This window comes from Prosthecodimorpha staleyi, from assembly GCF_018729455.1.
In the GTDB taxonomy this organism is placed as follows: domain Bacteria; phylum Pseudomonadota; class Alphaproteobacteria; order Rhizobiales; family Ancalomicrobiaceae; genus Prosthecodimorpha; species Prosthecodimorpha staleyi.
The window spans coordinates 306,364-421,706 of record NZ_JAHHZF010000006.1; the positions used below are offsets into that span (position 1 = coordinate 306,364).

Annotated in this window: 93 protein-coding genes and 1 tRNA gene (2 of these 94 only partly in view); 51 read left to right on the forward strand and 43 right to left on the reverse strand. The window is 68.1% G+C overall.

The window, feature by feature from the left end; genetic code table 11:
• The 4 genes from KL771_RS14145 to flaF all read left to right on the forward strand — a co-directional run.
• Positions 1-2,129, forward strand: partial view of a flagellin N-terminal helical domain-containing protein gene (locus tag KL771_RS14145; protein WP_261969192.1) — the 3' portion only. Its footprint begins 67 nt before the window's first position; only the last 2,129 of its 2,196 coding nucleotides appear in the window; its start codon lies off the left edge, out of view; the stop codon is at positions 2,127-2,129.
• Positions 2,130-2,303: 174 nt separating this feature from the next.
• The gene (locus tag KL771_RS14150) at positions 2,304-4,502 is read left to right on the forward strand and encodes a flagellin N-terminal helical domain-containing protein (protein WP_261969193.1); all 2,199 of its coding nucleotides are present in this window, start codon (positions 2,304-2,306) and stop codon (positions 4,500-4,502) included.
• A 189-nt stretch (positions 4,503-4,691) separates the two neighbouring features.
• The gene (flbT, locus tag KL771_RS14155) at positions 4,692-5,126 is read left to right on the forward strand and encodes a flagellar biosynthesis repressor FlbT (protein ID WP_261969194.1); all 435 of its coding nucleotides are present in this window, start codon (positions 4,692-4,694) and stop codon (positions 5,124-5,126) included.
• Positions 5,068-5,466, forward strand: a complete 399-nt coding sequence (flaF, locus tag KL771_RS14160; RefSeq protein ID WP_261969195.1) for a flagellar biosynthesis regulator FlaF — start codon at positions 5,068-5,070, stop codon at positions 5,464-5,466. Before flbT ends, flaF begins: the two co-directional genes overlap by 59 nt.
• 469 nt (positions 5,467-5,935) lie before the next feature.
• On the opposite strand, the gene KL771_RS14165 is transcribed toward flaF, so the two are convergent.
• Genes KL771_RS14165 through KL771_RS14175 form a run of 3 tightly spaced genes read right to left on the reverse strand, consistent with a single transcriptional unit; the run spans position 5,936 to position 11,069 of the window.
• Positions 5,936-7,444 (reverse strand): hypothetical protein, encoded by a 1,509-nt coding sequence (locus tag KL771_RS14165; protein WP_261969196.1) that lies wholly within the window; start codon positions 7,442-7,444, stop codon positions 5,936-5,938.
• Between the two features lie 8 nt (positions 7,445-7,452).
• Positions 7,453-9,321 (reverse strand): flagellar hook-associated protein FlgK, encoded by a 1,869-nt coding sequence (gene flgK / locus KL771_RS14170; RefSeq protein ID WP_261969197.1) that lies wholly within the window; start codon positions 9,319-9,321, stop codon positions 7,453-7,455.
• A gap of 29 nt (positions 9,322-9,350) precedes the next feature.
• Complete coding sequence (locus KL771_RS14175) at positions 9,351-11,069, reverse strand: flagellar hook protein FlgE (RefSeq protein ID WP_261969198.1); 1,719 nt, start codon at positions 11,067-11,069, stop codon at positions 9,351-9,353.
• 294 nt (positions 11,070-11,363) lie between these two features.
• Here KL771_RS14175 and KL771_RS14180 point away from each other — a divergent pair, with 294 nt between their 5' ends.
• Both KL771_RS14180 and KL771_RS14185 read left to right on the forward strand, forming a co-directional pair.
• Positions 11,364-12,209 carry an AAA family ATPase gene (locus KL771_RS14180; RefSeq protein WP_261969199.1) on the forward strand — a complete coding sequence of 282 codons (846 nt, stop codon included), beginning with the start codon at positions 11,364-11,366 and terminating at the stop codon, positions 12,207-12,209.
• 529 nt (positions 12,210-12,738) lie between these two features.
• Entirely contained in the window at positions 12,739-13,023 is a 285-nt protein-coding gene (locus KL771_RS14185; RefSeq protein ID WP_261969200.1) for a GIY-YIG nuclease family protein, read from the forward strand.
• A gap of 772 nt (positions 13,024-13,795) precedes the next feature.
• Here KL771_RS14185 and KL771_RS14190 read toward each other — a convergent pair.
• The gene (locus KL771_RS14190; protein ID WP_261969201.1) at positions 13,796-14,389 is read right to left on the reverse strand and encodes a hypothetical protein; all 594 of its coding nucleotides are present in this window, start codon (positions 14,387-14,389) and stop codon (positions 13,796-13,798) included.
• A 72-nt stretch (positions 14,390-14,461) separates the two neighbouring features.
• Here KL771_RS14190 and KL771_RS14195 point away from each other — a divergent pair, with 72 nt between their 5' ends.
• Complete coding sequence (locus KL771_RS14195) at positions 14,462-15,037, forward strand: DUF2975 domain-containing protein (RefSeq protein ID WP_261969202.1); 576 nt, start codon at positions 14,462-14,464, stop codon at positions 15,035-15,037.
• 8 nt (positions 15,038-15,045) lie between these two features.
• The gene (locus tag KL771_RS14200; RefSeq protein WP_261969203.1) at positions 15,046-15,282 is read left to right on the forward strand and encodes a helix-turn-helix domain-containing protein; all 237 of its coding nucleotides are present in this window, start codon (positions 15,046-15,048) and stop codon (positions 15,280-15,282) included.
• 16 nt (positions 15,283-15,298) lie between these two features.
• Here KL771_RS14200 and KL771_RS14205 read toward each other — a convergent pair whose 3' ends face one another.
• Positions 15,299-15,757: a DUF2147 domain-containing protein gene (locus KL771_RS14205; RefSeq protein WP_261969204.1), complete on the reverse strand. Its 459-nt coding sequence runs from the start codon at positions 15,755-15,757 to the stop codon at positions 15,299-15,301.
• A 327-nt stretch (positions 15,758-16,084) separates the two neighbouring features.
• On the opposite strand from KL771_RS14205, the gene KL771_RS14210 reads away from it, so the two are divergent.
• The 5 genes from KL771_RS14210 to KL771_RS14230 all read left to right on the forward strand — a co-directional run bounded on the left by KL771_RS14210 (position 16,085) and on the right by KL771_RS14230 (position 20,714).
• On the forward strand, positions 16,085-16,633 hold the full coding sequence (locus tag KL771_RS14210) for a SixA phosphatase family protein (protein ID WP_261969205.1): 549 nt from the start codon (positions 16,085-16,087) through the stop codon (positions 16,631-16,633).
• Positions 16,634-16,766: 133 nt separating this feature from the next.
• A complete protein-coding gene (locus KL771_RS14215; protein WP_261969206.1) occupies positions 16,767-18,260 on the forward strand; it encodes a YcjX family GTP-binding protein in 1,494 nt (497 codons plus the stop codon).
• Complete coding sequence (locus tag KL771_RS14220) at positions 18,257-19,315, forward strand: YcjF family protein (protein ID WP_261969207.1); 1,059 nt, start codon at positions 18,257-18,259, stop codon at positions 19,313-19,315. The genes KL771_RS14215 and KL771_RS14220 overlap by 4 nt, the downstream gene beginning before the upstream one ends.
• A gap of 75 nt (positions 19,316-19,390) precedes the next feature.
• Positions 19,391-20,029 (forward strand): hypothetical protein, encoded by a 639-nt coding sequence (locus KL771_RS14225; protein WP_261969208.1) that lies wholly within the window; start codon positions 19,391-19,393, stop codon positions 20,027-20,029.
• A gap of 259 nt (positions 20,030-20,288) precedes the next feature.
• Positions 20,289-20,714: a universal stress protein gene (locus KL771_RS14230; protein WP_261969209.1), complete on the forward strand. Its 426-nt coding sequence runs from the start codon at positions 20,289-20,291 to the stop codon at positions 20,712-20,714.
• Positions 20,715-20,886: 172 nt separating this feature from the next.
• On the opposite strand, the gene KL771_RS14235 is transcribed toward KL771_RS14230, so the two are convergent.
• A complete protein-coding gene (locus KL771_RS14235; protein ID WP_261969210.1) occupies positions 20,887-22,062 on the reverse strand; it encodes a vWA domain-containing protein in 1,176 nt (391 codons plus the stop codon).
• Positions 22,063-22,387: 325 nt separating this feature from the next.
• Positions 22,388-22,843, reverse strand: a complete 456-nt coding sequence (locus KL771_RS14240; RefSeq protein ID WP_261969211.1) for a GatB/YqeY domain-containing protein — start codon at positions 22,841-22,843, stop codon at positions 22,388-22,390.
• 156 nt (positions 22,844-22,999) lie between these two features.
• Here KL771_RS14240 and carA point away from each other — a divergent pair, with 156 nt between their 5' ends.
• From carA to KL771_RS14255, 3 genes are all read left to right on the forward strand, one after another.
• On the forward strand, positions 23,000-24,235 hold the full coding sequence (carA, locus tag KL771_RS14245) for a glutamine-hydrolyzing carbamoyl-phosphate synthase small subunit (protein WP_261969212.1): 1,236 nt from the start codon (positions 23,000-23,002) through the stop codon (positions 24,233-24,235).
• A gap of 184 nt (positions 24,236-24,419) precedes the next feature.
• Positions 24,420-24,680 carry a hypothetical protein gene (locus tag KL771_RS14250; protein WP_261969213.1) on the forward strand — a complete coding sequence of 87 codons (261 nt, stop codon included), beginning with the start codon at positions 24,420-24,422 and terminating at the stop codon, positions 24,678-24,680.
• 87 nt (positions 24,681-24,767) lie between these two features.
• Entirely contained in the window at positions 24,768-24,983 is a 216-nt protein-coding gene (locus tag KL771_RS14255) for a hypothetical protein (protein ID WP_261969214.1), read from the forward strand.
• A 99-nt stretch (positions 24,984-25,082) separates the two neighbouring features.
• Here KL771_RS14255 and ypfJ read toward each other — a convergent pair whose 3' ends face one another.
• Positions 25,083-26,039, reverse strand: coding sequence for a KPN_02809 family neutral zinc metallopeptidase (gene ypfJ, locus KL771_RS14260; protein WP_261969215.1), 957 nt, complete (start codon positions 26,037-26,039; stop codon positions 25,083-25,085).
• Positions 26,040-26,570: 531 nt separating this feature from the next.
• Here ypfJ and KL771_RS14265 point away from each other — a divergent pair.
• A complete protein-coding gene (locus KL771_RS14265) occupies positions 26,571-27,266 on the forward strand; it encodes a class I SAM-dependent methyltransferase (protein WP_261969216.1) in 696 nt (231 codons plus the stop codon).
• A gap of 414 nt (positions 27,267-27,680) precedes the next feature.
• Positions 27,681-28,928 (forward strand): Tad domain-containing protein, encoded by a 1,248-nt coding sequence (locus tag KL771_RS14270; RefSeq protein WP_261969217.1) that lies wholly within the window; start codon positions 27,681-27,683, stop codon positions 28,926-28,928.
• 18 nt (positions 28,929-28,946) lie between these two features.
• Here the strand turns inward: KL771_RS14270 and KL771_RS14275 are convergent, their stop codons facing one another.
• Positions 28,947-30,308, reverse strand: a complete 1,362-nt coding sequence (locus KL771_RS14275; RefSeq protein ID WP_261969218.1) for an EAL domain-containing protein — start codon at positions 30,306-30,308, stop codon at positions 28,947-28,949.
• Between the two features lie 240 nt (positions 30,309-30,548).
• Between KL771_RS14275 and KL771_RS14280 the strand changes: the two genes are divergently transcribed.
• Positions 30,549-31,037: a BLUF domain-containing protein gene (locus KL771_RS14280; protein WP_261969219.1), complete on the forward strand. Its 489-nt coding sequence runs from the start codon at positions 30,549-30,551 to the stop codon at positions 31,035-31,037.
• A gap of 162 nt (positions 31,038-31,199) precedes the next feature.
• Here KL771_RS14280 and KL771_RS14285 read toward each other — a convergent pair whose 3' ends face one another.
• Complete coding sequence (locus KL771_RS14285; protein WP_261969220.1) at positions 31,200-31,583, reverse strand: GtrA family protein; 384 nt, start codon at positions 31,581-31,583, stop codon at positions 31,200-31,202.
• Positions 31,584-31,645: 62 nt separating this feature from the next.
• On the opposite strand from KL771_RS14285, the gene KL771_RS14290 reads away from it, so the two are divergent.
• The 3 genes from KL771_RS14290 to greA all read left to right on the forward strand — a co-directional run bounded on the left by KL771_RS14290 (position 31,646) and on the right by greA (position 37,136).
• A complete protein-coding gene (locus tag KL771_RS14290) occupies positions 31,646-32,416 on the forward strand; it encodes a hypothetical protein (protein ID WP_261969221.1) in 771 nt (256 codons plus the stop codon).
• 116 nt (positions 32,417-32,532) lie between these two features.
• Complete coding sequence (gene carB, locus KL771_RS14295; protein ID WP_261969222.1) at positions 32,533-36,027, forward strand: carbamoyl-phosphate synthase large subunit; 3,495 nt, start codon at positions 32,533-32,535, stop codon at positions 36,025-36,027.
• Positions 36,028-36,662: 635 nt separating this feature from the next.
• Positions 36,663-37,136, forward strand: a complete 474-nt coding sequence (greA, locus tag KL771_RS14300; protein WP_261969223.1) for a transcription elongation factor GreA — start codon at positions 36,663-36,665, stop codon at positions 37,134-37,136.
• A gap of 106 nt (positions 37,137-37,242) precedes the next feature.
• On the opposite strand, the gene KL771_RS14305 is transcribed toward greA, so the two are convergent.
• Positions 37,243-37,710, reverse strand: coding sequence for an Lrp/AsnC family transcriptional regulator (locus KL771_RS14305; RefSeq protein ID WP_261969224.1), 468 nt, complete (start codon positions 37,708-37,710; stop codon positions 37,243-37,245).
• 116 nt (positions 37,711-37,826) lie between these two features.
• On the opposite strand from KL771_RS14305, the gene KL771_RS14310 reads away from it, so the two are divergent.
• The 4 genes from KL771_RS14310 (at position 37,827) to pncA (ending at position 42,051) form a co-directional block, all read left to right on the forward strand.
• Positions 37,827-38,819, forward strand: a complete 993-nt coding sequence (locus tag KL771_RS14310; RefSeq protein WP_261969225.1) for a mitochondrial fission ELM1 family protein — start codon at positions 37,827-37,829, stop codon at positions 38,817-38,819.
• 83 nt (positions 38,820-38,902) lie between these two features.
• Positions 38,903-39,859: a thioredoxin-disulfide reductase gene (gene trxB / locus KL771_RS14315; protein WP_261969226.1), complete on the forward strand. Its 957-nt coding sequence runs from the start codon at positions 38,903-38,905 to the stop codon at positions 39,857-39,859.
• 75 nt (positions 39,860-39,934) lie between these two features.
• A complete protein-coding gene (locus KL771_RS14320) occupies positions 39,935-40,825 on the forward strand; it encodes a LysR family transcriptional regulator (RefSeq protein WP_054357936.1) in 891 nt (296 codons plus the stop codon).
• A 512-nt stretch (positions 40,826-41,337) separates the two neighbouring features.
• Positions 41,338-42,051 carry a bifunctional nicotinamidase/pyrazinamidase gene (gene pncA, locus KL771_RS14325; RefSeq protein WP_261969227.1) on the forward strand — a complete coding sequence of 238 codons (714 nt, stop codon included), beginning with the start codon at positions 41,338-41,340 and terminating at the stop codon, positions 42,049-42,051.
• Positions 42,052-42,207: 156 nt separating this feature from the next.
• Here the strand turns inward: pncA and KL771_RS14330 are convergent, their stop codons facing one another.
• Entirely contained in the window at positions 42,208-43,011 is an 804-nt protein-coding gene (locus KL771_RS14330) for a quinoprotein dehydrogenase-associated SoxYZ-like carrier (RefSeq protein WP_261969228.1), read from the reverse strand.
• 238 nt (positions 43,012-43,249) lie between these two features.
• Between KL771_RS14330 and folP the strand changes: the two genes are divergently transcribed.
• The 4 genes from folP (at position 43,250) to KL771_RS14350 (ending at position 47,310) form a co-directional block, all read left to right on the forward strand.
• Positions 43,250-44,119: a dihydropteroate synthase gene (folP, locus tag KL771_RS14335; protein ID WP_390866798.1), complete on the forward strand. Its 870-nt coding sequence runs from the start codon at positions 43,250-43,252 to the stop codon at positions 44,117-44,119.
• Positions 44,116-44,484, forward strand: coding sequence for a dihydroneopterin aldolase (folB, locus tag KL771_RS14340; RefSeq protein WP_054357940.1), 369 nt, complete (start codon positions 44,116-44,118; stop codon positions 44,482-44,484). The genes folP and folB overlap by 4 nt, the downstream gene beginning before the upstream one ends.
• Complete coding sequence (gene folK, locus KL771_RS14345; protein ID WP_261969229.1) at positions 44,477-44,950, forward strand: 2-amino-4-hydroxy-6-hydroxymethyldihydropteridine diphosphokinase; 474 nt, start codon at positions 44,477-44,479, stop codon at positions 44,948-44,950. Before folB ends, folK begins: the two co-directional genes overlap by 8 nt.
• 188 nt (positions 44,951-45,138) lie before the next feature.
• A complete protein-coding gene (locus KL771_RS14350) occupies positions 45,139-47,310 on the forward strand; it encodes a caspase family protein (protein ID WP_261969230.1) in 2,172 nt (723 codons plus the stop codon).
• Between the two features lie 91 nt (positions 47,311-47,401).
• Here KL771_RS14350 and KL771_RS14355 read toward each other — a convergent pair whose 3' ends face one another.
• The 9 genes from KL771_RS14355 to KL771_RS14395 all read right to left on the reverse strand — a co-directional run bounded on the left by KL771_RS14355 (position 47,402) and on the right by KL771_RS14395 (position 56,043).
• On the reverse strand, positions 47,402-47,950 hold the full coding sequence (locus tag KL771_RS14355) for a hypothetical protein (protein ID WP_261969231.1): 549 nt from the start codon (positions 47,948-47,950) through the stop codon (positions 47,402-47,404).
• A gap of 77 nt (positions 47,951-48,027) precedes the next feature.
• On the reverse strand, positions 48,028-48,666 hold the full coding sequence (locus KL771_RS14360; protein ID WP_261969295.1) for a PQQ-dependent catabolism-associated CXXCW motif protein: 639 nt from the start codon (positions 48,664-48,666) through the stop codon (positions 48,028-48,030).
• 158 nt (positions 48,667-48,824) lie between these two features.
• A complete protein-coding gene (locus tag KL771_RS14365; protein ID WP_261969232.1) occupies positions 48,825-49,652 on the reverse strand; it encodes a substrate-binding domain-containing protein in 828 nt (275 codons plus the stop codon).
• Positions 49,653-49,655: 3 nt separating this feature from the next.
• A complete protein-coding gene (locus KL771_RS14370; RefSeq protein WP_261969233.1) occupies positions 49,656-50,135 on the reverse strand; it encodes a c-type cytochrome, methanol metabolism-related in 480 nt (159 codons plus the stop codon).
• Between the two features lie 161 nt (positions 50,136-50,296).
• Positions 50,297-52,102 carry a lanthanide-dependent methanol dehydrogenase XoxF5 gene (gene xoxF5 / locus KL771_RS14375; protein WP_261969234.1) on the reverse strand — a complete coding sequence of 602 codons (1,806 nt, stop codon included), beginning with the start codon at positions 52,100-52,102 and terminating at the stop codon, positions 50,297-50,299.
• A 412-nt stretch (positions 52,103-52,514) separates the two neighbouring features.
• A complete protein-coding gene (locus KL771_RS14380) occupies positions 52,515-53,465 on the reverse strand; it encodes a quinoprotein relay system zinc metallohydrolase 2 (protein WP_261969235.1) in 951 nt (316 codons plus the stop codon).
• A gap of 77 nt (positions 53,466-53,542) precedes the next feature.
• Positions 53,543-54,289, reverse strand: coding sequence for an ABC transporter ATP-binding protein (locus KL771_RS14385; protein WP_261969236.1), 747 nt, complete (start codon positions 54,287-54,289; stop codon positions 53,543-53,545).
• A complete protein-coding gene (locus tag KL771_RS14390) occupies positions 54,258-55,043 on the reverse strand; it encodes an ABC transporter permease (RefSeq protein ID WP_261969237.1) in 786 nt (261 codons plus the stop codon). The genes KL771_RS14385 and KL771_RS14390 overlap by 32 nt, the downstream gene beginning before the upstream one ends.
• A complete protein-coding gene (locus tag KL771_RS14395) occupies positions 55,033-56,043 on the reverse strand; it encodes an ABC transporter substrate-binding protein (protein WP_261969238.1) in 1,011 nt (336 codons plus the stop codon). Before KL771_RS14395 ends, KL771_RS14390 begins: the two co-directional genes overlap by 11 nt.
• Positions 56,044-56,379: 336 nt before the next feature.
• Between KL771_RS14395 and KL771_RS14400 the strand changes: the two genes are divergently transcribed.
• From KL771_RS14400 to KL771_RS14410, 3 genes are all read left to right on the forward strand, one after another.
• A complete protein-coding gene (locus tag KL771_RS14400; protein ID WP_261969239.1) occupies positions 56,380-57,060 on the forward strand; it encodes a hypothetical protein in 681 nt (226 codons plus the stop codon).
• Between the two features lie 110 nt (positions 57,061-57,170).
• Positions 57,171-58,193 carry an aldose epimerase family protein gene (locus KL771_RS14405; RefSeq protein WP_261969240.1) on the forward strand — a complete coding sequence of 341 codons (1,023 nt, stop codon included), beginning with the start codon at positions 57,171-57,173 and terminating at the stop codon, positions 58,191-58,193.
• Positions 58,194-58,198: 5 nt separating this feature from the next.
• Positions 58,199-59,101: a PfkB family carbohydrate kinase gene (locus KL771_RS14410; RefSeq protein WP_261969241.1), complete on the forward strand. Its 903-nt coding sequence runs from the start codon at positions 58,199-58,201 to the stop codon at positions 59,099-59,101.
• 31 nt (positions 59,102-59,132) lie between these two features.
• Here the strand turns inward: KL771_RS14410 and KL771_RS14415 are convergent, their stop codons facing one another.
• From KL771_RS14415 to KL771_RS14425, 3 genes are all read right to left on the reverse strand, one after another.
• Positions 59,133-59,714, reverse strand: a complete 582-nt coding sequence (locus KL771_RS14415; RefSeq protein ID WP_261969242.1) for a hypothetical protein — start codon at positions 59,712-59,714, stop codon at positions 59,133-59,135.
• 112 nt (positions 59,715-59,826) lie between these two features.
• Positions 59,827-60,315, reverse strand: coding sequence for a hypothetical protein (locus KL771_RS14420; RefSeq protein ID WP_261969243.1), 489 nt, complete (start codon positions 60,313-60,315; stop codon positions 59,827-59,829).
• Positions 60,316-60,394: 79 nt separating this feature from the next.
• A complete protein-coding gene (locus KL771_RS14425) occupies positions 60,395-60,901 on the reverse strand; it encodes a hypothetical protein (protein WP_261969244.1) in 507 nt (168 codons plus the stop codon).
• Between the two features lie 285 nt (positions 60,902-61,186).
• On the opposite strand from KL771_RS14425, the gene KL771_RS14430 reads away from it, so the two are divergent.
• The gene (locus KL771_RS14430) at positions 61,187-62,638 is read left to right on the forward strand and encodes an NAD-dependent succinate-semialdehyde dehydrogenase (protein ID WP_261969245.1); all 1,452 of its coding nucleotides are present in this window, start codon (positions 61,187-61,189) and stop codon (positions 62,636-62,638) included.
• Positions 62,639-62,761: 123 nt separating this feature from the next.
• On the opposite strand, the gene KL771_RS14435 is transcribed toward KL771_RS14430, so the two are convergent.
• Positions 62,762-65,899 carry an efflux RND transporter permease subunit gene (locus KL771_RS14435; RefSeq protein WP_261969246.1) on the reverse strand — a complete coding sequence of 1,046 codons (3,138 nt, stop codon included), beginning with the start codon at positions 65,897-65,899 and terminating at the stop codon, positions 62,762-62,764.
• 13 nt (positions 65,900-65,912) lie between these two features.
• Positions 65,913-67,172 carry an efflux RND transporter periplasmic adaptor subunit gene (locus tag KL771_RS14440; protein ID WP_261969247.1) on the reverse strand — a complete coding sequence of 420 codons (1,260 nt, stop codon included), beginning with the start codon at positions 67,170-67,172 and terminating at the stop codon, positions 65,913-65,915.
• Positions 67,173-67,609: 437 nt separating this feature from the next.
• Between KL771_RS14440 and KL771_RS14445 the strand changes: the two genes are divergently transcribed.
• From KL771_RS14445 to KL771_RS14455, 3 genes are all read left to right on the forward strand, one after another.
• Positions 67,610-68,956, forward strand: coding sequence for a D-serine ammonia-lyase (locus KL771_RS14445; protein WP_261969248.1), 1,347 nt, complete (start codon positions 67,610-67,612; stop codon positions 68,954-68,956).
• 246 nt (positions 68,957-69,202) lie between these two features.
• Positions 69,203-69,469, forward strand: a complete 267-nt coding sequence (locus tag KL771_RS14450; RefSeq protein WP_261969249.1) for a hypothetical protein — start codon at positions 69,203-69,205, stop codon at positions 69,467-69,469.
• Complete coding sequence (locus KL771_RS14455; RefSeq protein ID WP_261969250.1) at positions 69,454-69,867, forward strand: immunity 70 family protein; 414 nt, start codon at positions 69,454-69,456, stop codon at positions 69,865-69,867. The genes KL771_RS14450 and KL771_RS14455 overlap by 16 nt, the downstream gene beginning before the upstream one ends.
• Before the next feature lie 454 nt (positions 69,868-70,321).
• Here KL771_RS14455 and KL771_RS14460 read toward each other — a convergent pair whose 3' ends face one another.
• From KL771_RS14460 to KL771_RS14500, 9 genes are all read right to left on the reverse strand, one after another.
• Entirely contained in the window at positions 70,322-71,767 is a 1,446-nt protein-coding gene (locus KL771_RS14460; protein WP_261969251.1) for a type I restriction-modification system subunit M, read from the reverse strand.
• Complete coding sequence (locus tag KL771_RS14465) at positions 71,764-73,464, reverse strand: DUF262 domain-containing protein (protein WP_261969252.1); 1,701 nt, start codon at positions 73,462-73,464, stop codon at positions 71,764-71,766. The genes KL771_RS14460 and KL771_RS14465 overlap by 4 nt, the downstream gene beginning before the upstream one ends.
• Before the next feature lie 11 nt (positions 73,465-73,475).
• Complete coding sequence (locus KL771_RS14470; protein WP_261969253.1) at positions 73,476-74,987, reverse strand: restriction endonuclease subunit S; 1,512 nt, start codon at positions 74,985-74,987, stop codon at positions 73,476-73,478.
• A complete protein-coding gene (locus KL771_RS14475) occupies positions 74,984-75,394 on the reverse strand; it encodes a type II toxin-antitoxin system VapC family toxin (protein ID WP_261969254.1) in 411 nt (136 codons plus the stop codon). The genes KL771_RS14470 and KL771_RS14475 overlap by 4 nt, the downstream gene beginning before the upstream one ends.
• Positions 75,391-75,633 carry an antitoxin gene (locus KL771_RS14480; protein ID WP_261969255.1) on the reverse strand — a complete coding sequence of 81 codons (243 nt, stop codon included), beginning with the start codon at positions 75,631-75,633 and terminating at the stop codon, positions 75,391-75,393. Before KL771_RS14480 ends, KL771_RS14475 begins: the two co-directional genes overlap by 4 nt.
• Before the next feature lie 37 nt (positions 75,634-75,670).
• Positions 75,671-78,367, reverse strand: a complete 2,697-nt coding sequence (locus KL771_RS14485) for a type I restriction endonuclease subunit R (RefSeq protein WP_261969256.1) — start codon at positions 78,365-78,367, stop codon at positions 75,671-75,673.
• A 143-nt stretch (positions 78,368-78,510) separates the two neighbouring features.
• Complete coding sequence (locus KL771_RS14490) at positions 78,511-78,684, reverse strand: hypothetical protein (RefSeq protein ID WP_261969257.1); 174 nt, start codon at positions 78,682-78,684, stop codon at positions 78,511-78,513.
• Between the two features lie 404 nt (positions 78,685-79,088).
• Positions 79,089-79,165: transfer RNA gene (locus KL771_RS14495), tRNA-His, on the reverse strand.
• Positions 79,166-79,673: 508 nt separating this feature from the next.
• On the reverse strand, positions 79,674-80,063 hold the full coding sequence (locus KL771_RS14500) for a phasin family protein (protein ID WP_261969258.1): 390 nt from the start codon (positions 80,061-80,063) through the stop codon (positions 79,674-79,676).
• A gap of 271 nt (positions 80,064-80,334) precedes the next feature.
• On the opposite strand from KL771_RS14500, the gene KL771_RS14505 reads away from it, so the two are divergent.
• Positions 80,335-84,441 carry a PAS domain-containing sensor histidine kinase gene (locus KL771_RS14505; RefSeq protein WP_261969259.1) on the forward strand — a complete coding sequence of 1,369 codons (4,107 nt, stop codon included), beginning with the start codon at positions 80,335-80,337 and terminating at the stop codon, positions 84,439-84,441.
• 77 nt (positions 84,442-84,518) lie between these two features.
• Here KL771_RS14505 and KL771_RS14510 read toward each other — a convergent pair whose 3' ends face one another.
• Entirely contained in the window at positions 84,519-85,229 is a 711-nt protein-coding gene (locus KL771_RS14510) for a lysozyme inhibitor LprI family protein (RefSeq protein WP_261969260.1), read from the reverse strand.
• 227 nt (positions 85,230-85,456) lie between these two features.
• On the opposite strand from KL771_RS14510, the gene KL771_RS14515 reads away from it, so the two are divergent.
• The 3 genes from KL771_RS14515 (at position 85,457) to KL771_RS14525 (ending at position 89,506) form a co-directional block, all read left to right on the forward strand.
• Positions 85,457-86,428 carry a threonine dehydratase gene (locus KL771_RS14515; protein ID WP_261969261.1) on the forward strand — a complete coding sequence of 324 codons (972 nt, stop codon included), beginning with the start codon at positions 85,457-85,459 and terminating at the stop codon, positions 86,426-86,428.
• Between the two features lie 171 nt (positions 86,429-86,599).
• Positions 86,600-87,643, forward strand: coding sequence for an extracellular solute-binding protein (locus tag KL771_RS14520; RefSeq protein WP_390866814.1), 1,044 nt, complete (start codon positions 86,600-86,602; stop codon positions 87,641-87,643).
• A 111-nt stretch (positions 87,644-87,754) separates the two neighbouring features.
• On the forward strand, positions 87,755-89,506 hold the full coding sequence (locus KL771_RS14525) for an ABC transporter permease (RefSeq protein ID WP_261969263.1): 1,752 nt from the start codon (positions 87,755-87,757) through the stop codon (positions 89,504-89,506).
• A 40-nt stretch (positions 89,507-89,546) separates the two neighbouring features.
• On the opposite strand, the gene tkt is transcribed toward KL771_RS14525, so the two are convergent.
• The 3 genes from tkt to KL771_RS14540 all read right to left on the reverse strand — a co-directional run bounded on the left by tkt (position 89,547) and on the right by KL771_RS14540 (position 96,301).
• On the reverse strand, positions 89,547-91,544 hold the full coding sequence (gene tkt, locus KL771_RS14530; RefSeq protein WP_449301121.1) for a transketolase: 1,998 nt from the start codon (positions 91,542-91,544) through the stop codon (positions 89,547-89,549).
• A 166-nt stretch (positions 91,545-91,710) separates the two neighbouring features.
• Positions 91,711-95,739: a caspase family protein gene (locus KL771_RS14535; protein WP_261969265.1), complete on the reverse strand. Its 4,029-nt coding sequence runs from the start codon at positions 95,737-95,739 to the stop codon at positions 91,711-91,713.
• A 97-nt stretch (positions 95,740-95,836) separates the two neighbouring features.
• Positions 95,837-96,301 carry an Lrp/AsnC family transcriptional regulator gene (locus KL771_RS14540; protein WP_261969266.1) on the reverse strand — a complete coding sequence of 155 codons (465 nt, stop codon included), beginning with the start codon at positions 96,299-96,301 and terminating at the stop codon, positions 95,837-95,839.
• A gap of 153 nt (positions 96,302-96,454) precedes the next feature.
• Between KL771_RS14540 and KL771_RS14545 the strand changes: the two genes are divergently transcribed.
• The gene (locus KL771_RS14545; protein WP_261969267.1) at positions 96,455-97,474 is read left to right on the forward strand and encodes a 1-aminocyclopropane-1-carboxylate deaminase; all 1,020 of its coding nucleotides are present in this window, start codon (positions 96,455-96,457) and stop codon (positions 97,472-97,474) included.
• A 69-nt stretch (positions 97,475-97,543) separates the two neighbouring features.
• Here the strand turns inward: KL771_RS14545 and KL771_RS14550 are convergent, their stop codons facing one another.
• The gene (locus KL771_RS14550; protein ID WP_261969268.1) at positions 97,544-98,083 is read right to left on the reverse strand and encodes an invasion associated locus B family protein; all 540 of its coding nucleotides are present in this window, start codon (positions 98,081-98,083) and stop codon (positions 97,544-97,546) included.
• Between the two features lie 99 nt (positions 98,084-98,182).
• Positions 98,183-101,011, reverse strand: a complete 2,829-nt coding sequence (locus KL771_RS14555) for an autotransporter outer membrane beta-barrel domain-containing protein (protein WP_261969269.1) — start codon at positions 101,009-101,011, stop codon at positions 98,183-98,185.
• Positions 101,012-101,389: 378 nt separating this feature from the next.
• Between KL771_RS14555 and KL771_RS14560 the strand changes: the two genes are divergently transcribed.
• From KL771_RS14560 to KL771_RS14595, 8 genes are all read left to right on the forward strand, one after another.
• Positions 101,390-102,844, forward strand: coding sequence for an aldehyde dehydrogenase family protein (locus tag KL771_RS14560; RefSeq protein ID WP_261969270.1), 1,455 nt, complete (start codon positions 101,390-101,392; stop codon positions 102,842-102,844).
• A 146-nt stretch (positions 102,845-102,990) separates the two neighbouring features.
• Positions 102,991-103,782 carry a 3-oxoadipate enol-lactonase gene (gene pcaD / locus KL771_RS14565; RefSeq protein WP_261969271.1) on the forward strand — a complete coding sequence of 264 codons (792 nt, stop codon included), beginning with the start codon at positions 102,991-102,993 and terminating at the stop codon, positions 103,780-103,782.
• A 295-nt stretch (positions 103,783-104,077) separates the two neighbouring features.
• The gene (locus KL771_RS14570) at positions 104,078-105,322 is read left to right on the forward strand and encodes a COG3904 family protein (RefSeq protein WP_261969272.1); all 1,245 of its coding nucleotides are present in this window, start codon (positions 104,078-104,080) and stop codon (positions 105,320-105,322) included.
• A 107-nt stretch (positions 105,323-105,429) separates the two neighbouring features.
• On the forward strand, positions 105,430-106,335 hold the full coding sequence (locus KL771_RS14575; protein ID WP_261969273.1) for a sulfotransferase: 906 nt from the start codon (positions 105,430-105,432) through the stop codon (positions 106,333-106,335).
• Between the two features lie 284 nt (positions 106,336-106,619).
• The gene (locus tag KL771_RS14580) at positions 106,620-107,795 is read left to right on the forward strand and encodes a hypothetical protein (protein WP_261969274.1); all 1,176 of its coding nucleotides are present in this window, start codon (positions 106,620-106,622) and stop codon (positions 107,793-107,795) included.
• 27 nt (positions 107,796-107,822) lie between these two features.
• Complete coding sequence (locus tag KL771_RS14585) at positions 107,823-108,746, forward strand: hypothetical protein (RefSeq protein ID WP_261969275.1); 924 nt, start codon at positions 107,823-107,825, stop codon at positions 108,744-108,746.
• 210 nt (positions 108,747-108,956) lie between these two features.
• Entirely contained in the window at positions 108,957-109,697 is a 741-nt protein-coding gene (locus KL771_RS14590; RefSeq protein WP_261969276.1) for a metallophosphoesterase family protein, read from the forward strand.
• A gap of 50 nt (positions 109,698-109,747) precedes the next feature.
• Complete coding sequence (locus KL771_RS14595; RefSeq protein WP_261969277.1) at positions 109,748-111,217, forward strand: bifunctional serine/threonine-protein kinase/universal stress protein; 1,470 nt, start codon at positions 109,748-109,750, stop codon at positions 111,215-111,217.
• A gap of 52 nt (positions 111,218-111,269) precedes the next feature.
• Here KL771_RS14595 and KL771_RS14600 read toward each other — a convergent pair whose 3' ends face one another.
• Both KL771_RS14600 and KL771_RS14605 read right to left on the reverse strand, forming a co-directional pair.
• On the reverse strand, positions 111,270-112,493 hold the full coding sequence (locus KL771_RS14600) for a polysaccharide deacetylase family protein (protein ID WP_261969278.1): 1,224 nt from the start codon (positions 112,491-112,493) through the stop codon (positions 111,270-111,272).
• Positions 112,494-112,704: 211 nt separating this feature from the next.
• Entirely contained in the window at positions 112,705-114,411 is a 1,707-nt protein-coding gene (locus KL771_RS14605; protein ID WP_261969279.1) for an MFS transporter, read from the reverse strand.
• 477 nt (positions 114,412-114,888) lie between these two features.
• On the opposite strand from KL771_RS14605, the gene KL771_RS14610 reads away from it, so the two are divergent.
• Positions 114,889-115,343, forward strand: the start of a protein-coding gene (locus tag KL771_RS14610; RefSeq protein WP_261969280.1) for an amidase. 862 nt of this gene lie beyond the right edge of the window; only the first 455 of its 1,317 coding nucleotides appear in the window; its start codon is at positions 114,889-114,891; its stop codon lies off the right edge, out of view.

A 115,343-nucleotide genomic window follows, 5' to 3' on the forward strand; every position in this document is an offset into this window, starting at 1 on the left:
ACGTCGCGCTGACCCAGGGTCGCCTCGCCACCGGCAAGAAGGTGAACTCGGCCCTCGACAATCCGGCCAACTTCTTCACCTCCTCCTCGCTCTCCAGCCGCGCCAGCGACCTGTCGAACCTGCTCGACGGCCTCTCCAACGGCATTAAGGTGCTGGAAGCCGCGGACAACGGCCTCAAGGCGATCACCAAGACCGTCGAATCGCTGCAGTCGACCGTCCGCCAGGCGCGCCAGGACAAGTCCAACAAGACCGAATCCTACACGCTCGACACCGCCTCGATCGGCACGGCCACGGCGAAGAACATCTCGTTCTCCGGCGGCGCCGTCGGTTCGACCGCGGTCAATATCGCGCTGAACACCACGTCGACCGCGGCCGTCGCGAACTCGATCGCCGGTTCGGCCGCCTACACGGCCCCGACCGCCGCGGTGCAGAGCACCGTCGCCGGCTCGGCTGCCTACACGGCCCCGACCGCCGGCTCCGCGGCGACCTCGGGCGGCGTCACTGCGTCGGGCACCTTCGCGTCCATCTCGCTCGGTGCTTCGGACTCGCTCGAGTTCAACGTCTCCGTCGACGGCAGCGCCCAGGCCCTGACCTTCACCCAGGCCGAAGTCATCACCGCGCTGGGCGGCGGCGGCGGCACCATCGCCTCGGTCGATGAACTCGCCACGGTGATCAACTCCAAGCTGACCGGCGCCACCGCGTCGAACAGCTCCGGTTCGCTGGCCCTGACCTCGTCGTCCACCGGTACGTCGTCGAATGTCAGCGTCACCTCGGTCGCGATCAACGACGGCTCGACCAGCACGGCCACCAACGACACCGGCTTCGACGGCACCGCCGGCCAGACCGGCACCGCCGGTTCCGCCGCCGTCGCAGCCGTCGACCGCGTGATCACCATCTCGGACGGCACCAACACCGCCAACATCACGCTGACCTCGGCCAATGCCGGTGATGCCGCCACGGCCGCGTCCTACATCAACTCCCAGCTGACCTCCGCCGGCATCACCGGCACGGCGACCAACAGCTCCGGCACCCTGTCGCTCGCCGGTGCCGCCAACGGCTCCAACAGCCTGACGGTCGGCGGCGCCGACGCCAACGCCGTGTTCGGCGCGGGTGCCACGACCACGGCCGGCGCGGCTGCGGTCGACCGGGTGATCTCGATCTCGGACGGCACCAATACCGCCAACATCACCCTGACCTCGGCCAATGCCGGCGATGCCGCCACGGCCGCGACCTACATCACCTCGCAGCTGACCTCCGCCGGCATCACCGGCACGGTCAGCAACTCGTCCGGCACGCTGACGCTGACCGGCGCCTCGAACGGCTCCAATACCCTGACCGTTTCGGGCGCGGGCTCGACGTCGGTGTTCGGCGCCAGCCCGACCACCACGGCGGCGACTGCAGCCGTGACCGGCGCGACCAAGTCCGTCGATGAAATCGCCGACGCGATCAACGCCGACTCCACCCTGTCGGGCAAGGTCAAGGCCTCCAACGACAACGGCAAGCTGCGCATCGAGAACCTGTCGACCGCGGACCTGACCGTCGGCGGCGTGAGCTCGACCGGTTCGGTGACCGGCTCCGGCTCGGCCTCCAACACGATCGGCCCGAACGACATCCGCAAGAACCTGGTGACGCAGTTCAACGACCTGCGCAACCAGCTCGACAAGCTGTCGGACGACGCGTCCTTCAACGGCATCAACCTCCTGAAGGGCGACAAGCTCAAGCTGAACTTCAACGAGAACTCGACCTCCACCCTCGAGATCCAGGCGAAGGACACGGCCGGCAACGTTCGCGAGATCACGAACTCGAAGCTCGGCATCGATGCGGCGAGCAACGCCGAATTCGAGGACGACGCGCAGCTCGACGAACGTCTGAACACCCTCAAGGAATCGCTCGACACGATCCGCTCTCAGTCGTCGTCGTTCGGTTCGAACCTGTCGATCGTGCAGAACCGGCAGGACTTCACCAAGAACATGATCAACACGCTGCAGACCGGTTCCGACAACCTCGTCCTGGCCGATGCCAACGAGGAAGCCGCCAACCTCCTGTCGCTGCAGACGCGCCAGCAGCTGTCCCAGACCGCCCTCTCGCTGGCCAATCAGGCCGACCAGGGCGTGCTGCGACTGTTCTGATCGCTGCGAAGACTGTTCGGACGCCATCGGCGGCGGGGTTCTCCCCGCCGCCCTTTTCGCGTTCATCCGGATGAATCTCGGCACAGCGTGTAAACACTTCATTAACCCTAATGAGTGCTTAATGCCCCGAACAGTAATCGACTCCGCGTCGAGGCCCTGCGAGGGAAGCCAAAGATGTCCGATATCGTCCTTTCCAAAGGCATCCGCAACAATCTGCTCCAGTTGCAGAACACGGCGGATAAGGTCGCCCTGACGCAGGGGCGGTTGTCGACCGGCAAGAAGGTCAATTCGGCACTCGACAATCCGACGAATTTCTTCACCGCCGCGTCGCTGACCAGCCGGGCGAAGGACCTGACCAACCTGCTGGATGGTCTGTCGAGCGGCATCAAGGTGCTGGAAGCCGCCGACAACGGCCTCAAGGCGATCACGCGGACGATCGAATCACTTCAATCCACGGTCCGTCAGGCGCGCCAGGACAAGACCTTCAAGTCGCAGACCTATTCGCTCGACACCACGACGATCGGCACCTCGGCGCTGAAGAACATCTCGTTCTCCGGTGGCGCCGTCGGTTCGACCGCGGTCAACGTGGCCCTGAACACCACCGCCGCAGCGGCCGTCCAGAACACGATCGTCGGTTCGGCCGCCTACACGGCGCCGACCGCGGCGGTGCAGAGCACCGTCGCGGGCTCCGCCGCCTATCAGGCCCCGACCGCAGCTGTCGCCGCGACCTCGGGCGGCGTCACCGCGTCGGGCACCTTCGCGTCCTTCTCGCTCGGTGCGTCGGACACGCTCGAGTTCAACGTCTCCGTCGACGGTTCCGCGCAGGCCCTGACCTTCACCCAGGCCGAGGTCATCACCGCGCTCGGCGGCGGCGGCGGCACCATCGCTACCGTCGATGAATTGGCCACCGTCATCAACTCCAAGCTGACCGGCGCCACCGCCTCGAACAGCTCCGGCGACCTCGCTCTGACCTCGTCGTCCACCGGGACGTCGTCCAACGTCAGCGTGACCTCCGTCGCGATCAACGACGGCAGCACCTCGACGGCGACCAACTCGACCGGCTTCGACGGCACCGCCGGCCAGACCGGCACCGCCGGCTCCGCCGCCGTCGCCGCGGTCGACCGCGTGATCACGATCTCGGACGGCACCAACACCGCCAACATCACGCTGACCTCGGCCAATGCCGGCGATGCCGCCACGGCCGCATCCTACATCAACTCCCAGATGACCTCCGCCGGCATCACCGGCACGGTCACCAACAGCTCGGGCACCCTGTCGCTCGCCGGCGCGGCCAACGGCTCCAACAGCCTGACGGTCGGCGGTGCAGACGCCAACGCCGTGTTCGGCGCGGGTGCCACGACCACGGCCGGCGCGGCTGCGGTCGACCGGGTCATCTCGATCTCGGACGGCACCAACACCGCCAACATCACCCTGACCTCGGCCAATGCCGGCGATGCCGCCACGGCCGCGACCTACATCACCTCCCAGCTGACCTCCGCCGGCATCACCGGCACGGTGACCAACAACGCCGGCACACTGACGCTCGCCGGCGCGGTGGCGGGCACCAACAATCTGACCCTCTCCGGCGCCGGGGCCTCCGCGGTGTTCGGATCCAGCCCGACCACGACGGCCGGAACGGCCGCGACCGGCGGCTCGGTCAAGACCGTCGACGAACTGGTCGCAGCCATCAACAGCAACACCAGCCTGACCGACAAGGTTCGGGCCTCCGCCGACAACGGCAAGCTGCGGATCGAAAACCTGTCGACCGACTCGCTCGACATCAGCGGTATCGCCAGCGGCGCCGTCACCGGCACCGGCACGACGACCACCGACGCGATCGGCCCGAACGACGTGCGCAAGAACCTGGTCACGCAGTTCAACGACCTGCGCAACCAGCTCGACAAGTTCTCCGACGACGCCTCCTTCAACGGCATCAACCTCTTGAAGGGCGACAAGCTCAAGCTGTTCCTGAACGAGAATTCGACCTCGACCATCGAGGTCCAGGCGAAGGACACGGCCGGCAACGTCCGCGAGATCTCGAATACGAAGCTCGGCATCGATGCCGCCACCAATGCGGAATTTGAGGACGACACCGCGCTCGACAGCCGCCTCGACGGACTGAAGACCGCGCTGGATACGATCCGCTCGCAGTCCTCGTCCTTCGGCTCGAACCTGTCGATCGTGCAGAATCGTCAGGACTTCACCAAGAGCACGATCAATACCCTGCAGACCGGCGCCGACAACCTGACGCTGGCCGACATGAACGAGGAAGCCGCCAACCTCCTGTCGCTGCAGACGCGCCAGCAGTTGTCCCAGACCGCCCTCTCGCTGGCCAATCAGGCCGACCAGGGCGTGCTGCGACTGTTCGGCTAAGGTCGTTTCGGGTAAAAGCCGACGCAGCCGTATCGGGCGTGCGTCGGCTTTCGCATTCGCAGAAAGACTCCGGGCCGGGATGGGCGGCGGGGATGACCCGCCGCATTTTCTTGTCCGGTCGGATTGCGAAACGATTGTTTACGAATTCTTGGCCCGCCGCACCTAGGCTCTTCCAGAAGGAAAATCGCCATGGCGTTGAAGGTCGAACTGAAGCCGGGCGAGCGGATCATCATCGGCGATTGCGTCATCACGAACGACAATCAGCGGACCCGCTTGTTCATCGAAGGCGACGCGCCGATCCTCCGCGAGAAAGACGTGCTTCCGCCAAAGACGGCAACGACGGGTGCCAAGCGCATCTATCTTGCCATTCAACTCATGTACCTGGCGCGCAATCACGAGAAATACTGGGTTGAATACCAAATCCTGAAGTCGGAATTCCTGGATGCCGCCCCCTCCGCTCTTCCGCTGATTCAGGAGATCGAGAAGGAGATGTTAACCGGGAATCTCTATAAATCTATCAAGGCTGCAAAAGCACTGATCGAATTCGAAGAAGGACTGCTCGATCATGCACAACGCAAGTTCGGTCTACGCGAAGACAGCTCAGAAGACGGCCAGCCCGCGTGAGCTCGAAGCGCAGCTTCTGCTCAAGGCCGCGGCAAAGTTGCAGATGATCGTCGACGGAACGACCACCGATCCCGAACAGATCCAGGAATCGCTTCGCTACAATCGTCGCCTGTGGACCATCCTGCTCGCCTCCCTGACCGAGCCGACCAATCCGCTGCCGCAGGAGATCCGCCAGAACATGGCCAACCTGGCCCTGTTCCAGGTCAGTCACACCCGCGCCGTCGAACTCGAACCCGACGCCAACGCCGTGCCGATCCTTGTGACCATCAACCGCCGCATCGCCGAAGGCCTGCGCTCGGTGCCGGCCGCCATGCCGGAACGGACCGACATTCCGGCCTGAAGACCCGTGACACCCCCTGCCCGACCGGCACTCGCCGGTCGGCGGCAGGAACGGGCGCCGGCACCGGGCCTCTGCCCGGCACCGGGCCTATGGCCGGCACCGGACTTCTTGCCGAGCATGCATGCCGGCACCGGCCGGGATCGGCATCGATCGCGATGGATCGGCAGAGCCAACCGCCCCTGCCAACCGCCCCTGCCAGCCGTCGCTGTTTGTCGCGACCCGGAACGCCGGCGCATCGAACCTTAGACGCATGGCGACGTCCGCCGCTGACGCTTCGGCAAGCGGCTTTCCCGCGATCCGCCCCGGTCGCCCCTCTCGGATCCGTCTCGACGCCCGCCGGCACGGCCGGTCCCCTGAACCCGCCGCTCCCATGACGGATCGGGCCGCTGCGCCCCCCGAAGGCGGTCGCGCGACCCGCCGCCGTGATCCATCCGCGCCGGGGAGCCGCCGACCGAGCCCCTTCGGGTCCTCACATGTAGTTGGTCAGGCTGAGCTTGTAGAGGATCGAGGTCGCCTCATAGCTTGCCTGCATGCTGGTCTGCAGGGCCAGCATCTTCACGCCGACCTCGTTCTTGTCGGACTGCTCGATCCCGTCCAGGAAGGTCTGCACCGTGCCGGCCGTCTGGGTGTGGCGCTCGCCGGCCTGCTTGTTGCCCTGCTGGGCGAGCGCGATCTCCATGGCGACCGAGGTCAGCGTCTGGGTCCCCGGCGGTGAGGCCAGATTGGCCTTCAGCTTGCTGGCGAGCGACGACTGCAGCGCCTTTTCGGTGGTACCGCCGGCGCTCATATCGACGGCCGCCATCACGGCGAACTGGCGCATGTTCCAGGTGAAGGCCTCCTCGTTGCCGCGCATGCCGTAGGAGATCGACACATTGGTATCGACCTGGGCCTGGACCTGATTGCGCGGCGAGGCTCCCGGTGCGAGCGCGCCATTCTCGCCCTTGTACCATTGCATCGTATTGGCGGCCGTGCCGTCGACCAGCGCTGTCGCGGTATCGAAGGGCGGACCGTCGACGCGCTGCGGCGCCTGACCGCCGAAAGTGTCGAAGAAATTGCCCGAAGCCGCCACCGCGGAGGCGGCGGTGAGGTCGGTGCCGGCCGCGAAGGCGAGCCGATTGGCCAAGACGCTCTGGAGATTGGCGGCCGTATCGTCCGGCGTCGCACCGAGCGCGAACAGGCCCTTGTCGGGTTCGGTCGTATCGCCGACCTTCAGGGTGACGCTGGTCGCCGTGCCGTCGGGCATGTCGAGCGTGAAGGTGATGCTCTCGCCGACCGCCGGCTGGCCCGTGAAGGTGATGCTGGACGTCTGCGGGCTGCCGCTCGGTGCCGCCACGGTCGCGTTGGCGAGCGAGGAGGTGACCGCATTCAGCTTGAAGCCGAACGGGTGGCTGCCGTCCTCGGCGAGCGTCACCACGCCGGCGGCCGCGGTCAGGCTGAGCCGGCCGTTGCCGTTGCCGAGATCGGCCTGGCGGCGCTCGGTTATGACCTGCTTGAAGCCGGCCTGCGTGCCGAACCCGTCCATGATCCGGTCGATCGTCTCGGCCGGCGGCTTGTCGGTCTGCCGGCCGCCGAACATGTAGCGTCCGGCCGTCTCGGAATTCATCAGGCCGAGAAACTCGTTGAGCGCGTTGTAGGCGTTCTTCTGCTGGCCGGTCACGCCGTCGGACAAGAGGTTGAACTGGTTCGGGTCGAAGGCCTTGCGGGTCTCGTCGATGACGTTCTGCATATGCGTCAGCGTGGTCGATGTGGTCTTCAGGCGGATGTCCATCAGCCCGATCGTCTGCTGGAACGCGCCGGTATTCTCCAGCTTGCTGCGCAGCGAGACCGCGACCGATCGCTCGGTGCCGAGGCCGCCATAGGTGGTGGCCTTCATGCCGGTGCCGAGTTGCCGGCTCAGGTCCTCCATCTGCGAGCGCATGGTCATCAGCTGCGCGACGACCGAGGCGGAATAGCCGGGAGGGCTGGTGAGATTGACCATGATTCGGCTCAGCTCCTCATCAGCGCATCGAGCATTTCGCGCGCCACCTGCAACACCCGCGCATTGGCCGCGTAGGCGGACTGCAATTGAATCAGTCGGGCCATCTCCTGGTCGATATTAACCGAGGAGGACTCCGTCATCCGGGTCTCCAGGTTGTTCTGGATCAGGTCCTGACTGTCCTTGGCGGCCTGGGTGTCCGAGACCGTCATGCCCCAATGCGACACGACCGCGTTGGCGAAGCCGTCGATGGTCGCCGTGAAGGCCGTCTGCCCGGACACGACGCCGGTGTCGGGACCGAAGGCGAAGCTGGTATCGGCGAGCCGGCTGATGAGTTCGTTCGGCCGCGCCGGATCGCCGGCCAGCGTCGCCGGGCTCGTCTGCCACTCAACCAGGTGCGAGGGATCCTGCAGGATGGCGTCGTTGACGGCGATGCGGGCCGAGAAGCCGCGCCGCTGCAGGCCGCCGTCGACGCTGTCGGTGAACAGCGTGCCGCCGGTGCCGTCGGTGAACAGCGGAAAGCCGAGATCGCCGTCGATCGCCGCCGTCGTCGTCACGCGCGCCGTCAGCGACTTGATGTCGATCGTGCCGGCCGCGCCGTCGTCCAGGATCCGGAGCGTCGAGCCGGACGGATTGGAGACCGTGTAGGCGCCACCGAGCGCGGCCTGGATCTGGCTGGCCACGGAGGCCATGCCGCCGGAGAAGTCGAGGCCATAGACGGTGTCGCCGGCCTTCGCGGTGGCATCGTCGGAGAGCGGCAGGCTCGCGGCGCTGTCGACGCGCAGGAATGTGACGGTCTTGGTCTTACCGGTCGCGGTGTCGAGGGTTTCGAGCGTGATCGGATTGCCCGATTGCAGCGCCGAGAGATCGAGGTCGAAGCCGGCCTGCGCGCCGGACGTCACCGCCGTCCCGGCCACGTCCTTGCCTTGCATGGCGTCGGCCAGCGAGGCGGCGAGCGCGTCCATCTGGTTCTGGGCGGTGACCAGCATCCGGTCGCGCACATCCACATAGGCGGCGAGTTTGCCGGAGCGGATCAGTCCGCCGGCGATCAGGTCGACACTCGGCGCGCCGTTGGTCTCGACCGTGATGGTGCCGACCCCGCGCAAATCGGCATCGGCGTTCCACAGCGTATCGGGCGACAGCGTACCCTGCTTGTCGAAGCCCAGGGTGATGGCCGAACTGTCGACCAGGGTCAGTCCGGAACGGGTGAAGACGGTCATCTGACCGGCGCCGTTCTCGCGCGTCTGCACGTCGACCCAGGTGGCGAGTTCCTTGACCGAGAGGTCGCGGGCATCCTCCAGCGAGGCGCAATCCTGCCTGGCCGCCTTCTGGGCGACGATCTTCTCGTTCAGCGTCTCGATATTCTGCAGAAGCGTGTTGACGCGGCCGACGCCCTCGGCGATCGCCTGCTCGGCCTCGGTGCGCATGTCCTGGATGTCGGCCGAATACTGGTTGAGATTGAGCGCCACGCGCTTGGCCGCGTTGACCGCGTCGATGCGCGCCGTCAGGCTGTCGGGGCTTGCCGAGAGTGCCTGCAGCTTCTCGTTCATGGCGGCGAAGACGCTCGACAGGGAATTCGACGTGCCGGGCGTGCCCATCAGTTGGTCGAGACGTCCGGCGAACCGGTTCTGGACGTCGGCGAAGGTGGTCTGCGGGGTCGCCAGGTTGAGCTGGCGCTGCAGTTCGGTGTCGATCTGCCGCTGGACGGTGCCCCGGAGCCCGATCGTGCCGTTGGTGCCGACATAGTCGGCAACGGTCATCTCGCGCCGGACATAGCCCGGCTGCTGGGCGTGGGCGATGTTGAGCGCGACGGTGTCGGTCTCGCGCTGTGTGGACGCGAGACCGCTGACCGCGATCGACAGGGCCGAACTGATCGCCATGACGCACCTCCTGCTTCACGTTTCCGCGGTCAGCGGACGATGTTGAGCACGTCCTGCATCATGTCGTTGGCCGTAGTGATGATCCGGCTGTTGGCCGAATAGGCCTGCTGGGTGATGATCATCTTGGAGAACTCCTCCGCGATGTCGGTGTTCGACCCCTCCAGCGCCTGGCCGGTGATCGAGACCTCGTTCATCTTGACCGGCGATCCGGATTCGCGCGTCACCGAGAAGGCGCCGCCATCCTCGCGCTTCAGCGCGGAATCGCCGTTGAACTGGTAGAGCGGCACCTCGGCCACGTCGATCTGCTGGCCGTTGGTGTAGTTGGCGGTGATGCGCCCGTTGTCGCCGACCCCGACCGAGATCAGCGAGCCCGACGCATAGCCGTCCTGGTCGGTCAGGGTCACGTCGACATCGCCCTGCGAGGAGGCGTATTGGGTCAGCCCGTTGGTCCCGAAGTCGAAGGTGATCGACCCCATATTGTTGCCGTTGATCGACATGTTGGGGATGGTCACTTCGCCGGTGGTCGGCGAGGTCAGCTTGCCGGTCGAATTGAAGACGAAGTCGGTCCCGACATTGGTCCACATGGTCTCCGTACCGGTGGCCTCGGAATTCGACTGGTAGAACAGGTTCCAGGTCGCCGGGGAGTCGTCCATCTTGGCCCAGCGGAACTGCACGTCGGCCGGCGTGCCGGCGGCGTCGTAGACGGTGGTCGAACCGCCCTCGCGCGACTGCGACTGGAAGGTCGCGAAATCGGAGGCGATCACGACGCCAGTGCCGGCCGGAACCGCATCCGTGCCGCTCGCCGTCGCCGAGGTGCCGAAGCCCAGATCGGCCGCGACCGTATTGGTGCCGGTCGCAACGATGTTGTCGACCGTGATGCTGGCCGACGATCCGGTCGACGTCGAGGAGAAGACCAGCTTGCCGGCATCGGCGCCGGTGCCCGCCGCAACCGAGATGCCGGCCGGGAGCTGCGCGGAAATCGCCGTCACGGCCTCGCTGAGGCTGATCACGCCGGCGGTGCCGTCGCTCGGCCCCAGCGTCACAGTGGTGCCGTTGACGTCGAAGGTGAAGCTGTCGGTGGCGCTGGCCGAAAGGTCGATGTCGGTATAGGCGAGGCTTCCCGTTAGGCTCGGCGCGGTCGCCGCACTGGCGGCGTTCAGCCCCGGATTCTGGGTATAGTCGGTGATGTCGAGCAGCCCCGTGCGGGGTTCCTTCGGCAGGTTGGCGGCATATTCGATCTTGGTCGAGGCGCGGGCTTCGATCAGTCCGGTGGACAGCTTCATGAGTTGGGCCACATCGCCGACCGGGTTGCCGGTACCCGGGTCGATCGGGATGCCCATCAGGTAACCGCCGGCGCCGTTGACCAGGTAGCCTTCCTTGTCCATGACGAAGTCGCCGCGCCGGGTATAGAGATTGGCGCCCGAGAACTGCGCCTCACCGTCGCTTTCGCCGACCTTGCGCTGGATCTGGAAGTAGCCGTCGCCCGTGATCGCCATATGGGTGTCGATCGAGGAGGCGGAGACGGGTCCCTGCAGTGTGTTGGTCGCGCGCGCCGAGGCCAGCACCGAGCCGGAGCTCTGCCGGCTGGACGACTGCCCCATGCTCATGACGATGTCGGCAAAGGAGGTGTCCACCCGCTTGAAGGCGGTGGTCTGCGAGTTCGAGATGTTGCCGGAGATGTTCTCCAGCGCAAAGGATTGTGCCTGCAGACCGGCAACAGCGGTCGTCATGGCGCCGAAAATACCCATGGGGTGCCCCCTCCAACGCGAGGATCCGGGCATCGACCCGGCTCGAGGTTTCGGAGCACGCCGCGTGCCAGCGCGAAAATCGCGGATTCCTCATTCCAGGCAATGATTTTACTTTCGTTTACCAATCTTTTCGGGCGGCAGTTTCCGCCGGGGCCTGCAGCTTTTGCCGGGCGCCGGAGCCGATGGCGGGCCGGACCTGCCGGGCGTGCCCGCGCCGGGCCGCCATTCCAAAGGGTCGGTTTGCCGCAACGCGGCGATGCTTTATCGTCCGCGCCGGATTTCGAGAGGACGGACATGCGCTTCGAAGGCACCAGCGACTATGTGGCGACCGAGGATCTGCGGATCGCCGTCAATGCGGCGATCACCCTGGAGCGCCCGCTCCTCGTCAAGGGCGAGCCGGGCACCGGCAAGACGGTGCTTGCCCGGGAGGTCGCCCGCAGCCTCGGCCTGCCGTTGATCGAATGGCACGTCAAGTCGACCACCAAGGCCCAGCAGGGCCTCTACGAGTATGACGCCGTCTCGCGTCTGCGCGACAGCCAGCTCGGCGACGAGCGGGTGCGCGACATCCGCAATTACATCCGTCGCGGCAAGCTGTGGGATTCGTTCGAGGCCGAGGTGCGTCCGGTCCTGCTGATCGACGAGATCGACAAGGCCGACATCGAGTTCCCGAACGACCTGCTGCTCGAACTCGACCGGATGGAATTCTACGTCTACGAGACCGGCGAGACGATCAGGGCGCGGCGGCGGCCGGTGGTCATCATCACCTCCAACAACGAGAAGGAGCTGCCGGACGCCTTCCTGCGCCGCTGCTTCTTCCACTATATCCGCTTCCCCGATGCCGACACCATGCAGGCCATCGTCGACGTGCATTTCCCCGGCCTGAAGAAGCGCCTGCTCGACGAAGCGTTGCGCATCTTCTTCGAAATCCGCGACGTGCCCGGCCTGAAGAAGAAGCCGTCGACGTCCGAACTGCTCGACTGGATCAAGCTGCTCCTCAACGAGGATATCGACGAGACCACCCTGCGCGAGCGCGATCCGAAGAAGATCATCCCGCCCCTGCACGGCGCCCTGCTCAAGAACGAGCAGGACGTCCACCTGTTCGAACGCCTCGCCTTCATCGCCCGCCGCGACGGCCGCTGACGGCCCCGGAATCGCTTCGGCCGCGCGCCCCGCCCGATCCCACAACCGCATCCCCGGATAAGGCCCGAAGGGCCGCCGGATCCGGGGCCCACTCGCCTCCCAACGGCCGCTGAATTCCGTTATAGATCATAATCTTGTGGAAAGCCGGAAGCAGAGTAGGCCCCGGCTCTCCGCTGACGCTCCGGCCGGGGATGCGATGCGGGATGGGCAATCGTCTCCCGATGCCTCACGACCCGCGCGCCGTCCACAATCCCACAACCGGATCCCCGGACAAGGCGCGCACGCGCCGCCGATCCGGGGCCTACTCGCCTCCCAACGGCCGCTGAATTCCGTTATAGATCAGAATGTTGTGGAAAGCCGGAAGCAGAGTGGGCCCCGGCTCTCCGCTAACGCTCCGGCCGGGGATGCGCGGAAAGATCGTCGGATCCGCCGAATTTGGTTGCATCAACTGCAACTGCAATCAAGATAGTCGCCGTTTCACTTGAACCTGGCCAAACTCCCTTGCCTCACGGCGATCTCGGATTTTCGCATGTCTGCCTGGGTCTATATCCTTGCCAGTCGGAAGCAGGGCACGCTCTATGTTGGTGCGACAACCGATCTTGCCGGCCGCATGTGGGAACACCAGGAACGCATCAACAAGGGATTTACGGAACGCTACGGCGTGAGCCGACTGGTTTGGGTTTCAGAGTTTGCGACGATTTCGGAAGCCCTTGATTTTGAGTACCGGATCAAACGCTGGCGCCGCAACTGGAAAATCCAGATGATAGAGAAGGATAATCCGGACTGGAACGACCTGTCCGCCAATCTTCTTTAGCGTTTTTTCTCGTTTTACATTATGGGTTCCGCAAGACACACGGCACGGCGTCCACGTTTCATCTCGATCTGACCTTCAGGGCATCGGCAGTGCGGCATTAATTTCGCGGCGGTTTCAATTTCGCGGTCGCATCCCCGGACAAGGCCCGAAGAGCCGCCGATCCGGGGCCTACTCGCCTCCCAACGGCCGCTGAATTCCGTTATAGATCATAATCTTGTGGAAGGTCGGAAGCAGAGTGGGCCCCGGCTCTCCGCTGACGCTCCGGCCGGGGATGCGACCCTCTGGGGCACTGCTCCATTCAGAAGTAGATAGTAGGCAGCGCGCAATCGGCAGGGGAGCATTTGGCACTGGCCCCCTGCCGCAATCTCGCAACGCATCCCCGGACAAGGCGCGCACGCGCCGCCGATCCGGGGCCCACTCGCCTCCCAACGGCCGCTGAATTCCGTTATAGATCAGAATGTTTTGGAAGGCCGGAAGCAGAGTGGGCCCCGGCTCTGCGCTGACGCTCCGGCCGGGGATGCGTTGCGGGATGGGCCATCGTCTCCCGATGCCTCACGACCCGGGTACCCCGCCCGATCCCACCACCGCATCCCCGGACAAGGCCCAAAGGGCCGCCGATCCGGGGCCTACTCGCATCCCAACGGTCACCAGCTTTTCGGGACGTGCCGGGATTGGCGACAAGCCACGACACGGTGCGCCCCCGCTCTGCGTGGACGCCCGGGCCGGGGAAGCGGCAAACACTGGTCGCTGTGACCCCGCCCGGGCGACGGCCCTATCCGCAGGCACCGAGCGCTTCGACGGCGGGCTTGCCGGCAAGATCGCGCCGGAAATCGTAGCCCTGGATCAAAGGCGCGTAGTCCGGCGTCTGCTCGGTCTTGATCCAGGTGTCGAGCAGGAGCGGGCCGTCCGGCAGGCGGTCGGAGAGGAGGCAGCCGGCGGCCGTGATGGTCAGGCTGCCGGACCAGGCGCCGGGTTCGCGACCGTTGCGGGTCGCCACCGTCTCCCGGAAGGCGCGCAGCCGTTCGATCTCCTTGGGCGGCAGTCGGAACAGGTGCAGCGCCGAACCGGCGCGGGCCCGCGGCGTTCGGCCGAGGCCGTCGGCGGTTGCCGGGATCGCCTCGAGGGCGAGCGAGAGGGCGATCCGGTCGGCGCCGCCGATGCGGGCATGGACGACATCAAGGCGGACGCCCTCGGGCTTGGGGGCGATGGCCGCCGGCGCGGCGACGGCGGCGCGCAGGCGGACCGGATCGGCGGTCAGCGGGTCGAAATCCTTCATGGCCATCAGCCCCGCGGGGGCCATCTGGGCGCAGGAGGCGGCGACGAGGGACACGGCGAGAAGCGCCGCGCCCATCCGATAAACAGTCATGACTTTAACTCCAGGATTGACTTTTTTATGTTTTACGTAAATTTCTTTTCGCGTCAACCCATGGAGCGAAACATGACGGCTGCTCTTCGAGTCCCCCTTCCCGCGACCGCGGCCGAGCGCAAGCTGCGCGCCCGGATCGGCGGCATCTGCCGGTCTCTGCGCATTGCCGCCCTCGCCTATCCGGTCTGGGAACTGGCTCTGATCGTCTGGCATTGGAGCGACCGGGACGGCCTGACGGGCTACTATTCCGCGCTGCTGAAGGTGCCGATCGCCGACATCGCGCTTTGGCAGCGCGGCACGGCGGTCGCCTTCCATCTGGCGGCCTGGCTGCTGGTCGCGCGCGCGTGCCTGGAGGTCTACCGCCTGTTCGGCGGCTTCCTGATCGGCGAGGTCTTCTGTCCGGAAGCCGCGGCACGCCTGCGCCGCACGGCCCTGTTCGGTCTGGCCGCCGTCGTCGCCGGCATCCTGATCCGCCCGGTCCTGACCGTGCTGGTCACCCTCGGCAACCCGCCCGACCAACGCGCCATCGGCCTGCTGTTCGCGCCGCAGGACCTGCTCAACGTCCTGTTCCTGGTCGGCTTCCTGGCGCTCGCCGAGGTGTTCCGCGCCGCCGCCGAGATCGCCGCCGAAAACGCCGAATTCGTCTGAGGTCCGCCATGCCGATCATCGTGAATCTCGACGTGATGCTCGCCCGCCGCAAGGTCCGGTCCAAGGACCTCGCCGCCACCATCGGGATCAGCGAGGCCAATCTGTCGCTGCTGAAGTCCGGCAAGGTGAAGGGCGTCCGCTTCGGCACGCTCGCCCGAATCTGCGCCGCGCTCGACTGCCAGCCCGGCGACCTGCTCGAATATCGCCCCGGCGGAGAGGACGACGACGCCGACGAAGGTCCCTGACGGCTGCATCACCGCATCAGCGGATGCGCCGCCAGATTTGGCTGCGGCCGAACAGCGGCGTGCCGACATAGCCGCGCAGGGTCAGGGAATGGCCGTCCGGCGAGAGCGTCATGGTGCCCTGATAGGTGTTGCCGTCCTCCGGATCGAGCACCGTGCCGCCCGAATAGGTGTTGCCGTCGCGCCGGAAGCCGCGCATGAAGGTCATCCCGACGATCGGCTGGTTCTTCAGCCGGCCCGGGCACTTGTCGCAGATCGGGTGGCTGGATTCGCCGGGATCGGGAAAGACCCGCTGGACATGGCCGGAGAAGACGCCGCCACGCTCGACGATGCGGACATGACTGCGGATCTTGCCGGTCTTGTCGTCCGCCTGGGCCCAGTCGCCCGCCGCCGTCTCCGTGGCACGGGCACCGGCCAGGGTCGACAGGCCGGCCGCCAGCGCGACGCCGGCCAGCCATGCAATGCGAACTGCGATCATGCCGTTCTCCCCCCTGGGCCGCCGCCACCCGGGCCGTCGGACCGCCGCCCGGGCCGCCGCGGAATCCGAACCACCGGCCTCTTCATCCTTTGCCGCCCGATTGTGCCGGGCCGCGCCGGTGCGGAAAAGCCCGGAGGGCCGCTTCCGCAGCGAAAAGCGCCTGGCGTTGCACACCGGACCCGCGCCGTTCCAAATGGTGGAAAACCCGGCGGTGCAATGCCGGCTGCGGCGAATTCCCGATGGCCTCGGCGGGGGCCGGCGTGATATCCGCCGCGGCATGAGGCCCGCAAGGCCGACGGGCCGTCGAGAGCCGAGGGATAGGACCCGATGCCGCGTCTCATGCTGCTCCGCCACGCCAAGTCCTCCTGGGACGACGACCGTGCGGAGGATTTCGAGCGGCCGCTCAACACCCGTGGCCGCCGGGCGGCACCGCTGATGGGCCGCCACATGGCGACGCATCAACTGCAGCCGCAGCGCATCGTCTGCTCGTCCGCCCGCCGCACGCGCGAGACACTCGCCGGCCTGCTGCCCTATCTCGACGAAGACATGGAACTGCGCCTGACGCGCGACCTCTATGAGACCTCCGAGGACCGCTACCTGGATGTGCTGCGCGCCCAGGGCGGCGCATCGCGCAATCTCCTGCTGATCGGCCACAACCCGGCCCTGCAGGACCTCGCCCTGACCCTGATCGGCCAGGGCAATCCGTCGCTGACCGACGACATCCGCGAGAAATTCCCGACCGCAGCTCTGGCGGTGATCGATTTCGAAGCCCGGCGCTGGGTCGACGTGGAGCCGAAGAGCGGCCGGATCGTCGCCTTCTTCAGGCCGCGCGAACTGGCCATGGTCGACGCAGGCGCCGAGGACGACGACGAATAGGCGGCCGGTGACGCACCGCCCGTGCGCGCGGGCCCGCGCGCACGGTTTCCCTGCGGGCGCGCCGCGGCGACCGATTCGGACCCGCCCTCATTGCGCCGGCCGGGCGGCGGCCTACATGGGGGGCGGAGGGAGCATGCGGCTGACCAGCATCACCGACGAGGCGCGCATCGCGCTCGCCAACCTGACCGATTTCGCCAGCGGGATGATCGCCCCCTCGGTGCGCCTCGGCGTGACGGGGCTGTCGCGCGCCGGAAAGACCGTGTTCATCACCGCGCTGGTCCACAACCTGGTCCATGGCGGCCGCCTGCCCCTGTTCTCGGCCGCGAAGTCCGGCCGGCTGGCCGGCGCCCATCTGGAACCCCAGCCCGACGACGCCGTGCCGCGCTTCGATTTCGAGGCCCATGTCGAGCGCATGGTCGTCGGGCGCGTCTGGCCGGACTCGACCCGGCGCATTTCCGAACTGCGCGTGACCATCAACTACGAATCGGCGAGCCACTGGAACCGCCGCCTCGGTCGCGGCCAGTTGCATCTCGACATCGTCGACTATCCGGGCGAATGGCTGCTCGACCTGCCTCTGCTCGCCCGCGACTATGCCCGCTGGAGCGCGGAGGCGGTGGAACTCGCCCGCCTGCCGGCGCGGGCCGCGATCGCCGGCCCGTTCCTGGCGGCTCTTGAAGGCCTCGACCCGGACGGCGCCGAGGACGAGACCGTCGCACGCCGCCTCGCCGCGCTCTTCACCGACTATCTGCGGGCCGCCCGCGCCGATACGCATGCCCTCTCCACCCTGCCGCCCGGCCGCTTCCTGATGCCGGGCGATCTCGACGGCTCGCCCGCCCTCACCTTCGCGCCGCTCGATGTCGCGCGCGACCGCGCCGCCCTGCCGAAGTCGCTCGCCGCCATGATGGAGCGCCGCTACGACGCCTATCGCGACATCGTCGTGCGCCCCTTCTTCCGCGATCATTTCGCCCGTCTCGACCGGCAGGTCGTGCTGGTCGACGCCCTGCAGGCACTCAATGCCGGGCCGGCGGCGGTCGAGGATCTGCGCCATGCCCTCGGCGACATCCTGGAGGCGTTCCGGCCCGGCCGCGCCTCCTGGCTGTCCTCGATCCTGACCCGGCGGATCGACCGCATCCTGTTCGCCGCCACCAAGGCCGATCACCTGCACCGCTCGAGCCATGACCGGCTGGAGGCGATCCTGCGCCGGCTGGTCGGCAGCGCCATGGAGCGCGCCGCCTTCGCGGGCGCCGCCGTCGACGTGGTCGCGCTCGCCGCCGTGCGCGCGACCCGGGAGGCGACCGTGACGCGCGACGGCGAGCGCCTGCCGGCGATCCTCGGCGTGCCCGCGGCCGGCGAAACGATCGGCGACACGGTCTTCGACGGCACCGCCGAGGCCGCGATCTTCCCCGGCGACCTGCCGGCCGATCCGGACGTCCTGTTCCGTCAGGTGGCGGCCGGCGCAGCCGCCGGCGGCGCCCCTGCCGCCACCGCCTCGCTCGCGCCCGACGTGTCCTTCGTCCGCTTCCGGCCGCCCCGCCTGGAGCGTACCGCCGAGGGCGTAACCCTGTCGCTGCCGCATATCCGGCTCGATCGCGTGCTCGAATTCCTGATCGGAGACCGCCTGACATGAGCGACCGGCCACGCCGTCCCCAGGCCTTCCGCGTCGGCCCCGGCGGGATCGAGGTCGACCCGCCGGCCGCGCCGGGACAGGCCGGATCCGGTGCCGCCGATCGGCACCGGGCCGTGATCGAGATCGACGAGCCGCCCGAGGCTGAGGTCGACCAAGCCCTGGCGCGCGAGGCCCGCGTGCCGCTCGGCGGTCGCGGTCCGCGCTTCGCACGGCTGCTCGTCGGCGCGCTCGGCGGCCTGATCACCCTGGCGATCGGGCTGTGGGTCGATCAGTTGGTGCGGGATCTCTTCGCCCGCGCGGACTGGCTCGGCTGGCTCGCGCTCGGCCTTGCCGGGCTGGCCGTCTTCGCGCTCGCCGCCATCGTCGCACGCGAGGTCTCGGGCCTCATGCGGCTCGCCCGGATCGATCGCTTGCGCCAGGCCGTCGAGACGGCCAACCGCGCCGACGACGAGGCCGCCGCCCGCCGTCTCGCCACCGAGATTGCCGGGCTCTATGCCGGGCGCCCCGAGACTGCGCGCGGCCGCGCCGCTCTCGCCGCCCACATGCGCGAGGTGGTCGAGGGTCGCGACCTCCTGCTTCTCACCGAACGCGAGATCCTCGCCCCGCTCGACGCCGCCGCCCAGCGCCTCGTCTCGGAGGCGGCGCAGCGCGTCTCGGTGGTCACCGCGATCAGCCCCAAGGCGCTGGTCGACGTGGCCTTCGTCCTCTACGAGAATGTCCGCCTGATCCGCCGACTGTCCGATCTCTATGGCGGACGACCCGGGACGCTCGGCTTCGTCGGGTTCGTCGGCCGCGTCCTGTCCCATCTCGGCGTCACCGGTTCGATGGCGATCGGCGATACGCTGGTGCAGCAGGTCGTCGGCCAGGGGCTCGCCGCCAAGCTCTCAGCCCGGCTCGGCGAGGGTATCGTCAACGGCGTTCTGACCGCCCGGATCGGCCTTGCCGCCCTCGATCTGGTCCGCCCGATGCCGCATGAGGGCCTGCCGAAGCCAAGGCTCGCCGAGATCCTGCGCGACCTGACCCGCCGCCCCGGCGGCGGCGACGCCGCCGCCTAACTCCCTCTGCCGCGCCCTTGCGCTTCCCGCCGGCTCCGGCCAAGCTCCGGTCCGGGTGCCGACCGGAGTTCCGCCATGAAAATCTCCCGCATGCCGACGGCCGCCGTCCTCGGCGTGACGTCGGGTGCCCTCTCGTTCCTGACGATCAAATACTACCCCGACATCTTCACGCTGGCCTCGATCATCCCCGGCGCCGAAAAGGGCATGTCGCTGGTGCCCGGCGTCATTTTCGGGGTGGCGGTGGCGCTGTCGATGGTGGTCACCGGCGCGGCCGGCCGGCTGCCGGCCCTCGTCGGCGCCGTGCTGATCGTGCTCGCCGCCTGGGGGGCGGCCTATCATGCCTCCGTGCTGGTCCTGCCTTACGTCGAGACGCTGGTGCCGGCCGCCATGGACAATGCCGGCCGGGAGCTCCTGTCGATGAGCCTGGCGATGAATGTCGGCAACCTGATCGGCGGCATCGCCACCATGGTGGCGGCCGGATTGGCCGCCGGACGGCGCGTGCCGGGCTCGACCGTGGTGCTGGCGCTGATCGCCGGTGCCCTGTCGGTCTTCGCCGCGCTCTACGGCGCCCGCGACAGCAAGGATGGCGAAAACCTGGCGATCCTGTTCATTCTCTGGCAGACCGCGATGCTATCCGTGGTCCACGCGAGCTTCATGCGCCTCGACGACGAGGCGGCCCGCGCGGCCCGCGGCGGACGGCCGGCACGCCCCTGAACGACACGCCCCTGACCGACTTGCGCCTGACCGGCCCCCCTGACCGGCCCCCCCTGACCGGCAGGCGCCGCGCCGGCTCGGCCCGGCGCCCCCCGCGCCCCCTCGCGACGGCCGGGACCATGCGGCGCCACGGCCAGCCTCCCGCTCCGGGATGGTCCTCGGCCCGAGGGCGGGTCCGTGCCGGCCGGATTGACCTTGCTCAAGGCCGTCCTGCGCCTTTCGTCTACCATGGCGCGCACAGAAACCATGGGAGTGGGTCATGTTCAGGAAGATTCTGGTGCCGGTCGATCCGGGCGAAACCGAATTCGCCGTCCACGCGATCGAGACCGCCGTCGGACTGGCCCGTCAATCCGGTGGGGAGGTCCGGCTCGTCGCCGTGACGCCGGTGGTCGGCGGCTATGTCACCGAATTCCTGCCGCCCGATTTCGAGGATCAGCTCGAGGCCCAGACCCGGGACAAGCTCGCCGCCCTGATCCAGGCGAGCGGTCAGCCCGCCAGCCACGCCTCGGTGACCACCCGGATCGGCAGCGTCTATCACGAGGTCGTCGACGAGGCCGCCGAATGGAAGGCCGACCTGATCGTGATCTCCTCGCACCGTCCCTCGATGGCCACCTACCTGATCGGCTCCAATGCCGCCAAGATCGTGCGCCACGCGCCCTGCTCGGTGATGGTGGTGCGCGACTGACCGGAACGGTCCGCGGCGAGCGGCCGGCCCGACGATGTTCCGACGGGGGCGTATGGTCGTTGCGCATGGACCCTGAGCATCATCCGATCCGAAGCGACCGGGTGATGCTCTCTATAACTTTGTTTGCTCGGGCTTTTTCGGTCGGAGCGCAGCACCCCGATCGGGCCCCGCGTCAGCGCGCCAGTTCCTTGACGGCCCGGTCGAGCCCTTCGAGCGTCAGCGGGAACATCCGGTCGCCCATCAGCTGCCGGATCATCTGGATCGAATGCGTGTATTGCCAGTGCTTTTCCGGCACCGGATTGATCCAGATGGTCTTCGGATAGACCTGCGTCACGCGCGACAACCAGGCTGCGCCGGCTTCCTCGTTCCAATGCTCGACCGAGCCGCCCGGATAGGTGATCTCGTAGGGGCTCATCGAAGCGTCGCCGACGAAGACGATTTTATAGTCGTGCGGGTATTTGTGCAGCACGTCGAAGGTCGGAATCCGCTCGGTCTGCCGCCGTTTGTTGTTCTTCCAGACGTATTCGTAAAGACAATTATGAAAATAGAAATATTCGAGCGTCTTGAACTCGGAGCGCACCGCCGAGAACAGTTCCTCGCAGATGCGCACGTGATCGTCCATGGAGCCGCCGATATCGAAGAAGACCAGCAGCTTGACGGCATTGCGCCGCTCGGGGCGCATCTGGATGTCGAGATAGCCGTGATGGGCGGTCGACTGGATGGTACCGTCGAGATCGAGTTCGTCGGCTGCTCCGGTCCGGGCGAATTTCCGCAACCGTTTCAGCGCCACCTTGATGTTGCGCGTACCGAGTTCGACCGAATCGTCGAGATCCTTGAATTCGCGCTTGTCCCAGACCTTGACGGCGCGCCGGTTGCGGCTGCGATCCTGGCCGATGCGGATGCCTTCGGGATTGTAGCCATAGGCGCCAAAGGGCGAGGTTCCGGCCGTGCCGATCCATTTCGACCCGCCCTGATGCCGCCCCTTCTGTTCCTCGAGACGCTTCTTCAGCGTCTCCATCAGCTTGTCCCAGCCACCCAGCGCCTCGATCTGGCGCTTTTCCTCTTCGGTCAGCGACTTCTCGGCCAGCTTGCGCAGCCATTCCTCGGGGATGTCGGCCGACAGCGTCTCGGCCATCAGGTCCAGACCCTTGAAGACATGGCCGAAGACCCGGTCGAACTTGTCGAGGTTCTTCTCGTCCTTCACCAGGGTGGCGCGCGCCAGATAATAGAAATCCTCGACGCGGCTCTCCGCGATATCCCGTTCGATACCCTCCATGAGCAGCAGATATTCGCGCAGCGAGACCGGGATTCCGGCGCTCTTCAGTTCACCGAAGAACTTCACGAACATCTGCTGGCACTCCTCTGGGCCGCCACCCGGCGACCGACAGCCGGGCCGGGCGCCGCGTCGGCCCGATCCCGTCCCCGGGCATCAACCAAGACCGGCCGCCTCACCCGCTCCAGGCTATCGCGTCGCCGCGACGCCGAGAAGTGCCCCACCCCCGCCCGCTCGCCAACCCGCCCGATCGTCCCCCTCAGGGGAAGACGGGAGCTAACCCGCAGAAAGATCGCGGAAATGCCCGCTCCGATCCGGCGGCCCCTTCCCGTCAGGGGGAGAAGGGATTGGCCCGTTGACGGATCGAGGAAACGCCCCCCGCGATCGCGGAGGCCCGACGTCAGCCGGCCAGGGCGGCCTTTACGGTGCCGCCGGCCTTGCCCATGTCCATGCGGCCGGAATAGCGCTCCTTCAGGGCGGCCATGACGCGGCCCATGTCCTTCATGCCGGCGGCGCCGAGTTCGGCGACGACGGCCCTGACGGCGGCTTCGACCTCGGCCGGGTCCATCGGCGTCGGCAGATAGGCGCGGATCACGGCGATCTCGGCGCGCTCCTTGTCGGCCAGTTCCGGCCGGCCGCCGTCGTCGTAGAGCTTGGCGGAATCCTCGCGCGACTTGATCAGCTTGACCAGCAGGTCCTGGATGTCGGCATCCGAGATATGGCCGTCGGCGGCGCCGCCGCGCGCCGCGATGTCCTTGTCCTTGATGGCCGCGCCGATCATGCGCAGCGTGGTCAGGCGGGCCTTGTCACCCGCCTTCATGGCCGCCTTGACGTCGTCCTGGAGCTTCTCGCGCATGGCCTGTCCGTCCTCGTTCGGGGTGTCTGAAACATTGACTCGGGGGCGCGCCGCGCCTAGGTGAAGGGGCGCCCGGGCCGGTCCCAGGGCCGCAAGGGCACGCCCGATATCAGTCGGGGGTCGTTCTCTAGTCCAACTTCGTCGGGAAAAGAAGCCATGTCGATCGCGCCCGGAGCCATCCCCGGAACAGACCCGAATGTCTGGGCCGAGCCGCGACCGACCGCGCTGCTGGTGCTGGCCGACGGGACGGTGATCGAAGGCATCGGCCTCGGCGCTGTCGGCAGCCGGGTCGGCGAGGTGTGCTTCAACACCGCCATGACCGGCTATCAGGAGATTCTGACCGATCCCTCCTATGCCGGCCAGATCATCACCTTCACGTTTCCGCATATCGGCAATGTCGGCGTCAACGACGAGGACATCGAGACCGTCAACCTGGCCGCCGCCGCCGGGGCGCGCGGCGTCGTGCTGAAGGCCGAAGTGACCGATCCGGCCAACTGGCGCTCGACCCGGCATCTCGACCTCTGGCTCAAGGCGCGCGGTATCGTCGGCATTGCCGGCATCGACACGCGCGCGCTGACCGCACTGATCCGCGAAGCCGGCATGCCCAATGCGGTCATCGCCCATGCCCCGGACGGCGGGTTCGACCTCGACGCCCTGAAGGCCGAGGCGGCGGGCTGGCCGGGTCTCGTCGGCATGGATCTGGTGCCGGACGTGACCACTGGGCAGACCTTCACCTGGGACGAGACCACCTGGGAACTCGGCCGCGGCTACGGCCGCCAGGAGGCGCCGGTCCATCACGTGGTGGCGATCGACTACGGCGTGAAGCGCAACATCCTGCGCCTGCTCGCCGATGCCGGCTGCCGCGTCACGGTGCTGCCGGCGACCGCGACGCCTGAGGACGTGCTCGGCCACCAGCCGGACGGCGTGTTCCTCTCCAACGGCCCCGGCGATCCGGCGGCGACGGGGGCCTATGCGGTGCCGACCATCCGGGCGGTGATTGCGGCGGGAATCCCGACCTTCGGCATCTGCCTCGGCCACCAGATGCTCGGCCTCGCCCTCGGCGCCGACACGGTGAAGATGCATCAGGGTCATCACGGCGCCAATCATCCGGTGAAGGATTTCACCACCGGCAAGGTCGAGATCACCTCGATGAACCACGGCTTCGCGGTCGATCGCGCCACCCTGCCGGACGATGTCGAGGAGACGCATGTCTCGCTGTTCGACGGCTCGAACTGCGGCATCCGCATCAAGGGCAAGCCGGTCTTCTCGGTGCAGTATCACCCGGAAGCCTCGCCCGGCCCGCGCGACAGCCACTATCTGTTCACGCGCTTCGTGAACCTGATCCGGGCCCGCAAGGGCGAGGCGCCGGTGCCGGAGCGGGTCGCCGTCTAGCAGTGCCATCCCGGCGAAGGGATCGGACGACGCTCCTGATGCTCTTGTCCGCGCAAGCGTTTTCCGATCAGGGCCGGCCGCCCAGATCGGGCCTTGCACAAGGCTCAGGGCCGGGCGCGGCGGCTTCACGGAGCGTTAACCATGGCGGCGGATTCTCGAGGGCGACATCGCCTCCGGAGGCTGCATGCGAACCCTCGTCGATCTCTTCTCGGGTCCGTCCACGCGGGATTTTGTGCGCGGGGCGGCGGCCCTGATCGTGCTGGCGGTGGTCGCCGCCAATCTCCTGGCACGGGCCGTTCCGGCCGCGGATCCGACCGTAACCGGTTCGATTTCCAGCCGATCCGCGCTCCCGGCCGCGCAACTGCCCGCCGCCGAAGCGCCGCGCACCGGAGCGGATGCGGGCGTCTGGGCGCGCGTCACGGGCGCTCTGGCGGCGCTTCGGTAGGACTTCCGCCGGCATCGACGCGCAAGACTTCATTAAGGTTAGCCCGCCCATCCTGGGTCTCGTAGCGTTCAGTTGCGGGGGCGAGTCATGGCGGAAGGTATCGCAGTCAAGTCGGGTCCGGGGGCGGTCGCCTACGGACTGATCCTGGGCATCGTCGTGCTCGGCTTCATGACCGGTGCCATGGCGGTCGTGCTCGTCAACGCCGCACCGACCGGCGAGACCGCGATCCTGTCGAAGGCCGGCATCAAGGCCGACCGCGAGCCGATCGCCGGCCCCATCGGCCGCTCGGCCTCGGTGCAGTGAACGCGCATTCCGCTGCGGCAACCGCAGCGGACGCGTAGCCCTCCGGTCTGCAATGAATTCGAATCCGTCCGGTGAGAATCCGGCCGGATTCGAACGATTTCAAATATTGCCGCGGAACGTGTCGCAACTGGCCATGCGGCCGCTTTCGAAGCCGGTCTTGAACCAGCGCACGCGCTGTTCGGACGAGCCGTGGGTGAAGCTGTCCGGCACCGAGTAGCCCTGGATGGTGCGCTGGATCGAATCGTCGCCGATGCGCGAGGCGGCGTTGAGCGCCTCCTCGATATCCCCGGCCTCGATGAAGTCGCGCTCCTTCTGGGCGTGGTACGCCCAGACGCCGGCAAAGCAGTCGGCCTGCAGTTCGACGCGGACCGACAGGCGGTTCGCCTCGCGCTCGCTAACCTGCTGGCGGCGCCGGTTGAACTCCGGCAGCACGCCGATCAGGTTCTGGATGTGGTGGCCGATCTCGTGGGCGATGACATAGGCCTGCGCGAAATCGCCCGGCGCCTTGAAGCGGGTCTTCAACTGATCGTAGAAGGCGAGGTCGATATAGACCTTGCGGTCCCCCGGACAATAGAACGGCCCGGTCGCCGCGCTCGCCTCGCCGCAGGGCGAGCGGGTCGAGCCGTTGAACAGCACCAGCCGCGGTTCCTCGTAGGGCTTGCCGGAGGCGGCGCGGACGAGGTCGCCGGCCTGCTGCGGCAGGAGCTGCTTCCAGCGCAGTTCGGTATCGCGCAGCACCACCGAGACGAATCGGGTCTGCTCGTCGCGCCTGGCGCCGCTCGGCGGCGGCGCCGTGCGGGTCTGACGCTCGAACTGGGAACCGCCCGGGCCGATCGACTGGCCGGACAGCAGCGTCAGCGGGTTGATGCCAAGCACCCAGGAGATGACCAGGATCACCAGGATGGTGCCGATGCCGCCGCCGCCGAGATTGATCGGCAGGCCGAAACCACCACCGCCGAGCCCGCCGCCGCCCATGCCGCCGCCGGTGTCGAATCCCCCGCCGCCGCCGCGGCGATCCTCGATGTTGGAACTCTCTTCCCGACCTTCCCAGCGCATCGCCGTCTCCCGAACGCCCAGCGGGGATCGCCAGCCGCCGCGGCGGACCGCAATCTCCGAAGGCCGTTATATAGGAGCGTTCCGGCGCGGGATACCGAGCGGCGACGTCGACAGGCGCCGCCGCCGGCGCCACCACACCTTCAGACTCCGGATCGGATGACGGACCCGGCCATTGAACCGGGCAATCCAATCCAGGTCGGTTTCGTCACGGCGCATGGACTTGCGTACGCGAAACAACTCGAACATGGCGAGCCTCGTGTCGATAGACCTTGCCCCCCGCCCCGTCGACAGACGCCCACCCAGGATGGCAGAGCGGGCGATCGACACCCAAAATACTGCGCCCCTGACGATTCACATTTATGACAATTTATGTTATTGAAAAATATACAGTTTTATAAAACATGACGATGGTCGTCACAGGTTCTGATCCATGCTCGTCGGCCGGGCTTCGTTGCACCTCCCCCGCGCCATGCTACTGTCCCGGCGTTCGAGCGCGGGCCGGGGCCCGCCGGCCATCCCGCAAGAGAACGCATGTCCTCATCCTGGCTGGAATTCTGGAACGGCCACCATCGGATCTACGTCAACGACGTGCATCGGCGGGTGCACTACGACCGCGTTGCCCACGACATCCGTGCCCTGGTCCCCTCGCCGACGGCCGTCGTCGTCGACTGGGGCTGCGGCGATGCCTTGGCGGCTGCCGATGTGGCCGGCGCCTGCGGCGAACTGCTCTTGTGCGATGCCGCCGAGAACACCCGCATGCGCGTGGCCGAGCGCCTGAGGGGCGAGCCGAGAATCAGGGTGGTGGCGCCGGACGAACTGATCCGCGACCATGCCGGCCGCGTCGACCTGATGGTGGTCAACTCGGTGCTGCAATATCTCGACGCGCCGAGCCTCGCCGGGCTCCTCGCCGATGCGCGCCGCCTGCTCGCGCCGGGCGGCAGCCTCGTCATCGCCGACGTGATCCCGCCTGAGGACGATCTCGTCGGCGACGTGAGGAACCTGCTGGCCACCGGATGGCGGCACGGCTTCTTCCTGGCCGCCTTCTCCGGCCTCGCCGCAACCTTCTTCTCCCCCTACCGCAAGCTTCGGGCTCAGGTCGGCCTCGCGCGCCACGCGGAAGCCGACATGCTCGCCCGGCTGCAGGCCGCCGGCTTCAAGGCCGAGCGCCTGCACCCCAATCTCGGCTTCGACCAGCGCCGCATGGCGTTTCGGGCGCGGCCGGCGTGAGGCGCTCCCGGTCGCATCCGATCGTGCGGATGCAAGCCGATCGTTCCCCGGCCGAGCCAGCTCCGATCGCAGCTCATCCATTCAAGTCGGCCGGCGATCCATGCCCTGCAAAGGTTTTGGTAGCGAAAGATCTGTTCGGCCCGACTGCTTCCACATTCATCGCACCAGCCTGCGTATTTCAAATTTTGAAACAACATTTACGTATGACTTAACTATGTTATACTGAGATTTATCGAGTCGATCTGATAATATAAATGTGAACAAAAAGCAACTCAATGTTTGATCTGAAATATACTCAAGACATGCACCGCATTGGTTAACAACATTAATTTTCTCGTATTGCAACGATTGTTGAATATTTAATGGGCGGATCATACGATTTGCAAGCACGATCCATCATGTTTGCATGCACATATGTTGTCCTGGCGTCTTTTCCAACGTATTTTTACCGATATCGGCGCGGCTACCGCCCCGGTTATCGCTCTCCTGTTGCCCGCCTGCCTGTTCGCCATCGGTGGGGCCGTCAACGTCTCACTGACCTTCGCCGAGCGGGCACGCCTGCAGGATGTGGCGGACTCCGCTGCCACCGGCGCCGCCCGCGAACTCGCATTGGCACGAGCCGACTCCGCCCAGATCGCAGCGATCGCAACCGCGATCGCCCGGGCCCGGCTCGGCGACGACCCTGCCTGGACCATCGCGACCAAGGTGATCGACCGTCAAACGGCCGTCTATGTCGAGATTTCCGGCGCCGTCTCCGGCACCATCCCGTTGCCGGGCGGCGATGGGATGTGGAGCGTCGACGTGCATTCGACGGCCCGGATTTCCGCCGGTCCGCCGATCTGTCTGGTGGCGCTCGACCCCAAGGCGCCGCGCACGCTGCATCTGGAAGGCAGCGCCACGCTGACGGCCAGCAACTGTTCGATCTTCTCGAATTCGACCAGCCCGCAGGGTCTCACGTCGCAGCAATCCGCTTCGATCACGTCGTCCCTGACCTGCTCGGCCGGCGGCAAGGTCGGCGGCAAGATCAACTTCACGCCTGAACCGCTGACCGATTGTCCGCCGGTGCCCGATCCGCTCGCCGATCGGCCCGCGCCGGCCGACAGCGCCTGCTCGGTGATGAATCGGGTCGTCTCGGCCACCATCGAGATCCTGCGGCCCGGCACCTATTGCGGCGGCCTGAAGGTCACCAACGGCGCGATCGTCCAGCTCTCGCCCGGCATCTACGTGATGCGCGACGGTCCGCTCGTGGTCGACGGCGGGGCCACGCTGCGCGGCGGCTATGTCGGCATCTACCTGCGAGGTTCGACCTCGACGCTGCTGTTCGCCACCGCTTCGACGATCGATCTCACGGCACCGAAGGACGGCCCGATGGCCGGCCTGCTGCTGTTCGAGGACCGTGCCGCGCCCGATCTGCGCGAACACAAGATCATGAGCGACAATGCCCACACCCTGCTCGGGACCATCTATATCCCGAAAGGACGCCTCATCGTCGACGCCACCAAGCCGATCGCCGTCCGCTCCGCCTATACGATTGTCGTCACGCGGCGCATGGAACTCTATGCCGGACCGAATCTCGTGATGAACACGGACTACGGGTCCACGCCGATTCCTGTCCCCCAGGGCGTCGGCAATCTCGGCGGCAAGATCTGGCTGGAGAATTGAACCGGGCCGGACATCCGGTCAGGCCGGAGTCGCCGCAAGGCGCGCCGTGATCTCGGCCGCCCGCTGCGGCCGGCCGAACAGATAGCCCTGCATGTAGTGAACGCCGGCCGAGACCAGAAAGCGGTGCTGTTCGGCCCGCTCGACGCCTTCCGCCACCACCTTCATGCCGAGCGCCAGCGCCATCGAGACCGTCGCCTCGACGATCGCGGCGGCATCGGTCGAACGGTCGACGCCCTCCGTGAAGGACTTGTCGATCTTCAGTTCGTCGAACCGAAACCGGCGCAGATAGGAAAGACTGGCGAAGCCGGTCCCGAAATCGTCCAGCGCGATGGCGATGCCGGCCGCGCGCAGGGCCGCGATCTGACGATGCACGACCGGGTCGTCGCCGAGCAATGCACTTTCGGTGATCTCGACAATCAGGCGCGCGGGCGGGAAACCGAGTTCGGCCAGGATGGCCAGCGTGCCGGCGGCGAAGCCTTCCGACTGGATTTGCATCGGCGAGACGTTGATCGCCACCGTCAGCGTACCCCAGTCGCGGGTATCGAGGCAGGCCTGACGCAGGACGAGGTCGCCGATCCGGTCAATCAAACCGGCCCCCTCGGCCAGAGGAATGAACTGCGCCGGAGAAACCAGGCTGGCATCCATACGCTGCCAGCGGATGAGCGTTTCGACACCGACGATCTCTCGGCCCGACGCATCCATGATCGGCTGGTAGACGGGCGTCATCTCGCCGGCTTCGATCGCGCGCAGAAGATCGCGCACCTCCTTCGAGGTGACGTAGCGACCGAACACCGCCAGCCGGCGGATGACCGGGTCGATGATGCTGCGCCGGAGCCCGGCAGCGATCATCAACCCGACGGCCAGCGCCGCGGCCGTCGCCGACGCAAAGGCGAACAGCATCGCCACGACCGGCCGGAACAGATCGTCGGTGGCGGCGACCAGCACCAGGGTTCCGACGGGCTCGCCCGCGTCGATGATCGGTACGGCAACCTCGATCGTGCGGCTGCGCAGCACGTCCAGGATCCCCGGCCGAACGCCTTCGGCCCGAAAGCGGCTGTCGCGATCCAGCTGGACGGTCCGTCCCATGGCCGCCAGCACGTCGTGGCCGCGCTCGATGCGGGCATGGGTCACGGAGTCGATCTGGCCGATCGCCCGGAGGGCCGCCATGCCCTCGGCCGCATCGCCGTTGCGCGCGGCCGTCGCGCTGGCAAAGGCAAAGACCTGGGCGGTCGCGGTCAATGTCCGATGCTTCTCCTCGATCTCCCCCGAAAGGGCATAGATCACCGAGAAACCGGACAGCACGAACAGCGAGGCGGCAACGGACAGCGTCACCAGCACGGCTAGCTTTCGTCCAATCACCTTCTCGGCCGATTGCGGCATGGATGCGGACCTCGACAGTTCCACCAGCAGGATACACCTATGCCCTTGATCGCAGCTTAAGGGCTGCAGCCGTCCGCGGCTCGAGCGCGCCGACAGGACGGCAGCGACGTCGTTCGACGGCGGGGATCCGGTTCCCAAAACCCGGTTACGTAGAAGCGCGTATACGCTTGGGGCTCAAGAATATTAGCCTAGCAACACCGGACCAAATCGTTTAGATTTCTTCCAGGGAGGGAGTCCGGCATGTACTTGGCAAGAGTTAATTTTTATACGCGCTGCTCCCTGAAGGGAACTGCGGCAAATTGGGTCAAAGAAATCCTTTTGTCGTGCACCACATACGACAATGCTTCCGGTCTATCTGGCGCTCTGCTTTTCAATGAACGCTACTTCCTGCAGTCCATGGAAGGAGAGCGGTCGCTTCTGACAAATCAGATCATCAAGATTGCTGAAGACCAGCGGCAGTCCGGCCTGACTGTCGTAAGCTTCACGCCGATTGCATCGCGCATCTATCCCGGCTGGACCGTCGCCTATGCGGGCCACAACGATGCGATGGACTCACTGTATTTCCGGCATAGCGTGATCGGTGAACTTGATCCCATCCGGATGACCCGGGAGATGATCGAGGGTCTTATGGCCGAATTGTGCGGCATGGAAGGCGGGAATATCCAGCGATCATCACCGAACGGCCGGATCCGGTCTCCGGAACGGCCGAGGCCCAATTTTTCAATCTGAAGTTACTTTTCGAATTTCAGTTAACCCTTGATGGGATCGCCGCGACGACACCCGTGCCGGCCGGCGCAATCCGACCCCAAGTGCTTTGAACAGGCCGGCCGCTGACGTCGACATGCGCGGGACGCCAATGTCGGAGTCCGGCCTGGCGCGGACCCCGGCCGGCTACGTCCCGAACGTCCAGAACCGATTGGCGAAGAAGGTCCAGACCAGGACGATGCCGGTCGTGACGAGCTGGGCGAGCATGTAGTGGATGCCGGCCCAGTCGGCCATGGCGTGCATCAGGAAGCCGGTCAGCAGGAAGGCGGCGCCGGCGATCAGGGCGAAGCGCGGCACCGCGCCGGCATGGCTGCGGTCGCTGTCGAAGGTGAAACGGCGGTTGAGCAGATACGAGATCACGCCGCCGACGACGAAGCCGGCGAGCGACCCGACGACCGGGCCGGCCGCTTCGGTCTCGACCAGCCCGATCAGGGTCGCGTAGTGGCCGACCGCGGCGGCGAGGCCAACCGCGACATAGCGCAGGAACTGATCGGAGAGGGCAGCGAGCATTTTTGGTCACTTCTAGTTACACTGCGGTCGAATTGCTGTCCGAGCATCTTGGGAGGTCGACTGTGCAGAAAGGGTATCAGAGCATTGCGGCAGGACTGCGCGGATGGTTCGAATGGTATTATGGAGTAACAAAGAGGGCAGATCATAGCAGAATTATTATTACTGGTTTAATTGTCGCTGTTGGTTCGATTTTATCGCCGTGGTGGCTGCCAATAATATTCGAGATAGCGAAAAAATACATTCAAATAGAACTAAAAATAGAATCGCAGCCATGGGTCGGCGTTATCGTGTTTTTAATAGTATGTGTGTACTCCTTTTCTATATTTATTAGTGATAAAATTGCAAATAATAATAATAAAAAATCTGAATTGGCTTCTGACGCGCTGGTTTTCAGAGATTTGCTATCTAATTCAAGTCCGGCTAATTTCATAGATAATATCCGTGCCATTAATGCACGCCATCTATACAATAATGATCAATTGATTTTATTGGACAAACTCATTGATATACTAGAGGATCCGTCTAAAGAAATCATTAATAATGACCTGCGGATAGAGGCAGATAAATTGCATTCCTTGCTGATAGATTTTCGTGATTTTCTAGGAACTCATTTCTTTGTATTTCCGAAAAGCAGACCGAAAGTATATACGTATGCGCTTTATCCTGAATGGAATATGGATCACAGCGGCATATATGACGAACAAAAGAACAAATTATACAACACGCATGCGGATAATTTGTTTGTTTTGACTAAAAAACTATTGGCATCATATGATGATTTCTTCAGGACTGGCCGACGTGTACTCGGCGCGGCTATGCCCCCCTCAGGATGACCGCGCCCCTTCCCGGCCCGCACCTTTTCCCCTATAAGCCCCCGGGCCCATCCGAACAGACCGCAGCCCTGACGGCGCGCGCATCCCGCGCGACGGAGGCTGGACGCGAGCGAAATATGCCGAAACGGACCGACATTGAAACCATTCTCATCATCGGGGCCGGCCCGATCGTCATCGGCCAGGCCTGCGAGTTCGACTATTCCGGCACGCAGGCCTGCAAGGCGCTGAAGGCCGAGGGCTACCGGATCGTGCTGGTCAATTCGAACCCGGCCACGATCATGACCGATCCGGAACTGGCCGATGCCACCTATATCGAGCCGATCACGCCGGAGGTGGTCGCCAAGATCGTCGAGCGCGAGCGCGGCGACCGCTCGAAGGGCTTCGCCATCCTGCCGACCATGGGCGGCCAGACCGCGCTCAACACCGCGCTGTCGCTGCGCAAGATGGGCGTCCTGGAGAAGTTCGATGTCGAGATGATCGGCGCGACCGCCGAGGCGATCGACAAGGCCGAGGACCGGGAACTGTTCCGCAACGCCATGACCAAGATCGGCCTGGCGACCCCGAAGGCGCGCTTCGCCGATGCCGGCGACCTGAAGCGCCAGGACCGGGAGACCTACGAGGCCGAGATCGCGCGGCTGAAGGCCCTGCCCGTCTCCGAGGAGGAGCGGCTGAAGGCCGTGCGCGGGTTCCAGGCCGAGTGGAACGCGAAGGAAGAGGAGCGCAAGCGCCGCTACGTCGCCAAGGGGCTGACCGAGGCGCTCGACGCGCTCGAGGAGATCGGCCTGCCGGCGATCATCCGACCGTCCTTCACCATGGGCGGCACCGGCGGCGGCATCGCCTACAACCGCGCCGAACTGCTCGACATCGTCGAGCGGGGCCTGGACGCCTCGCCGACCACCGAGGTGCTGATCGAGGAATCGGTGCTCGGCTGGAAGGAATACGAGATGGAGGTGGTCCGCGACCGGGCGGACAACTGCATCATCGTCTGCTCGATCGAGAATCTCGATCCGATGGGCGTGCATACCGGCGATTCGATCACCGTCGCGCCGGCCCTGACGCTGACCGACAAGGAATACCAGATCATGCGCGACGCCTCGCTGGCGGTGCTGCGCGAGATCGGCGTCGAGACCGGCGGCTCCAACGTCCAGTTCGCGGTCAACCCGGAAGACGGCCGCATGGTCGTCATCGAGATGAACCCGCGCGTGTCGCGCTCCTCGGCGCTGGCCTCCAAGGCGACCGGCTTCCCGATCGCGAAGGTGGCGGCCCGGCTGGCGGTCGGCTACACGCTCGACGAACTGGCCAACGACATCACCGGCGGCGCGACCCCGGCGAGCTTCGAGCCGACCATCGACTATGTGGTCACCAAGATCCCGCGCTTCGCCTTCGAGAAGTTCCCGGGCGCCGATCAGCTGCTGACCACGTCGATGAAATCGGTCGGCGAGGTCATGGCGATCGGGCGGACCTTCGGCGAATCGCTGCAGAAGGCGTTGCGCGGCCTGGAGACCGGGCTGACCGGCCTCAACGAGATCGAGATCCCCGGCCTCGGCCAGGGCGACGACAAGAACGCCATCCGCGCCGCGCTCGGCACGCCGACGCCGGACCGGCTGCGTCATGTCGCCCAGGCCATGCGCTACGGCATGAGCCACGACCAGATCCATCAGATCTGCAAGATCGATCCGTGGTTCCTGGAGCAGTTGCAGGCGATCGTCGACATGGAGGCCAAGGTCCGTGCCCACGGCCTGCCGCCGACCGCGGGCGCCTTCCGGCGCCTGAAGGCGATGGGCTTCTCGGACGCAAGGCTCGCGGAACTCGCCGGCAAGGCCGAGGCCGAGGTGGCGGCGATGCGCGGCGGGCTCGGCGTGCATCCGGTCTACAAGCGGATCGACACCTGCGCGGCCGAATTCGCCTCGCCGACCGCCTACATGTATTCGAGCTACGAGATGCCCTTCGCCGGCGCCCCCGCCGACGAGGCCCGGCCCTCTGAGGCGCGCAAGATCGTCATCCTCGGCGGCGGCCCGAACCGGATCGGCCAGGGTATCGAGTTCGACTACTGCTGCTGCCATGCCGCCTTCTCGCTGAAGGATGCCGGCTACGAGACCATCATGGTCAACTGCAATCCGGAGACGGTCTCGACCGACTACGACACCTCCGACCGGCTCTATTTCGAACCGCTGACCGCCGAGGACGTGCTCGAGATCCTGCGGCTCGAACAGACCAACGGCACCCTGCACGGCGTCATCGTGCAGTTCGGCGGGCAGACCCCGCTGAAGCTCGCCGGCGCGCTCGAGAAGGCCGGCGTGCCGATTCTCGGCACCACCGTCGACGCCATCGACCTGGCCGAGGACCGCGACCGCTTCAAGCGGCTGCTCGACAAGCTCGGCCTGCGGCAGCCGAAGAACGGCATCGCCTATTCGATCGAGCAGTCGCGCCTGGTCGCCGGCGACCTCGGCTTCCCGCTGGTCGTCCGCCCGTCCTACGTGCTCGGCGGCCGCGCCATGATGATCGTGCGCGACGAGAGCCAGTTCGACGACTATCTGCTCGGCGTGCTGCCCGGCATGGTCCCGGCCGACGTGAAGGCCAAGTATCCGAACGACAAGACCGGCCAGATCAACATGGTGCTGGGCAAGTCCCCGCTCCTGTTCGACCGCTATCTGTCGGACGCGATCGAAGTCGATGTCGATGCCCTGTGCGACGGCAAGGATGTCTTCATCGCCGGCATCATGGAACATATCGAAGAGGCCGGCATCCATTCCGGCGACAGCGCCTGCTCGCTGCCGACCCATTCGCTGAAGGCCGAGATCGTCGCCGAGATCGAGCGGCAGACCCGCGCGCTGGCGCTGGCGCTCGACGTGGGCGGCCTGATGAACGTGCAATATGCGGTCAAGGACGGCGTGGTCTACGTGCTGGAGGTCAATCCGCGCGCCTCGCGCACGGTGCCCTTCGTCGCCAAGACGATCGGCATTCCGGTCGCCAAGATCGCCTCGCGGGTGATGGCCGGCGAGCCTCTCGCCGGCTTCGGCCTGAAGCCGAAGGCGCTCGGCCACATCGCCGTCAAGGAGGCGGTGTTCCCCTTCGCGCGCTTCCCCGGCGTCGACACGGTGCTCGGCCCGGAGATGAAGTCGACCGGCGAGGTGATGGGGCTCGACACCGACTATGCGATGGCCTTCGCCAAGTCGCAGCTCGGCGCCGGCCAGCGCGTGCCGACCGGCGGCACGGTGTTCGTGTCGGTGCGCGACGACGACAAGCCGCGCATCCTCGCCTCCATGCGGGCGCTGGCGGAGACCGGCTTCCGCCTGATCGCCACCTCGGGCACGCAGCGCTACCTGGAGGAGAACGGGATCGCCTGCACCAAGATCAACAAGGTGCTGGAAGGCCGTCCGCATGTCGTCGACCGGATCAAGAACGGCGAGGTGCATCTGGTCTTCAACACGACCGAAGGCAACCAGGCGCTCGGCGACAGCCGTTCGCTGCGCCGGGCCGCACTGCTGCACAAGGTGCCCTACTACACCACCCTGTCGGGAGCCATCGCGGCGACACAGGCGATCGTCGCCTATGCCAACGGCGAACTGGAAGTCCGTCCGCTGCAGTCCTATTTCCCGGCCGAGGCCTGATCCGGCGGCTCGATCTGTCCCTAAGGGGTGTTTCGGGCCTTGACGGGCGGCCCGCAAGGACCCACGCTTCGGGTGCGTCGGATCTGCGTCCGGCCGGATCACCCCGGTGATCCGATGCGTCCGCTTCCGCCGGCCCTGCACGGCGAAAGCGGGTGTTTCGGAACACCGGGGCGGAAAGAGCGTTCCGAAGCTTCGCCGAGACCATGCGCTCGGCGAGCCGTCTCGCCCGAAGGCCCGCAACAGGCGTCGTTCGCCCGGGGCCGATGCGAAGGCGGAACGCCGCTTCCAGGGAATCGGGCGCCTCGGGGCCGATCGGTGCATCGGCGGCCGGGCGCTGGCATGAGACGGTTTCCCAAGGGGCAACTCTGGGACGCCGTCTGCGAACTGTTGTCATGTCCGGTGCGTCCGGACGGGACGGGAACCGGTCCGGCGGCAGCCGGGATCCGGTCCCCTGGCCCGGAATTCCACGGCGCGGCGGGCGTCCCGAGATCGATCGGGCGACCGCCGCCCTGGCGCAGGTTCGGTCCGGACGGCAACGTCCCGCGGCGGAGCCGGTGCCGCATCACCAACGTGAATGCAGGAGGCGCCACGCCAGACGCGCCGCTTGCTCGTGAGAAAATCGGGGGTTCCAACCCATGGAAAAGATACCGATGACGCCGGCCGGCTTCACCGCTCTCGAATCCGAGCTGAAGATGCGTCAGCAGGAAGAGCGGCCGCGCATCATCGCCGCCATCTCGGAAGCGCGTGCCCATGGCGACCTCTCGGAAAATGCCGAGTACCACGCCGCCAAGGAGGCGCAGAGCCACAACGAGGGCCGCATCGCCGAGCTCGAGGACAAGCTCAGCCGCGCCGAGGTGATCGACGTCACCAAGCTCCACGGCACCAAGATCAAGTTCGGCGCCACCGTCACCCTCGTCGACGAGGATACGGAGGAGAAGCGCACCTACCAGATCGTCGGCGACATGGAGGCCGACGTGAAGCTCGGCCGCATCTCGATCTCCTCGCCGATCGCCCGCGCGCTGATCGGCAAGGATGTCGGCGACACCGTCGAGGTCATGGCCCCGGGCGGCGCCCGCTCCTACGAGGTGATCGGCGTCCGCTTCGGCTGACGGCCGCACGGTCGCACACGTCCGACGACACGAAATGCCCGGGCTTGCCGGGCATTTCCATGTCTGCTCCATGAACGGGATCGCGTGCGGCCGGACCGGCGCCCCCTCACCCGATCGGCACCGTCGGTTCGTCTTTGGCGGTGCGGATGGCGAGGGCGGTCTTCACGCCGGCGACGGCCGGGGCCTTGGTCAGTTCGTCGATGACGAAATCCTGGAAGCTGCGCAGGTCGGGGGCGACGCATTTCAGCATGAAGTCGATCTCGCCGGACAGGATCCAGCATTCCCGGACCAGGGCCCAGCCGCGCACCTTGTCCTGGAAGGCGGCGAGGTCGTGATCGGCCTGGCTCGCCAGCGAGACGAAGCAGAAGGCGACCAGATCGAAACCGAGCGCCTTCTCGTCGAGCAGCGTGCGATAGCCGCGGATGATGCCCGCCTCCTCCAGCGATCGCACACGGCGCAGGCAGGGCGGCGCCGAGATGCCGACCCGTCGCGCCAGTTCGACATTGGTCATGCGGCCGTCGGCCTGCAACTCGCGCAGGATGTGCCAGTCGATCTCGTCGAGACGATGTTTCAAGGGGGAATCCGAAGCCGCGGACCCATGCGGCCGTGGCGCCGGCCGGCGAGGGTCGAAGACTCTGATGGGGGTTGCGCCGCGTCGCCGCTCTGTAGCACTTTCGCCGCCGCGCGGAAATGACCGCATGGAGGCCGATCCTGTCCGACCCGCCCGCGCCGACCGCCGCGTCGCCCCCGACCGTCTGGATCCTGACCGACGGCAAGGCCGGCGATGTCGGCCCCTGCCTCGGCCTCGCCGAGGCGCTCGGCGCGCACCCCCGCCTTCATGTCGTGCCGCGCGAACGGTCCCATCTGGCGAAGCTGGCCGATCTCGCCGGCTGGCCGGCCGCCCTGCCCGACGAACTGGCGCCGCCCTGGCCCGATCTGGTGCTCGCCTGCGGCGCGCCGGCCGTGCCCTTCGCCCGGGCGATCAAGCGCCGGGCCGGCCGGCGCAGCTTCGTGGTCTTCCTGCGCGATCCGCGCCCGCCGCATCGCGGCGCCTTCGACATGCTCTGGATGCCGGCGCATGACGGCCCGCGCGGGCGTTCCATCGTGGTCACCGAGACGAGCCCGCACCGGATCGCGCCCGCGCTCCTCGCCCGTCACCGGGCCCGCCCCCCGGTCTGGGCCGAGACCCTGCCCGGCCCGCGCATCGCCGTCGTCGTCGGCGGCGGCCCGGGCCTCGACGCCCTGCCCGACCGCCTGGAGCGCCTCCTGCCCGAGGCCGGCTCGTTCATGATGACGCCATCGCGCCGGACCGATCCCGCCCTGGCCGCGCGCATCGCCGCGATCGTCGGGCGCCGACCGGCCTTCGTCTGGACCGGCGAGGGCGACAATCCCTACCCGGCCATGCTGGCGCTCGCGGATGCGATCGTGGTCACCGGGGACAGCCACAACATGGTTTCGGAGGCCCTGGCGACCGGCCGGCCGGTCCTGGTGCACGAACCGGCAACCTTGAAGAACAAGTTTCGACGATTTCTCGACGGGTTATATAGCCGAGGCCTGATCCGGCCATTTGAAGGTCGGCTGGAAAGCTATACATATGAAGCGTTGGATTCTACGAAGGTCGTAGCGGACGAAATCGCCCGCCGGCTTGAGGCGTTTCGCACCACGGGACGCGGCGGGGCATGAGCGATGCGAAACCCCGACGTCGCGGCGGGCGTAAGGGAATCTGATCCGGGGCTGCCCGGCATCGGCGAGCAAGGTTTCTATCCATGGCATCTTCGAAGGTCCTCATCATCGGCTCCGGCCCTGCCGGCTACACGGCGGCGATCTATGCGGCCCGTGCCATGCTCGAACCGGTGCTGATCGCCGGCATCCAGCCGGGCGGCCAGCTGACCGTCACGACCGAGGTCGAGAACTATCCGGGCTTCGCCGAGGCGATCCAGGGGCCGTGGCTGATGGAGCAGATGCGCGCCCAGGCCGAGCATGTCGGGACCAAGATCGTCTACGACACGATCACCAGGGCCGACCTGTCGCGCCGGCCGTTCCGCCTGGAGGGCGATTCCGGCACGGTCTACGAGGGCGAGACCCTGGTCATCGCCACCGGCGCGCAGGCGCGCTGGCTCGGCCTGCCGTCGGAGGAGACCTTCCGCGGCTTCGGCGTCTCGGCCTGCGCCACCTGCGACGGCTTCTTCTACCGCGGCCGCAACGTGCTGGTGGTCGGCGGCGGCAACACCGCCGTCGAGGAGGCCCTCTATCTGACCAATCATGCCGCCAAGGTGACCGTCGTGCACCGGCGCGACAGCTTCCGGGCGGAACGCATCCTGCAGCAGCGGCTGGCCGCCAATCCCAAGATCGAGGTGATCTGGGACAGCGAAGTCGCCGAGGTGCTGGGCGGCGGCACGCCGCCGGGCGTGACGGGCGCCCGGCTCAGGAACGTCAAGACCGGCGCGCTGACCGACATCGCGGTCGACGGCGTCTTCGTGGCGATCGGCCACAAGCCTGCCGTCGAGCTGTTCGAGGGTCAGGTCCGCCTGAAGCCGTCCGGCTACATCTGGACGGCGCCCTATTCCACCGCCACCAGCGTTCCGGGCGTCTTCGCCGCCGGCGACGTGGCCGACGATGTGTTCCGTCAGGCCGTCACCGCGGCCGGGATGGGCTGCATGGCGGCGCTGGAGGCCGAGAAATTCATCGCCGGGATTTCGCATCACCGCGAAGCAGCCGAGTAAAGGTCGCGCGGAAACCGGCGACGGATACGATCCGGAGCCGGTCGGGCGCGCCGCGACAGACGAGGGGGAATCGGCTTGGACTGGGACAAGCTCCGTATTTTTCACGCCGCCGCCGAAGCCGGCAGCTTCACGCATGCCGGCGAAAAGCTGGACATGAGCCAATCGGCGGTCAGCCGGCAGGTCAGCGCGCTGGAACAGGATTTGAACGTCCCCCTGTTCCATCGCCATGCCCGCGGCCTGATCCTGACCGAGCAGGGCGAACTCCTGTTCCGCACCGCGCGCGAGGTTCTGGTCAAGCTCGATCAGGTGCGTTCGCGGCTGGTCGAGACCAAGGAGAAGCCGTCCGGGTCGCTGCGCGTGACCACGACCTTCGGGCTCGGCACCTCCTGGCTGACCGCACGCATCCACGAATTCGTCGACCTCTACCCGGATGTGCAGCTCGAACTGATCCTCGACGACGAGGAGCTCGATCTCGGCATGCGGCAGGCCGACGTGGCGCTGCGCATCCGCCAGCCGGTGCAGCCGGACCTGATCCAGCGCAAGCTGTTCACGGTGCATTTCCACCTCTACGCCTCGCAGGCCTATCTGAAGCGCCACGGCAGCCCGGAAAGCGTCGCCGATCTCGACGAGCACCGCACCGTGACCTTCGGCCAGTCCACCCCGACCTATCTGCGCGACATGAACTGGCTGGAGACCGCCGGCCGGCAGCCGGGCAATCCGCGCAAGGCGACGCTGAAGATCAACAACGTGATCGCCATCAAGCGCGCGGTGGAGCGGGGCATCGGCATAGCGCTGCTGCCGGACTATCTGATCGATCCGGGCTCGGAACTGGTGCAGCTGATCCCGGAGGCCGACGTGCCGGCCTTCGACTGCTACTTCGTCTATCCGGAAGAGATGCGCAACACCGCCCGCGTCAAGGTGTTCCGCGACTTTCTGATCACCAAGGCCGAGCGCTGGACCTTCTGACGACCGGCACCCTCGCCACGAATGCCGGTCCCGCCGTGCGTCCCAGGCGGCGGGATCGGCGGATCGCCCCGGATCGCGCGGATGCCGGGTTGACGCCGTAGCCGGTGTGGCGGCCCACATCCGTCAAGGATTGCGATGCCCGGACGATGCCTGCCCTGCGGCTTCGTTTATGTTGCGCGGCAGGCATTCGATATATTGATGAATTGTTAACCTCGCCGCTGCAAGCTGGATGCCTCGGCCGCCCTGATCTAGCGGTCGTTGGTTCTCCCCTCTGGATCATGCCTTTCAAAGGCCACCTTGACCGGGCCGGGAGCACTCTCGGCCCGGATTTTTTCCAAAACGTTTTTGGAGTTTTCTTGAGCGCCGATGCAGCGACGGCGCGGCGAGCTCGGGCTGTGCGCAGCCGCGTCCACGCTCGGTCGGCCGGGCCGGATTCGGGACGTGCCTCGTGCGCCTTTACGGTCCTGCCGCAAAGTGATTTCCTTCAGGAGACCACAGCGGAGGACGCAGACATGATGCATCGGCGGCAACTATTGGCAGGCCTGGGAACGACCTTCGTCGCGGCACTCGCGCCCGGCGCGCTGCGGGCCGCCCCGATCAAGCCGGGCGAGAATGCGGCCCTCCTGGTCATCGACGTGCAGAACTGCTTCCTGCCGGGCGGCAGTCTGGCGGTCAAGGACGGCGATCAGGTGGTTCCGGTGATCAACAAGATCGCCAAGGTCTTCGCCAATGTCGTCCTGACGCAGGACTGGCACACGCCCGGCCACATCTCCTTCGCCTCCAGCCATCCGGGCAAGAAGCCGTTCGAGATGATCGATCTGCCCTACGGCAAGCAGGTGCTCTGGCCGGACCATTGCGTGCAGGGCACGGACGGGGCCGCTCTCGCCAAGGATCTCGCCATTCCGCAGGCTGGCCTCGTCATCCGCAAGGGCTTCCATCACACGGTCGACAGCTATTCCGGCTTCACCGAGGCGGATGCCAAGACGACCACGGGGCTCGCCGCCTATCTGAAGGCGCGCGCCATCGACACCGTGTTCGTGGCAGGTTTGGCAACCGACTTCTGCGTCGCCTGGACCGCGCTCGACGCCCGCAAGGCCGGTTTCGCCACCTATGTGGTCGAGGACGGCTGCCGCGCCATCGACACCCAGGGCTCGCTCGCCAAGGCCTGGACCGACATGGCCGCGGCCGGCGTCCAGCGCATCCAGTCCACCGATATCGCGGCCTGATCCCACGCGGCGACGGCGCCTCCGGGTCGCGCGGCCGGCGACCGGAGGCCGATCCCAAAAAATCGGGCCGCGCCTCTCTCGAGGCCGGCCCGGCAAGTCGCGTCTGGGAGGAGGAGCGATCCGGCTTCCGGCCGAATCGGCGGACGCCATGAAAAGTCAGCTGCCGGACTTGCCCTCGAAGCGGCCGGTGAAGACCTTGTTTTCGGTATCGACGACATCGACGGTCACGTCGCCGGGCTGTTCGGCCATCTTGAAGCGGAAGGTCGGGTCCTCGGAGATCGAGATGCCGCCCTCCATGGCGAGCAGCGTCTTGTCGCCCTGACGGACGGTGACGTTGCGGACGAACCAGGCCGGGATATAGAGCCGGCTGACCTGATCCATCTGCAGGCCGGAATTGTTCGGGTGACGGATCTGGATCTGCGCTTCGGACTGGCCGGCCGCGGCGAAGCGGCGGAACTTCATCTTGCCGAGATTCTGCAGCGCCTCCTGCGGATCCTTGCCGGCCGGGGCCGAGCAGCCGCCCGAGGCCTTGACGAAATTGGCGGTCATATAGAGGCGGCCGTCGCTCGTCTCGGCGATGGCCCGCACATAGGAATAGCTGTTGACGCGGATGCGGGTCGACAGGCCGACCTCGCGCTGGCCGTCGCCGAAGCGGAAGGTGGCCGCGACCGGCGAGGGATTCTCGTCGATGATCAGCGTCACCGCCTTGACGCTGCGGCCGTCGCCCTCCGGCAGCGCGACCGAGAAGTCGACCGGCACCGTCGCGGCATCTTCGGCGCGCACCGGGGTCGACAGTGTCAGAATGCCCTTGCCGTCCTCGATCGCGCGGTTGCCGAACACGTCCGTCTTCAGGCCCGCCCAGGTGGTCTGGTCCTCGGCAGCCGACCGCGCCGCGCCGGCCACCGCCAGCCCGGCCACCAGCATCGCCCCCGCCACAACCTGCCTGAACCGCGTGCGCATGGATGATCCTCCCGACGTCTATTCGTTAGATGTGCATAATATACGAGCAGCCGGGGTCCGGGAAACACGACTTCGTGTGAAGACAGGACGCCTCGCCGCGGCACCTCGCCGCTGCCCCGACGCAGCCGGACCCCTCCCCTGCGGCGAAGACGGCGCGCGCCATCGCTCGCGAGATCCGCTATAGCTCTCGGCCAGCGCGAGACATCCGGCGGCGCGCCGGGTCGCCAGGGAGGAGCGCTTGACCGACCATCCCGCGGCTTCGGCCGCCCGGATCGATTGCTTGCCGGATCTCGGCCGGCGCACGCTGATCATGGGCATTCTCAACGTCACGCCGGACAGCTTCTCCGACGGCGGCCTGTTTGCGAGCTTCGAGGCGGCGACCGCCCATGCCGTCGAACTGGTCGCGGAGGGCGCGGACATTCTCGACATCGGCGGGGAATCGACCCGGCCCGGCCACACTGCCGTGCCGGCCGACGAGGAGATGGCGCGCGTGCTGCCGGTGCTGCGCCAGGCCGTCGCCAGCGTCGCGGCGCCGATCTCGATCGACACCTACAAGGCCGTGACGGCCCGCGCCGCCTTCGAGGCCGGCGCCCGCATCCTGAACGACGTCTGGGGCCTGCAGCGCGATCCCGAGATCGCCCGGGTCGCGGCCGATTTCGCCGCGCCGGTGATCGCCATGCACAATCGCGAGACGGTCGACGGGAGCCTGGACATCGTCGAGGAGATGAAGGCCTTCTTCGACAGGACGCTCGCCATCGCGCGCGCCGCCGGCATCCCGGACGGCCGCATCGTGCTCGATCCCGGCATCGGCTTCGGCAAGACTTTCGAACAGAATCTCGACGCCCTGCGCCGGCTCGGCGACCTGAAGGCGCTCGGCTTCCCGCTGCTGGTCGGCACGTCGCGCAAGTCGCTGATCGGCAAGCTGCTCGACAAGACGCCGCGCGAGCGGATCAACGGCACCATCGCCTCCAACGTCATGGCCATCGCCCACGGGGCCGACATCATCCGCGTCCACGACGTGCTCGCCCATCGAGAGGCCGCGCGCATCGCCGACGCCATCATGGGGAAGGCCATCACGGGGACGGCCATCACGGGGACCGAACGATGACCGACCGCATCCTCCTGTCGCGCATCGCCGTCTACGCCTATCACGGCGTCTTCCCGGAAGAGGAGCGGCTCGGCCAGCGCTTCTACATCTCGATCGATGCCCGGCTCGACCTGAAACCGGCCGGGACCAGCGACGACTGGCACAAGACCGCCTCCTACGACCAGATCGCCGAGATCGTCGTGAAGGTCTCGACCGGGCAGCGCTTCCACCTGATCGAGGCGCTCGCCGAGCGGGTCGCCAGCCAGATCCTGGAGCGCTTCGCGATCATCACCTCCGTGCTGGTCCGCGTCGAAAAGCCGGCCGCCCCGATCCCGACCATCCTGGACGGCGTCACCATCGAGATCGAGCGCAGCCGCGATGGCTAGAGCCTATCTGGGTCTCGGCGGCAATATCGGGGACGTGCGCGCCACCATCGCGGCCGCCGTCGAACGCCTCGCCGCGCGCGGTGCGCGTATCGTCGCCCGTTCGGCCGACTACGGCACCCCGCCCTGGGGCAAGCTCGACCAGCCGCCCTATGTCAATGCCTGCGTGGGCATCGAGACGGAGCTCGCGCCCGAGACCCTGCTCGCGCTGGTGCTGTCGATCGAGCAGGAATTCGGCCGCCGGCGCCTGGAAAAGTGGGGGCCGCGCACGCTCGACATCGACATTCTGACCTATGACGACCGCACCGTCGACCTGCCCGGCCTGGTCGTCCCGCATCCCTACATGCTCGAGCGCGCCTTCGTGGTCGTGCCCCTCGCCGAAATCGCCCCCGACCTCATCGTCAAGGGCGAGCGCGTCGGCGACGTTGCGGCCCGCATCGACCGCGCCGGCATCGAACGGCTGGGATAGTCGTCAGAGAACCGGCGTTTCGGTTCAGCGGGCCGGATCCGTCCCGACCGGACCGCCGCCGGCCGCGCCAATCGTTTTGCCGGGCGGCCGCCCCCCCGATCGCGCCCTGCCGGCTTGCCAGGGCGGGGCCGATCCGGCCAGAATTGGCGGCGTCCGGCATGCCGGCCGGCGCTCCTGGGGGCGGGATCATGGTCGCAGGTCTGTTGCGCAGTACCGCAGCGTCGCTGGTCTTGGTCGTCGCCGCGCTGTGGCCCTGTGCGGATGCCCGCGCTGCCGCGCGCGTCGCGCTGCTGATCGGCAATGCCGACTATCCCGCCGCGCCGCTGAGCAATCCGACCCGCGACGTGGACGCCATGGAGGCCAGCCTGCGCGAGGCCGGCTTCGATACCGTGATCGCGCACAAGAATCTCGATCTCCGCGCCATGGATGCGGCCATCGAGGAGTTTCGCGAGAAGGTCCAGGGCGCCGAGATCGCGGTGCTCTACTATTCGGGTCACGGCATCGAGGTGAACGGCACCAACTATCTCGTGCCGCGCGATGCCCGGCTCATGAGCGAGACCGCTGCGCGGCGGGAGGCGATCGCCCTCGACGACGCGCTCGAAGCCCTTGAGGGCGCCACCCGGCTCAGGCTCGTCCTGCTCGATGCCTGCCGCGACAATCCCTTCGTCGCGCGGATGAAGCGCACCAAGGGCGCCCTGACGCGCGGGCTGAGGCGGACCGATCCGGGGCGCTCCAACACCCTGATCGCCTACGCGACCGCTCCCGGGACGGTCGCCTATGACGGCGACGGCGGGCTCAGTCCGTTCACCGCAAGCCTCGTCCACCACCTGGTGACGCCGGGCCTCGATGTCGAATATGCGCTCCGCCGCGTCCATGACGACGTGGTCGCGGCCACGCGGCCGATCGCGGCGCGCAGCGGCGGCGACCCGCAGGAACCCTACAAGACCGGATCGCTCGGCTCCGATCTGATCGCCCTGAGCCGGAAGCCGGTCGAGACCGGCGGGGCCGGGACGCCCCCATCCGGGGCGGGCCGCGCGGACCAGCGCGCGGACTATGACGAGGCACGCCGCATCGGCACGGCCGAAGCCTGGCAGTTGTTTCTGACCCATCACCCGACCGGCTTCCTGGCCGATCTGGCCCGGATCGAGGCGAAGCGGTTGGCGGGCCGGACAGCCGCGCTGCCCCCCGCAGCGGCAGCCGCGACCGTTCCGGAGCGGCGCCCTCCACCTGCCGCGACCATGATGGCGCCGCCGAAGCCTGCGGATGTCGGCGCGCCAGCATCGGCGACCGAACTGATCGAACGCGCCCGCGACCGGCGGCCGGTCACGGCGCTGGCGCTCAGTCCGAATGGAAGGCTCCTGGCCGCGGCGACCGATGCCGGCCTGACCCTTTGGGACGGTCCGTCCGGCCGCCTGGTCCGTGCGATCTCCGGGCACAAGGGGCCGGTCAACGCCGTGTCCTTCGCCCCGGCCGGGCTCAGCATCGTCTCCGGCAGCGGCGACCGGTCGCTCCGGCTGTGGGACACGGGCTCCGGGCAGTCGCTCTGGACCCACACGATCGCCCGCGAGTGGACCTATGCGATCTATGCGGTCGCGGTCTCGCCGGACGGCCAGACGGTTGCCTATGGCGGAACCGGAAATGTCCTGGCCCTCGTGAATGCGGCGACCGGTCAGGCGCAGAAGACCCTCGGCACCTTCGACGACGCGGTCCGGGCGATCGCCTTCGCGCCGGATGGACGGACGGTTGCGGCCGCCGGAAAATCCCTGGTCAAGATCTGGGATCCGGCCAGCGGGCTGCAGACGCTCGCGCTCAGCCACCCCGAGCGGGTGCGTGCGATCGCCTTTGCGCCCGACGGCCGCAGGCTCGCCGCCGGTCTCGACTCGGGCGACATTCAGATTTGGGAACTGCCCGGCGGCAAGGCCCTGCAGCGCCTGACCGGTCATTCCGGCAGCGTTCGCGCCCTCGCCTTCGCACCCGACGGCCGGACCCTCGCCAGCGGCAGCAGCGATCTCTCGGTGCGGCTGTGGGACCCGGAACTGGGCGCGGAGATCTGGCGGGACCGGAGTCACGCCGATACCGTCACATCGCTGATCTTCGCCCGGGACGGACGCCGGGTGATCACGGGTGGGCTCGACGGAACGATTCGCTGGCGCGACGCGGCGTCCGGCAAAGTGGCGGCGGTCTCCGCCGAGGACGGCCGGGGCCATTGGATGACGGCGACTTCGGGCGACCGCTTCGTGACCGACAATCCGCTCGACTGGCTCAGGACCACGCGCGAGAAGATCGACCCGGCGCTCGAGACCTACCTGTCCGCCGCCCAGCGCCCATCGGTCGAAATGTCCGGCCCGGCCACTCCGTGATCCGGCCCACCCGGCGCGCAGGATCGTGCACCGCGGCGGTCCGGCCGGGCCGCCCCCTGTCCACATCGCCGGGCGGCTGCGTTGTTCGCGTTCATGGCAGGAACCGCACCGAATCGAAGAATTCCTCGAATGGATCGCCGCGGCCGAAGCCGGGACCGCTGCGACAGGAGGCGATGGTCGCGATCAGCGCGTAGGTGCCGGACGGCGTCGGCACGCAGAGCAATTCGCCGCGCGGGGTGGCATTGCGGCACAGGGTATGGGCCGTGTGACGCTCGCCGCGGCGGCCGGCGAGCGAGTCGGGCGCGATGGTCGGAACCACGTAGAGCGAATCCGGCAGATGCACTTTCGCCAGACCGGCACAGTTCAGCGGCGAGCGGAGGACCGCGACCCGGCTGCGCTTGCGGTCGTGCGGGTCCGACGGGGTCAGCATTAAACCGTCGGGCGAAACGTTCGTCAGCGTCCAGCGGCTGCTCTCGTAGCTCACGCTCATCTTGCCGACGACGGCCTCGCGCGTCTCGGCACGGACAGGGACGGCGAGCGCCGCCGAAAGCAGGGCTGCGGCGGCGACGGCCGAAAAGGTCTTTTCCTGCGGCCCCGGAGACCCGGCGCGGCGCAGCCGGCCTATGGACGTTTCGCGCATGATGGTCCACCGCCCAGGAGGATCGGCGGTTCGAGAGGAATCCCGAACCGGCCGGCGTTGCGGCCGGAAGGCGGCCGCTACGGCTTCGACAGTGTCGGCGTCGACTGTGTCGAATGCACGATGGCCGGCTTGACCGGAGGCGGCCCGGCAGGTCGCGCGGGTGCCGGTTCGCCCTCGATCCAGGGCTCGGACTTCTCCGTCGGAAAGTTCATTTCCGCCCATCCGTCCGTCCCGCCCGGGAACCAGATCACGTTCGAATAGCCATAGTCGAGCATGGCCCGGCGCGCGGCATTCCAACTCATCCAACAATCTGCAAGGCAATAGAACACGATCGGCCGGCTCTTGTCGCCCCCCGTGATCGCCTGAAGGCCGGCGCGGAAATAGCGGTCCATCTCGGGCGAGAGCGCGCCGTAACCGACATTGGCGAGCCAGATCGAGCCGGGGATATTGGCGCGCGGCTTGTCGCGCCAGATCGTGCCGGGCGGCAGGTTGGCGGGCTTCGGCGCGCGCGGCAGCACGTCGACGAACAGCGCGTCGCGCGCCGCCCAGAGATCATAGGCGGGGTCGGCATCGATCACCCGCGCGCCCTTCAGCGTCTCAGGCGTCGGGGTGCGGAAATCGTCCATGCGGTAGGCGTCGGGTTCTGCCGGCGCGGCTTCGGCCGCCGCGGCCGCAGCGCCTCCGAGCAGGGCAGCGGCCGCGGCCGGCACGGACATGCAGAGGATCGAGACCACGAGAGCGGCGGCGATGCGCTCGGTCGAGAGGCGGCGGATCGGCACGGGGCGGGCCATCGAACACTCTCCGGGGCGGCCGACCGATGCGGCGGCGGGGGATCGGGGCGATCGCCGCCGGGCGGTGGTCGCCGGCGCGTTGATCAACTGCGCGGCTTGGTGATCGGCCGGTCCTGGTCGTCGAGCAGGGGCACGCCATAGCCGAGCAGGATCCGGTCGATCTCGCCCTGGCGCCCGGCGATCAATTCGTTGAGCCGGCGCTTCCACTCCAGCTCGCCGTGGCGGATGCCGAAGGTGATCCGGAACGACATGGGCGGACCGTTGGTCTCGTGGGTCAGGGCGGTCACGGTCAGCGGCGTCGCGGCCTGCCGGGCGAACCATCCCCCGTTCGGTCCCCACAGGATGCCGGCATCGATCTCGCCGGAGACGATATCCGAAATCATCGCCTCGGCGGGCGAATCGTAGCGGCGGTCGACGATCAGCGGATAGGATTTCGCCTTCGGCAGCAGGCCGTAGCGCAGCATGTAGTCGGCCGGCGGCGTGGCCGCGATCAGCCCGATCCGCTTGTCCTTCAGCCGCTCGTCCGACAGGCGGTCGACGCCGTCGAGCGGACCGCCGGCCTTGGCGATCAGCACGAAGGCGGACTTGTAGTAGGCATTGGTGTTCTGCACCGGGTCCGCGCCCGAGGCGTAGCCGATGATCACGTCGCACAGCTTGGTGCCGAGTGTGTTGCGGACGAAGCCGGGCCCCTGCGGCATCCAGAAATAGCGCAGGGGCAGCTTGACCTCGGCCGCGATCAGCTCGGCAATCTTGTTCTCGAACCCGCCCTCGTCGCGGTTCGAGAACGGCATGTTGGCGGGATCGCCGCAGACCCGGAAGGCCTCGTCGGAGACCACGGCCGGCCGCTGCTGGGCGGCGGCCGGGAGCGGCGCAAGGGCGACGAGAAGGCAGGCGGCGATCCGACTGTTCATGGCTCAGTTCGCCATACAGGCGTCTTCATACTGCTTGATCGCGTCGATCTTCGCCTCGCGCTTCTCCGGCCGGGCGCGCGCCAGCGCACCGTCGGCGCGGGCCTTCAGATAGACGTAGATGTCGTCGATGTAGCACATCACGTTCTTGTTGGTGCCGAAGGAGGGCATGACGCTCTCCTTGCCGGACGTGTGCACGGTGCGGCCGTTGACGACCGTCTCCTGGAACTGGTCGTAGGTCATGGTCTGCAGCGAGACGCGCAGCGCCGGGGCATAGGTCGAGCCTTCGCCGTCCGGGCCGTGACAGACATGGCACTCGGCATGATAGCGGCGGTAGCCCGAGAAGGTGTACCAGTCCCAGGTGCCGTCGTCCTTCTTGTTCCAGGTCGGATTGCCGTCCTTGTCGAGATACTTGCCGTCTTCCGATTTCACCGCCGGACCCGCGATGACGGACCCAGCAGCGGCCAGCGCGCCTAAGAAAACCATAAGATATGCTGACTTCTTGATCGACATGGCGCGCTTTCTCCCAAACGACGCTACCGTTGACGACGGCCTGACCGGCTGCCCTAGTCCTTGTCTTATGTAGAAAAAAAGAGACCGGCGTCAACGAGGTGACGCCGGTCCCTTTGTCGCAGATCGCGGAGATCTTAGTTGGGCAGAGCGAAGACGGTCAGCTGGCCACCGAGAGCGGTGTAGTTGCTGAGACCGGCATAGCCGCCGACCGCGCCGAGACCGGCATTCGGGTCGGTCAGACCGGCCGCCAGACCGATACCGGCCCAACCACCGACGCCCGACAGGATGGCGACGTACTGCTTGCCCTTGTTGGTGTAGGTCATCACGTTACCGATGATGCCCGACGGGGTCTTGAACTTGTACAGTTCCTTGCCCGACACGGAGTCGACGGCCTTCAGATAGCCTTCGAGCGTGCCGTAGAAGACCACGTCGCCGGCAGTGGCGAGGGCGCCGGACCACACGGAGAACTGCTCCTTGTTGGACCAGACGATCTTACCCGTCTTGCCGTCCCAGGCGATGAAGTTGCCCATGCCGCCGTGGCTGTTCGGGGCCGGATACATCGCAAGGGTCGCGCCGACATAGGGCTGGCCGGGGGTGTAGGTCACCTTGAACGGCTCGTAGTCCATGCAGACGTGGTTGGTCGGAACGTAGAACAGCTGGGTCTTCGGCGAGTAGGCCGCAGGCTGCTGGTCCTTGGTGCCGAGAGCCGCCGGGCAGATGCCCTTCGAGTTCACGTCTTCGCCGTTCTGCTCGGTCGAGTACTTGGCCACGACCGCCGGACGGCCATAGGTCGGGCTCGACTTGTTCATGTCGACGCCGGTGGTCCAGTTGACGACCGGATCGAACTTCTCGGCGACGATCAGATCGCCGTTCTCGCGGTTCAGCGTATAGCCGAGACCGTTGCGGTCGAAGTGCGTCAGCAGCGGCGTGACCTTGCCGCCGATTTCCTGATCCGTGAGGATCATCTCGTTGATGCCGTCGAAGTCCCACTCGTCATGGGGGGTCATCTGGTAGACCCACTTGGCCATGCCGGTGTCGACATCGCGACCCCAGATGGTCATCGACCAGCGGTTGTCACCCGGGCGCTGCTTCGGATTCCAGGTCGAGGGGTTGCCCGAACCGTAATACATCAGGTTCAGCTTGGGGTCGTAGGAATACCAGCCCCAGGTGCAGCCGCCGCCGGTCTTCCACTGGTCGCCCTGCCAGGTGTTGATGCCGGAGTCCTTGCCGACCGGCTTGCCCAGATGGGTGGTCTTGACCGGATCCATCAGGGTCTGATCATCCGGGCCCATCGAGTAGCCGCGCCAGACGCGCTTGCCGGTCTTGATGTCGTAGGCGGTGACGTGGCACTGCACGCCGAACTCGCCGCCCGAGATGCCGACGATCACCTTGTCCTTCACCGGAAGAACGGTGGCGGTGTTGGTCTCGCCGCGCTTGGGATCGCCGTTGACGACCTTCCAGACTTCCTTGCCGGTCTTCATGTCCAGGGCGACGACGGTGGTGTCGGCCTGATGCAGGAACACCTTGCCGTCGCCATAGGCGAGGCCGCGGTTGACGGTGTCGCAGCACATCACCGGGATGACCGAAGGATCCTGCTTCGGCTCATACTTCCAGATGATGCGACCCTCGTTGTTCAGGTCGAGCGCATAGACGATGTTCGGGAACGGGGTGTGGACGTACATCACGTCCCCGACCACGAGCGGCGAACCTTCGTGACCGCGCAGGACGCCCGTCGAGAAGGTCCAGGCGACCTGGAGCTTCGAGACGTTGTCCTTGTTGATCTGGTTCAGTTTCGAGTAGCGGGTGTTGGCATAGTCACCCGTCTGAAGGACCCACTGGTTGGGGTCCTGCGTCAGCTTGATGATTTCGTCGTTGGCGAAGGCCGGCGCCGAAAGGGCGACCGTACCGGCAAGCGCCGCCACGAACTTATTGATGATCATAAGGCTTCCTCCCAAGCGTGACCGACACCGCGTCCCGCACACGGGAAAGCGCCGCCAGAACACCGAATTTCGGGAACCAGATCTTCGGCAGCGTGTCACGACCGGACATGAGTCGGTCTACACACAGGGCGCTTCCGTCCCTGCCAGGCCTACGAACCGCACCTCACGCTCCCAGACATGAGGTGGTTGAAGCCGAAGACTGAGAAGACCCTAATAAGAGCCTTCTTACCCGGCAATACGTATTTTCACGTAGCGGCCCGCCGGAAAGGCATTGCGGAGCCCGTGCCCCCTGCGACATTCCGGCTCGCCCTCTTAATGCATTGCAGCAATTATCATTTCGGAAACGTTGCCAAGACCTGCCGGGCATGCCCACGGGATGGGCGCCTGCCTGAATTCGAGGCATGGCGCTTTGCTACTCCCATTCCATCTCCTTGAAGGCGGCGGTCGCGTTCCGGGCATTGAAATCGTCGAACAAGGCCCAGGCGTCGCGCTCGGAAATGCCGGCCTTGGCGGCCGCCTCGGCGATGGTGCGGCCGTCGGCGACCATGGCGCGGACATCGTCGCGCAGCCGGTTCAGGTAGCGCCATTGCGGCGCCATCGCGTCCGGCCACGACAGCGACGCCGGCCCATGGCCGGGCACCACCCGGTCGACCGGCCGCTTCGCGGCGTCCGCCATCACCTTCAGCCAGCCCGCCAGGCTGCCGTCCAGCGCAGGCACGTGACGCACGAACAGGAGGTCTGCGAGCCACCAGCTGCGGGTCGCGGTGTCATACACGCTCAGATCGGCATTGGTATGGGCCGTCGGATGGGCTTCCAGCACCAGGATACGCCCGCCCAGATCGATCTCGCGCCGGCCCGACACCGCCTCGTCGGGCGGAACGATCTCGGTCCCGGCGAAATCGGCCTCCCCGACCAGACGGCGGTTGGCCTCCAGATAGACGGTCGCGCGGCTGAGCAGCGCGAGCTTCAGGTTGGCATGGCCGACGAACCGGGTCCCATCGGCACGGAAGGCGACGTTGCCGAGCACGTGGTCGGGATGGAAATGGGTGTTGATGACCCAGCGGATCGGCTTGTCGGTTTGGGCCCGCACGGCCGCGAGCAGGCGCCGGCCGGCCGCCGCGCTGCCGCCGGTGTCGATCACCGCGACCGCATCGCCGCCGACCACGAAACCGACATTGCCGATGGCGCCGCCGTTGATCGGCGCCGCCAATTGGTAGGGGGCCTGGTAGACGAACAGCCCCGGCGCGACCTCCCGGACCGGCAGCGGGGCCTCCTCGGCCCATGCCGCAGCGCACAAGATTCCGAGACCGCAGGCCAGCGCGACCAGCCGCGCCGCCATGGTGTGAAGGGCAAAATGACGCATCGTTTTCTCCTGCGGCAGCGGCTGCCCGCGGCGTCGGAGGCGGCCCGCGACAGGCGCGGGTTCGGCGCCCGGCGCCTTCAATCCTCGGAAATCGTCCCCGGATAGCGCCGCGCCAGGTCGGCACGGATGGAATCGATCCAGACGGCGGGCCGATCGCCGCGCGGCCGCTCGAGCCGTTCCTCGCCGATCACCCGGGTCGGCCGCGGCGCGAGCAGAATCAGCCGGTCGGCCATCTCCAGCGCCTCGCGGACATTGTGGGTGACCATCAGGACCGTGACGCCGCGCACCGCCGCCGCCGTCGCGATCAGCCGCCGCAGCCGGGCCGCCGTCATGTCGTCGAGCGAGACCAGCGGCTCGTCGAGCACCAGGAGATCGGGCTCGACGGCGAGCGCGCGGGCGAGCGCCACGCGCCGCTCCATGCCGAGCGACAGTTCCTGCGGAAAGCGGGTCCGCGCTTCCGTGAGATCGAGTTCGGCGAAAAGCGGGCCGAGATCGGTGCCGCGACGCGCCGGCGGCAGCATCAGGCGGACATTGTCCTCGACCGTGCGCCAGGGCAGCAGGCGCGGCTCCTGGAACATGACGCCGGTGCGCGCGCCCGCGGCTGGCAGCTTCACATGGCCGGTGAAGTCGCCGTCGAGGCCGAGCAGGATGCGCAGGGTGGTCGACTTGCCGCAGCCGGACGGGCCGATCAGGCAGGCGAAATCGCCCGCCGGCACCGAGAAGTCGAGACCCGCAACGGCCGTGACCGCCCCGCCCTCGGCCGAGCGGAAGCGCTTCTCGTCGATGCGGACCTCAAGCGTGCCGGATGCGCCAGCGTGAAGCATGCCGTTCCACCGGTTGCACGAGGGCATATTCGATCACCAGCATGACGGCCGCGAAGGCGACCGAATAGCCCAGGATCGCGGTCACGTCGAAATTCTGGAAATGCAGGTGGATGGCGTAGCCGACGCCGTTCGAGCGGCCGAGCAGTTCGACCAGCAGCACCACCTTCCAGATCAGCGCCAGCCCGGAGCGCGCCGAGGCCGCCAGATAGGAGCCGAGCTGCGGCAGCACGACATGGCGCAGCCGGTCCAGCGCGGACATCCGGTAGACCTCCGCGACCTCGTCGAGCTTGGGATCGAGCGCGCGGGTGCCCTCGCGCATGGTCACGGCGACGTTGGGGATCTTGTTGAGCGCCACGGCCCCGATCGCCGCCGCCTCGTTGAGGCCGAACCAGACATAGGCCAGCACCGTGATGACCAGGGCCGGGGTGTTGAGGAGCACGATCAGCCAGCTGTCGCCGAACAGGTCGATCAGCTGCGACCGGCCCATGGCGATGCCGATCGCGGTGCCGATGGCCATTGCAATCACGAAGGCCGCCGCCACCCGGGCGAGCGTGTAGGCGAGATGGCGCAGCAATTCGCCGGCCGCGGTCTCGGCGACGATGAAGCGGCCGACCTCGAGCGGCGACGGCATGGTCGCCCGGCCGGCGACGAGCGCGATCGCCTCCCCGACCAGCAGGAAGACGACCAGCGACAGGACCCTCAGGCCGGATCGGCCGAGCGCGCCGCGGCCCCGTCCGGCGCCGTCAGGAGCCACCTTTCAGCCCCGACCAGTAGATGCCGTCCGGCAGCGTGCGCGCCGGACCGACCAGCCGCTCGCCGCCGATTTCGGCCAGGACCGCGTAGAGCCGGCGCGCGTCGGCCTGCTCGGCCTCGACCGGCCGCTTCGGGATGCCGTCCAGGAAGCGGCGCCGGAGCGCCTGGAACGTGGCCTCGTCGTCGGCGCGCATCTGCGGCCGGATGCGCTGCCACTCGGCGTCCGAGCCGGCGAGCAGCGCCTTGGCCTTGCGCGAGGCCTCTGCCAGCCCCTTCAGCGCCGCCGGATGCTCGGCCGCAAAACCGGCACGGAACACGTAGCCGAGCATCGAAACGTTTCCCTCGATGCCGAACTTGCGCGCCGCCTCGTCGAAGGGCATCAGCTCGCGGAAGCCCTTGGCCTCCAGGCGCGCCGCGAAGTTCCAGAACAGCAGCGCGGCGTCGAGTTCTCCGGTCTCCAGCTTCTGCTGCAGGAGCGGCGGCGCGCCGAAGACCGGCTCGGCGTCGCGCGTCAGGTCGATGCCGGCCGATTGCCGGGCATAGCCCTGGATCAGGAGCCAGCCCTTGTCGAGCGCCCCCCCGGCGACGCCGATCTTCTTGCCCTTGAGGTCGGCGAGCGTGCGGATCGGCGAGCCGGCCGCGACCATGATCGAGCCTTCGGTGGCCGAGAACGGGATATAGACGACCGGCCGGTTTTCGGCGGTCAGCCGGGCCGCCCAGAGCACGTCCGACACGATCGTGTCGACCTCGCCGGCCTGGAAGGCGATGCGGGCGGCATCATTGGAGGCGAGTTCGACGATCTCGATCTCGACGCCGGCGGCCACGTCCAGCCCGTGCGTCTTGATGACCGAGGTCTCCCAGCTGACGGTGCCGAATTTCAGCACGCCGACCTTCAGCCGCTCGGCCGCCGCGGCCGTGCCGGCGCCCCAGCCGGTCGTGATCACGGCCACCGACGCAGCGAGAGCCAGCGCCAGCACCGACCTCCGCGCAAATCCGACCATGACCGTCTCCTGCAATGCACTGGCCGGATCAAATAGAAGCCCGGCCGGGAAGACAAGCCGCGGCAAGGTCGCAGGAGGCAAAATCACATAAGAAATCAATAAGGGAATCCGGCAGACCCGCAATGGCCGGAGCCGCCCGCGCGGGCCTTCGGCCGGCTTCGGAGCGGTCGTGCGGCGCCCGGACCGGACGCGCCCCGCCACCGCTCACGCGCAAGTGATGCCCGATCGTCCCCTCGGCAACGAATGGGAGGTGAGACACGCTCGACCCGCCGGCCCGATCCCGATCGCGGACCGGCGGCTGAGCGGACCCGACGACCTGCGGAACGGAACCCCATCATGACCACGATCGAAACCCTGCGGATGGAACTGAGCACGCGCGGCCTCCTGGCCAAGCTCCTGGCCGGCGGCGCCATCGGGCTCTTGGTCTGGGAGCTCTGGGCCCGCGTCCTGACCAAGGCCGTGCTCGGCTATCCGCTGGAGCCGGCCGGGCTGATCGATGCCATCGCGCAGCACCAGTTCGGACTGCAGGTGCCCTACTGGCTGCGCGAGGCGCTGCATTACGGCGTCGGCATCGTCGGCTATCCGCTCGCCTTCTTCGTCATCTCGCGCCTGATGCCGCGCTGGGGCCTGGTGCTGGACGCCGTCGTGTTCGTGACCTTCACGGGCGCCTGCATCGGCCAGATCGTCGACGGCACCGGCACGCCGCTGATGTTCATCTTCTATACTGCGGTCCTGGGCCTGCTGGCGTCGCGCGCGATCAACCGGGATCCGGCCATCGCGGATGCGATCTCGTGGGGCAACTTCACCTGGTTCAACGCGCTCGGCCTGTTCGCCCCGCTCGGCGGCGGCCTGTCCTTCTATCTGCTCGGCGAGGGCGGCGAACTCTCCTACATGAGCTTCGTCGGCCATGTCATCTACGGCGCCGTCGCCGCCTGGCTGTTCATACGCTGGACGGCCCCGGCTGCGCAGGCCGCGCACGGACGCACCGGGGCCGGCGCGATGCTTCAGGCCGGCTGAGACGTTCGTCCGGCAGGCGCTTTTCGGTTCCCGTCCGCTCACCCGATGGCCTAAACTCGGCGCCGGCCTCCCGAACCGGGGGAGCCGGCGGGCAAATCGGGGGATGCGCCATGGCACCGGTCAACATGTTCGGCTTCCTGCCCGACGGCGTAGGCGTCGCCAATCTCTGGATCTCGGGCGGCGGCCTGTCGATCGGCATCATCGGCTACGGCGCCTCGATCCGGGAGCTGACCTTCGATCCCGGCGACGGCCCACGCCAGACCGTGCTCGGGCTGCAGACGATCGACGACTATCTCGCCCATGCCTCGCATATGGGTGCGATCGCGGGGCGCTACGCCAACCGCATCGCCGGGGGCCGCTTCACCCTGGACGGGCGCGAGATCGAGCTCAACCGCAAGCCGGGCGAGACGCATCACCTGCATGGCGGCGTGCGCGGCTTCGGCAAGCGCGCCTGGAAGGTGGTCGAGCGCGGCACCAAGGCCTGCGCGCTCGAACTCGTCTCGCCGGACGGCGACGAGGGCTATCCGGGCCAGGTCACGGCGCGCTGCCGCTATGCGATCGCCGGCGACGGCATCCTGCGCATCGAGTTAACTGCCGTCACCGATGCGCCGACCGTCGTCAACTTGGCGCCGCACAGCTATTTCAACCTCGACGGCGGGCCGGACGTGCTCGACCATGTCCTGGAGATCGCCGCCGAGGCCTATACGCCGGTCGATGCCGACCTGATCCCGACCGGTGAAATCCTTCCCGTCGCCGGTACGGACTTCGACTTCCGCCGCTCGCGCCCGATCCGGCTGGAGCGCGACGGCGCGCGCGTCGCCTACGACCACAATTTCGTGGTCGCCCGCGACCGCGCCGCCGAGCCGCGCTTCATGGCCCGCGCCACCGGCCCGAAAACCGGCACGACGCTGGAGGTCTGGTCGACCGAGCCCGGCCTGCAATTCTACGACGCCGCCAAGATGAACATCCCCGTCCCGGGCACGGGCGGCCGGATGTTCGGCCCGGCGGCCGGCTTCTGCCTGGAGCCGCAACTGTTCCCCGACACGCCGAACCGGCCGGATTTCGGTTCCGCCGAACTCCGGCCCGGCGAGACCTACCGGCAGGTGACCGAATACCGCTTCTCGGCGCGGTGACCGGCATGGCGGGGGTGCTCTGCGTCGGCATCGCGGCCTACGACATGGTGTTCGGCATCGAGGCGATCCCGGACCGGGCCGGCAAGGTCCGGGCGACGCGTTTCGCGGAGGGCGGCGGCGGCTGCGCCGGCAATGCGGCGGCGGCGATCGCCCGGCTCGGCGGCCGCGCCGTCTATGCCGGCCGCTTCGGCGCCGACGTCATCGCCGAACGCATCCTCGCCGATCTCGTCCGCGAGGGCGTCGAGCCGCGCCATGTGGCCAAGGTCGCCGGGGGCAAGTCCTCGATTTCGGCCATCATGGTCGATGCCGGCGGCGAGCGGCTGATCGTCAATTTCCGCGATCCGGACCTGCCGGAATGCCTGGATATCCTGCCGACCGCGCTGGCGCCGGATATCGACGCCGTGCTGGCCGATACGCGCTGGATCGGTGCCGCCGCCCCCGCCCTGCGGCTCGCGGCGGACGCCGGCCGGCCCGGCATTCTCGATGCCGAGCCGCCGCTCGGCGCGCTGGACGCGGCGCTTCAGGCAGCCTCCCATGTCGTTTTCTCGGCGATCGGCCTTGCCGACCTGACCGGCACCGCCGATCCCGTCGCCGGGCTGTCGATCGCGCGCAGCCGCCTCCCCGGCTGGCTCGCGGTGACCGACGGCGCGGCCGGGACCTTCGTGGCCGGTCCGGACGGGCCGCTGCGCGTGCCGAGCCTGCCGGTCGACGCCGTCGACACGCTCGGGGCCGGCGATGTCTGGCACGGCGCCTTCGCGCTGCGGCTGGCCGAAGGGGCCGGCGAGATCGAGGCCGTGCGCTTCGCCAACGTCGCGGCGGCGCTGAAATGCCGGGTCTTCGGCGGCAAGGCCGGCGCCCCGGACCGGGCCGCGGTCGAGGCCGCGCTCGGCGACCTCCCGGATCCCTGATCGGCTTCCCGAGGACCGGAGCCTTGCCACCTCAGCGCGGCAGGATGCCGTCGGCGATCGCCTGCGGATCGAAGGTCCGCGGCCTGTGCCGGATCAGGGTGTAGAGCCACGGGATCCCGGCGATCACCAAGAGCGCCGTCGCGTAGAACAGGAAATTGGGCACCTTTCCGGTGACCGAGGCCAGCCAGGCGAGCGGCACGCCGATCAGCGGGATCGGCGCGGCCAGCATCAGGGTGTAGAGCCAGGCCGGCTTGCCGGCGACGAAGCGGCAGGCCGGATTGGCGGCCGCGATGCGCCGGGCGAGCGCGCGGACGAAGCCGGCATAGGCCGCCGTCTGCGGGGCGATGCGGATCACATCGAGACAGGTCACCGAGGCGATCGTGAAGCGCTCGCCGGTCTTGACCGTGATCGTGCAGCGCTGGCGGTTCCATTCCGTGCGCTTCGGGTCGTAGACCAGCCGCATCGTGACGATGTCGGCATAGTCGAGATGGACCGGCTGCTTCATGCCGGCATCGATGCGGAGCCGCCCGGCCTGCAGGCGCCAGGTGACCGGCCGCTCGAACAGGGCATTGCGGACCGAATAGGCGTCGGGCACGTCGTGGTCTGGGGTCATGGGCCTCGCCGCCGGTTCAGGGTTGAGTGGGCTTCGAAGATGGGAAGAACGCCCTCGGAGATCATCGGTCGTCCCGGCACTGGCGGCGCCGGTCGGACATTCCCCCCTCCCCTCAGGGCAGGAACAGGGACTGGTAGGTTTCCCTGGCGAAGGCGATGGTCAGCCGGAGGCGGCAGCGCGGAACCAGGCGCGGGCTCTCCTCCGCCACGCCGTAGCGCTCGTAGAAGCGGCACGCGGCGGCGCGGTGCGCGCGGAAGCCGGCAGTCAGACCGCGCAGGGCGGCCGCACTGCCCTTCTGGTCGGCGAGCGCGACGGCCAGCCGGTCGAGCACCTTGTCCCACAGCGCGACCCGCCGGGCGACGCATTCCAGGAAGGCCTTGCCGTCGAGCGCATCGCAGACGGTCTCGTCGCGGTCGAGAGCCCGGCACGCCTCCGGAACGGTCGCGCCCTTGCCGGCCTCATAGTTGCCGCCCTCCCCGGTCAGGCAGCGGGCGATGCGCGCGGCTTCGTCGGTGCCCGCCTCCGCCGAGGCGGCCGGCGGCATCGGCGCGCCGGCGACCAGACCCGCGAGAAGCGCCAGGGCGGCAAGCGTCTTGTTCATGGAACGTGCGGTCCCCTCGAAAGCCTGCCTCCTCTACGCCATCGCGACGCGCCGCGCGAGAGGCGGGCTCGACACGCCATCACGGGGAATAGAGCTGCAGATAGGTGTCCTTGGCATAGTCGATGGTCAGGCGCAGACGGCAGCGCGGCTGATAGTGCGGATTGTCGGTGTTGATGCCGAAGCGGCCGTAGAGGCGGCAGGCCGCCGCGCGATGACTGCGGAAGCCGGCGAGCGCGCGGGCGACGGCCTCCGGGGCGCCCTTGCGGTCGGCCATGACCGGCTTCAGCCGGTCCAGCACCTTGTCCCAGAGCGCGATCTCGCGGGCGAAGCATTGCTGCTGCGCGGCGCCGTCGAGTGCGTCGCAGGCGCCGGCGTCGAGATCGATGCCGCGGCAGGGATCGGGCGGCATCTTGCCGGGGGCGGCCGGCAGGTCGCCGCCCTCGTGGGTGATGCAGGCGGCGCGGCGCTCGACCTCGGCCTCCGCGGCCCCGGTCGCGGCGGCCGCTTGGACGAGGACGACGCCCGCGACGACGAGCAGGCCCGCCACGCGGGTGGGCCGGAGCGAGGCGGGAACGGGCATGAGCATCGGCGGGCGGCTCCGGCAGGCAGGCAACGGCATTCGGGCTCCGGTCTACGCCATGACGCGCCGACAGGCGAGAGGACGGCATCGGCATGCCGCCGCATGACGAAAAACGTCATGAAATTCTGGCGCGGTCCGGCGATGGTGGCCCGGCTTGCGTGCCCGTGCGGCGGCGGGCCGGCCGGGCGGGATTGCGCGCCGTGCCGGTCTCCCGCGCGATCGCGCTCGATTGCGCGGGACTGCGCGCCGTCCTATGTCCAACCGAAGCGATCGCCATCGAGGAGCCGTGCCATGCTGAAGAAGACCAATCCGTTCCTGCGGGAAGCCAATCTGATCGGCGGCGCCTGGGTGGGAGCGGATTCCGGCGCGGTGATCGAGGTCAACAATCCGGCGACCGGCGAGATCATCGGCACGGTGCCCAATGCCGGCCGGGCCGAAACCAAGCGCGCCATCGAGGCCGCCCATGCGGCCATGCCGGCCTGGGCCGCCAGGACCGCGGCCGAGCGCGCCGCCATCCTCCACCGCCTCGCCGGCCTGATCCGCGAGAACCTGGACGGTCTCGCCGAACTCCTGACGCTCGAACAGGGCAAGTCGCTGGCCGAGGCCAAGGGCGAGGTGCTCGGCTCGGCCGCCTATGTGCAGTGGTTCGCCGAGGAGGCGCGCCGGGTCTATGGCGATGTCATCCCGTCGCCCTGGGGCGGCCGCAAGATCCTGGTCATGAAGGAGCCGGTCGGCGTCGCCGCCTGCATCACGCCCTGGAACTTCCCGTCCTCGATGATCTCGCGCAAGGTCGGCGCCGCGCTCGCCGCCGGCTGCACGGTGGTTGTCAAGCCGGCCGACCTGACGCCCTATTCGGGTCTCGCCTGGGGCGTGCTGGCGGCCGAGGCCGGCGTGCCGGACGGCGTCGTCAACATCGTCACCGGCACGGCCGCGCCGATCGGCGATGAATTCATCGACAACCCGCTCGTCCGCAAGCTGACCTTCACGGGCTCGACCGCGGTCGGCAAGATGCTGGCTTCGCGCGCCGTCGCCAATATGAAGCGCGTCTCGATGGAGCTCGGCGGCAACGCGCCCTTCATCGTGTTCGACGATGCCGACATCGACCGCGCGGCCGAGCAGGCGGTGCTGTCGAAGTTCCGCAATTCCGGCCAGACCTGCGTCTGCACCAACCGCTTCTACGTCCAGGCCGGCGTCTACGACGAATTCGCCGCCAAGTTCGCCAAGGCGGTCGAGGCGCTCAAGGTCGGCAACGGGCTGGAGGCGGGCGTCGCCCAGGGGCCGCTGATCAATGCGGCCGCGATCGCCAAGGTCGAGGCCCATGTCGCCGACGCGCTCGCCAAGGGCGCCAGCGTGGTGACCGGCGGCGGCCGCCACGATCTCGGCGGCACCTTCTTCACCCCGACGGTGCTGCGCGACGCCACCCCGGACATGCGCATCGCCACCGAGGAGACTTTCGGCCCGGTCGCGCCGATGTTCCGCTTCGAGACCGAGGCCGAGGCGATCAGCCTCGCCAATGCGACCGATTTCGGCCTCGCCGGCTACTTCTTCACCCGCGACCTGGCGCGCGCCTTCCGCGTCGCCGCCGCGCTGAAGTTCGGCCAGGTCGGCATCAACGAGGGCCTGCTCACCACCGAGGTCGCCCCGTTCGGCGGCGTCAAGGATTCCGGCCTCGGCCGCGAGGGTTCCAAGTACGGCCTCGACGACTATCTGGACATCAAATACGTCTGCGTCGGCGGCCTCTGAGGCCGGACACGGTCCGTTGAAACGCAAGCCGGCCCCGGGCCCCGGGTCCGGGGCGGGGTGGTTTTTTTGCGCCGGGCGCCGGCGGGACGCCTCGGCGCCCCGCCCCTCCGCCGGATAGGACCGTCAGTGCGCCGGCGCTTCCGCGGGCTTGTCCGTCCGCCGCGCGCCGGTCAGCCGTTGCGCGGTGCCGACGACCAGGACGAAGAACAGCGGCACGAAGAAGATGCCGAGCACAGTCGCTGCCAGCATGCCGCCGAGCACGCCGATACCGATCGCGTTCTGCGCGCCCGAGGCCGCCCCCGTGGCGATGGCCAGCGGCAGCACGCCGAGGATGAAGGCGAGCGAGGTCATCACGATCGGGCGCAGGCGCAGGCGCGAGGCTTCGAGCGTCGCCTCGGCCAGCCCCTTGCCCCGGACTTGCAGGTCGCGGGCGAATTCGACGATCAGGATCGCGTTCTTGGCCGCCAGCCCGATGGTGGTGAGCAGGCCGACCTTGAAATAGACGTCGTTCGACTGCCCGAATACTTTCGCCGCCACCAGCGCGCCGAGGATGCCGACCGGGACCGCGAGGATGACCGAGAAGGGGATCGACCAGCTCTCGTAGAGGGCGGCGAGGCACAGGAACACGACCAGCACCGAGATCAGGTAGAGGGCCGTCGCCTGGCTGCCGGACAGCCGCTCCTGGAACGACAGGCCGGCCCACTGCACCGCAAAGTTCTGGCCGAGCGGCGCGACCAGTTGTTCCACCGCATCCATCGCGGTCCCCGAACTGACGCCGGCGACCGCATTGCCCTGGATGTTGACAGCGGGCAGCCCGTTGAAGCGGTCGAGCCGGGGCGCGCCAAAGGACCAACTGTTGCTGGAGAAGGCCGAGAAGGGCACCATCTCGCCGCGGCCATTGCGCACGAACCAGCGGTCGACATCGTCCGGCTGCATGCGGTAAGGCGCGTCGCCCTGGACATAGACCGGCTTGATCTTGCCGCGGTCGACGAAGTCGTTGACGTAGGTGCCGGCCCAGGCGGTGGTCAGCACGGCATTGATGTCGGCGACCGACAGGCCGAGCGCGCCGGCCCGCTCCTGGTCGACATCGATGCGGAACTGGGCCTGGTCGGGCTGGCCGTTCTGGCGCACGGCGGAGAGCCGGCCATCCTGGTTGGCGGCTGCGATCAGCTTGTCGCGGCCTTCGTTGAGCGCCGCACGGCCGATGCCGCCGGCGTCCTGCAGATACATGTCGAATCCGCCGGATTGGCCGAGCCCCTGAATGGCCGGGGGTGCCAGGGCGAAGACCTGCGCGTCGCGGATGCGCGAGAGCGCCGCCATGGCGCGGCCGGCGACCGCATGGGCGTAGAGCCGCGGCTCGTGACGCAGCGAGAAATCCTTCAGGCGAACGAAGGCCATGGCCATGTTCTGGCCGTTGCCGCCGAGACCGAAGCCGACCGCGCCGAAGACGCCCTCGACGGCGTCCTTCTCGCCGTCCAGGAAATGCCGCGTGACCTGCTCCAGGACCGCCTTGGTGCGCGTTTCCGTCGCCCCGCTCGGCAGCTGGATCGAGACCATCAGCATGCCCTGGTCCTCCTCGGGGATGAAGGAGCCCGGAATGACGCGAAACAGCATGCCGGCGCCGCCGATCAGGACGGCATAGATCAGCAGAACCCGCAGCGGCCGCTTCAGGATGCCGGCGACGCCGGCGACGTAGCCGCCGGTCAGCCGGCCGAAACCGCGGTTGAAGAGACCGAAAAAGCCGCTGCGCGCGCCGCCGTCATGCGGCTTCAGGAGCGAGGCGGTCAGGGCCGGGGTCAGCACCAGCGCGACCACGACCGACAGCAGCATGGCGGTGACGATGGTCACCGAGAACTGCCGATAGATGATCCCGACGGAGCCGCCGAAGAAGGCCATCGGCACGAACACGGCGGAGAGCACCAGCGCGATGCCGATCAGCGCGCCGGTGATCTCGTCCATCGACTTCTCGGTCGCCTCCAGGGGCGAAAGCCCCTCCTCGTTCATGACGCGCTCGACATTCTCGACCACCACGATCGCGTCGTCGACGAGCAGGCCGATCGCCAGCACCATGGCGAACATGGTCAGGGTGTTGATCGAATAGCCGAACAGGGCGAGCACGCCGAAGGTGCCGAGCAGCACGACCGGCACGGCGATCATCGGGATGAAGGTCGCGCGCAGGTTCTGCAGGAAGATCAGCATCACGAAGAACACGAGCACGATCGCCTCGATCAGCGTGTGCTCGACCTTGCCGATCGACAGTTCGACGAAGGGCGTCGTGTCATAGGGGACGACCACCTCGACATTGGCCGGCAATGCGCGCTTCAGCGTCTCCATCGCCGCCTTGATGCCGACGGCGGTATCGAGCGCATTGGCGCCGGTGGCGAGGTTCACGCCGAAGCCGGCCGAGGGGCGGCCGTTGTAGTAGGACGAGGTGGCATAGGATTTCGCTCCGACCTCGACGCGCGCCACATCCGACAGGCGCACGATCGCCCCCGCCGTGTCGGTCTTCAGCTTGATGGCGCGGAACTGTTCGGGCGTCGACAGCTGGCTCTGCGCCGTGATGGTGACGTTCATCTGCTGGCCGGGCGCCAGCGGCGTCGCGCCGAGCTGGCCGACGGAGACCTGGGCATTCTGCGCCCGCACGGCCGCGACGACATCGGCCGGGGTCAGCTGGAAGCGGTTCAGCCGGTCCGGATCGAGCCAGATGCGCATGGCATAGCCGGAGCCGAAGATGTTGAGGTCGCCGACGCCGGGCACGCGCCGGATCGGATCCTCGATATTGCTGGCGATATAGTCGCCGAGATCGTCTGAGGACAGGCTGCCGTCGGTCGAGATCAGCGTCACGACCATGAAGATGCTTTGCCCACCCTTGGTCACGGTGACGCCTTGCTGGGTCACCGCATCGGGCAGCAGGGACTGCACCAGCTGCAGCTTGTTCTGCACCTGGACCTGGGCGATGTCCGGATTGGCGTTCTTGTTGAAGGTCAGCGTGATCGAGGCCTGGCCGCTCGAGGTGCTGTTGGCCGCGATGTAGTCGAGATTTTCCAGGCCGGTCAGATTCTGTTCGATCACCTTGGTGACCGAGTTCTCGACCGTCTCGGCGCTCGCGCCCGGATAGGTGGCGTTGATGCGCACGGTCGGCGGCGCGATGTCCGGATACTGGGCGACCGGCAGCGTGGTCAGCGCCAGCGCGCCGGCCAGCATGATGGTGATCGCAATGACCCAGGCGAAGATCGGACGGCGGATGAAGAAACGGGACATGGCGGCGTCCTCCTCAGCGCGCCGGCGCGGCGCTGCCGGCCGGCGCGCTGCCGGTTGGGGCGGGCGCGGGTGCCGATCCGGCCGCCGGCGCCGCGGAGATCAGGCGCGCGACGCCGTCCTCGCCGATGCGCACCTCGACCGGCCGCACGGCCTGGCCCGGGCGCGCCTTCTGGACCCCGTCGACGATCAAGCGGTCGCCGTCCTTGACGCCGTCGCGGATGATCCAGGACGTCCCGTAGCTGTCGGCCGCCAGCAGGAGGCGCGATTCCGCCTTGCCGTCGGCGGTGACGAACAAGGCCGTCGCCTGCCCTTTCGGGTTGCGGCTGACCGCCATCTGCGGGACCAGGAAGGCCTGGCTGCGATTGCCGACCTCGACGGTGGCGCGGACATAGAGACCGGGCAGCAGGATGCGCTGCGGATTCGGGATGCTGGCGCGGATGGTCATGGCGCCGGTCGATCCGCTGACGCTGCCCTCGAAGGCCTCGATCGAGCCGACCTCGCCGTAGCGCGTGCCGTCGCCGAGCGTCAGCCGCACCTTGGCGCCGTCATTGGCGAGCTGCACCTTGCCCTGATCGATCTCGCGGCGGACCCGCAGGATGGTCTCGCCGGATTCGGTCAGATCGACATACATCGGGTCGACCTGCCGGATGGTGGTCAGCGCCGCGGTCTGGTTGGCGGTGACGAGCGCGCCCTCGGTGACGCTCGACGTGCCGATCAGGCCGGAGATCGGCGCCTTGACCTTGGTGTTGTCGAGATTGATCTGGGCCGACTGCAGATTGGCGCGGGCGAGCGCGAGGTCGGCCTGGGCCTGCCGCAGCGTGGCGCGGGCGGTATCGACGGTCGACTGGGCGACCGTATTGCGCTGGAGCAGCTGTTCCTGCCGCTTCAGCTCGATCTCGGCATTGTCGGTGGTCGCCTGGGCCTTCTCGACGCTCGCCTGCGTGGAATCGAGCGCCGCGCGATAGGTGCGGTCGTCGATCTCGTAGAGAATGTCGCCGGCCTTGACCAGCGACCCCTCCTTGAACGGGCGTTTCAGCACGATGCCGCTGACCTGCGGACGGATCTCGCTGACCGCGGAGGCGACCGTCCGGCCCGGAATGGAGGCCAGGAACGGGATCGAGGCCGGGTGCAGGACGACGTAGCCGACCTCGGGCGGCGGCGGCGGCGACGGCGGCGCGCCGGCCGCCCCGGCCTTGCCGCTTCCACTTTCGCCGCAGCCGGCCAGCGCGAGCAACACAAGGATCGCCAACGGCTTCGGCGAATTTTCCGACATGAGATCTCCTCAGGACCAGCGACAGACCGACAGGGGGAACGAAGGCTTTCAAGCCCCACGCAGGAAGCATGAAATCGTGACGCTGCAAGCGATAGATTGTCCTCCTGAAGAAAAAGTGATCATAAAGGAAACATTCGGCAAAGTATCGAAGGCGTTCAGCCTGCCGGCAGGGCCGCGGCCGCCCCCCCCCCCGGCGAGCTCCCCGCGGGCGGGCGCAGGCGGGATCGCCGAGCCGGCGCCCGGCCGGCACAGCGGCCCGCCGGGGCGCCAGGCCGGACGGCGAGATGCCTGTTGCGCTACGGCCGTTTCCCTAGAAAAGTCTCCACCGGCGCGGCCGCCCTTCCCCCTTGCCGACGCGGCCTTGCCCTGCCCCCCCTTGCCGGCGCGGCCGCCATCCGAGACAAGGGTCTCGGATCCCGTCAACCGGAAGCCCTGCCTTGAGCACCGACCAGACCCGCATCATCCACGGCCGCAGCCTGGCCGACTGGGTCGCCGAATTTCCGCCGATCGCCGATCTGGTCGCCGGGCGCGAGACGGCCTGGTTCAATCCGGCGGTCGTCCCCGCCGCCGAGGCGCTCGGCGATGTCGGGCTCGGCCTCACCGACCTGCGCGATGCCGAAGCCCGGCTCGACCGCTTCGCGCCGCTGCTCGCCCGCCTGTTCCCCGAACTCGCCGCGACCGGCGGGATCATCGAATCCGATCTGGTCGCCGCCCCGGCCTTCGCCGCCGCGCTCGGGCCGGACGCGCCGGCCGGCCGCCTCCTGATCAAGAAGGACAGCCACCTGCCGGTCTCCGGCTCGATCAAGGCGCGCGGCGGCTTCTACGAGGTGCTGAAGCGCGCCGAGACGCTGGCGCGCGCCGCCGGCCTGATCGGCCCGGACGGCGACACCTTGGCGCTGGCCGAACCGGCGGCGCGGGACCTGTTCGGACGGCACGCCATCGCGGTCGGCTCGACCGGCAATCTCGGCCTGTCGATCGGCCTGATGGGGGCACGGCTCGGCTTCCGCACGACCGTGCACATGTCGGCGGAGGCGCGCGCCTGGAAGAAGGCGAAGCTCAGGGCCGCCGGGGTCGCGGTCGTCGAGCATGCGGCCGACTACGGCGCCGCCGTGGCGCAGGGCCGCGCCGAGGCGGCAGCCGACCCGGCCTGCCATTTCGTCGACGACGAGCATTCGCGGGACCTGTTTCTCGGCTATGCGGTCGCGGCCCTGCGCCTGCAGCCGCAACTGGCCGCCATGGGCGTCGCGGTCGACCGCGAGCATCCGCTCTTCGTCCACCTGCCCTGCGGCGTCGGCGGCGGCCCGGGCGGCATCGCCTTCGGGCTGAAGCTCGTCTATGGCGACGCCGTACACTGCCTCTTCGCCGAGCCGACCGCATCGCCGGCCATGCTGCTCGGCGTGCTGACCGGCCGTCACGACGCCGTCGCGGTACAGGATTTCGGCCTCTCCAACCGCACCGCCGCCGACGGTCTGGCGGTCGGCCGCCCGTCCGGCTTCGTCGGCCGCGCCATGAGCCGCCTGGTCGACGGCTACTTCACCGTCGCCGACACCCATCTCTTCCGCCTCCTCGCCCTCCTGAAGCGGACCGAGGGCCTCGAACTGGAACCCTCCGCCATCGCCGGCGCCCCCGGCCCCGCCTGGATCACCGCCGATCCCGCCTACCGCGCCCGCCTGGCCCTCACCCCCGACCGCCTCGCCCGCGCCACCCACATCCTCTGGGCGACCGGCGGCAGCATGGTCCCGCAGGACGAGATGGCCGGCTATCTCAAGGCCGGGGAGGGTTGAGGGGCGGGATGGCGACATCGGCCGCGCAGGATCCTCCAAAGGCTCGGCGCCCACGAAGCGTGCGAGTTCCCTTTGGGTCGGGAGCTCAAGTCCGTCGATGCCGTGACCCGGTCGATCCTGCTCCTGTCGATCACTTCAGCCGAAGCGTCTGGAGAATGCGCGCAGGACCGGCGCCTCTGGGGCACGGCACATGGACTGTCGATCTTGCGCACGCGACATCAATAGCCTTGCGAGGAGAGGTCTGGCATGCCTGACGATCGCCTGTCGGCACACAAAGCAAGAGGTATCATGCCGGATGGGGAGACGCAGACCGAATTGATTTTGATCAAATTAGTCTCATTCCTTAGATTGACCTATCAAATTAAAACGCTCACCTATCGCGCCGCCAAGGAAAATAAGAATTTAATATTGTTAGTCCCGATATTCTGCAAGATCAGCGCCCCTCTTATCACGCATATCTCCGAGAACCGAAGAATCTTCAAAGTCGTGAGGAAACAATGGGACTATACCTGACTGTGTTTGACGAGGACGAAGAGATCGACGGCATCGGAGTTGGGCGATACTCCGATTTCGAACATTTCAGGGATTCGATCACAGGCGCACTTGAACGTGGAGGCAAAGGCTCGCGATTTCCGGTCCTGATGTTGCATTCGAACTGCGATGGCGAATGGCCGGTCACGGCTTTGGCGGATCTGAAAAGAGAATTGATCGAAATTCGCGATGCGCTGCGCCGGTTTCCGCCGGATCCCGCGATCGACGGCTGGAGACTGCAATTCCTATCGACAAACGGAATCACTCCAGAGACCCTGATGGATAGTTTCTTTGATGTTGATGGAACTCTTTTGATCGATCGAATATTAGAACTCATCGATATTGGTATCGATCGAGGATTACCAATCCTTTTCCAGTAGATCACCTACGGAATTGCCATAGATGACCTCTTGGCAGCCAGGATTCCACTCTTCGGCTGGATGCGATTCAAGGTCGCTTGCGTTGGGAGGCGATCGTGGTTCGGGGCCTCACTGGCGGCGGGGAGCAGGCGTTCGTCGAGCCATGCGCGACGACGCGAGGCCCGCGCAATAGGCGGCAACCCCGCGACCATCGCCGGGTCCCCGATGGGATCCCCGTTTCGCCCGGCCAGACTTCCGACACCTCGGGCGCCATCCCCTGGCCCGTTGCCGATGGATCCGAACCGAGAGCAGGCTCGGCAACGCGATCCGAGAAAGCGAGCGCGTCGGCATCCCCTTGGGCGCCCGATCCGGCGAAGCCAACCAAGCGCGCGCCGAATCCTGAGCAGCGGCGCGCCATGCCTGCAGCTTCGGCGGCGTCAAGGTGCCGCGCCGGCTGTTCCGACAGTCTGCTCCTCTAGGTTCCCAACGCCGCAGCAACGCCACGGAACCGCTCCAAGGCCGTCTCGAGGCTTTCGACGATCTCGGCGGCGACTTCATCCGGCGGCGGCAGAAGATCGGGATCGTCGAGCGCGTCGTCCTTCAGCCAGAAGATGTCGAGATTGACCTTGTCGCGGGCGAGCAGCGCATCGAGCGGGAAGCGCCTGAACTTCTCACTCTCCTCGCGCTCGAACCGCCGGCCGGACCGATAGCAGGCGACGAAGTCGTCGAGGTCGGCCCGCACCATCGGGCGCTCCTTGAGGGTGAAGCGCTGGTTCGTCCTCAGGTCGTAGATCCAGAGGTCCTTGGTGGCGGCGGTCTCGGAGGGCGGCTTCTTGTCGAAGAACAGCACGTTCGCCTTGACGCCCTGCTTGTAGAAGATGCCGGTCGGCAGGCGCAGCAGGGTGTGGAAATCGAAATTGCGCAGGAGCCGCCGCCGGATCGTCTCGCCCGCGCCGCCTTCGAACAGGACGTTGTCGGGCAGCACCACCGCGGCTTCGCCGCTTGGGGCGAGCACGGTCATGATGTGCTGAAGGAAGTTCAGCTGCTTGTTCGAGGTGGTGACGAAGAAGTCCTGCCGGTCGTAGTCCTCGCGCTCGCTGTCGATTTCGCCGTCGTTGCGGACGATGCGATAGCTCTGCTTGCGGCCGAAAGGCGGATTGGTGAGGACGATGTCGAAGCTCCGGCCGCCGGCGCCGAGCAGCGCATCCTTCGCCTCGACGATGGAGTCGACGCCGGTGATGCCGTGCAGATAGAGGTTCATCGCCGCCAGGCGCACGACTTCGGGCACGATGTCGATGCCCGAGAACTTGTTCTTCAGCGCCAGATAGGTCGCCTTGTCCTGAGCGCGCGGGTGCCTCTTCATGTGCTCCCAGGCGGCGAGCAGGAAGCCGGCCGTGCCGCAGGCGGGATCGTGCACGCTCTGATGCGGTTCGGGATCGACCACCTGGACCATGGCTTCGATGACCGGACGCGGCGTGAAATACTGTCCGGCACCCGACTTCACGTCCTCGGCGTTGCGGGCGAGCAGTCCCTCGTAGATGTTGCCCTTCACGTCGACCGGCAGACCGAGCCAGACCTCTCCGTCGATTAGGCCGACGAGCCGTTTCAGCTTGGCCGGATCCTGGATTTCGTTCTGCGCCTTGAGGAAGATCGCACCGATGATGCCGCCCTGCCTCGACAGCTTGTCGAGGAGCCTGCCATAGGCCGCATTCAGGGCCTCGCCGGAGAGATCCTTGATGTCGCCCCAGCGCGCGCCCTCCGGCAGCATCGAGGCCTCGCCGATCTGGGTGACGCGCTCCTCGTCCATCTTGAGGAACAGAAGATAGGAGATCTGGCTGATATAGGCTTGGTAGCTGACGCCCTGATCGCGCAGCACATGCGCGAAGTTCCAGACCTTGGCGACGAGGGTTTGGGCGTTCATGACTGGGCCTCGGGCGCAATGTCCCATGTCGTGTGGAGCTTCGCGAGCAGCGCCCTTTGCCGGGCTTCGAGAACCGTGGGCGTCCAGGACTGTTCGCCCAGCACCTGCGTCGTGATGACGAACGGCGACACCCCGCCGCTTTCGGAGAAATATCGGTTCTTCTTGGTCGAGAAGTCCCAATTGCTGGCCTGGATGTTCTTTCGAAGTGTCAGAAGTACGAGGTTGGCCAGCTTGTGCGTCCACCCGTTGCGGATCGCATCGTCGGGGAAATCCTTCAGCCACTGGCTCGCCGCTTCCGGCGTCTGCGGCAGCACATGTTCCACAGAAACGATATCGTGGCTGTAGGTCGCCCCACCGGACGAAAGCTCGGCATCGAGGCGCAGAAGCAGCGGCAGCCGCACCCGCGTCACCTGATAGATCGGGCCGTCGAGATCGGCGCGGAAAGCCGCCTTGTCTTGCGCGGCCAGCTCGATCGACCGACCCTTCCATTCGCCGCCGACAAGATCGGTCAGCACATTCGCGTAGCGCCGGATGCGCTCGTTGATATCGGCACGAGTGACGAACAGAAAATAAGCCAGCGTCTCAAGTCGCCGCATGAACAAGGCCGCATCCCCGGCGGATATATTCGTATCGACGAAGAACTTCAGCGCGACCGGCATCCAGTCGTTGTTGTCGAGTTTGGTGAGATAGCGCAGACGTTTGGTGGCCTCGTCGCCATAGAGCGTGGCAAATGCCGGCGGCGAGAGCAGCTTGGCGAATGTCGCGCCGAAAGGCTGCAACACGCCCTTCATGAACTTCGCATGGTCCGCGAAGTCGGTGACGAACTTCTTGAAGCCGACCTCCAGTCGCTCGCGCGGCTTCTCGCGCTGGTAGATCATGCGGATGTGCTGGAAGAGTTCGGCAAAGCGATCGCGGCCGAGCTGTTCTTCGATCGCCTCCCAGGAATCCGAATAGTCCTTCTCGTCGGCCGCGGCGACGCGGTCCAGGAGATCGGCTTTCAGGATATCGGCCGGCGTGAGATCGAGGCCGCGCGCATTCAGCACCGTGAACACACGATGCGCCATGTCGACATTCGCGACCGCAATGACCACGAGATAGCAGCGCTGCAACAGGAACGCGACCAGCCGGTCGCGGGCTTCGGGCGTCATCGCCTTGGCGCGATCGTGGAACAGCGTGGCGTTTTCGACGATGCGCAGGCGGCTGTCGGTCAGCCCCTTGGTGCCGGGCAGCGCATTCGTGGCGCCCTTGTTCTGAACGGTGGCGCGGAAGAATTCCTCATCGCGCTTGCGCAGGGTCAGGCGATAGCGGCTTTTGGTGCCTTTGTCGGGGTCGCCTTCCTCGCAGATATAGGCGTGTCGCTTGATCCCGACTTCGAGCGAGGAAAGATCGCGCAGTACAGAAAGCAGGATCGTCAGCGTGGTCAAACGCTGCTGGCCGTCGACGACCTTGGCTTCGGGCGCGCCGGGCTGCTTGATCAGCACGATGCTGCCGAGAAAATAGGTGACCGGCGCCTTGGTCTCGATCGCCTCGTCGAGCGCCGCGAGGATGTCGGCGAGCAGCGCCTCGGCCTGCTCCTTCTCCCAGGCATAGGGACGCTGATAGGTCGGGATCGCGAAGGCGAACTCGTCGCTGAACACGCGGCTGAGGCGTTCCTGCCCGGCCTTGATCGGTTCCAACTCCATGGGCTCGAATTGCATGTGTGGGACCCTCACTCTGATTTGGCACGCGGCCGGCGCCGGACGATTTTTGCGGTTGGTTCGCTGGCCTTGAGCCGAGCCAGCATCGCGCTGACGGGTTCGTCGGCGGGGTCCTGGGCGACGAGGCGGCCTTCGAAGGCGGCCTTGAGGATGGATTGCTTCAGCCGCGCGGCGTCGGCGGCTTCCGCCTCCAGCATCGCCTGTGTGTCGGCGGCCGCGGCGAGCGCGTCGGAAACGCGGCGGAGGATTTCGGCGGCTTCGGCGGGTGGGGGGATGGGGAATTCGATTTCGACGAATCTGACCTGCGTCAAATGACCGATGTTCGTCGTGATCCTGCTCTCGCGCTTGAATCGCCCCGAATGCATGTAGTGGCGAAAGACCAACAGCGCGAAATCTGGATCGATATACTGACAAGCTCGGAATCGAAGAAGTGTCTTCTGAAAGCAACAGTCTTTAATCTCGCCCTTGTAGAGGGCCGGACGTCCTATTAAATCAGGCGCCTGCCCTTCGTTCAGCAGGATGTCTCCGGGCTCTAGGGCGAATATGTGAAACTCTTCGGGCGTGAAGTTCATCCATTTTACATCGGAGAGATCGAGCCGATCCTCCATGACATTGGCCACGCGGAGATAGGGCCGCATGTGTGCACCACGATGATGCTGCGGGGCACGCTGCCTCCCAAGCTGCACGTCGCCCGCCTCTTTAACTACACACCAAGCCCAGCCGTTCGGCAAATCAGGCAAGCCAGATCGCAGAGGCGCAACGTCTCCGTGTTTGGTATGCCCCTTGGTAGCGCGTTCGGCCCGGATGCGCACGAGCAGGTCGTGGCCGGTCTCGCCGACCGGGTTCGCAGCGCGCCAATCCTTGGTCAGTTCGCCGGTCACGGCGGCTTTCAGAAGCGCGCGGCGGAAAGTGTCGAGCCCCTTGCGGGCCGCACCGAGCGCCGCCTCGCCCTCGGCGATCTCGGCAAAGAGCGCATCCACCCGCGCCACGATGCGGCGCTGCTCGGCGAGGGGCGCGAGGGGGACAAGGAGTTCTTCGACGAATGTGCGCGGCATTTCCTGCTGGTTCGTCGAACCGACATGGCCATCGACTACAAGCCGCTGGACACGCGATGTTTCCGCGAAGTATCCGAGAAATCCAGGTTCAATCGATGACGGACGAACAATGGTGACGTGAGAGTCAACCGTCAGTTCCGGGATCGATCCGTCGTAGACAACCGCTCGCCCAATTGTTCCGGTTCCAGTCGAGTTCCAAAGGAGATCACCCGTTCTGATACGAAGTTCAGGCGATAGGCGATCAAACGCCTCCCGCGCAGTGAGCTTGAAGTGGAGACGTTCAAGCCGGTGCCACCTGATGCATCTTTGATTGACGACCGGGACGCCGCCCGCTTCGACATATGTCGGTCCCCGTCCGCGACCAATAAAGCTGCTCACGGCTTTAAGCGGAACCCAAGCCCACCCCGCCGGCAGCGGCCAAGGTTCCTCGCCATGCTGGCGCGCCGGCGCCGAAAGCGCATCCATCATGCCGCCCAGTCCGCCACGATCAGGCCGGGCACGCGCGCGAATTCCCGCGTGTTCGCCGTCACCAAGGTTGTTCCAGCACGGCGCGCCTGGGCCGCGATCAAGAGGTCATAGGGGCCGATGGGGCTACCGGTCCGCTTCAGATGGGCGCGGATATCGGCTGCCTCGGAGGCGTCCCCAGGCGTGAAGGGCAGCAGCGACAGCCGGCCGGCGGCGACGAAGATGGCGATCTTGTCTTCGTTCGCCTTGCGGCGCTCGCTCGCTGCGGCGCCATACATCAATTCGTGAAAGACGACGACCGACAGGCCGAGCGGCGTTCCGGCCGCCAGCGCCGCATCGAAGCGCGCGCGCACCTGCGGCGGCCGGTCGTTCAGGAGGGCAATCGCCACATTGGTGTCGAGGTGGATCACCGCTCGAACACCACACGGTCCTCCGGCATCGCCGGCTGCTCGCGACCTTCCGCCATGAAGGGGGCATCCCCCGTCTGGTCGACGAGCGACCACGGCATTGTGCCGTCCTCCATCGGCTCGAGCACGACCCTGTCGCCGACACGGGTCGCCCGGACCTCACGCCCTTCGAAACGGAACTCCTTCGGCAGCCGCACCGCCTGCGAACGCCCGTGGGTGAACAGCTTTGCCGTCGACGTCATGGCGCAGGCCTCAATGATAGATACCATATGATAGATATCACGCCACCAGCACCTCGGTCAATTCATCGAGCAGCTTCGGCAGACGCAGGCCGAACATCGCCCGCGCGCGGAGGATGCCGCCGCGGGCGGCGAAGTCCGGCGCCTCCATCAGGTCCTCGGGCCGGATCTCGATATTGACGCTCAGGTGGTCGCGAATCGCCGTCAGCCAGGCCCGCTGCTCGTCGGTATAGCGGCGCCCGGCCTTCTCCTCCCGCCCCAGCCAGAGATTGAAGCGCCCGGCGACGAGGCCGGGCAGCGGTTCCAGGGCCTCGATCTGGCCGAGCGCATAGCGCGCCAGCATGACGATATCGGCCAGCGTGCCGGCCGGACTACCGCGCACCGTGTCGGATGCGATGCGCCGGTAGGCGCGCCAGAGGTCGACCGGCTCCAGGAGCCAGGGCGGACGCTTCAGCGCCTCCTTCAGATCGTCCACCGCCTCGTAGGTCAGCCGCCGCTGCGCATGGGGCAGCCGGTAGAGGATCTGCAGCGCGACGAGTTCGTCCCGCCGTTCTTCGAGAAAGCGCCGGAACCGCGCCACCGTGTCGGCCGCCTTGGTCGCGTCCCAGCCCGAGGAGACCACGGCATCGGTGGAGACCGTATCGATGCGGATGTCGGCTGCGGCCTTGACGTCCTTGAGCAGGCGCCGCAGGGCGGGGTCGTCGAAGGCCAGCGCCGCCGCATCCTTGGCGGCCTCGCGCGCCCGCCGCCGCACGGACTCCGGCGCGTCCTCCGGCACGCGCGTCGCCAAGGCATCCGGATCGATGGCATCGAGGAGGCGGGCGGCGAGGCCGGACAGATCGATCCCGCCGGCCGCCTTGGCGATGGCCGCACGGTCCCTGTCGCCGATGCGCCGGTCGAGCGCGGCCAGCCGCGCGGCGAGCGTGGCGAAGGCATCGTCGTCGCGCCGTCCGGCCGCGATATCGTCGATCAGCCGGTCGAAGGAAATGACGCGGTCGCGTTCCAGGGGCTGGGAGACGGTCTTGAGACTTTCCGACACGCCGACGGCATCGATCAGCACGAAGCGGGTCTTCGCCTCGGCGTCCGGCGTCACCTCGCGCAGCTTCTCGGCCGGGATGGTGCGCGCGCCGCGCCCCTTCATCTGCTCGAAATAGAGCTCCGACTTCACGTCACGCAGGAAGACGAGCACCTCGATCGGCTTCACGTCCGTGCCGGTGGCGATCATGTCCACGGTGACGGCGACGCGCGGATGGTAGTCGTTGCGGAAGGCGCGGATCAGGGCTTCCGGGTCGGCGCCATCGGTGCGGTACGTGATCTTCTTCGCAAAGTCGTTGCCCTTGCCGAACACCTCGCGCACCAGACCGACGATCTCCTCGGCATGGTGGTCGTCCTTGGCGAAGATCAGCGTCTTGGGCACGTCCCGGCGCCCCGGAAAGAGCTCCGTGAACAACGAATCCCGGTAGGTCTCCAGCACGGTGCGGATCTGGTTCGGCACCAGCACGGAGCGGTCGAGCTGATCGGGCGTGTAGGAAAAATCCTCCGACAGAGTCTCGTAGCGTTCGGCCCGGGTCCGCTTGTCGCGCACCGGCAGGTCGTAGCCCGCCTTGACGGTCGCGCCGCGCTCGCCGATTTCCGTGCGGATGCGGAAGATGTCGAAGCCCACATTGACGCCGTCGACGACCGACCGCTCGTAGGGATATTGCGCCACGAGGTTCCGCCCGAAATAGCCGAGCGTGTGCAGGGACGGCGTGGCCGTGAGGCCGACCGTGAAGGCGTCGAAATAATCGAGCACCTGCCGCCAGGTGCCGTAGATCGAGCGGTGGCATTCGTCGGTGATCACGAGATCGAAGCTCTCGATCGGGATCGACGGGTTGTAGGCGACGAGCCGTTCGGTCTCTACGCCGGCGCCTTCGAAGGACGAGCCCTCCTCGTCCTCCTCCGCGAGGTCCCGGCCCGACAGCACCGAGAAGACCCGCTGGATGGTGGCAACGACGACCTGCGCCTGTCGATCCAGCCCGCCGGCGCCGAGCTTCTGGACGTTGTAGATTTCGGAGAAGGACCGCCCGGTCCCGGGCGGGCGAAAGGCGAGATATTCGTCGCGCGTCTGGCGCACGAGATTGGCGCGGTCGGCCAGGAACAGGATGCGCCGGAAGCCGGCATGGGCGAGCAGACGGTAGCTCAGCGTGCAGGCCGTGAAGGTCTTGCCGGCACCCGTCGCCATCTGCACCAGGGCGCGCGGGTGGTTGGCCGCCATCGAGGCTTCGAGGGCCGCCACCGCATCGATCTGGCAGGTGCGCAGGCCGTCGCGATCGACCGGCGGCATCGCGCCCAGCCGAGTGCGGATCGTCTCGGGCTCCCTGAGCAGGCGTTCCAGGGTTTCAGGACGGTGAAAGGCGAAGATGCGTCGCGACACCGGATCGGGATCGGCGTGATCGCGGAACAAGAGTTCGGTGCCCGAAGCGACATATTCGAAGCGGACCTGGCCCGCCTCGCGCACCAGGTGTTTCGGCACGTCGGCGATATAGCGCGCGGCCTGCTCCGAGAAGCCGGACAGCGTCGTGCCTTCGGGCTTCGCCTCGATCACCCCGCAGAGCCTTCGGCCGACGAACAGGCCATAGTCCACCGGCCCGGAACCCGTCTGGAATTCGCGCACCGCCACGCCGAGACCCGCGCCGAGATTCATCTCGGCCTTGGACTGGATCGACCATCCGCACGCGCCGAGCTGCCGGTCGATCAACGACCGGGCCCTGTCCTCGGGATGGAAGGCGGATGCGCTCATTCGGCGACAATACGCGGGAAGTCCGGAGATTGTGAAGGGACACTACCTGCGGGCAGCAGTTGAGAGACGGCGGAATACTGGGGAATCGGTGAGGCTTGGCGCTACAGACCGGACCTGATCCAACGCATCCGTGAGGTCGTCAGGAACAACGGCTCCTTCGGACGTCCGACGGTAAGCTGCAGCAGTTTCAGGAGTGCGCTCGCCTTTGTTTTGTCGTTGATTTTCATAAGCATCTTTGCTTCGTCATCATCGCCATAAAGGCCGTAGTTGACCATCAACCGGCATTCGAAAGGGACCAGAAAGCGCGCAATCGTGTCGACGGCCTCCGCGAATGCCTCACCGTAAGCTACCGGAAGATCAGCAAGCGCGGCGCTGACCCCAGGCGTTGCCAGTGACCGTTCCTGCGGCCGCTGTCATCTCGGCAGTCGATGCACGGCTAGTCCGTCGACGGCTTCCCAGCCTCGCGGACGGCACAGTTCCATCATTGGAGATCGCCGCAGCCACCGAGCTGTTCGATCGATGGAGATGCGCATCCCCGGCGGCTTCCCTGCCCGGAGAGCGATCCACATCGCTCAACCCAATTCGGCTAGCGTGCAGACCCGGTGCTTACCTGAAGGCCAGGTCATGGCACGCCATGCACCCATGCAAACGAAAATATGAGTATTTTGAATAGTTTATATGGTACGGCTGGCTGGACTCGAACCAGCGACCTTCGGAGCCACAATCCGACGCTCTAACCAACTGAGCTACAGCCGCCCAAGGGCGCGATCCTGATAGGCGCAATCGGGCGGCTTGGCAAGGGGCTTGCGACTGCGTTCTGGGGGCGGGGGGACTCGTGCTTCGGTCGGCCGAAGTGGCGGATGGCGGGAACGGCGACGCTCGGCGTGCGGGGCGGCGCCGGCCGGCCGGGCCGGAGGCCCGGAGGATTTCCACAGGTCTTTGCCGGTGCGTCCCTTGCGATCCCGCCGGCTGCGGGCAGGCATCCGGCGGATGGCGGGCCTGCAGAAGCGCGCGGGACTACGGGCGGCCGCGCGGCACAGCGATTTCCGGCCCGGCGCAGTCCGCGGTCGACCGGGACAGCCGCCATAACCGGCGCACCGCTCCGGTGCCCGCGCGCGCCGGCGGCAGCGGGGCATATCGGTTCCGGGGCTGCCGCGCCGCCCGCAGCCCCGCAGCCCCGCAGCCGGCGGATCGCCGGATCCGGCCCGCCCGTCGGGCGCTGGTCGCCGTTCCGATTCGCGCGGCGCCCTCGCCCGGCGGACGATCAGCGCTCGGTGCTGCGGCCGGCGAATTCGGAGGCGGTGCGGGCGCCGGCATCGCTCAGGACGCGCGCCTGCTCGCCGAGATTGGCCATCTGGCGCTTCAGGAACTCGCTCTGCAGCGTCATGATCTCCTGCAGGTCGCGCGCGCCGACGAGACGCTGGGCGTGCGTGAAGGCGCTGGAGACATTCTCTTCCGCCAGTTCGAGAATCTTGCGGTTCAGATCAAGCGCGCCGCTCTGCGCGTCGGAGGACGTCGCCTCCAGCTTGGAAACCGCAGCGCGCGTCGCCGCCACATAGTCGTCGAAGGCCTTGCGGGCCTGATCGACGCTGTCCTGGGTCAGGCTGCGCAATTGCTCCGGCACCTCAAAAGGTTTCTGTTTGTCTTGCGCCATGGCTCTTGTCCCGCAGGTGATGTTGCCTTAGGCCCGGATCATCGAAGTGAGGATTCGCCCCGGCCGGGCGATTGTGTCTCCGCTGGCGCCGCGCTTCAAGCCGCCAGCCGAACCCCCGCCGTTAACCTTGACGGGCAGAACCTGTCGATAGCCGGCGGCACTTGTGGACCGCGTTGAGGCTTTCTTTATATTAATGGGCAGTTAACAGGCCGGAACCGGGACGGTGCCGGACCTGTCGGAATCTACGCCCGCACGGGGCGCCGGGGTTGGCATGCGCAGGACCGTCGAGACTGCCTTCACGCTCATGACCGTCGCTGAGGTCGGCGAAAGCCTGTCCGCCGCGCGCCCGGTCATGGTCGTCGACGGCACCTCATGCGGCCTTCTCTTTCTGAACGCGGCCGCAGCGGAGCGTGTCGGCGTGACCGACCTGGCCGCGGCCTTCGGCAATCCCCCGCCCCTGCCCGCCGCCATCCTGACCCAGTTGGCGCGCTTCGGCGCCCGGGCCGCGGTCGGCCGCCGCCAGACCGAACTGGTTACCCATCGCGACGGCCTCAACCCGGTCGTGACCGCCTGCACGATGACGCGGCTGCCCGACCTGGACGAGGCGCCGGTGCTGCTGCTGGAATTGCCCGCCCGGCCCGGCGCGGCGGGCGACATCGCCGCCAGCCTGGCGCTGCTCGCCGATCCGGCCCGCCTGCTGGCAGCCTTCGATGCGGACGGGGAGGTCCTGTCGGCCTCGGGCGACTACGCCCTGCTCGACGGCGTTCAGGACGCAATCGAGGACTTCGTCGTGGCGGCCGCGAACCGGCCGCTGGCGCGCACCCGAGTCGCGGCGGCCGACGGGATGGCCGAGGCCATGGTGGCGCGGATCGGCGGCAGTCGCGACCTGCGCATCATCGCGATCGAGCGGGTGGCGCCCGGCGCAGCGACCGGCGCGGTCGAGGCGTCCGACGCAAAGGCTGTCGAAGACGCCCCGGCGGTCGCGGCGGGCTCAGCGGATCCGGCGCCGACCGCCGCGCCCGCCGACACCGCGCCCGAATACCGCGACCTCGGCGAGCCGGACCATCTGCTGGACCCGATCTTCTTCGCCCTGTCGCCCGTGCCCGGTCCGGAGGATTTCAGCCGCTGGGCGGCGGAGGCCTCGGGAGCGCCGGAACCGGTGGCCCTGCCGGCTGCGCGCATATCCGATGCGGAAGAGGCCGCGGCCGCCGCCGACGATGCCCTGTTCGCCGGCTTCGCCGCGCCCCTGCCGCATGCGCCGCTCTATCCGGGGGCGAGCAGCGACGATCTGCGTCTGGCCGTCGATCTGATCACCCATCCGCCGGCGGCCCTGTCGCCACCGACCGTCCTGCCCGATCCGGCGCCGGACGCCGAGCCGGACGTCGCCCTGGAGCCGGCGGTCGCGACGGAGCCGGCGGACGCTGCCGGCCCCGCGATCCCGGCGGCGACGGCAATGGCGGCGCCGGCAGCTTCGACCGGCGAGGTCCCGAGCCGGGACGGAGATCGGACGCCTCCGCTCTTCCGGTTCGTGCCCGAGGCGCGACCGAGCCGCTTCGTCTGGCGGATGGATTCGGCCGGCCGCTTCACGTTCGTTTCCGACGACTTGGCCCGGGCCGTCGGCCCGCAGGCGGCCGCGCTGGCCGGCCTGTCCTGGGCCGAAGCGCGCGCCCGCCTCGACCTCGATCCGGACGACCGCGTCGCCGAGGCCCTCGGCCGCCGGCAGACCTGGACCATCCGGGATCTGGCCTGGCCGGTGGAAGGCCAGGCGCTGCGCGTGCCGGTCGACCTGACCGCGCTGCCGACCCTGGCGCGCGACCGGTCGTTCGAAGGCTATCAGGGCTTCGGATTGTGCCGCACCGGGGCGCCGCTGCCCGATCCGGACGCGACCGGCGAGCGCCTCGCGGCGCCGACCGCTTCCGACAAGATCGATCGGCCCGGCCCGCCCGGCCCGACCGATGCCGATGCCGGCCCGGATCAGGGCGCCGGCCCGTCCTCCATCGGCGCCGAGGGCGACGACGCGCCGGACGAGGTCGAACCGCGCCGCAGCGAGGATCCCGGCCCGGCCGTCGACGAGGCCGCTTTCGCCGGCGAGATCGCGGCGCCCGCGGAAATCGCGCCGGAGGGTCAGCAGGCGGAGGGCGCGGACGCAGCGGCGTTGGATGGCGCGGACGCGCCGGCGTTGGATAGCGCGCCCGTCGCGGCCATGGACGCGCTGCCGGCGGGGGACCGGGCCGTCGTGCCGCCGGTCTACCCGGTGCCGGCCGAGATCGTCGATGGGGCGCGCCTCTCTGCGGATGCCGGGCCGGCGGCGGGACCGCAGGCGGAGCGCATGTTCCGTCCGCCGGACTCCGGCCGGATCGTGACCGTCCCGGCCAATCGCGGGTCCCGCGTCGTGACGCTGCCCGGCGCGCATCGGGTGGCCATCGACACCCATCGGCTGAGCGCACCCGAGCGCATCGCCTTCCGGCAAATCGCGGCGGCCCTCGGGGCCCGGCTTGAAGGCGACGATGCCGGCAGCGATTCGGAAGAGCCCGAGCCGGGCACCGAAACGGGTTCGGAGGCTCCGGCGGGGTTCGACGCCACGGGGTCCGGGCAGCCGGACGTTGCCGCACCCGCCGAGGTCGCGCCGCCATTGCCGGGCGGCACGCCGGCCGCGATCGGCTCGGCACAGTCGACGATCACCCCCGGCGGCTTCGCGCCGTCGAGCTCCGGATCGGCCGCCATCATGGCCATTGCGCGGCCGGCATCCAGTGCGGCTTCCGCGCCGGAGCCGGATGCGAAGATCGAACCCGCAACCGCGGTCGAGCCGCCGGCCGCCCGGCCGGCGCCGGCCCAACCGGTCGCCGGCCAACCGGTGGCGCCGGGCGATGACGACGTGCGTCTGGCCAGCCGCATCCTGGACCGCTTGCCGGTCGGCTGCGCGGTGTTGCGCGAGGACGACCTCGTCTATGTCAACGGAGCCTTCCTGGCCCTGACCGGCTATGCCGATCTGGCCGATCTCGAAGCGTCCGGCGGGCTCGATGTGCTGTTCGCCGGCGAGCATGTCGGCCGGCGCTTCGCCGAAGAAGGCCGCACCCGTCCCGTGCCGGTGCTGACGCGGACCGGCGAGGTCGTGCCGGTCGCGGCGCGGCTGGCGCCGGTGCCCTGGGGGGCCGGACCGGCGCTGCTCCTGACCCTCGACCGCCTGCCGCGCCCGATCGCCGAGGCGGCGGCGGAGACGGCCTCCGGCCGGGCCGCCCTGGAGGCGCTCGGCGAGGCGCGCGAACGCTCCGCCGAACTGGAGGCGATCGTCGACACGGCGACCGACGGCGTGATCATGCTCGACGGCGACGGTCAGGTGCTGTCGGCCAACCGGGCCGCCGAGGCGCTGTTCGGCATGGACCGCGCCGAAATGATGGGCCAGGGACTGGACGATCTGCTCGCCCCGGAAAGCCGCCGCTCGGCGCAGGACTATCTCGACGGGCTCGCCCGCAACGGCGTCGCCAGCGTGCTCAATGACGGGCGCGAGGTGATCGGCCAGGTGCGTCCGGAGGGGCTGATCCCACTGTTCATGACCATCGGCCGCATTTCGTCCGGCGCCGGTTCGAAATTCTGCGCCGTGCTGCGCGACATCACGCAGTGGAAGAAGTCCGAGGAGGAACTGACCGGCGCGCGCCGCCGTGCCGAGGAGGCCTCGATGCACAAGTCCGAGTTCCTGGCCAAGATCAGCCACGAGATCCGCACGCCGCTCAATGCGATCATCGGCTTCTCGGAAGTGATGCTCGACGAGCGCTTCGGGCCGGTCGGCACCGAGCGCTACAAGGACTATCTGCGCGACATCCACAGCTCGGGCTCGCATATCATGAGCCTGATCAACGACCTGCTCGACCTTTCGAAGGTCGAGGCGGGCAAGCTGGAACTGACCTTCGAGGCGGTCTCGCTGGCCGATCTGGCCGCCGAATGCGTGGCCATGATGCAGCCGCAGGCCAACCGCGAGCGGATCATCATCCGCACATCGCTGCCGGGCAGCGTGCCGCCGGTGGTCGCCGACAGCCGGTCGGTGCGCCAGATCGTGCTCAACCTCCTGTCCAACGCGGTCAAGTTCACGCCTGCGGGCGGTCAGGTGATCGTGTCGGCGGCACTGGAGGACAGCGGTGAGGTCGTGCTGCGCGTCCGCGATACCGGCTACGGCATGACCGAGAAGGAGATCCAGGCCGCCCTGGAACCGTTCCGCCAGCTCCACACCGCCCGCGCGCGCAGCACCGGCACCGGCCTCGGCCTGCCGCTGACCAAGGCGCTGGTCGAAGCCAACCGCGCCGCCTTCCGGATCGATTCCGCCGTCAACCAGGGCACCCTGGTCACCGTCACCTTCCCGGTGACGCGGGTGCTGGCGGGCTAGTGGTGCGATCGAGACGGATGGTTCCCATCCGTCCCGTGAATCCGAACCACCAACTCCCTGATTGCGTGGTCAAAGGCTCAGTTCGTATAGGGCTTGGCGGCGATGTAGGTGCCGTCGACGCTGCCGACCGCGCCGCAATAGGGCGGCGTGCCCTCGAAACCGGCGGGCTTTTCGGCGGTGATGCGGATCGACTGGCCGTCGCGAACGACGCGCAGCGTCCAGCCCTCGTAGTCGCTGGAGCCGGGCGCCTCGGCGACCACCATCTGGGCGCCGTCGAGCCGGCCGATGCCCTCGAACTGGCAGATCCAGCGGCCGATCGCGCCGTCGCTGGCCGTGACCGCGACGCTGAGGCCCTTGGGCGAGGCCTCGACCGTCGCCGTGCCGCCGACATTGGCCCAGGTGCCGACGAAGCCGGCGCGCGGGGCCGCGTCATAGGCATCGAGCTGGACCACCCGGCTCTCCAGGAAGCCGGCCATGTCGAAATCCTCGAACTCGAAGGCCCAGTCGCGCAGCTGCATGGCCGTCTGCTGATCCTCGCGGATCAGGCGGCCGGTGGCGGCGTCGAAGCGCTTCAGCGCCGCCCCATAGGCGGCCGCCATCTTGCGGTCGAGCGCGCCGAGATTGCGGTCGGCGCAGATCGCCTTTTCGACCGCAGTCTTCGCCTTGGTGCAGTCGAAAGAGGCCTGCGCCTCCGCCGGCTGGGGCGAGGCGGCCAGAATGGCGGCAGCCAGCGTCAGGCCCGGCAGCGTCCGGATCGGCGGCATGATGGCGAGTTCGGCGCGCGGCATGGTGACACTCCCGGGACGCCGCTTCCGGACCACATCCGGCCGGGCATCCCCCCTCCTCGACGATGAACGATCCCGGCGACGGCCGGACGACGGCCGTCCGGCTGCCGATCCCCGTTCCGGTTGCGTTGAATCTGCACCCGAAACGAACGATTCGATCATCACTTTTGATTGGACCGAATGACGGCGGCGGGCAAGCGTGTCGGACCGCGCCAGAAGGACCGTGCCGCATGCTGACGATCGCCGATTTCGAAGCCGCCGCGGAGGTGGTCTACCGCCGCCTCGCCCCGACGCCGCAAATGGCCTGGCCGCTCCTGGAGGCGGCCATCGGCGCGCCGGTCTGGGTGAAACACGAGAACCACCTGATGACGGGCGCCTTCAAGGCGCGCGGCGGGCTCGTCTATGTCGACCGGCTGCTGCGCGAGCGGCCCCAGGTCAGCGGCGTCGTTTCGGCGACGCGCGGCAATCACGGGCAGTCGATCGCCCATGCGGTGCGCGGTACCGGGCTCGGCTGCGCCATCGTGGTGCCGCTCGGCAATTCGGTCGAGAAGAACGCCGCCATGCGGGCCTTCGGCGCCGAACTGATCGAACATGGCCGGGATTTCGACGAGGCGCGCGAGCGGGCCGCCGCGATCGCCGCCGAGCGCGGCTGGGAGATGGTGCCCTCCTTCCACCGGGATCTGGTCGCCGGCGTCGGCACCTATGCGATCGAGCTGTTCCGGGGGGTGCCCGATCTCGACCGGGTCTATGTGCCGATCGGGCTCGGCTCGGGCATCTGCGGGCTGATCGCGGCGCGCGATGCGCTCGGCCTGACGACGGAGATCGTCGGCGTCGTGTCGGAGAATGCCGTCTGCTATCGGCTCTCGCTCGAGGCCGGACGGCCGGTCTCGACCAACACGGCCGTCACCTTCGCCGACGGCATGGCGGTGCGGGTGCCCTCCCCGGAGGCCTTCGCCATCATCAAGGCCGGCGCCGCCGGCATCGTCACCGTCTCGGATGCGGCCGTCGCCGAGGCCATGCGGCTCCTCTATGCGACGACACACAACATCGCCGAGGGCGCCGGGGCGGCGGCGCTGGCGGCGCTGATGGCCGATCGCGAGAGGCTCGGCGGTCGGCGGACGGCGGTGATTCTGTCCGGCGGCAATGTCGACCGGCCCTGGTATCGCACGGTTCTCGACGGCGGCACGCCGCTACCGGGGTGACGGCGGAAACATCCGGAAAACTCCCAGGCTACTTTTTAATTATTCTAACTCATTGAGAAATCACTCGAATTCGGTTTGACATCGACAAAACCCCGTGCCTACGGTGCCGGCAGAGCGGACCTGACGCTCAACCCGGAACGCAGGGCCTTGCCCCCTGATGGAACGAGGAGTTTGACGATGTCTTGCAATTGGGTCCCCCGGCTGGGTGTCGGATTTGCCATGGTGGTCGCGACCGCCGGCGCCGCTGCGGCTGCCGAGGTCAACGTCTATACCTACCGCGAACAGCCGCTGATCCAGCCGATCTTCGACCAGTTCACGAAGGAGACCGGCATCCGCGTGAATGTGGTGTTCTCCAACAAGGGGTTGGAGGAGCGCATCCGCGCCGAGGGCGCCGCCAGCCCTGCCGACCTGTTCATCGCCGTCGACGCCGCCATCCTGGAGAAGGCCAAGGCGATGGGCATCGGCCAGCCGATCAAATCGGCGGCGGTCGACAAGGCCGTGCCGGCGCAGTTCCGCGACCATGACGGCACCTGGGTCGGCCTGACCTACCGCGCCCGCATCTTCTACGTCTCCAAGGAGCGCGTGAAGGACACCAGCCTGACCTATGCGGACCTGGCCGACCCGAAGTGGAAGGGCAAGCTCTGCGTCCGCTCCGGCCAGCATCCCTACAATATCGCCCTGATCGCCTCGATGATCACCCATCTCGGCCCGGACAAGACCGAGGCCTGGCTGAAGGGCTTCAAGCAGAATCTGGCAGCGAAGCCGTCCGGCAACGACCGCAGCCAAGTCAAGGCGGTCTATTCGGGCGAGTGCGACATCGGCGTCGGCAACACCTACTATTACGGGCTGATGGCGACCAACGAGAAGGAGCCCGAGCAGAAGGAATGGGCCAAGTCGGTGCGCGTGGTCATGCCGACTTTCGCCAGCGGCGGCAGCCATGTGAACATTTCCGGCGCGCTGCTCGCCAAGAACGCGCCCAACCGCGACGCCGCCCTGAAGCTGGTCGAGTTCATGGTCGGCGGCGAGGCGCAGAAGCTCTATGCCGAGCTGAACTTCGAGTATCCGGTCGTGGCCGGCGTCGCGCCGACGCCGCTGATCGCCGATCTCGGCAAGCTGGAGGCCGACAAGGCGAGCTTCGCGGAGATCGCCAAGAACCGCACCAAGGCCAGCGAGCTGGTCGACAAGGTCGGCTTCGACGACGGCCCGGGCAGCTGATCCGGCGGCTTCCGGCAGAATCCCGGCGGCTCGGCAATGGCCCCGACTGGACTTGGGTCGCGATCCCCGGCAGGACAGCATGATGATGCCCTGCCGAAACGCGATCGCCCCATGAGCCTCGTCAACGACCCGGACCTCGGGACCGGGGCCGATGCCGCGCCCGTCTTCGCCGGTACCGGCCAGGGCCGCACCTGGCGGGTGGCGGTCTGGATCGTGGCCGTGCTGGCCGCGCTGCCGCTCGTGGTCCTCGCCCTCGTCGCGATCTTCCCCGTGGAGGCCGACGAGGGCACGTCGCCCTGGCTGCATCTGATCGGCACGGTGCTGCCCGGCGCGACCGTGACGACTTTTCTGCTGATGGCCGGAATCGGCTGCCTGACGGCCGCGATCGGGGTGACAACCGCCTGGATCGTCGCCACCTGCCGTTTCCCCGGCCGCGGCTTCCTGGAATGGGCGCTGCTGCTGCCGCTGGCGATCCCGACCTATATCGTCGCCTACGCGCATGTCGAAGTGCTCGACTTCACCGGCCCGGTGCAGAGCGCGATCCGCTGGCTGTTCGGCTTCAAGTCGGCCAAGGACTACTGGTTCCCGAACCCGCGCTCCCTGCCGAGCGCGATCTTCGTCATGAGCCTCGTGCTCTACCCCTATGTCTACATGACCACCCGGGCGATGTTCGCGCTGCAGTCGGCCGCGACCATCGATGTCGCCCGCACGCTCGGCGCGGGTCCCTGGCGGGTCTTCTTCCGCGTGGCGCTGCCGCTCGCCCGCCCGGCACTGGCCGTCGGCGTGACGCTGTCGCTGATGGAATGCCTCAACGATATCGGCGCGGTCGAATATCTCGGCGTCAAGACGCTGACCTTCTCGGTCTACGACACCTGGCTCAATCGCGGCAGCCTGTCGGGCGCGGCGCAGATCGCCTGCCTGATGCTCGCCGTGGTGTTCCTCCTGGTCTGGGCCGAGCGCCATGCCCGGCGGCACCAGCGCTTCAGCCATGCGGCCTCGCGCAACCGGCCGATGGCGGGCTACCGGCTGTCCGGCAGCCACGCGGCGCTGGCCTTCGCGGCCTGCGCGCTGCCGGTGCTGCTCGGCTTCGTGGTGCCGGTCTCAGTGCTCGCCGACTATGCCTCGCGCCGGCTCGAAGTGCTGACCGATCCGGGCCTGATCCGCGCCGCCCGCAACAGCCTGGTCTTCGCCGCCGCGGCCGCGGCGCTGACCGTCGGCATCGGGCTGGTGCTGGCCTATGCGGTCCGCCTCAACCCGACGCGCACGGTGCGCGCGCTGGCCCGCGCCAGTTCGGTCGGCTACGCGGTGCCGGGCGCGGTGCTCGCCGTCGGCATCCTGCTGCCGCTGACCTATCTCGACAACCGGCTGAACGAGGCGACCGCGCTGATCTTCGGCACCGGCGCCGGACTGGTGCTGGTCTCCTCCGGCGTCGGCCTGATCTACGCCTATGTGGTCCGCTTCCTGGCCGTCTCGATCGGCTCGATCGAATCCGGCCTCTCCAAGATCAGCCTGCATCTCGACATGGCCGCGCGCACACTCGGACGCACCGCCGAGCAGAGCCTCGTCGAGATCCACCTGCCGCTACTCAGGCCGGTGCTGGTCTCGGCCGGCCTGCTGGTCTTCGTCGACGCCATGAAGGAACTGCCGGCGACGCTGCTGCTGCGCCCCTTCAATGTCGAGACCCTGGCGACCTGGGTCTATGTGCAGGCCTCGCGCGAGGCGATTGGCGATGCCGCCCCGGCCGCGCTTGCCATCGTGCTGGTCGGCCTCCTGCCGCTGCTGGTGCTTTCGCGCATCGGCCGGACCGCCGAGCGCCACGGCGCCCGCTGGCGTGCCGCGGCGGCGGCCGAAGGCAACGCCTGACGCCCGACGGGATCGAGCGGGAGCCGGCGCCCCCCAGCCGTCAGGGTCGGGCCAGGCCCGCCCGGGTCGCCGCGACGACAGCCTCCGCCGTGACCCCGAAATGGCGGTAGAGCGCATCGGCCGGCCCGGAGGCGCCGAAGCCGGTCATGCCGACGAAGCCGCCGGCCTCGCCGATCCAGCGCTCCCAGCCGAACTTCACCGCGGCCTCGACGGCGACGCGCACGGTTCCGGCGCCGAGCACGGCCGCGCGATAGTCGGCCGGTTGCGCTTCGAACAGTTCCCAGCAGGGCATCGAGACGACCGCCGTCGGCACGCCCTCGGCCTGCAGGATAGCCCGCGCGGCGAGCGCGATCTGCACCTCCGAGCCGGTCGACAGCAGCGTCACGCGACGCGGGCCGCCCTCGGCCTCGGCAAGCACATAGGCGCCGCGCCGGCAGCGATTGTCCGGGCCGCCGTCGCGGCGCAGCATCGGCACCTGCTGGCGGGCGAAGATCAGCGAGACCGGTCCGGTGCGATGGTCGAGCGCGATCTCCCAGCATTCGGCGGTCTCGACCGCGTCGGCCGGTCGCATCACCAGCATGTTGGGCAGGGCGCGCAGGCCGGCCAGCATCTCGACCGGCTGGTGGGTCGGCCCGTTCTTGCCGATGCCGATCGAGTCGTGGCTGAACACGAACTTGACCGGCAGGCCCATCAGCGCCGCCATGCGCATGGCCGGCCGCTCATAATCGGAGAAGGGCAGATAGGTGACCGCGAGCGGGATCACGCCGCCATGCGCGGCGAGCCCGTTGGCGAGCGACCCCATGGCATGCTCGCGCACGCCGCAATGGATGTAGCGCCCGGCGCGGTCGGCGGCGTCGAAGGCAGCGAGCTGGCGCTTGTGGTTGGTCGGGGCCTCCAGATCGGCGCAGCCGACCATCATCTCCGGCACGATGTCGTAGAGGAGCGCGGCGACATCGCTCGAGGTCTGGATCGAGAAGGCCGGCTGGCCTTCGTCCGCAAGACGAGCCTTGTGGGCCTGGAGCGCCGGACGCCAGCCCTCCGGCAGGTCCCCGGCCATCGTGCGCTCGAACAGGGCGCGGCGGTCGGCGTCGGCGCCGGCGAGCCGCGCCGCCCAGGCCGCGCGGGCCGACCGGCCCGGCTCCGCGGTACGCCGCCAGGCGGCGGCGACCCCGGCCGGCGTCTCGAAGGCGGCGCCGGTCCAGCCGAAGGCGGCCGCCATGGCGTCGCGATCGGCCGGGAACAGCTTGCCGGAATGGCCGCCGCGCTGGCCCTCCAGACGCGCCACGCCGCGCGCGATGATGGTCCGGCAGGCGATCAGGGACGGCCGCGGATCGGCCTTGGCGAGCACGATCGCGGCATCGATCGCCGCGATGTCGTGACCGTCGATCTCGACGACGTGCCAGCCGGCGACGCGGAAGCGCTCGGCCACATCCTCGGAGATCGACAGTCGCGTCGCGCCGTCGTCGGTGATCGCGTTGTCGTCCCAGAAGAAGGTCAGACGGCCGAGCCTCAAATGGCCGGCCAGCTGGATCACCTCCTGGCCGACGCCCTCCTGCAGGCAGCCGTCGCCGACGAAGGCCCAGGTGCGATGGTCGACCAGATCGCCGCCGAAGCGCGCGGCGAGATGCGCCTCGGCGATCGCCATGCCGAGCGCGTTGGCGATGCCCTGGCCGAGCGGCCCGGTGGTCGTCTCGATGCCGGCGGCGGGGTCATATTCCGGGTGGCCGGCGCAATGCGAACCGAGTTCGCGAAACCGCTTCACCTCGTCGAGGGAGATCTTCGCGTAGCCGGTCAGGTGGAGCAGCGCGTAGAGCAGCATCGAGCCGTGGCCGTTGGAGACGACCACGCGGTCGCGGTCGGCCCAGGTCGGGTCGGCGGGATCGAAGCGCAGGTGCCGCGTCGCGAGCACGGTCGCGATCTCGGCCATGCCGAGCGGCACGCCCTGATGCCCCTCCCCGGCCGCCAGGATGGCGTCGACGGCCAGAAAGCGGATGGCATGCGCCAACTCCTGCAGGGTTGCGGCGTCCATCTCCGGCATCTCTCCCGATCTTTTGCTTTGTACCGACACGCCTCCGGCCGCCGTCATGCGACAGCCGGCCGGAGGCGCGCGGGCCGCCATATTCCCCGGTCGAGGGCAAGGCGGAAAACGCAAAGAATGAAGGTCGAGATGAATTCAGTTCATGTTGCGCGGCCCGGCCGACCGCTCACTGCAGGGCGAGCAGGCTGTCGGCCGGGACATAGCCGAGGCGACGCCCGTCGCGCGCGATCAGGGACCAGCCGTCGCGGCTTTCCACGACCCTGACCTGCATGCCGGCGGCGAGCGGCGCGCCGGCCGCGGCGCCGGATCGGGCGCCCGGGCCCGGCAGGGCCGCGATCGGGCGCAGCAGCACATGGGTCGGCCGGGCCGGAATCGCCTCGACAGCACTCGCCGCGGCCGGGTCTGCGGTCTCGGCGATCGGGCGGCCGATCGCGAAGGGCGCGCCGACGATTCGCATCTGCGGGGTCTGGTCGCGGCCGAAATGCGCCCGGCTGGTCGCCTGCACGGTCTTGAAGACGTAGCTCGACAGCTCGGTGACCAGGATCTCGCCATCGCCATCGGCATCCGCCTTGGCGAGCCCGTCGAGCACCGCATGGGTGAAGATGCCGTGGCCGCGATAGCCCTCGTTGGCGGCTTCGGTCTCGGCCGCCGCCGTGATGATGGTCCGGCCGGTCGCCTTGATCAGGCGATCCATCGCGGTCGACCGCTCGATGCCGCGCACCGCCATCGAACCGCTCTCGCAGGCGTCGAACAGCAGCACCGACTTCAACGCCGGCACGGACGCAAACCAGGCCTGCCACTGCCGGCTCGCAATGCCGCCGGAGGTCACCGACGCGTCGCCCGCCGCCCCGAATCCGACCGGCAGGAAGTGGAACTCGCCATCCTCGGTCTTGCCGTGCCCGGCGAGGAAGAACACGAAGGTATCCTCCGGCCGGACCTCAGCGGCCAAGCCCTTGAAGGCCGCCTCGATGCCCTCCCGGGTCGCCTGACCGTCGAGGACGGTCACCACATTGACCTCCGAATAGACGTCCCGGCCCGCCGCCGACAGGGCGCGCGTCAGGCCGGTGGCGTCGGCGACCGCGAAATTCAGCCGGAACCGGCCGACCTCGTAGCGGTCGATGCCGATCGCCAGCACATGCAGCCGGGGCTTCGGCGCGGAGGCCGCGACCTTGCGGGTCACGGTGACGGCGGCGGCTTCCGAAGCGATCAGCCCGGCGGTGTTGTAGGCGATCGCGGTCACACGGTTCTCGCCCGGCGCCAGCGCGATCCGGCGGCGCAGGCGGGTCTCGCCCGACCGTGCGGCGGCCGGCCCCGGATCGCTGCCGACCACCGTGCCGCCGACGCGCCATTCGATCCGGCCAATACCGCCGCCGCGATCGGTCAGCACGAGTTCGAGTTCGACCGTCTCGCCTTCGATGGCGCTGCGGTCCGCGCCGGGCGCGAAGCCGAGCGACGGGGCGGCGCCGGAGCCCGAGACGCGGTCGAGATCGAGCCGCCGGGCCGCCGCGGCGACGACGCCCTTCGGATCGCCGGCCAGCGAGGCCTGGACCAGGTCCGGCCGGTAGAGCGCGCCCTGCGCCTGTTCGATGCCGAAGACATCGAGCCCGCGCACGATCGACAATTGCCGGGCGCCGTCCGCCGAGGCCGCGAAGAAGCCCGCCGGCGTGATCGAGGCCCACTCGTCTCCGGCCAGGCCAACCATGGTGGCGAGCGGCCGGCCGTCCGGCAGGCGATAGAGCCGGGTCGTGCCGTCCGCCGACAGGAGCGCCAGGCGGTCGAAGGCCGGAGAAAGGCTGATCTGGCTTTCCACCGTCGCCGCCCCGACGCGGAACGAACCGATCCGCCGACGCCGCTCCACGTCCCACAGCACCACGCCGGCATCGCGACCGGCGAGCAGCGCGGCGAGCCGCCTGCCGTCCGGGCTGATACGGAAATCGAGCACGGCGGAACCGATGTCGGGCGTGATCGACGGCAGTTCCCTGCCGTCGGCGACGGTCCAGAGCCGGATCGTGTCGCGCGAGACCCCGGCCCCGCCGATGGCGGCCAGACCGGCCGCCTCGGCATAGCGCACGGAGCGGAAATCGGAGGCGAGATCCGTGTGGGTCTGTGTCTTGAAATCCCAGCGGCGCAGGATCGGGGTGATCGGCGCGCTCCACGATGCGCCCTCAAGGTCGATCGCGCCGACCATCGCGCCGCCGTTCGCGGCCATGAGGCCGTCGTCGCGGGAGCGTGCCCGGGGGGCCATCAGTTTCTTGCCGATCTCCTGGCCGGTCTTCGTATCGTAGAGGGTCCCGAAGATGTCGTTGTAGCTCTGGCTCGAGAAGGTCGGCGCCGATGGCCGGTGGAAGAGCCGGCCGCCATCGGGCGTCAGCGCGACGAGGCCGGCATGCGGCACCGCCAGGATGCGGTGGGTGCCTGCCGGCAGGTCGACCAGGACCACGGGATCCTGCGAAGCCCCCGAGCGCGCCAGCGCCAGCATGCGGCCGTCGCGCGATTCCGACGCCGAGGTGACGGCATTGGTGCCGCCGAGCCGGATCGCCGCCCGGCGCTCGGCCCGGATCGGATCGGCCGGCCGGGACGGCATCCGGATCTCGAAGAGGTCGAGCATGCTTTCGTCGCGCCCGGCATCCTCGACCCGCTGGACCGCCAGCCAGCCGCCCTTCCGCCCGAGCTTCACGGCGGCGACGCGCCCGGCAACGGCGATCTCGCCCGCCGCGCCGCCGGCACCTTCGAGCACGATCCGGCCGGCCTCGGCGCGCGCGACGAGGTCGCCTCCGGCGTCGGCCGCCACATCGACGGCGGCGACATGGGCGGTGAGCCGGCGCCCGGTGGTCAGATCCCAATGCGAGACGCGCCGGCCGTCCCGATCGATCTGGACGAGGCGCCGCTCGTTCGGCAGCAGCGTGAAGCCGTCATCGGCCCCGAAGATATCGGACATGAACTGCCGGGTCGGATCCGCGACATCGACGATGCGCGACCGGGATTGGAGCCGACCGCCGCCCTGCTCGGAATAGACGCTCTCGTAGACGATCAGCCGCCGGCCGCTCGCCGAGAAGGCGACCGGGGTGCCGAAGCCGACCGACGCGGCGCTTGAGGCCGGGCCGCCGTCGACCGGCACCAGCGACAGCCGCGCGTTGGACGAGCCCTCGACGGCTTCCGAGAGGGCCAGCATGCGGCCGTCGGCGGAAAGCGTCGCGGCGCAGTCGCAGGTCCGGCGCAGCAGGGGCTGGCCGGAGGCGAGGTCCAGGACGATGGATTCGGTCAGTTCACGACCGCTCTCGTTCGCCCGGCGGCTCAAGAGCACCCGGCCGCCATCCTGCGACAGCGCCACGATGCGCGTCTCGGCAAAATCGCCCAGCCGGTCGTTCTGCCAGCCATCGAGCCCGACGCCGACCAGGCGGCCCCGTTCGTCCATGGCAATGGCGCGCCGGCCGTCGCCGGACACCAGGATATTGTAGGCGTTCGAAAGGGTGGATACCCGCACGCTCCGGCCGGAGCCGGTCAGGTCGGTCAGCACGAGCTCGGCGCTGTCGGTCGCGCGAGCAAAGCTCCCGCCGCCGGGGGCGAAGGCGATAACGCTGAGGCTGCCTGGATCGAAGGGCGCGATCGACGCGCCGGTGGCCGCATCGACGATGGAAAAGCGGGACGATCCGTCCACGGTTTCGAAGCGCGCGGCGAGGACGCGCCCGCCTGGATCGAGGGCGATCTGCTGACCCCTCGGGCCGCCCAGGATTCGCACCGGCGGACCCTGCTGCAGGCCGGTCGCAAGATCGAAGAAGATCACATAGGGGTCGCTGCCCCGGCCGACCATGGCGCCGCGCTCCGGGCCGGCGAAATGGATCGACCGGACCTCCGTCCGGCGGTCGAACAGGCGGTAGGTACGGATCAGGCGGCCGGTCTCGGCGTCCCAGAGCTTGGCCTCGGCATCCTCGGAGACGGTCAGGAGGCGGCGTTCGTCGGGCGAGAAGGCCACCGAACGGATCGGTTGGCGGTGCCCGGTCGGCAGGCGGAGTTCGAATGCGGCCTTGGGCGCGACAGCCGGTGTCGAGGCGGGGCGCCCCTGCGCAAGCGCCTCCGGCGCGGCCAGCACGATACCGGCCAGCATGGCAAGGGCCCCCGAAGCAATCCTGCGCAGCACCATACGATCCTCCGGCCAATCTGACAGGAAGGTGACGGCTGCGGTCGGATTGGGCAAGGGGACCGGGTCCCCGGCCCCGCCAAAGCGATTGGGACCCTCGGCCGGCCAGCCCCTCGACGCCGGGTTGCCGGTACGGCCGGCCGGACGATCGGCTTCAGAAGTCCAGCCGCGCGTTGTCGATCACCTCCTTCATCACGAAGAAGGTGCGCGTCTGGCGCACGCCCGGCAGCGCGATCAGCTGTTCGCCATGCAGGCGGTTGAAGTCGGCGATGTCGCGGACGCGGATCTTCAGGAAGAAGTCGAAGTCGCCGGCGACCAGATGGCAGTCGAGCACGAAGGGCAGTTGCCGGATCGCCAGTTCGAAGGCGCCGAAGCTCTCCGGCGTCGAGCGGTCCAGTTCGACGCCGACCATCACCAGCGTGCCGCGATCGACCTTGTCGGGCGCGATCTCGGCGCGGACCGAGCGGATGTAGCCTTCCTCGAACAGCCGCCGGGTACGCCGATGGCAGGTCGCCGCGCTGACATGGACGAGGTCCGCCAACTCGGCATTGCTGATCCGGCCATCCTCTTGCAGATGCTGGAGAATCCGGCGATCGACGCGATCGAGACCATCGGGCATGAAAGAATCTTCCGAAAATTCTATCTTACTGATCTCAATCTCTCATGAACGAGTGAAATCATGCAAGATACGTCCTCCAACGGGCATGACTTTGAGAGGACGTTTCTTCGGCAAATTGCTAGGGTCCGGCTGTCCTTCCTCCCGGAGCCCGCCATGCTGCGCCTCGACCGTTTCGAAAAATATCCCCTCACCTTCGGCCCGACCCCGATCGAGCATCTGCCGCGCCTGACCGCGGCGCTCGGCGGCAAGGTGCAGATCTACGCCAAGCGCGACGACTGCAATTCGGGTCTCGCGATGGGCGGCAACAAGCTCCGGAAGCTCGAATATATCGTGCCGGACGCGATCGCGGCCGGTGCCGACACGCTGGTCTCGATCGGCGGCGTGCAGTCCAACCACACCCGCATGGTCGCCGCGACCGCGGCCAAGATCGGCATGAAATGCGTCGTCATCCAGGAGAGCTGGGTGCCGCACGAGGACGCCGTCTATGACCGCGTCGGCAACATCCTGATGACCCGCCTGATGGGCGCCGACAGCCGCATCATGCCCGACGGCTTCGACATCGGCATCCGCAAGAGCTGGGAAGACGCGATCCAGTCGGTCAAGGATGCCGGCGGCAAACCCTACGGCATCCCGGCCGGCGCCTCGGTGCACAAATATGGCGGCCTCGGTTATGTCGGCTTCGCCGAAGAGGTGCGCCGCCAGGAGGCCGAGCTCGGCTTCAAGTTCGACTACATCATCGTCTGCGTGGTCACCGGCTCGACCCAGGCCGGCATGATCGTCGGCTTCGCGGCCGACGACCGCGCCGACCGCGTCATCGGCATCGACGCCTCCGGCACCCCGGCGCAGACCCGCAGCCAGGTGCGCGAGATCGTCGATCGGACCGCCGATCTGGTCGAACTCGGTCGCGCCGTGCGCGACGACGAGATCGTCATCCTGGAAGACTACGCCTATCCGGCCTATGGCGTGCCCTCGAAGGAGACCAACGAGGCCATCCGGCTCGCCGCCCGCACCGAGGCGATGATCACGGACCCGGTCTACGAGGGCAAGTCGATGCAGGGCATGATCGACCTCGTGCACAAGGGCTATTTCCCGGAAGGCTCGCGCGTGCTCTACGCCCATCTCGGCGGCGCACCGGCCCTCAACGGCTACGCCTACACCTATCGCAACGGCTGAGCCTGCCCGCCGAAACGAGGCAACACGGCCATGCCGACCCCGGCATGGCCGTTCTGCTGCCGGGATCCGCTATTTTCCGGTGGTGAGCGCCAGGACCCGGTCATAGGCCGCCGGGAAGCCCTTCAGCGAGCCCTTCAGTTCGAGCGGCTGCCCGTTGTCCATCGAGGTGGTCAGCAGCAGCAGCCTGGCCTTCTTCAGGGTCGCGACCGCCTTGGCATCGAGCACCGCCGGCACGACGCAGCCGACCGGCAGGCAGGTCCGGAAGCGCAGCACCTGCCGCAGGCCGCCGTCGTCGGAGGCGAGCACGATGCCGGCCGCCAGATCGAGGCCGAACGGCAGCACGGCGGTCAGTGTGGTGCGATCCGGCCCGGCCGCCAGTTCCAGCGCCAGAACGCGCTGCTTGGTCTTACCGTCGACCTGGTTCTGCACCATGCTGCATTGACGCTTGGCGTCCGCGAGCGTCCGGCACACCACCAGCCAGTCGTCGTAGGTTTCCTGCAGGCTGGACGGCTGCGGCGCCGCCCCCGCTGCGGCCTGAGCCCGGACCCCGGTCGCGCCCGTCAGCCAGAGCCCTGCGCAGGCCGTCAGTACCGCCACGAGACGTTTCATTGCAGATCCTCAAGTTTCGATCCGCGCCGGATCGCATAGCAGCCGGCCATCGGGGGCGACAGTCCGGGCGACGCGCCGCCCCGGTTGCACTCGATCCGCTCAGAACGCGACCTTGAAACCGCCGCGCGCCACGTCGGTGCGCGACCGGTCGGTGAACTGCGCATGTTCGAAGCTGCCGAACAGGCTGGCGGAACCGGACAGCTTGAGGTCGAAGCCGACCGCCAGCGATCCGCCATAGACGGTCTTGTCGCCGACCGGCTTGACGGTGAAGTCCGCGCCGGACACCGAGGCTCCGTAGCCACCCTTGTCGAACCACTGGGTCGCGGTCGCGCCGCCGCCGATCCAAACGGTCGAGGGCTGGCCGGCGCCGGTATCGATCCGATAGCCGAGACGGGCGTCGAAGCGCTCCTCCAGGCTCTGCGAACTGCGGCTGTCGTAGCGGACATTCTGCGACGAGCCGGATTCGGTGTAGCCGTCGAACTGCGTCGCCACGTAGCGGATGCCGAGGCTCGGGCGCAGGGTCCAGTTCGGCGCCAGCGCATACTTGGCCGAGAGGGCCAGTTCCGGCGAAATGAAGCGGCCGTCGAAGGACCCCTTGGCGACATCGCCGCCGCCGATGCGGCGCTCGGCATCCGCCCAGACGTATCCGCCGGTCAGCGACGCGTCGAAGGCCAGCATGCCGAAGCTGCGCCGGGCATAGAGACCGGCCAACGCCATGTCGGCGTCAAGCGAAGCCGAACCGTCGGAGAGCGTGTTCGACGTGCGGCCGGCGCCGCCGAAGGCCCCGATCCGCCAATCCTCGTAGACGCGATCGGCACCGGCGAGCGTGCCGTACTGATGCGCATCCGAACCCGCCGCCGCGCCGTCGGCGCTCTGGTCGCGCGTGCCGTAGAAGCCACGCATCCAGAACAGCGTGCCGGCCGGATCGACCGCGACCGACTGGCCGCGGCCGTCGTTGAAGACGCGCAGGGTCGGGCTTGCGGCCGGCTTGCCTTCCGCCGCATAGCCCAGCGCACCGCCGGAACCGGCCGGCGGCAGGACGGCGGCCCCGCGCTCGGTGTCCAAATCCATGATGTCGCGCAGAACGCCCGAGACCTGATTCTGCATCACCGCGGCCGAGCGGTCGACCGCCGTGCTGCCGCTGGTGTCGACCACCAGGATGTCGCCGGTGCCGGCCCCGTTCAGGCCGGAGGTGATCAGCGTGCGGGCCGACCCGCGCAGCTTGATGGTGTTCTGGTCGAGCAGATAGTCCTGCACCGCCAGGGTGTAGCTGCCGGTATAGAAGCTGATCCGGTTGCCGGTCGTGTTCTGGAAGGCGATGCCGCCTTCGAAGGCCGAGCCGTCATAGACGTTGAGGCGGTTGCCATTGGCGTTGAAGCGGACCGCCGCCCCGGCGCTGCCGCTGATCGTACCGCGATTGGTGACCGTCGTCGCCGAATAGGCATCGACACCATAGGCCTCGCCAGAGATTGTGCCGCTGTTGTCGACGACCGCCGACACGGTCGCATTGGTGACCACGCCGGTGCCGATGCTGGCTGTGATGGACCCTGAATTCTTGACGACCGTGTGGGTCGCATCCAGGTAGGCACCATAGTTCACGGCCGCGATGCTGCCGGAATTCACGAGCCGGGCCGTGCCGGCGATGGTGTTGCTGCCGACCGTATCCGCCGCAGTGTCGTTGATCGTGTCGATCGTGCCCTGACCGGCCCCGTTCGAGATGAAGACGCCCGAAAGGCCGTTCAGCGTGCCGGAATTGGTCACCGTCGCATCGACCGACGGGGTATGGGCCACCACTGCCGCGTCATAGGCGGCGGTAACCGTGCCGGAATTGACGATCGTCACGGTGCCGGCGAAATCGACATTGGCGCGCAGGCCCGAATAGCCATAGTCGGCGCCGAGCGTATCGGTGGGCGCCATCGAGGCGGACACGATGCCGGAATTGATGATGGTTGCGTTGCCGCGCTCGGTCGCCGCCTGCACGGCATTGCGGTCGTCGGCGGTCGCGGTGCCGGAATTGACGACGATGGCGTCGCCGGCTTTCGACCAGGCGACCAGGGCCTGGCGGGTGACCGAATGCACCGTGCCGGCATTGTCGACCGAAGCGAGGCCGTAATAGGCGATCGCCCGGGCGCCGGCGAGCTGGGCTTCGACCGTCGCGCCGGCCATGTTCCGGATCGACGAGGTCTGCATCGGCGCGTTGATCGCCGTGACATAGCCGTTGTTGTCGACCGTGGCGGCCGCGAAGTTGCCGTCCGCATAAAGACCGCGGCCGCTCATGGCGGTGACGGAGCCGCGGTTGATCACCGTGGCGGCGCCGAGATGGGTGGTCGCGGTCAGTCCGTCGACGACGGCGCCGTCTTCCACCTCGGCATTGGTGAAGGGGGTGTTGTCGTCGTGGATGCCGACCGCCGTGACCATACCGGAATTGTCGATCACGACATCGCCGGCACCTTCGCTGCGCAGGAAGACCGCGCCGCCGTAGCGGGCGTGGGAATCGATGACGACGCCGGCTTCGATGATCGCGGTCGAGTTCTGGGTCACGTTGGCGTTGTTGCCCGACCCGGTCGAGACCATCGAGATGCCGCTGCCGCCGTTGACGCCGCTCTGACCGCCCGTGCTGTCGAGCACGCTGCCGCCGGTCACCGTCAGGGTCTGCGTGAAGGTGCCGGAGGGCGTGTTCGGCGGCGGGCTGTAGAAGATGCCGATCGAATTGACCCCGTCGACCGTCAGCGTGGACGACCCGAACCCGGCCGTGACGGTGACGCCGCTGGAATCACAGCTGCCCACCGTGGCGTTGTCGATGGTGCATCCGGCCTCGGCGCCGACGGCCGACAGCGCCAGGGCCATCGAGGCCGTGGCCAAGGGCAGCAGCCCCCGGTTGCGCCCCGACAGTGCGACCGGCTCGAAACGACGCGACCTGGAATTCATAGTCCCCCCTGACGGCCGGCATCGCCCGACGGCGCACCGGCCTTCCGCAACCCGGGCGATTCCCGGTGCAGATTACCAAAACGTTACAAAGTGTATCTCCGCGCGGGAAGCGCGTCCGCGACACACTCACAGCTTTCGCACACGGTTCCTCTCGACAACCCGGGACCCCAGCACGGCACGCTCGCGGCCGGGATCGGGCGCGCCGCAAGGCATTTGCCTCCCGACAGGGGATGGCGGGCCGTCGGACCGGGCTCCGCGCATGGCAGCAATGCCGATGAAGCGCGCCGTCCGGAGACGGTCGATCCCCACCTCCCCCTTTGACCGCGCCGCCTCGACAGTCCAAGACTGCACGGCAACAAGACTCCCGGGGGGGACTCCATGGCGCTCGACCGCATCTGGTATCCGATCGACAAGTGCTTCATCGACGGCGCCTGGCTCGAACCCGAGGGCGGCGGGCGCCTGCCGCTGGAAGACCCGTCTCATGGCGAGATCGTCGGTTCGATCGCGCGCGGCTCGGCCGGCGACGTGGATGCGGCGGTCGCGTCGGCGCGCGCGGCGCTGCAGGGCCCCTGGGGCCGGCTGTCCGCCGCCGAGCGCGGGCGCATCCTGGCGCGGATCGGCGAGATCGTGACGACCCGGATCGACGATCTCGCCGCCATCGAGGCGATGGATGTCGGCAAGCCGCTGAAGCAGGCGCGCGCGGACGCGATCGCACTGGCCCGCTACATGGAATTCTATGCCGGCGCCTGCGACAAGATCATGGGCGAGACGATCCCGTATCTGGACGGCTACACGGTCTATACGTTGCGCCAGCCGCACGGCGTCACCGGCCATATCGTGCCGTGGAATTATCCGATGCAGATCGTCGGCCGTTCCGTCGGGGCCGCGCTGGCGATGGGCAATGCCTGCGTGCTGAAGCCGGCCGAGGAAGCCTGCCTGACGGCGCTGGCCTTCGCGGCGATCGCGGCGGAAGCCGGCCTGCCGGCTGGCGCTCTGAACGTCGTGCCGGGCCTCGGCGAGGAGGCCGGCGAGGCGCTGGCCGGCCATCCGGACATCGACCACATTTCGTTCACCGGGTCCAATCCGGTCGGCACGCTGGTCCAGATGGCGGCCGCGCGCCACACCGTGCCGGTGACCCTGGAACTCGGCGGCAAGTCGCCGCAACTCTTCTTCAAGGATGCCGATATCGACCGCGCGCTGCCGTTCCTGGTCAATGGCGGCATCCAGAATGCCGGCCAGACCTGCTCGGCCTCCTCGCGCATCCTGGTCGAGCGGTCGCGCTTCGCCGAGGTGGTCGGGCGGATGGCCGGCCGCTACAAGATGCTGCGGGTCGGCCCCGCCGAGGCCGATCTTGACCTGGGTCCGCTGATCTCCGAGCGGCAAAAGGCGATCGTTTCGGCCTATCTCGCCCATGGCGCCGGCCTCGACCGCGCCGCCGCCGGGCAGGTCATCGAAAACGCCCCGGCCGGCGGCCATTACGTGGCGCCGACGCTGTTCGCCGGCGTCTCGCCCGACCATGTCCTGGCACGCGAGGAGATTTTCGGTCCGGTCCAGGTCGTCATTCCGTTCGACGACGAGGCCGAGGCGGTCGCCATCGCCAACGGCACCGGCTACGGACTGGTCGCCGGGGTGTGGACGGCGGACGGCGGGCGGCAGATGCGGCTGGCCCGCAGATTGAGGGCCGGCCAGGTGTTCCTCAACAATTACGGCGCCGGCGGGGGCGTGGAACTGCCGTTCGGCGGCGTCGGCCGATCCGGCCACGGCCGCGAGAAGGGTTTCGAGGCGTTGTACGGCTTCTCGGCGCTGAAGACGGTCGCCGCCCATCACGGCTGACCGGCGATCCGGCCGGTCGGAACCACGGCCGGACGACGCTGGGGAAAAGACGAAGGCCTCGGTGCCTATCCCGGCCGGGGGCCGGACAGGCGCCCGAATCGGCGGATAGAACGGTCGGGGTTGGCGGAGCAGGCGGGAGGTTCACGATGCGCATGATGAATGCCGGCGGCACGAGGCTGCACTATTGTGTCGACGGCCCGGACGGCGGCTTGCCGGTCGTGTTCGCCAATTCGCTCGGCACCGACCTGCGGGTCTGGAACGCCATGCTGCCGCTGCTGCCCAAGGGCCTGCGCATCGTCCGCTACGACAAGCGCGGCCACGGCCTCAGCGAATCCTTCCCGGCCCCCTATGCGATGGACGACCATGTCGCCGATCTCGCCGCCCTCCTGGACACGCTCGGCGTCACCGGCGCGGTCGTGGTCGGGCTGTCGATCGGCGGGCTGATCGCCCAGGGTCTCGCCGCATCCCGGCCGGACCTGGTCCGTGCGCTGGTGTTGATGGATACCGCCCACCGGATCGGAACGGCCGAAAGCTGGAACGCGCGCATCGAGGCGATCCGGTCGGGCGGACTGGAAAGCATCGCCGACGCGGTGATGGAACGCTGGTTCTCGGCCGCGTTCCGGGACAGCCGCGCGGACGACGTGCTCGGCTGGCGCAACATGATGGTCCGCACCCCGGTCGAAGGCTATATCGGTTCCTGCACGGCCATCCGCGACACCGACTATGGCGTCGAGGCCGCCGCGCTCGGCGTGCCGACGCTGGCGATCTGCGGTTCCAACGATCTCGCAACGCCGCCCGACCTGGTCCGCGCGACCGCCGCGCTGATTCCGGGCGCACGCTTCGAACTGCTCGACGGACCCGGCCACCTGCCTCCGGTCGAGGCCCCTGAACGGACGGCCGAACTGGTGGCCGGCTTCGTCGCCGGCCTGCTGCAATAGTCCCCCGGACCGGCGCCGGCAGGGTCGGCGCGGACGGCGGTGGACGAAGCCCGGCCCGACGGTGACAAGCCGGTTCCGGCTCCCTAGTCTTGGCGCCGGGCATCGACACTGGGCGGGTCCGCGTCGACACCCCGCATGCCGGACCCGGCTGCCGGCGACCACCGCCCCGCGCGGCCGGCGCGGCTTTCCGGGCGAGGCTCTTCGGGCGCAGCCCGCGATCGACAGACTTCGGATTTCGGCGGAGACGACAGTGACCAGGAGAGGACGCCGCGCGGCGATGCCGGGGACAGGCGGCGTGGCGCAGCATCGTGGCAGCCCGGTGCGCCGGTGGGGCGCATCCGCCCTTCTGCCGGTCATGCTGTTCGCCGCCGGCACGGCCGCAGCCGACGACACCATCCCGGACTTCAGGCTGCGCGTCATGCGCGGCGGGACCGAACTCGAAATCGCCGGCGGGCTGCGCGCCGGCATCGCGGAGCGGACCGAGAAACTGCTGGCCGCCCATCCGGCCGTGACGGTCGTCCACCTGAACAGCACCGGCGGCGTGGTCAAGGAAGGCCTCGACCTGTTCCAGCTGTTCCGCGGCCGCAAGCTCGATACCTATGTGGCGAATATCTGCTTCTCGGCCTGCACCGTCGCCTTCGCGGGTGGACGCGAGCGCTATGCGCTCGACGCGGCACGGATCGGCTTCCACGAACCGGTCAACGAGGGCGGGCCGCTCGCGGGCGTCGGCATCGCCAAGGACGAACTGCGCCGTGCCTATGACGCCGCCGGTTTCAACAAGGCGCTGGTGGAGCGCGGCCTCAAGGTGCCGCACGCGGATCTCTGGACGCCGACCCGCGACGAACTCACGGCCGCGGGCGTGGTCACCGGCTATGTCGATGGCGGCCGCTTTTCCGCCTCCGGCTGGGGCGTCTCGGTCACGCCCGCCACGGTGCGCGAGGAATTCCGAAAATCCTCGCCGATCTATTCGGCCCTCGAACGCAGCCAACCGGTCCAGGCGCGCGAACTCTATGGCCGCGTGGCGAAGCTCTACGGGCGCGGCGCGACCAGCGACGAACTGTTCGGCATGGTCAGCCTGCGCGTTCACGAACTGGTCCAGCCGCGCTTCGCCAACGCGCCGGACGGCCCGATCCTGCAGTTCGGACGCGCCATTGCGCGCCAGTTCGCGGAATTGCGGGCAAAGGATCCGGGGATGTGCTGGCAGGTGATGCGTGCGGGCAGCTCGCCGGCGGTGACCGCGCAGCTGTCGGAAGAGGCCCAGCGGGACGAGCGGGACGCGCTGGTGGCGATCCTGCAATCACCGGCGACCGGCCGAACGCTGTCCAAATCCGGACAGGCGCGCGTGATGATCGCCCTGCGTCGGATCGTCGAGGGCCGGATCACGCCGGCACAGTTCGCTCTGCTCGACCGCGCGGAGATCGCCCTCCCCGACCGCCCCGACTATTGCGTCGCCATCGCGGCCATTCTGGATGGCATCCTCAAATTGCCCGAGCGCGACGCCGCCGGCCTGCTGCGCACCTTCCTCGGCCAGAACAATTGACGCCTACGCCCGGCCATGCGAGCAGAGCCGGGGGGATCGCGGGCGGCGGCGCCGCCGCAGTAGACGGGCATCGGGCAACAGGCGAGATGCAGGCCTACCGGATCTTCATGTTGAACAGCTTCTCCCGGTCCGGGGAGACGATGGTGCTGCGCGCGCTGGCCGCGCATCCGATGATCCGCGTCGCCCACGATCTCAATGCCCGCAACAGCCGCCTCGAACAGGCCCTGGTCGCTCGCATCCGCAACGAGGGCGCGATCACGATCGGCGCCGACGATCCCGTGCTCGGCACCGACCGGCCTCCGGAGGGCGGCGTGATCGTGGTCAAGAACGCGGTCTGGACGCATGCCTTTCCGTGCCCGGGCTTTGTCCTGGCCCGCAACCCTTTCTCGATCGTGACGAGCCTGGCGGCGGTCGAGGTCGCCGCCGAGGAGGAGGCCGAGCGCACGCCGCTGGGCCGGCTGGTCCGGCGGCTCAGGGGCAGGGAATTCCAGTGGTCGGATACGGCGATCGACCTGCGCGAGAAGATCGAGCGCTGGTCGCGCGGCATCGACGCGCGCATGGCGCCCTTTGCCAACCGAACCGATCCGGTCGGCGCGATCGCGGTGCTCTGGGCGCGCAAGATGCTCGAGGCGCATGGGCGCGGCGGACCGATCCTGCGCTACGAGACCTTCGTGCGCGATCCCGAGCCGCCGATGCGCAGGCTGCTCGCCTGGCTGGGTTTGCCCTGGGACGACGCGGTGCTGCGCGCGCACGAGCGCTATCCCGCCGACGCGATCGGCCATGGCGGCATCCGGCTCGGCGAACCGATCCATGCCGGCTCGCAGGACAAATACAAGGCGATGCCGCTCGCCGCCTTTCACGCGATCTACGCCATGACCGCCGGCGTCATGCGGCTCTACGGCTATGCGGCCGCGCCCGAGCGCAATCTCGTCGTCCAGGACTTCGACGACCGCTTCGACGACCGCTTCGACGGGCCTGCCCACCCGGACGGCGCGCCCGACGCGGCGGCGTGACGGGACCGGTCCGGCATCGGCATCGTCCCGGCGCAGGCCGGCACGACGGCCGGCACGGGCCGAAGGTCGGGCCGGGGCGGCGGCCGGATGCCGGGACTTTCGGTTGCCAAGGCGGGCGGCGTCGAATAGAGCATGCTCGGTGACTGACGATGGCGTCCGTCCGCGCAAACCGTGCGTTTTCGCCCGGTTCGGCGGGGCGCGCCGAACCGGATCGGGCGCGACCCGGGGCTTGCGGCGCACCGCCGCCGCACCGATGGGCTGCCGGTCCGCAGCGGAGTGAAGCGATGGCCAGGCTCGTCCTCCATATCGGGATGACCAAGACCGGCTCGACCTCGATCGAGGCGACCTTCGACGATTCGCGCGATGCGCTGGTCGCTCACGGCATCGACTATCTGGACATGGGCCAGAACCACTCCAAGCTGATGACGGTGGTGGTCAAGAATTCGGCCAAAGGGCTGAAGGGCGAGATCACCCGCATTCTCGGCGTCGAGAAGGGCGATACCGACTACGATCCGGAACTCGTCCTCGGCACGCTGCGCGATCGCCTGGCCAAGCCGCGCGCCAACACCGTGGTGATCAGCGGTCAGGGCCTGGTCAAGTACAATCGCCGGCAGTGCGAACGCGTTCGCGACTTCGTGTCACCCTATTTCGACGAGATCCGCATCGTCGTCTATGTGCGCGATCCGACCACCTGGGCGTCCAGCCGCGCCCAGGAGAACATGAAGCGCGGCCACACCCTGGCCGAACTGGTCGCCGCCCTGCACGAAGACCCGGAAAACTGCGCGATCATGCCGGAATACCGTGCCGGTATCGAAGCCTATATCGAAGTGTTCGGGCGCGAGAATGTCGACATCCGCGTGTTCGACCGCAAGCGGATGGTCAATGGCGACCTGATGGCCGATTTCTGCGCCGCGATCGGCGCGGGGCCGGAGGTGCCGGGCATCCTCAAGCAGAGCTTCAGCAACAAGGGCGCCTCGATGGAGGCCCTGCTGCTGATCCAGGCGCATTACGACGTGGTCGAGGACCGCCTGCGCGCCGCGGAGGGCGCCCCGCCGCGCAGCGCGGTTCCGCAGACGCTGGCCAACCTGATCGAAGCCCAGGACCGCTATCGCCATCCGAGTTCGAACTATCCGTTCCGGCAGGCGGTGCGCGACATTCGCGGCACCAAATGGGCCCTGCCCAAGCCGGTTCTGGACACGATCTGGGCGAAGTCGATGGCCGACATCGAATGGCTGCGCGGGGTGACCGGCGATCCCGGCCTGTTCGCCGATGCCTATCCGCCGGCGGAGGCGCCCGCGCCGGCCTGGAACACGGAGACCCTGCAGGATGTCGCCCGCGCGCTGGAGGAGGCGCTCGGCGACGTGATGCAGGTGGAGAAGCGCCGCAGCCGGCTGCCGGGACCGGCGCGGCAGGCGATCCGCATGCTGCACAAGGCCAAGCGCGCCGTCGGGCTCGGTTGAATTGGACGGTCGGGCGAGGCAATCCCCATGAAGCTCATCTTCCACATCGGGGCGCCGAAGACGGCGACGACCTCGCTGCAGATCACGCTCAGGGGCATGATGGCGGCGCTCAACCGCGAGGGCGTCGCCTACGAGCCGACCCGCGACTTCCAGCAGGGTCCGGTCGGCCGGATCGTGCGGCGCGAGAAGGCCGGCTTCTTCGACCGGTTCAGGAAGCCGTCGCAGGAGGCCTATGTCGAAAGCCGCGCCGCCGGCATGCAGCAGTTCCTGATCAGCGATGAGGGCTGCACCGGCTTTCTGATGTATCCGACCGCGAAACGGTCGTGGAAGCGGATGCTGCCGCGCGCCTTCGTGCTGTCGGATTTCTTCACCGCCTATCCGGACTACAGGGTCGTTCTGACGGTCCGCCGGCAGGACAGCTTTCTCGCCTCCTGCTATGCGCACCGGATCGAGCATGGCCGGGTCGACTGCACGTTCGAGGACTACTGGAAGCGCGAGATCGACATCAACGGCATGGACTGGCTGACGCTGGTCGAAGGGCTGGTCGCCCGGCACGGCCGGGAGCGGGTCGTGGTGCTGCCCTACGAGCCGATCCGCGACGACTTCCGCGGCTATGTGATGACCTTCATCGAGCAGGCGCTCGGCATCGCCCGCGCTCGCTTCGACGACGTGAGCTTCGAGACGCGGGTCGCCAACAAGTCGCTGTCCGGCCCGGCCATGGACGTGGCGCGGGTCGTCGCCGAGCGGATGGGCGAGAAGGGTGCCAATCCGCGCGACATCCACCATGTGCTGCTCGGGCTGAAATCGGTGCTGCCGATCGGCGAGTACGGCCCCTTCAGGCCGCCGATGGACGAATTGCGCGCGGAGCTCACCCGGCGCTACGCTGCCTCCAACCGCACCATCGCCGAGCGCTACATGCCGGTGCCGGCGGGCGATTTCCTGTTCGCCTGACCGGCACTGCACGACGGCCGCCGGTGGACACGGCAAAGAACGGCCGGACGGGACCGGGGGGCCGGCCGGAGACGGCGAAGCAGACCCGCGGGGGTCCGACGGGCACGCAATCGGGCTGACGCTCTCGCAAGAAGAGGCGGCCAAGGGCAGGCAGGGGAACGGCCGCCGGCTTCCGTCAGGATGCGCGGCGGACCTTGGGGGGGTATCGCCGTGCGGATCGGCTTGTTCACGGACATCCACGGCAATCGCGAGGCGCTCGACAGCTGCCTCGACCACGCCGCCGCCGTCGGCATCGATCGCCACGTCTTTCTCGGCGACCTGGTCGGCTACGGCCCGGATCCCGCCTATATCGTCGATCGCGTCCGCAGTCTGGTCGAGACCGGCGCGGTCGTGATCCGCGGCAATCATGACGACTATGCGGTGAAGCCCAAGCGCGGCATGTCCGAGATGGCGCGGATCGCGATCGAATGGACCCACAAGGTGCTCGATGCCGACGCCCGCGCCTGGCTCGGCACCCTGCCCTTCTCCGTCGCGGAGGACGATCGGCTCTATGTCCATGCCAGTGCGGCGGAACCGCCGGAATGGCACTATATCGACAACCGCGCGGCCGCCGAGGCCTGTCTGGCCGCCTCCGCCCAGCGCCTGATCTTCTGCGGCCACACGCATGTCCCGGCCCTGTTCCATTCGATCGGCGGCCGGCCGGCAGAGCATTTCCGGCCGCTCGCCAACAAGCCGGTGCCGCTGCTGCCGGCGCGCCGCTGGGTCACTGTGGTCGGCGCGGTCGGCCAGCCGCGCGACCGCAATCCCAATGCCTGCTGGGGTCTGCTCGATACCGACGAGAAGTCGATCGCGATGATGCGCGTCCCCTACGAGATCGACGAAACCCTGCGCAAGATCAATGCGGCCGACCTGCCGGAATGGCTCGGTCTCCGGCTGAAGGAAGGCCGGTAGGGCGATCCGCTTCGTGCGGAACCGGCGCGGCGGAACAGGGGGAACGGGGCGTGCCGATCAACGAACTGGTACCGGGCGCGGTGATCGACGGCTTCCGGCTGACCGAACGGCTGCCGTCCGGCGGCATGGGGGCGATCTGGCGGGCGACGCGGCCGGACATCAAGTTTCCGCTGCTGCTCAAGGTGCCGTTCATCGCGCCCGGCGACGACGTGGCGGCGATCATCGGCTTCGAAGTCGAAGAAATGATCATGCGGCGCCTGAGCGGCCGCCATGTGCCGCGCTTCGTCGCCTCCGGCGATCTGGAGACCCTGCCCTATCTGGCCATGGAGTTCGTCACCGGCACCAGCCTGCAGGCGGAAGTCGAACGGGCGCCGCTGTCCTGGCAGACGGTCTCGCTGATCGGGGCCGACATCGCCGCCGCGCTCGACGACCTGCACGGTCAGAAGGTGGTGCATCTCGACCTGAAGCCCGGCAACATCATCATGGCGGAGCGCGGCGCGGTGCTGATCGATTTCGGCCTCGCCCGGCACGAGGAGCTGCCCGACCTGCTCGGCGAGGAATCCAGCCTGCCGATGGGCACGCCGGCCTATATCGCCCCGGAGCAGATCCTCGGCGACCGGACCAATCCGGCCAGCGACATCTGGGCGCTCGGCTGCATCCTCTACGAGCTGGCGACCGGCCGGAAGCCTTTCGGCGAGCCGGGCACGCGCGCCGGCATGGAGCGGCGCATCTATCAGGCGCCGCCGCCGCCGCGTTCGGTCTCGCGCTCGATCCCGCGCTGGCTGCAGGAGGTGATCCTGCGCTGCCTCGAGGTCGATCCGGCCCGCCGCTACGCCTCGGCCGGTCAGTTGATGTTCGACCTGCGCCATCCCGAGCAGGTGGTCATCTCCGAGCGCGGCAAGGCGGAAGCGGGCGAGACGATCTGGCGCCGGCTGCTGCGCGCCGTGCTGCCGTCGAAGCCGCGCACGCTGCCGTTCCAGCCGTCGATCGCCTCGCGCCTGTCCGGGGCCTCGGTGGTGCTCGCCGCCGTCGATCTCTCGACCGGCGGCGATGCGCTCTCCGACGAGGTCCGCGTGCATCTCGCCCGCGTGCTCGACCACGAGAAGGACGCCCGGCTCGCCTGCGTGACGGTGCTGAAAACGAAGCTCGCCGGCGAGGACGAGGCGGTCGACGCCGCCGGCCGGCCGGCCTATGTCGGGCGTCTGGTCGCGCTGAAGGACTGGGCGCGCCCGCTCGACATGCCGGAGGAGAAGGTCTCCTTCCACGTCATCGAAGCCATAGACGTGGCCGCCGCGATCCTCAACTACGCCGCCCACAACCGCGTCGACCACATCGTCATCGGCGCCCGTGCCTCCTCGGCCCTGCGCCGCCATCTCGGCAGCGTCTCCGCCCAGGTCGTCGCGGAAGCCTTCTGCTCGGTGACGGTGGTCCGCCTGAAGCGCCAGGAGGAAGCGGCCGCCCGCGCGGAGGCCGAGGCGGCGACGGCAACAGCCGCGGCGGCCGAACCGGTCGGCGGATAGACTGGGACCCCGGCACCGGCGGTCGCCCCAGGGGTCGCCCGGGCAGTTCGGCTCAGGGTCGTTCGACAGGCAGCGGCCCGGGCGCGGCCGGCGACGCCGGATGCACGCGCAGAACGGACTTCGCCAACCGTGCGGGCCGCGACGGGGCCGGAGACACCGCCCCGGCCGGGGCGCGATCACCCGCCGGCGTACCGGTGCGGGCGGCAAAGAGGGCACTGCGCCCGTCCAGGAGGCGCGCGAGGCCGTCATAGCGATCCGTGTCGCCCGGCGTTTCGTCATAACAGCTCGCGGCTACGACCGGCTTCGCGCCCGGATAGGCCAGCAATTCGCCGACGGTCACGAAGACGTAGCCCTGCTGGCGCAGGCGCGCGACGATCTCCGGCAGGGCGTCGTCGGTGGCCCAGCCGCGGCCATTGGCATGGAACAGCACGATCGAACCCGGCCGCACGCGCCGCAGCACGCTGGACACCATGGCGGCCGACGAGAGATGGCGGTCGGGATCGCCGGACGAGACATCCCATTGCACCGGGATCAGGCCCGCCGCGCCGACCGCCTCGATCGCCGCCCGGCTGCAGGCGCCGAAGGGAAACCGGAAAAGGCCCATCCGCTCCGGCATCGCGGCGGCGAGGTCGCGGCCGGGCCGCGGGGCGCATTGCCGTGCGGCGAGGCCGTCGCGCAGACGCTGGTAGGCGGACTGCGGCCCCCGGATCTCGTCAAGCATCGCACGGCCGGTCACGATCCGGAAGTTGCGATGCTCCCAGGAATGGCTGGCGATCTCGAACAGCGGATCGGTGGCGATCTGCCCGGCGCGGTCCGGATGGGTCAGCATCCACTTGCCGCCGGCGAAGAAGGTCGCCCGCACCCCGTTCGCGCGCAGCGTGTCGACGCTCGCGCCCTGATAGCCGGCGACCTCGAAGGGCGTCTCGCACAGGTCGAAGGTGAGTGCGATCATCTTCGGCGCGCCCGGCGGCAGGTCGACCCGGCGAACGACGCCGTCGATCGGCCGGAAGCCCTCCGGCGGCGGGGCCGGGTCTTCGGTCGGCAGCGCCACCCGGGCGGCGGCGATGCCGGTGCGGATCGGCCGGTCGCGCTCGCTCTGCCGGAACGATTCGGGCGCCCAGCAGGCTTCCTCGGCCGCGGCAATTCCGGCCGGCCCCGGCGGCAGCAGCGCAAGGGCGGCGAGCCCCGCCCGCACCGCACCGGCGAGGGCAGAGAGGTGTTTGGGAGCGTGACGGAGCACGGCACGATCCCGGACGGTCGGCAGGACAAGCGGCATGATTCGGATCCCGCAGGCGCGCCGGACCCGGTTGGGGGGCCGGCGGCAGGAATCGGCAGGCGGGCGCGGCCCGCCGGTTCCCACTATCCGACGCCGCGCGGCGGATCCATGACGCAAAGGCAACAGAACGTCTCGTTTGGGCGCTTCCCAAACGAAACGGGCCGCCCCAAGGGGCGGCCCGCGCGAACCGTCAGGCGGTGAGGCCGGGGCCTCAGTTGCCGCGATAGGTGAAGATGTCGCGGTCCTTGGTTTCCGGCACGAAGAACAGGCCGACCACCACGGTGAAGACGGCGATCACGATCGGATACCAGAGGCCGTAGTAGATATCGCCGGTCTGGGCCACCATCGCGAAGGCGGTGGCGGGCAGCAGGCCGCCGAACCAGCCGTTGCCGATGTGGTAGGGCAGCGACATCGAGGTGTAGCGGATGCGGGTCGGGAAGAGTTCGACCAGGGCCGCCGCGATCGGGCCGTACACCATGGTCACGAACAGGACCAGGATGAACAGGTAGCCGATGATCGTGTAGACCTGCGGACGGAAGATGTCGAAGGGGGTCGCCATCTTCACGATCGACGCATCGCCGGCCTTCGGATAGCCGGCCGCCTGCAGGGCGCCGGTGACCGCCTTCTGGCTGTCGGCGAGCTTGGTCGTGTCGAAGGCGACTTCCGTCGTGCCGACGACGATCTTGGCCGGGGTCGTACCGGCGGCGAACTCGGTGGCGTATTTGACCGAAGACTTGGCCAGGAAGTCGCGGGCGAGATCGCAGGACGACTTGAAGATGCGGGTGCCGACCGGATTGAACAGGTCGCCGCAATCGGCCTTGTCGGACACGACCTTGACCTGGACGGTCTCGATCGCCTTGGCGAGGGTCGGGTTCGCAGTCTCGGCGAGACGCTGGAAGATGGTGAAGTAGCTGATCGCCGCGATGGCGCAGCCGAGCAGGATGATCGGCTTGCGGCCGATCTTGTCGGACAGCCAGCCGAAGACCACGAAGAAGCCGGTGCCGAGCAGCAGCGACCAGGCGATCAGCAGGTTGGCGGTGTAGCCGTCGACCTTCAGGATCGACTGCAGGAAGAACAGCGCATAGAACTGACCCGTATACCAGACCACGCCCTGGCCGGCGACGAGACCGAGCAGCGCGATCAGCGCGATCTTGGCATTCTTCCACTGGCCGAAGGCTTCGGTCAGCGGCGCCTTGGAGTGCGTGCCTTCTTCCTTCATCTTCTTGAAGGCGGGCGATTCCTGCAGCTGCAGGCGAATCCAGATCGAGATGCCGAGCAGCACGATCGAGACCCAGAACGGCACGCGCCAGTAGAAGGCCGCGAACTCCTTTTCGCCGAAGATCGTCCGGGTCGCCAGGATGACCAGCAGCGAGAGGAACAGGCCGAGCGTGGCGGTGGTCTGGATCCACGAGGTGTAGAAGCCGCGCCGTCCGGCCGGGGCATGCTCGGCCACATAGGTGGCGGCACCGCCATACTCGCCGCCGAGCGCCAGGCCTTGGATCAGGCGCAGCGAGATCAGGATGATCGGCGCCCAGATGCCGATCTGGGACGAGGACGGCAGCAGGCCGACGATGAAGGTCGACAGGCCCATCAGCATGATGGTGACCAGGAAGGTGTATTTGCGACCGACCAGGTCGCCGATGCGTCCGAACACCAGCGCGCCGAAGGGGCGCACGATGAAGCCGGCCGCGAAGGCGAGCAGCGCGAAGATGTCGCGCGTCGCCTGATCGAACATCGGCTTGCCGTCAGGCCCGGCGACGTTGAAGAACTGCGCGCCGATGATGCCGGCGAGCGAACCGTACAGGTAGAAGTCGTACCACTCGAAGACAGTGCCGAGGGAAGACGCAAAAATAACGCGCTTCTCCTCGCTGCTCATCGGGCGCGCGGCAGCCCCCGATCCGCTTGAACTCATGCTCATGGGCGTTCCCCTCGTCGAAAACAGCAACCCCGGGCCGCCTTCTGAAAGCAGCTCGCGCGAAAATCGGAGGTCGCAGTGACCGGACCTTACTTCGGGGCCTCCGTCACCCTCAATGCGACGTAAGTAGGGATCACGCAGAGGCAGACAGGCTATTTCTCGGGCAGCGAGAATCGGTCGCACCGTCTTGTCATGCGATGAGTGCACGACATTGGGCAGAAGATCTGCGATTTTAACACATCGTTTATCAAAGATATTCGTCGGCTTCTCTTTGCTGCGACGCATTATATGATATTGCACCGCACTGACTGGAATGTTGCATTGCAATATTTCCGGACGATCGACGATCGACGGCGGCAACCGAAGGCCGCATTCCAGGCCGGGCCGACCGCTCGGCTCCGTGTGGCACCGGCGACAGGGGCCGCTTGACCGCCCGCACGCCGTCCCCGATGGTCCTGCGCCAATCCGAGGGAGATACCGATGCCGACGAAGGTCCGCGACCGCCTGGAAGCCGTACTCGACGCCATTGCCGGCAGCGGCGCCGCAGCGCCGACCGTAATGGCGAAGGTCCATGCCCAGGCGGCGCGCGCCGCGGCCGACGCCGCCGATGCCCGAGCCCGGCTCGGCCTCTCGCTCGGCGCGCTCGACGGCACTCTGGTCTCGATCAAGGACCTTCTCGACGAGGCCGGCGAGATCACGACGGCGGGTTCGCGCATCAATCGCGACCTGCCGCCGGCCAAGGCCGATGCGCCCGTGGTGCGCCGGCTGCGCGCCGCCGGCGCCGTCATCGTCGGCCGGACCACGATGAGCGAGTTCGCCTATTCGGGCATCGGCATCAACCCCCATACCGGAACGCCCGGCAATGCTGCCGACCCGACCCGCGTGCCCGGCGGTTCGTCCTCCGGGGCTGCCGTCTCGGTCGGCCGGGGTTGGGC

Excerpts from the sequence above, each read along its gene's own strand:
- KL771_RS14150 (WP_261969193.1), top strand. The coding sequence starts at position 2,304 with ATGTCCGATATCGTCCTTTCCAAAGGCATCCGCAACAATCTGCTCCAG.
- flbT (WP_261969194.1), top strand. The coding sequence starts at position 4,692 with ATGGCGTTGAAGGTCGAACTGAAGCCGGGCGAGCGGATCATCATCGGC.
- flaF (WP_261969195.1), top strand. The coding sequence starts at position 5,068 with ATGCACAACGCAAGTTCGGTCTACGCGAAGACAGCTCAGAAGACGGCC.
- KL771_RS14165 (WP_261969196.1), bottom strand. The coding sequence starts at position 7,444 with ATGGTCAATCTCACCAGCCCTCCCGGCTATTCCGCCTCGGTCGTCGCG.
- flgK (WP_261969197.1), bottom strand. The coding sequence starts at position 9,321 with ATGGCGATCAGTTCGGCCCTGTCGATCGCGGTCAGCGGTCTCGCGTCC.
- KL771_RS14175 (WP_261969198.1), bottom strand. The coding sequence starts at position 11,069 with ATGGGTATTTTCGGCGCCATGACGACCGCTGTTGCCGGTCTGCAGGCA.
- KL771_RS14180 (WP_261969199.1), top strand. The coding sequence starts at position 11,364 with ATGCGCTTCGAAGGCACCAGCGACTATGTGGCGACCGAGGATCTGCGG.
- KL771_RS14185 (WP_261969200.1), top strand. The coding sequence starts at position 12,739 with ATGTCTGCCTGGGTCTATATCCTTGCCAGTCGGAAGCAGGGCACGCTC.
- KL771_RS14190 (WP_261969201.1), bottom strand. The coding sequence starts at position 14,389 with ATGACTGTTTATCGGATGGGCGCGGCGCTTCTCGCCGTGTCCCTCGTC.
- KL771_RS14195 (WP_261969202.1), top strand. The coding sequence starts at position 14,462 with ATGACGGCTGCTCTTCGAGTCCCCCTTCCCGCGACCGCGGCCGAGCGC.
- KL771_RS14200 (WP_261969203.1), top strand. The coding sequence starts at position 15,046 with ATGCCGATCATCGTGAATCTCGACGTGATGCTCGCCCGCCGCAAGGTC.
- KL771_RS14205 (WP_261969204.1), bottom strand. The coding sequence starts at position 15,757 with ATGATCGCAGTTCGCATTGCATGGCTGGCCGGCGTCGCGCTGGCGGCC.
- KL771_RS14210 (WP_261969205.1), top strand. The coding sequence starts at position 16,085 with ATGCCGCGTCTCATGCTGCTCCGCCACGCCAAGTCCTCCTGGGACGAC.
- KL771_RS14215 (WP_261969206.1), top strand. The coding sequence starts at position 16,767 with ATGCGGCTGACCAGCATCACCGACGAGGCGCGCATCGCGCTCGCCAAC.
- KL771_RS14220 (WP_261969207.1), top strand. The coding sequence starts at position 18,257 with ATGAGCGACCGGCCACGCCGTCCCCAGGCCTTCCGCGTCGGCCCCGGC.
- KL771_RS14225 (WP_261969208.1), top strand. The coding sequence starts at position 19,391 with ATGAAAATCTCCCGCATGCCGACGGCCGCCGTCCTCGGCGTGACGTCG.
- KL771_RS14230 (WP_261969209.1), top strand. The coding sequence starts at position 20,289 with ATGTTCAGGAAGATTCTGGTGCCGGTCGATCCGGGCGAAACCGAATTC.
- KL771_RS14235 (WP_261969210.1), bottom strand. The coding sequence starts at position 22,062 with ATGTTCGTGAAGTTCTTCGGTGAACTGAAGAGCGCCGGAATCCCGGTC.
- KL771_RS14240 (WP_261969211.1), bottom strand. The coding sequence starts at position 22,843 with ATGCGCGAGAAGCTCCAGGACGACGTCAAGGCGGCCATGAAGGCGGGT.
- carA (WP_261969212.1), top strand. The coding sequence starts at position 23,000 with ATGTCGATCGCGCCCGGAGCCATCCCCGGAACAGACCCGAATGTCTGG.
- KL771_RS14250 (WP_261969213.1), top strand. The coding sequence starts at position 24,420 with ATGCGAACCCTCGTCGATCTCTTCTCGGGTCCGTCCACGCGGGATTTT.
- KL771_RS14255 (WP_261969214.1), top strand. The coding sequence starts at position 24,768 with ATGGCGGAAGGTATCGCAGTCAAGTCGGGTCCGGGGGCGGTCGCCTAC.
- ypfJ (WP_261969215.1), bottom strand. The coding sequence starts at position 26,039 with ATGCGCTGGGAAGGTCGGGAAGAGAGTTCCAACATCGAGGATCGCCGC.
- KL771_RS14265 (WP_261969216.1), top strand. The coding sequence starts at position 26,571 with ATGTCCTCATCCTGGCTGGAATTCTGGAACGGCCACCATCGGATCTAC.
- KL771_RS14270 (WP_261969217.1), top strand. The coding sequence starts at position 27,681 with ATGTTGTCCTGGCGTCTTTTCCAACGTATTTTTACCGATATCGGCGCG.
- KL771_RS14275 (WP_261969218.1), bottom strand. The coding sequence starts at position 30,308 with ATGCCGCAATCGGCCGAGAAGGTGATTGGACGAAAGCTAGCCGTGCTG.
- KL771_RS14280 (WP_261969219.1), top strand. The coding sequence starts at position 30,549 with ATGTACTTGGCAAGAGTTAATTTTTATACGCGCTGCTCCCTGAAGGGA.
- KL771_RS14285 (WP_261969220.1), bottom strand. The coding sequence starts at position 31,583 with ATGCTCGCTGCCCTCTCCGATCAGTTCCTGCGCTATGTCGCGGTTGGC.
- carB (WP_261969222.1), top strand. The coding sequence starts at position 32,533 with ATGCCGAAACGGACCGACATTGAAACCATTCTCATCATCGGGGCCGGC.
- greA (WP_261969223.1), top strand. The coding sequence starts at position 36,663 with ATGGAAAAGATACCGATGACGCCGGCCGGCTTCACCGCTCTCGAATCC.
- KL771_RS14310 (WP_261969225.1), top strand. The coding sequence starts at position 37,827 with ATGACCGCATGGAGGCCGATCCTGTCCGACCCGCCCGCGCCGACCGCC.
- trxB (WP_261969226.1), top strand. The coding sequence starts at position 38,903 with ATGGCATCTTCGAAGGTCCTCATCATCGGCTCCGGCCCTGCCGGCTAC.
- pncA (WP_261969227.1), top strand. The coding sequence starts at position 41,338 with ATGATGCATCGGCGGCAACTATTGGCAGGCCTGGGAACGACCTTCGTC.
- KL771_RS14330 (WP_261969228.1), bottom strand. The coding sequence starts at position 43,011 with ATGCGCACGCGGTTCAGGCAGGTTGTGGCGGGGGCGATGCTGGTGGCC.
- folB (WP_054357940.1), top strand. The coding sequence starts at position 44,116 with ATGACCGACCGCATCCTCCTGTCGCGCATCGCCGTCTACGCCTATCAC.
- folK (WP_261969229.1), top strand. The coding sequence starts at position 44,477 with ATGGCTAGAGCCTATCTGGGTCTCGGCGGCAATATCGGGGACGTGCGC.
- KL771_RS14350 (WP_261969230.1), top strand. The coding sequence starts at position 45,139 with ATGGTCGCAGGTCTGTTGCGCAGTACCGCAGCGTCGCTGGTCTTGGTC.
- KL771_RS14355 (WP_261969231.1), bottom strand. The coding sequence starts at position 47,950 with ATGCGCGAAACGTCCATAGGCCGGCTGCGCCGCGCCGGGTCTCCGGGG.
- KL771_RS14360 (WP_261969295.1), bottom strand. The coding sequence starts at position 48,666 with ATGTCCGTGCCGGCCGCGGCCGCTGCCCTGCTCGGAGGCGCTGCGGCC.
- KL771_RS14365 (WP_261969232.1), bottom strand. The coding sequence starts at position 49,652 with ATGAACAGTCGGATCGCCGCCTGCCTTCTCGTCGCCCTTGCGCCGCTC.
- KL771_RS14370 (WP_261969233.1), bottom strand. The coding sequence starts at position 50,135 with ATGGTTTTCTTAGGCGCGCTGGCCGCTGCTGGGTCCGTCATCGCGGGT.
- xoxF5 (WP_261969234.1), bottom strand. The coding sequence starts at position 52,102 with ATGATCATCAATAAGTTCGTGGCGGCGCTTGCCGGTACGGTCGCCCTT.
- KL771_RS14380 (WP_261969235.1), bottom strand. The coding sequence starts at position 53,465 with ATGCGTCATTTTGCCCTTCACACCATGGCGGCGCGGCTGGTCGCGCTG.
- KL771_RS14385 (WP_261969236.1), bottom strand. The coding sequence starts at position 54,289 with ATGCTTCACGCTGGCGCATCCGGCACGCTTGAGGTCCGCATCGACGAG.
- KL771_RS14395 (WP_261969238.1), bottom strand. The coding sequence starts at position 56,043 with ATGGTCGGATTTGCGCGGAGGTCGGTGCTGGCGCTGGCTCTCGCTGCG.
- KL771_RS14400 (WP_261969239.1), top strand. The coding sequence starts at position 56,380 with ATGACCACGATCGAAACCCTGCGGATGGAACTGAGCACGCGCGGCCTC.
- KL771_RS14405 (WP_261969240.1), top strand. The coding sequence starts at position 57,171 with ATGGCACCGGTCAACATGTTCGGCTTCCTGCCCGACGGCGTAGGCGTC.
- KL771_RS14410 (WP_261969241.1), top strand. The coding sequence starts at position 58,199 with ATGGCGGGGGTGCTCTGCGTCGGCATCGCGGCCTACGACATGGTGTTC.
- KL771_RS14415 (WP_261969242.1), bottom strand. The coding sequence starts at position 59,714 with ATGACCCCAGACCACGACGTGCCCGACGCCTATTCGGTCCGCAATGCC.
- KL771_RS14420 (WP_261969243.1), bottom strand. The coding sequence starts at position 60,315 with ATGAACAAGACGCTTGCCGCCCTGGCGCTTCTCGCGGGTCTGGTCGCC.
- KL771_RS14425 (WP_261969244.1), bottom strand. The coding sequence starts at position 60,901 with ATGCTCATGCCCGTTCCCGCCTCGCTCCGGCCCACCCGCGTGGCGGGC.
- KL771_RS14430 (WP_261969245.1), top strand. The coding sequence starts at position 61,187 with ATGCTGAAGAAGACCAATCCGTTCCTGCGGGAAGCCAATCTGATCGGC.
- KL771_RS14435 (WP_261969246.1), bottom strand. The coding sequence starts at position 65,899 with ATGTCCCGTTTCTTCATCCGCCGTCCGATCTTCGCCTGGGTCATTGCG.
- KL771_RS14440 (WP_261969247.1), bottom strand. The coding sequence starts at position 67,172 with ATGTCGGAAAATTCGCCGAAGCCGTTGGCGATCCTTGTGTTGCTCGCG.
- KL771_RS14450 (WP_261969249.1), top strand. The coding sequence starts at position 69,203 with ATGCCTGACGATCGCCTGTCGGCACACAAAGCAAGAGGTATCATGCCG.
- KL771_RS14455 (WP_261969250.1), top strand. The coding sequence starts at position 69,454 with ATGGGACTATACCTGACTGTGTTTGACGAGGACGAAGAGATCGACGGC.
- KL771_RS14460 (WP_261969251.1), bottom strand. The coding sequence starts at position 71,767 with ATGAACGCCCAAACCCTCGTCGCCAAGGTCTGGAACTTCGCGCATGTG.
- KL771_RS14465 (WP_261969252.1), bottom strand. The coding sequence starts at position 73,464 with ATGCAATTCGAGCCCATGGAGTTGGAACCGATCAAGGCCGGGCAGGAA.
- KL771_RS14470 (WP_261969253.1), bottom strand. The coding sequence starts at position 74,987 with ATGATGGATGCGCTTTCGGCGCCGGCGCGCCAGCATGGCGAGGAACCT.
- KL771_RS14480 (WP_261969255.1), bottom strand. The coding sequence starts at position 75,633 with ATGACGTCGACGGCAAAGCTGTTCACCCACGGGCGTTCGCAGGCGGTG.
- KL771_RS14490 (WP_261969257.1), bottom strand. The coding sequence starts at position 78,684 with ATGGTCAACTACGGCCTTTATGGCGATGATGACGAAGCAAAGATGCTT.
- KL771_RS14500 (WP_261969258.1), bottom strand. The coding sequence starts at position 80,063 with ATGGCGCAAGACAAACAGAAACCTTTTGAGGTGCCGGAGCAATTGCGC.
- KL771_RS14505 (WP_261969259.1), top strand. The coding sequence starts at position 80,335 with ATGCGCAGGACCGTCGAGACTGCCTTCACGCTCATGACCGTCGCTGAG.
- KL771_RS14510 (WP_261969260.1), bottom strand. The coding sequence starts at position 85,229 with ATGCCGCGCGCCGAACTCGCCATCATGCCGCCGATCCGGACGCTGCCG.
- KL771_RS14515 (WP_261969261.1), top strand. The coding sequence starts at position 85,457 with ATGCTGACGATCGCCGATTTCGAAGCCGCCGCGGAGGTGGTCTACCGC.
- KL771_RS14525 (WP_261969263.1), top strand. The coding sequence starts at position 87,755 with ATGAGCCTCGTCAACGACCCGGACCTCGGGACCGGGGCCGATGCCGCG.
- tkt (WP_449301121.1), bottom strand. The coding sequence starts at position 91,544 with ATGCCGGAGATGGACGCCGCAACCCTGCAGGAGTTGGCGCATGCCATC.
- KL771_RS14540 (WP_261969266.1), bottom strand. The coding sequence starts at position 96,301 with ATGCCCGATGGTCTCGATCGCGTCGATCGCCGGATTCTCCAGCATCTG.
- KL771_RS14545 (WP_261969267.1), top strand. The coding sequence starts at position 96,455 with ATGCTGCGCCTCGACCGTTTCGAAAAATATCCCCTCACCTTCGGCCCG.
- KL771_RS14550 (WP_261969268.1), bottom strand. The coding sequence starts at position 98,083 with ATGAAACGTCTCGTGGCGGTACTGACGGCCTGCGCAGGGCTCTGGCTG.
- KL771_RS14555 (WP_261969269.1), bottom strand. The coding sequence starts at position 101,011 with ATGAATTCCAGGTCGCGTCGTTTCGAGCCGGTCGCACTGTCGGGGCGC.
- KL771_RS14560 (WP_261969270.1), top strand. The coding sequence starts at position 101,390 with ATGGCGCTCGACCGCATCTGGTATCCGATCGACAAGTGCTTCATCGAC.
- pcaD (WP_261969271.1), top strand. The coding sequence starts at position 102,991 with ATGCGCATGATGAATGCCGGCGGCACGAGGCTGCACTATTGTGTCGAC.
- KL771_RS14575 (WP_261969273.1), top strand. The coding sequence starts at position 105,430 with ATGTTGAACAGCTTCTCCCGGTCCGGGGAGACGATGGTGCTGCGCGCG.
- KL771_RS14580 (WP_261969274.1), top strand. The coding sequence starts at position 106,620 with ATGGCCAGGCTCGTCCTCCATATCGGGATGACCAAGACCGGCTCGACC.
- KL771_RS14585 (WP_261969275.1), top strand. The coding sequence starts at position 107,823 with ATGAAGCTCATCTTCCACATCGGGGCGCCGAAGACGGCGACGACCTCG.
- KL771_RS14600 (WP_261969278.1), bottom strand. The coding sequence starts at position 112,493 with ATGCCGCTTGTCCTGCCGACCGTCCGGGATCGTGCCGTGCTCCGTCAC.
- KL771_RS14605 (WP_261969279.1), bottom strand. The coding sequence starts at position 114,411 with ATGAGCATGAGTTCAAGCGGATCGGGGGCTGCCGCGCGCCCGATGAGC.